This window comes from Clostridium lentum (genome assembly GCF_014287815.1).
GTDB classification, from domain to species: Bacteria; Bacillota; Clostridia; order Clostridiales; family Clostridiaceae; genus Clostridium; species Clostridium lentum.
Genome location: NZ_JACOOQ010000003.1, coordinates 1 through 115,343, shown reverse-complemented (window position 1 = coordinate 115,343; position 115,343 = coordinate 1). Strand labels below are relative to the sequence as shown.

At 28.8% G+C, this 115,343-nt stretch carries 102 protein-coding genes, 4 tRNA genes, 2 pseudogenes and 1 other annotated feature (1 of these 109 running past the window's edge); of the genes and pseudogenes, 27 read left to right on the top strand and 81 right to left on the bottom strand.

Translation table 11 applies throughout. From position 1 onward, the window contains the following. On the top strand, positions 1–339 hold the 3' portion of the coding sequence (abc-f, locus tag H8R92_RS03040; protein ID WP_022211631.1) for a ribosomal protection-like ABC-F family protein. Its footprint begins 1,581 nt before the window's first position; the window shows 339 of its 1,920 coding nt (coding positions 1,582–1,920); its start codon lies off the left edge, out of view; it ends in the stop codon at positions 337–339. 135 nt (positions 340–474) lie between these two features. Then, complete coding sequence (locus H8R92_RS03035) at positions 475–660, top strand: YuzB family protein (protein ID WP_022211632.1); 186 nt, start codon at positions 475–477, stop codon at positions 658–660. A 101-nt stretch (positions 661–761) separates the two neighbouring features. Here the strand turns inward: H8R92_RS03035 and H8R92_RS03030 are convergent, their stop codons facing one another. From H8R92_RS03030 to H8R92_RS03010, 5 genes are all read right to left on the bottom strand, one after another. Beyond that, entirely contained in the window at positions 762–2,519 is a 1,758-nt protein-coding gene (locus H8R92_RS03030) for a helicase-related protein (protein WP_186834692.1), read from the bottom strand. 166 nt (positions 2,520–2,685) lie between these two features. Then, positions 2,686–4,836: a YhgE/Pip domain-containing protein gene (locus H8R92_RS03025; RefSeq protein ID WP_186834691.1), complete on the bottom strand. Its 2,151-nt coding sequence runs from the start codon at positions 4,834–4,836 to the stop codon at positions 2,686–2,688. 200 nt (positions 4,837–5,036) lie between these two features. Next, positions 5,037–8,228: a ligand-binding sensor domain-containing protein gene (locus tag H8R92_RS03020; protein WP_186834690.1), complete on the bottom strand. Its 3,192-nt coding sequence runs from the start codon at positions 8,226–8,228 to the stop codon at positions 5,037–5,039. Positions 8,229–8,304: 76 nt separating this feature from the next. Continuing rightward, entirely contained in the window at positions 8,305–10,152 is a 1,848-nt protein-coding gene (locus tag H8R92_RS03015; protein WP_186834689.1) for an ABC transporter ATP-binding protein, read from the bottom strand. Further along, entirely contained in the window at positions 10,145–12,397 is a 2,253-nt protein-coding gene (locus H8R92_RS03010; protein WP_186834688.1) for an ABC transporter ATP-binding protein, read from the bottom strand. The genes H8R92_RS03015 and H8R92_RS03010 overlap by 8 nt, the downstream gene beginning before the upstream one ends. A gap of 178 nt (positions 12,398–12,575) precedes the next feature. Here H8R92_RS03010 and H8R92_RS03005 point away from each other — a divergent pair, with 178 nt between their 5' ends. Continuing rightward, positions 12,576–13,013, top strand: a complete 438-nt coding sequence (locus H8R92_RS03005; protein WP_022211637.1) for a MarR family winged helix-turn-helix transcriptional regulator — start codon at positions 12,576–12,578, stop codon at positions 13,011–13,013. A gap of 135 nt (positions 13,014–13,148) precedes the next feature. Here the strand turns inward: H8R92_RS03005 and H8R92_RS03000 are convergent, their stop codons facing one another. Then, positions 13,149–14,441: an NCS2 family permease gene (locus H8R92_RS03000; protein ID WP_022211638.1), complete on the bottom strand. Its 1,293-nt coding sequence runs from the start codon at positions 14,439–14,441 to the stop codon at positions 13,149–13,151. Positions 14,442–14,670: 229 nt separating this feature from the next. Between H8R92_RS03000 and H8R92_RS02995 the strand changes: the two genes are divergently transcribed. From H8R92_RS02995 to H8R92_RS02980, 4 genes are read left to right on the top strand one after another with little or no spacing between them, the layout of a single operon-like run. Next, positions 14,671–15,624: a metal ABC transporter substrate-binding protein gene (locus H8R92_RS02995; RefSeq protein ID WP_186834687.1), complete on the top strand. Its 954-nt coding sequence runs from the start codon at positions 14,671–14,673 to the stop codon at positions 15,622–15,624. Further along, positions 15,621–16,409, top strand: a complete 789-nt coding sequence (locus H8R92_RS02990; RefSeq protein ID WP_186834686.1) for a metal ABC transporter ATP-binding protein — start codon at positions 15,621–15,623, stop codon at positions 16,407–16,409. The genes H8R92_RS02995 and H8R92_RS02990 overlap by 4 nt, the downstream gene beginning before the upstream one ends. Positions 16,410–16,411: 2 nt before the next feature. After that, positions 16,412–17,254 carry a metal ABC transporter permease gene (locus H8R92_RS02985; RefSeq protein WP_186834685.1) on the top strand — a complete coding sequence of 281 codons (843 nt, stop codon included), beginning with the start codon at positions 16,412–16,414 and terminating at the stop codon, positions 17,252–17,254. 46 nt (positions 17,255–17,300) lie between these two features. Continuing rightward, a complete protein-coding gene (locus H8R92_RS02980; protein WP_022211642.1) occupies positions 17,301–17,747 on the top strand; it encodes a Fur family transcriptional regulator in 447 nt (148 codons plus the stop codon). A gap of 75 nt (positions 17,748–17,822) precedes the next feature. Here the strand turns inward: H8R92_RS02980 and H8R92_RS02975 are convergent, their stop codons facing one another. The 3 genes from H8R92_RS02975 to pulA all read right to left on the bottom strand — a co-directional run bounded on the left by H8R92_RS02975 (position 17,823) and on the right by pulA (position 21,877). Further along, positions 17,823–18,878: an aldose epimerase family protein gene (locus H8R92_RS02975; RefSeq protein WP_186834684.1), complete on the bottom strand. Its 1,056-nt coding sequence runs from the start codon at positions 18,876–18,878 to the stop codon at positions 17,823–17,825. Positions 18,879–19,001: 123 nt separating this feature from the next. Continuing rightward, positions 19,002–19,805: a DUF4037 domain-containing protein gene (locus tag H8R92_RS02970; protein WP_022211644.1), complete on the bottom strand. Its 804-nt coding sequence runs from the start codon at positions 19,803–19,805 to the stop codon at positions 19,002–19,004. An 89-nt stretch (positions 19,806–19,894) separates the two neighbouring features. Continuing rightward, on the bottom strand, positions 19,895–21,877 hold the full coding sequence (pulA, locus tag H8R92_RS02965; RefSeq protein ID WP_186834683.1) for a type I pullulanase: 1,983 nt from the start codon (positions 21,875–21,877) through the stop codon (positions 19,895–19,897). 298 nt (positions 21,878–22,175) lie between these two features. Here pulA and H8R92_RS02960 point away from each other — a divergent pair, with 298 nt between their 5' ends. Next, entirely contained in the window at positions 22,176–22,727 is a 552-nt protein-coding gene (locus H8R92_RS02960; RefSeq protein WP_186834682.1) for a hypothetical protein, read from the top strand. A gap of 79 nt (positions 22,728–22,806) precedes the next feature. Here H8R92_RS02960 and H8R92_RS02955 read toward each other — a convergent pair whose 3' ends face one another. From H8R92_RS02955 to H8R92_RS02900, 12 genes are all read right to left on the bottom strand, one after another. After that, positions 22,807–22,962 carry a zinc-ribbon domain-containing protein gene (locus H8R92_RS02955; protein ID WP_186834737.1) on the bottom strand — a complete coding sequence of 52 codons (156 nt, stop codon included), beginning with the start codon at positions 22,960–22,962 and terminating at the stop codon, positions 22,807–22,809. A gap of 219 nt (positions 22,963–23,181) precedes the next feature. Next, positions 23,182–23,340, bottom strand: coding sequence for a DUF1540 domain-containing protein (locus tag H8R92_RS02950; RefSeq protein WP_022211647.1), 159 nt, complete (start codon positions 23,338–23,340; stop codon positions 23,182–23,184). Between the two features lie 77 nt (positions 23,341–23,417). Further along, positions 23,418–24,293 (bottom strand): radical SAM/SPASM domain-containing protein, encoded by an 876-nt coding sequence (locus H8R92_RS02945; RefSeq protein ID WP_186834681.1) that lies wholly within the window; start codon positions 24,291–24,293, stop codon positions 23,418–23,420. A gap of 80 nt (positions 24,294–24,373) precedes the next feature. Beyond that, complete coding sequence (locus H8R92_RS02940; protein WP_022211649.1) at positions 24,374–25,201, bottom strand: energy-coupling factor transporter transmembrane component T family protein; 828 nt, start codon at positions 25,199–25,201, stop codon at positions 24,374–24,376. Beyond that, positions 25,198–26,904, bottom strand: coding sequence for an ABC transporter ATP-binding protein (locus tag H8R92_RS02935; RefSeq protein WP_186834680.1), 1,707 nt, complete (start codon positions 26,902–26,904; stop codon positions 25,198–25,200). The genes H8R92_RS02940 and H8R92_RS02935 overlap by 4 nt, the downstream gene beginning before the upstream one ends. Positions 26,905–27,043: 139 nt before the next feature. Then, positions 27,044–27,598: an ECF-type riboflavin transporter substrate-binding protein gene (locus tag H8R92_RS02930; RefSeq protein WP_022211651.1), complete on the bottom strand. Its 555-nt coding sequence runs from the start codon at positions 27,596–27,598 to the stop codon at positions 27,044–27,046. A 106-nt stretch (positions 27,599–27,704) separates the two neighbouring features. After that, positions 27,705–29,129: a spore germination protein gene (locus H8R92_RS02925; protein ID WP_186834679.1), complete on the bottom strand. Its 1,425-nt coding sequence runs from the start codon at positions 29,127–29,129 to the stop codon at positions 27,705–27,707. A gap of 114 nt (positions 29,130–29,243) precedes the next feature. Continuing rightward, positions 29,244–30,770 carry a UDP-glucose--hexose-1-phosphate uridylyltransferase gene (gene galT, locus H8R92_RS02920; RefSeq protein ID WP_186834678.1) on the bottom strand — a complete coding sequence of 509 codons (1,527 nt, stop codon included), beginning with the start codon at positions 30,768–30,770 and terminating at the stop codon, positions 29,244–29,246. Positions 30,771–30,805: 35 nt separating this feature from the next. Then, on the bottom strand, positions 30,806–32,020 hold the full coding sequence (locus H8R92_RS02915) for an ROK family transcriptional regulator (protein ID WP_243166564.1): 1,215 nt from the start codon (positions 32,018–32,020) through the stop codon (positions 30,806–30,808). 185 nt (positions 32,021–32,205) lie between these two features. Next, positions 32,206–33,645, bottom strand: coding sequence for a DEAD/DEAH box helicase (locus H8R92_RS02910; protein ID WP_302699431.1), 1,440 nt, complete (start codon positions 33,643–33,645; stop codon positions 32,206–32,208). A gap of 101 nt (positions 33,646–33,746) precedes the next feature. Beyond that, complete coding sequence (locus H8R92_RS02905; protein WP_022211656.1) at positions 33,747–35,411, bottom strand: ribonuclease J; 1,665 nt, start codon at positions 35,409–35,411, stop codon at positions 33,747–33,749. A 168-nt stretch (positions 35,412–35,579) separates the two neighbouring features. Then, a complete protein-coding gene (locus H8R92_RS02900) occupies positions 35,580–36,914 on the bottom strand; it encodes a CoA-disulfide reductase (protein WP_186834676.1) in 1,335 nt (444 codons plus the stop codon). Between the two features lie 155 nt (positions 36,915–37,069). Between H8R92_RS02900 and H8R92_RS02895 the strand changes: the two genes are divergently transcribed. Beyond that, entirely contained in the window at positions 37,070–37,606 is a 537-nt protein-coding gene (locus H8R92_RS02895; RefSeq protein WP_022211658.1) for an NUDIX hydrolase, read from the top strand. Between the two features lie 152 nt (positions 37,607–37,758). Here H8R92_RS02895 and H8R92_RS02890 read toward each other — a convergent pair whose 3' ends face one another. Beyond that, positions 37,759–38,622, bottom strand: coding sequence for a Cof-type HAD-IIB family hydrolase (locus tag H8R92_RS02890; protein ID WP_186834675.1), 864 nt, complete (start codon positions 38,620–38,622; stop codon positions 37,759–37,761). A 104-nt stretch (positions 38,623–38,726) separates the two neighbouring features. On the opposite strand from H8R92_RS02890, the gene zupT reads away from it, so the two are divergent. Together zupT and H8R92_RS02880 are read left to right on the top strand one after the other, a co-directional pair. Then, positions 38,727–39,506, top strand: a complete 780-nt coding sequence (gene zupT, locus H8R92_RS02885) for a zinc transporter ZupT (RefSeq protein WP_186834674.1) — start codon at positions 38,727–38,729, stop codon at positions 39,504–39,506. A gap of 131 nt (positions 39,507–39,637) precedes the next feature. Further along, complete coding sequence (locus tag H8R92_RS02880; RefSeq protein ID WP_186834673.1) at positions 39,638–40,471, top strand: GNAT family N-acetyltransferase; 834 nt, start codon at positions 39,638–39,640, stop codon at positions 40,469–40,471. A 225-nt stretch (positions 40,472–40,696) separates the two neighbouring features. Here the strand turns inward: H8R92_RS02880 and H8R92_RS02875 are convergent. From H8R92_RS02875 to H8R92_RS02840, 8 genes and pseudogenes are all read right to left on the bottom strand, one after another. Then, positions 40,697–40,933, bottom strand: a pseudogene (locus tag H8R92_RS02875) (family 1 glycosylhydrolase); the annotation flags it as partial. 107 nt (positions 40,934–41,040) lie between these two features. After that, complete coding sequence (gene tnpB / locus H8R92_RS02870; protein ID WP_243166563.1) at positions 41,041–42,039, bottom strand: IS200/IS605 family element RNA-guided endonuclease TnpB; 999 nt, start codon at positions 42,037–42,039, stop codon at positions 41,041–41,043. Between the two features lie 336 nt (positions 42,040–42,375). Beyond that, positions 42,376–43,539: an iron-containing alcohol dehydrogenase gene (locus H8R92_RS02865; RefSeq protein WP_022212779.1), complete on the bottom strand. Its 1,164-nt coding sequence runs from the start codon at positions 43,537–43,539 to the stop codon at positions 42,376–42,378. A gap of 778 nt (positions 43,540–44,317) precedes the next feature. Beyond that, positions 44,318–45,184, bottom strand: coding sequence for an EamA family transporter (locus H8R92_RS02860; protein WP_022212777.1), 867 nt, complete (start codon positions 45,182–45,184; stop codon positions 44,318–44,320). A gap of 26 nt (positions 45,185–45,210) precedes the next feature. Next, positions 45,211–46,377, bottom strand: coding sequence for an aminotransferase class I/II-fold pyridoxal phosphate-dependent enzyme (locus H8R92_RS02855; protein WP_186834672.1), 1,167 nt, complete (start codon positions 46,375–46,377; stop codon positions 45,211–45,213). Next, positions 46,374–46,859, bottom strand: a complete 486-nt coding sequence (locus tag H8R92_RS02850) for an Lrp/AsnC family transcriptional regulator (RefSeq protein ID WP_022212775.1) — start codon at positions 46,857–46,859, stop codon at positions 46,374–46,376. Before H8R92_RS02850 ends, H8R92_RS02855 begins: the two co-directional genes overlap by 4 nt. 136 nt (positions 46,860–46,995) lie before the next feature. Continuing rightward, positions 46,996–47,245, bottom strand: a binding site (T-box leader). An 84-nt stretch (positions 47,246–47,329) separates the two neighbouring features. Further along, entirely contained in the window at positions 47,330–49,486 is a 2,157-nt protein-coding gene (locus H8R92_RS02845) for a sensor histidine kinase (protein ID WP_022212774.1), read from the bottom strand. Next, a complete protein-coding gene (locus tag H8R92_RS02840; protein ID WP_022212773.1) occupies positions 49,461–50,165 on the bottom strand; it encodes a response regulator transcription factor in 705 nt (234 codons plus the stop codon). The genes H8R92_RS02845 and H8R92_RS02840 overlap by 26 nt, the downstream gene beginning before the upstream one ends. A gap of 423 nt (positions 50,166–50,588) precedes the next feature. Here H8R92_RS02840 and H8R92_RS02835 point away from each other — a divergent pair, with 423 nt between their 5' ends. Together H8R92_RS02835 and H8R92_RS02830 are read left to right on the top strand one after the other, a co-directional pair. Then, entirely contained in the window at positions 50,589–51,014 is a 426-nt protein-coding gene (locus tag H8R92_RS02835) for a ferritin-like domain-containing protein (RefSeq protein WP_022212772.1), read from the top strand. A 257-nt stretch (positions 51,015–51,271) separates the two neighbouring features. After that, positions 51,272–52,633, top strand: a complete 1,362-nt coding sequence (locus H8R92_RS02830; RefSeq protein ID WP_186834671.1) for an MATE family efflux transporter — start codon at positions 51,272–51,274, stop codon at positions 52,631–52,633. A 133-nt stretch (positions 52,634–52,766) separates the two neighbouring features. Here H8R92_RS02830 and H8R92_RS02825 read toward each other — a convergent pair whose 3' ends face one another. From H8R92_RS02825 to H8R92_RS02815, 3 genes are all read right to left on the bottom strand, one after another. Continuing rightward, complete coding sequence (locus tag H8R92_RS02825; RefSeq protein WP_186834670.1) at positions 52,767–56,570, bottom strand: ZmpA/ZmpB/ZmpC family metallo-endopeptidase; 3,804 nt, start codon at positions 56,568–56,570, stop codon at positions 52,767–52,769. 72 nt (positions 56,571–56,642) lie between these two features. Continuing rightward, positions 56,643–58,337 carry a sensor histidine kinase gene (locus H8R92_RS02820; protein ID WP_186834669.1) on the bottom strand — a complete coding sequence of 565 codons (1,695 nt, stop codon included), beginning with the start codon at positions 58,335–58,337 and terminating at the stop codon, positions 56,643–56,645. 169 nt (positions 58,338–58,506) lie between these two features. Beyond that, positions 58,507–59,313 carry a cation diffusion facilitator family transporter gene (locus H8R92_RS02815; RefSeq protein WP_186834668.1) on the bottom strand — a complete coding sequence of 269 codons (807 nt, stop codon included), beginning with the start codon at positions 59,311–59,313 and terminating at the stop codon, positions 58,507–58,509. A gap of 427 nt (positions 59,314–59,740) precedes the next feature. On the opposite strand from H8R92_RS02815, the gene H8R92_RS02810 reads away from it, so the two are divergent. The 6 genes from H8R92_RS02810 (at position 59,741) to pflB (ending at position 66,684) form a co-directional block, all read left to right on the top strand. Continuing rightward, the gene (locus tag H8R92_RS02810) at positions 59,741–60,280 is read left to right on the top strand and encodes a chromate transporter (protein ID WP_186834667.1); all 540 of its coding nucleotides are present in this window, start codon (positions 59,741–59,743) and stop codon (positions 60,278–60,280) included. After that, positions 60,280–60,843 (top strand): chromate transporter, encoded by a 564-nt coding sequence (locus H8R92_RS02805; protein WP_022212766.1) that lies wholly within the window; start codon positions 60,280–60,282, stop codon positions 60,841–60,843. Before H8R92_RS02810 ends, H8R92_RS02805 begins: the two co-directional genes overlap by 1 nt. Before the next feature lie 185 nt (positions 60,844–61,028). After that, entirely contained in the window at positions 61,029–61,934 is a 906-nt protein-coding gene (nadA, locus tag H8R92_RS02800) for a quinolinate synthase NadA (RefSeq protein WP_186834666.1), read from the top strand. 18 nt (positions 61,935–61,952) lie between these two features. After that, a complete protein-coding gene (locus H8R92_RS02795) occupies positions 61,953–63,254 on the top strand; it encodes an L-aspartate oxidase (RefSeq protein ID WP_186834734.1) in 1,302 nt (433 codons plus the stop codon). Next, complete coding sequence (nadC, locus tag H8R92_RS02790; protein WP_186834665.1) at positions 63,235–64,071, top strand: carboxylating nicotinate-nucleotide diphosphorylase; 837 nt, start codon at positions 63,235–63,237, stop codon at positions 64,069–64,071. The genes H8R92_RS02795 and nadC overlap by 20 nt, the downstream gene beginning before the upstream one ends. 381 nt (positions 64,072–64,452) lie before the next feature. After that, on the top strand, positions 64,453–66,684 hold the full coding sequence (gene pflB, locus H8R92_RS02785; RefSeq protein ID WP_186834664.1) for a formate C-acetyltransferase: 2,232 nt from the start codon (positions 64,453–64,455) through the stop codon (positions 66,682–66,684). Positions 66,685–66,738: 54 nt separating this feature from the next. Here pflB and H8R92_RS02780 read toward each other — a convergent pair whose 3' ends face one another. From H8R92_RS02780 to H8R92_RS02765, 4 genes are all read right to left on the bottom strand, one after another. After that, entirely contained in the window at positions 66,739–66,948 is a 210-nt protein-coding gene (locus H8R92_RS02780; protein WP_022212761.1) for a heavy-metal-associated domain-containing protein, read from the bottom strand. Positions 66,949–66,974: 26 nt separating this feature from the next. Next, positions 66,975–69,404 carry a heavy metal translocating P-type ATPase gene (locus H8R92_RS02775; RefSeq protein WP_186834663.1) on the bottom strand — a complete coding sequence of 810 codons (2,430 nt, stop codon included), beginning with the start codon at positions 69,402–69,404 and terminating at the stop codon, positions 66,975–66,977. Positions 69,405–69,415: 11 nt separating this feature from the next. Further along, positions 69,416–69,682, bottom strand: coding sequence for a metal-sensing transcriptional repressor (locus H8R92_RS02770; RefSeq protein WP_186834662.1), 267 nt, complete (start codon positions 69,680–69,682; stop codon positions 69,416–69,418). A gap of 102 nt (positions 69,683–69,784) precedes the next feature. Next, the gene (locus tag H8R92_RS02765; RefSeq protein ID WP_186834661.1) at positions 69,785–70,630 is read right to left on the bottom strand and encodes a metallophosphoesterase; all 846 of its coding nucleotides are present in this window, start codon (positions 70,628–70,630) and stop codon (positions 69,785–69,787) included. Positions 70,631–70,789: 159 nt separating this feature from the next. On the opposite strand from H8R92_RS02765, the gene H8R92_RS02760 reads away from it, so the two are divergent. Continuing rightward, positions 70,790–71,290, top strand: a complete 501-nt coding sequence (locus H8R92_RS02760) for a hypothetical protein (protein WP_186834660.1) — start codon at positions 70,790–70,792, stop codon at positions 71,288–71,290. Between the two features lie 94 nt (positions 71,291–71,384). Here the strand turns inward: H8R92_RS02760 and nifJ are convergent, their stop codons facing one another. Together nifJ and H8R92_RS02750 are read right to left on the bottom strand one after the other, a co-directional pair. Beyond that, the gene (gene nifJ / locus H8R92_RS02755) at positions 71,385–74,918 is read right to left on the bottom strand and encodes a pyruvate:ferredoxin (flavodoxin) oxidoreductase (RefSeq protein WP_186834659.1); all 3,534 of its coding nucleotides are present in this window, start codon (positions 74,916–74,918) and stop codon (positions 71,385–71,387) included. A gap of 145 nt (positions 74,919–75,063) precedes the next feature. Further along, positions 75,064–75,744 (bottom strand): Crp/Fnr family transcriptional regulator, encoded by a 681-nt coding sequence (locus H8R92_RS02750; RefSeq protein ID WP_022212755.1) that lies wholly within the window; start codon positions 75,742–75,744, stop codon positions 75,064–75,066. Between the two features lie 280 nt (positions 75,745–76,024). On the opposite strand from H8R92_RS02750, the gene H8R92_RS02745 reads away from it, so the two are divergent. Next, positions 76,025–77,272, top strand: a complete 1,248-nt coding sequence (locus tag H8R92_RS02745) for an FprA family A-type flavoprotein (RefSeq protein ID WP_186834658.1) — start codon at positions 76,025–76,027, stop codon at positions 77,270–77,272. 45 nt (positions 77,273–77,317) lie between these two features. On the opposite strand, the gene H8R92_RS02740 is transcribed toward H8R92_RS02745, so the two are convergent. The 5 genes from H8R92_RS02740 to H8R92_RS02720 all read right to left on the bottom strand — a co-directional run bounded on the left by H8R92_RS02740 (position 77,318) and on the right by H8R92_RS02720 (position 82,583). Continuing rightward, entirely contained in the window at positions 77,318–78,115 is a 798-nt protein-coding gene (locus H8R92_RS02740; protein WP_186834657.1) for a TIGR00266 family protein, read from the bottom strand. Between the two features lie 142 nt (positions 78,116–78,257). Next, complete coding sequence (locus H8R92_RS02735; protein WP_186834656.1) at positions 78,258–79,847, bottom strand: ABC1 kinase family protein; 1,590 nt, start codon at positions 79,845–79,847, stop codon at positions 78,258–78,260. A 20-nt stretch (positions 79,848–79,867) separates the two neighbouring features. Beyond that, a complete protein-coding gene (locus H8R92_RS02730) occupies positions 79,868–80,185 on the bottom strand; it encodes a phasin family protein (RefSeq protein WP_022212751.1) in 318 nt (105 codons plus the stop codon). 289 nt (positions 80,186–80,474) lie between these two features. Beyond that, on the bottom strand, positions 80,475–81,383 hold the full coding sequence (locus H8R92_RS02725) for a cation diffusion facilitator family transporter (protein WP_022212750.1): 909 nt from the start codon (positions 81,381–81,383) through the stop codon (positions 80,475–80,477). A gap of 333 nt (positions 81,384–81,716) precedes the next feature. After that, positions 81,717–82,583: an SDR family oxidoreductase gene (locus tag H8R92_RS02720; RefSeq protein WP_186834655.1), complete on the bottom strand. Its 867-nt coding sequence runs from the start codon at positions 82,581–82,583 to the stop codon at positions 81,717–81,719. 137 nt (positions 82,584–82,720) lie between these two features. On the opposite strand from H8R92_RS02720, the gene H8R92_RS02715 reads away from it, so the two are divergent. Further along, entirely contained in the window at positions 82,721–83,707 is a 987-nt protein-coding gene (locus tag H8R92_RS02715) for an alpha/beta hydrolase (protein WP_186834654.1), read from the top strand. Between the two features lie 147 nt (positions 83,708–83,854). Here H8R92_RS02715 and H8R92_RS02710 read toward each other — a convergent pair. From H8R92_RS02710 to H8R92_RS02695, 4 genes are all read right to left on the bottom strand, one after another. Then, positions 83,855–83,930, bottom strand: a tRNA-Lys gene (locus H8R92_RS02710). Between the two features lie 20 nt (positions 83,931–83,950). Beyond that, positions 83,951–84,027, bottom strand: a tRNA-Arg gene (locus tag H8R92_RS02705). 9 nt (positions 84,028–84,036) lie between these two features. Next, a tRNA-Gly gene (locus tag H8R92_RS02700) sits at positions 84,037–84,111 on the bottom strand. A gap of 3 nt (positions 84,112–84,114) precedes the next feature. Next, positions 84,115–84,189, bottom strand: a tRNA-Glu gene (locus H8R92_RS02695). 283 nt (positions 84,190–84,472) lie between these two features. Between H8R92_RS02695 and asnA the strand changes: the two genes are divergently transcribed. Then, positions 84,473–85,489, top strand: a complete 1,017-nt coding sequence (asnA, locus tag H8R92_RS02690) for an aspartate--ammonia ligase (protein ID WP_186834653.1) — start codon at positions 84,473–84,475, stop codon at positions 85,487–85,489. Positions 85,490–85,551: 62 nt separating this feature from the next. Here the strand turns inward: asnA and rpsU are convergent, their stop codons facing one another. Both rpsU and H8R92_RS02680 read right to left on the bottom strand, forming a co-directional pair. Next, positions 85,552–85,728 (bottom strand): 30S ribosomal protein S21, encoded by a 177-nt coding sequence (gene rpsU / locus H8R92_RS02685; RefSeq protein WP_022168490.1) that lies wholly within the window; start codon positions 85,726–85,728, stop codon positions 85,552–85,554. Positions 85,729–86,160: 432 nt separating this feature from the next. Then, positions 86,161–87,135, bottom strand: a complete 975-nt coding sequence (locus H8R92_RS02680; RefSeq protein ID WP_022211795.1) for a diaminopimelate dehydrogenase — start codon at positions 87,133–87,135, stop codon at positions 86,161–86,163. A 217-nt stretch (positions 87,136–87,352) separates the two neighbouring features. On the opposite strand from H8R92_RS02680, the gene H8R92_RS02675 reads away from it, so the two are divergent. Then, entirely contained in the window at positions 87,353–88,420 is a 1,068-nt protein-coding gene (locus H8R92_RS02675; RefSeq protein WP_022211796.1) for a PTS sugar transporter subunit IIC, read from the top strand. Between the two features lie 83 nt (positions 88,421–88,503). Here H8R92_RS02675 and H8R92_RS02670 read toward each other — a convergent pair whose 3' ends face one another. From H8R92_RS02670 to H8R92_RS02615, 13 genes and pseudogenes are all read right to left on the bottom strand, one after another. Then, a complete protein-coding gene (locus H8R92_RS02670) occupies positions 88,504–88,767 on the bottom strand; it encodes a hypothetical protein (protein WP_022211797.1) in 264 nt (87 codons plus the stop codon). A 163-nt stretch (positions 88,768–88,930) separates the two neighbouring features. Next, positions 88,931–89,311 carry a thioesterase family protein gene (locus H8R92_RS02665; RefSeq protein ID WP_186834652.1) on the bottom strand — a complete coding sequence of 127 codons (381 nt, stop codon included), beginning with the start codon at positions 89,309–89,311 and terminating at the stop codon, positions 88,931–88,933. Between the two features lie 185 nt (positions 89,312–89,496). After that, on the bottom strand, positions 89,497–89,688 hold the full coding sequence (locus H8R92_RS02660) for a hypothetical protein (RefSeq protein WP_186834651.1): 192 nt from the start codon (positions 89,686–89,688) through the stop codon (positions 89,497–89,499). Beyond that, positions 89,678–90,019, bottom strand: a complete 342-nt coding sequence (locus tag H8R92_RS02655) for an STAS-like domain-containing protein (protein ID WP_186834650.1) — start codon at positions 90,017–90,019, stop codon at positions 89,678–89,680. Before H8R92_RS02655 ends, H8R92_RS02660 begins: the two co-directional genes overlap by 11 nt. 219 nt (positions 90,020–90,238) lie before the next feature. Further along, positions 90,239–90,334 (bottom strand): annotated as a pseudogene (locus H8R92_RS13125) (hypothetical protein); the annotation flags it as partial. A gap of 239 nt (positions 90,335–90,573) precedes the next feature. Further along, positions 90,574–91,767, bottom strand: coding sequence for a YgiT-type zinc finger protein (locus tag H8R92_RS02650; RefSeq protein ID WP_186834649.1), 1,194 nt, complete (start codon positions 91,765–91,767; stop codon positions 90,574–90,576). A 13-nt stretch (positions 91,768–91,780) separates the two neighbouring features. Next, positions 91,781–92,332 (bottom strand): hypothetical protein, encoded by a 552-nt coding sequence (locus H8R92_RS02645; protein ID WP_186834648.1) that lies wholly within the window; start codon positions 92,330–92,332, stop codon positions 91,781–91,783. A gap of 83 nt (positions 92,333–92,415) precedes the next feature. Next, positions 92,416–93,339 (bottom strand): BsuBI/PstI family type II restriction endonuclease, encoded by a 924-nt coding sequence (locus tag H8R92_RS02640; RefSeq protein ID WP_186834647.1) that lies wholly within the window; start codon positions 93,337–93,339, stop codon positions 92,416–92,418. Between the two features lie 15 nt (positions 93,340–93,354). Beyond that, a complete protein-coding gene (locus tag H8R92_RS02635) occupies positions 93,355–94,848 on the bottom strand; it encodes an Eco57I restriction-modification methylase domain-containing protein (RefSeq protein ID WP_186834646.1) in 1,494 nt (497 codons plus the stop codon). A 464-nt stretch (positions 94,849–95,312) separates the two neighbouring features. Beyond that, positions 95,313–95,480 carry a hypothetical protein gene (locus H8R92_RS02630; protein ID WP_186834645.1) on the bottom strand — a complete coding sequence of 56 codons (168 nt, stop codon included), beginning with the start codon at positions 95,478–95,480 and terminating at the stop codon, positions 95,313–95,315. Positions 95,481–95,510: 30 nt separating this feature from the next. Further along, positions 95,511–95,933, bottom strand: coding sequence for a hypothetical protein (locus H8R92_RS02625; protein ID WP_186834644.1), 423 nt, complete (start codon positions 95,931–95,933; stop codon positions 95,511–95,513). Between the two features lie 48 nt (positions 95,934–95,981). Then, the gene (locus tag H8R92_RS02620) at positions 95,982–96,410 is read right to left on the bottom strand and encodes a hypothetical protein (protein WP_186834643.1); all 429 of its coding nucleotides are present in this window, start codon (positions 96,408–96,410) and stop codon (positions 95,982–95,984) included. 1 nt (position 96,411) lies between these two features. After that, a complete protein-coding gene (locus tag H8R92_RS02615; protein WP_186834642.1) occupies positions 96,412–96,612 on the bottom strand; it encodes a helix-turn-helix domain-containing protein in 201 nt (66 codons plus the stop codon). 176 nt (positions 96,613–96,788) lie between these two features. Here H8R92_RS02615 and H8R92_RS02610 point away from each other — a divergent pair, with 176 nt between their 5' ends. Next, positions 96,789–97,118, top strand: coding sequence for a helix-turn-helix domain-containing protein (locus tag H8R92_RS02610; protein WP_330606864.1), 330 nt, complete (start codon positions 96,789–96,791; stop codon positions 97,116–97,118). A gap of 99 nt (positions 97,119–97,217) precedes the next feature. Further along, positions 97,218–98,456, top strand: a complete 1,239-nt coding sequence (locus tag H8R92_RS02605; RefSeq protein WP_186834641.1) for an IS256 family transposase — start codon at positions 97,218–97,220, stop codon at positions 98,454–98,456. Positions 98,457–98,655: 199 nt separating this feature from the next. On the opposite strand, the gene rlmD is transcribed toward H8R92_RS02605, so the two are convergent. The 4 genes from rlmD to H8R92_RS02585 all read right to left on the bottom strand — a co-directional run bounded on the left by rlmD (position 98,656) and on the right by H8R92_RS02585 (position 101,872). Further along, the gene (gene rlmD, locus H8R92_RS02600) at positions 98,656–100,017 is read right to left on the bottom strand and encodes a 23S rRNA (uracil(1939)-C(5))-methyltransferase RlmD (protein WP_186834640.1); all 1,362 of its coding nucleotides are present in this window, start codon (positions 100,015–100,017) and stop codon (positions 98,656–98,658) included. A 37-nt stretch (positions 100,018–100,054) separates the two neighbouring features. Then, a complete protein-coding gene (locus H8R92_RS02595; RefSeq protein ID WP_022211803.1) occupies positions 100,055–100,390 on the bottom strand; it encodes a hypothetical protein in 336 nt (111 codons plus the stop codon). 19 nt (positions 100,391–100,409) lie between these two features. Then, positions 100,410–101,078, bottom strand: coding sequence for a hypothetical protein (locus H8R92_RS02590; RefSeq protein ID WP_022211804.1), 669 nt, complete (start codon positions 101,076–101,078; stop codon positions 100,410–100,412). 125 nt (positions 101,079–101,203) lie between these two features. Then, positions 101,204–101,872 (bottom strand): ComEA family DNA-binding protein, encoded by a 669-nt coding sequence (locus H8R92_RS02585; RefSeq protein WP_022211805.1) that lies wholly within the window; start codon positions 101,870–101,872, stop codon positions 101,204–101,206. Positions 101,873–102,019: 147 nt separating this feature from the next. Here H8R92_RS02585 and H8R92_RS02580 point away from each other — a divergent pair, with 147 nt between their 5' ends. Continuing rightward, positions 102,020–103,339: a D-alanyl-D-alanine carboxypeptidase family protein gene (locus tag H8R92_RS02580; RefSeq protein ID WP_186834639.1), complete on the top strand. Its 1,320-nt coding sequence runs from the start codon at positions 102,020–102,022 to the stop codon at positions 103,337–103,339. Between the two features lie 40 nt (positions 103,340–103,379). On the opposite strand, the gene H8R92_RS02575 is transcribed toward H8R92_RS02580, so the two are convergent. The 14 genes from H8R92_RS02575 to H8R92_RS02510 form a co-directional block, all read right to left on the bottom strand. Then, positions 103,380–104,285: an RluA family pseudouridine synthase gene (locus H8R92_RS02575; protein WP_186834638.1), complete on the bottom strand. Its 906-nt coding sequence runs from the start codon at positions 104,283–104,285 to the stop codon at positions 103,380–103,382. A 24-nt stretch (positions 104,286–104,309) separates the two neighbouring features. Then, positions 104,310–105,656: an LCP family protein gene (locus H8R92_RS02570; RefSeq protein ID WP_186834637.1), complete on the bottom strand. Its 1,347-nt coding sequence runs from the start codon at positions 105,654–105,656 to the stop codon at positions 104,310–104,312. Positions 105,657–105,686: 30 nt separating this feature from the next. Beyond that, positions 105,687–106,259, bottom strand: coding sequence for a bis(5'-nucleosyl)-tetraphosphatase (symmetrical) YqeK (gene yqeK / locus H8R92_RS02565; RefSeq protein WP_022211809.1), 573 nt, complete (start codon positions 106,257–106,259; stop codon positions 105,687–105,689). Further along, positions 106,259–106,861, bottom strand: a complete 603-nt coding sequence (gene nadD / locus H8R92_RS02560; protein WP_186834636.1) for a nicotinate-nucleotide adenylyltransferase — start codon at positions 106,859–106,861, stop codon at positions 106,259–106,261. Before nadD ends, yqeK begins: the two co-directional genes overlap by 1 nt. A gap of 4 nt (positions 106,862–106,865) precedes the next feature. After that, positions 106,866–107,171, bottom strand: coding sequence for a ribosome assembly RNA-binding protein YhbY (gene yhbY, locus H8R92_RS02555; RefSeq protein WP_022211811.1), 306 nt, complete (start codon positions 107,169–107,171; stop codon positions 106,866–106,868). Between the two features lie 12 nt (positions 107,172–107,183). After that, positions 107,184–108,470 (bottom strand): GTPase ObgE, encoded by a 1,287-nt coding sequence (gene obgE / locus H8R92_RS02550; RefSeq protein WP_186834635.1) that lies wholly within the window; start codon positions 108,468–108,470, stop codon positions 107,184–107,186. A gap of 128 nt (positions 108,471–108,598) precedes the next feature. After that, positions 108,599–108,898 carry a 50S ribosomal protein L27 gene (gene rpmA, locus H8R92_RS02545; RefSeq protein ID WP_022211813.1) on the bottom strand — a complete coding sequence of 100 codons (300 nt, stop codon included), beginning with the start codon at positions 108,896–108,898 and terminating at the stop codon, positions 108,599–108,601. A gap of 4 nt (positions 108,899–108,902) precedes the next feature. Next, positions 108,903–109,277, bottom strand: a complete 375-nt coding sequence (locus H8R92_RS02540; RefSeq protein WP_022211814.1) for a ribosomal-processing cysteine protease Prp — start codon at positions 109,275–109,277, stop codon at positions 108,903–108,905. 9 nt (positions 109,278–109,286) lie between these two features. Then, complete coding sequence (rplU, locus tag H8R92_RS02535) at positions 109,287–109,598, bottom strand: 50S ribosomal protein L21 (protein WP_186834634.1); 312 nt, start codon at positions 109,596–109,598, stop codon at positions 109,287–109,289. A gap of 132 nt (positions 109,599–109,730) precedes the next feature. Beyond that, positions 109,731–111,173, bottom strand: a complete 1,443-nt coding sequence (locus H8R92_RS02530) for an Rne/Rng family ribonuclease (protein ID WP_186834633.1) — start codon at positions 111,171–111,173, stop codon at positions 109,731–109,733. An 11-nt stretch (positions 111,174–111,184) separates the two neighbouring features. After that, a complete protein-coding gene (locus tag H8R92_RS02525) occupies positions 111,185–111,886 on the bottom strand; it encodes a TIGR03936 family radical SAM-associated protein (protein ID WP_186834732.1) in 702 nt (233 codons plus the stop codon). Continuing rightward, positions 111,870–113,723, bottom strand: a complete 1,854-nt coding sequence (locus H8R92_RS02520) for a TIGR03960 family B12-binding radical SAM protein (RefSeq protein ID WP_186834632.1) — start codon at positions 113,721–113,723, stop codon at positions 111,870–111,872. The genes H8R92_RS02525 and H8R92_RS02520 overlap by 17 nt, the downstream gene beginning before the upstream one ends. A gap of 99 nt (positions 113,724–113,822) precedes the next feature. Beyond that, on the bottom strand, positions 113,823–114,731 hold the full coding sequence (locus tag H8R92_RS02515) for a site-2 protease family protein (protein ID WP_186834631.1): 909 nt from the start codon (positions 114,729–114,731) through the stop codon (positions 113,823–113,825). Position 114,732: 1 nt separating this feature from the next. Further along, positions 114,733–115,116 (bottom strand): hypothetical protein, encoded by a 384-nt coding sequence (locus H8R92_RS02510; protein WP_186834630.1) that lies wholly within the window; start codon positions 115,114–115,116, stop codon positions 114,733–114,735. Positions 115,117–115,343: the final 227 nt, after the last annotated feature.

Below are 115,343 nucleotides of genomic sequence, written 5' to 3'. Positions count from 1 at the left end.
CTTGGTAATTATAGCTATTATCAAGAAAAGAAGGAAAACCCCAACCGCTTCCATAAATACGAGGAATTAGCTGCTGGTAAAACAAAAACACAAATAAAAGAAGAAAAAAAGAAAAAAAGAGAAGCTGATAAAGAAGCAAAGGCATTAAAACTTCAAATTAAAAATATAGAAAAAAGTATTAGCGAATTAGAAGAAACTTTAGAAGAACTTCAAAATCAACTATGCCTAGAAAGCGTCTATTCTAACCCTGAAGAAAGCAATAGGGTTAATAAAGAAATACGCTCAGCTGAAAGTAAGCTGGAATCTCTTTATGAAGAATGGGAAAAACTTGCTGAATAAATTTCAGCATTTTTTTATTTATCACATAAAAAACACTTGAATTTTTTTTTATTTAGTTATAATATAATCTTGCTTAAGGCATATAGTAAGCAAAAATTATTACTAAAGAAAAATAATATTTAGGGGGTGCTTTCTATGATAAGAATATGCAGATATTGTTCTAATGTTGATATCGATGCCATTAAAACAATTGTTGGTGATGAAAATGTTGAAGTTGGATGCATCGGTCAATGCGGACAAAAATTTGTTGCTTATATTAATGACGAATTAATTGAAACTTCAACTGAAGAAGAACTATTAGATTATATAAAAAGAATCTAATAATTATTCTAAACTTAATATTTTACATATAAAATGTAATTTTAAAAATAAAATGCATTAAGATAAATCATTGTATCTTAATGCATTTACTTTTAATTAATTTAAATTCTTACTAGAATATCATTTATGTCTTCACTTACTCTCCTTCTTTCATTATAGACCCATTCCACATCAAAATCCAAATTAAATACCTTAGAAAATGAATAATACATATTAATCTTCTGATAATATATTTCTAAATCATCTAAATTTCCTACAAAACATTGAGGTTTTGTTAATTCTTTGTATTTTAATACAAATAGTTCATCTACATAAAATAAGAATAATTCCATTAAATCATCTCTAGACACATCAAAAGGAACTTTTATTAAATTCCACTGATCTACTTCCTTTAACTTATACTTTTTAATTCTCTCAAGTATTAATAAATATTCACTTATATCCATCTTTGTATAATAATCTAAGCTTTCTTCTCTATCCTTCCATAATGCCAATTTTTGATTTAATGGTAAGTTCTTTATCTTTAATATGGCATCTGATGGGCCTATAACAGCCTTTTCTATAGGCTTATCCTTCATCTCTAACTTTTCTTTAAGTAAATCTTGTGTTCCACCTACAGCTGCTACATAACCTACATCATATATTCCCTTTCTTCCAGCTCTTCCTGCCACTTGTTTTACTTCCTGTGATGTAAGTTCTCTAACTTCCTCTCCATCATATTTAGAAACTGACATAAAAATAATTCTTCTTATTGGTAAATTTACCCCCATTCCTATGGCATCAGTAGTTATTAATACTTTAGTTTCTTTATTTAAGAATTCTGCATACTGCATTTTTCTAACTTCTGGTGGTAAATCTCCATAGATAATACTTGCTTTAATACCCTTCTCTGAATAGCTTTGTGCTATTTCTAAAACTCTCTTCTTAGAAAATACCACAATAGCATCTCCTTCTTTAGTATCATTGTAGCTAAAGTTCTTATATTCAACTTCCAATGGAGTATTTCTTGTATATTCATTTATTTCATAATCATCATTACAATCAGTTAAGATTTTTTCTAATAACTCTTTGGTATTTAAAGCTCCACATACATGTATCTCTTTACATCTTAACCCTAATAAAGCTCTACTCCAAGCCATTCCTCTTCTACTATCACCAATCATCTGTATTTCATCAATAACAGCTATATCATATTCTTCATTTAAATTTGCTTTTTCAATAGTGCATGAAACATGAGTAGAATTTTCATTTATTATTTCTTCCTCTCCAGTGATTAAATCACAAGGAACACCTTCATTATTAAGCTTTTCATAATTTTCTAGAGCAAGAATTCTAAGTGGTGATAGATATATTCCTTTCTTTGCACTTTTTAAGCGCTCAATGGCATTATAAGTCTTTCCGGTATTGGTATCACCTAAATGAATTATAACCTTTCTCTTTATTGCTCTTGCTAGTTTATACTCATCCTTTGGATTTTCTGGGAAATTCTTTTCAAATTCTTCACCTACTATTTTAGGAATATGAAGCTTAGTAAGTACCGTCATAAATCCAGAGTTAAGAAAGGAATTATAATTTCCCGCAATTACATCATAAAAATCAAATGATGTTTTATTTTTTCTATTATAATCTTCTAAGAGTTTCTTAGATGCTTCTTCTAAAGCTTCTTCATATTTCATTACTACTTCTTTATATTCCCTAAAACCTTGATTTTCCATTTCCTTTAAAGCTTTAAGTTTCTTTCTAAGTGCAGTTTCCTGCTCTACTAAAGCCCCTGCTTTAGAATGCTTTATTATATCCTCAATATTAGCTATTTGTCCCTTTAATTTTTTAAACTCTCTTTGAGCAGCATTTTTTTTCATGAATTAAAGCTCCCTTCCAAAAGTATACTTATAATTTATTTTAACATATTCCTGTCCATATCTTTTATCATTTCATGGAATTTATTATTTAATTCTTAATTTTATAAAAAAAGCACTAGATACACAATTTTGTATCTAGCACTTTTATTTTTACTACTATTTATTACTACTCTCCTAATCCACTTTCATGGAACTTTTTAGTGAATCCACTTAGAAGATTATTTATTGGCTTCTTTAAGAATATTGAAATAAGTATTGCTACTACTATATAAATTAACATTATAACTATATCTTTTACAAGTACTGATTGAACTACTCCTCCTATCGATTCTCTAGCAAATGAAATAGCATAAGTAAATGGTAAAAATGGATTTATTATCTGGAAGAACTTAGGTGTAAGTTGTATAGGGAATGTTCCTCCTGAACCTGCAACTTGTAAAACAAGTAATATTATTGCAGTTACCTTACCAACATTACCAAATACAGATACTAATGAATAAACTATAGCTACAAATGTTATACTAGTAAATAAAATTCCTGTTACAAATAATGCTGGATTTACACAATATATCTTTAATAAATATAAATCACCTAATGCTACTATTAAAGCTTGTGTCATTCCTATTGTAAGGAATAATAATAGTTTTCCAAAGTACACTTCCATATGATTATATTCACCATGTGCCTCAACACTAAACATAGACACTAATAAAGTCATACCTACCCAAAGAGATAATACTGAATAAAATGGAGTCATAGCAGTACCATAATTTCTCATAGGATATAAAGAATTTTCTTCTAACTCTACTGGTGAAGTCAGATAATTAGAACGCTCTTCAACATTATTCGCTATTAGTTTTAATAAATCTTTTAAATCGCTACTATCTTTTATTTTAGCTACATTAGAAGTTACCTCATTTACAATCTCTTCTGCTCTTGGAAGATTATCTTTTGCATATTTAATTCCTTCATTACCTTTATTACATAAAGCAGATACAGTTGTCAATATTTCTTCTACTTTTGGTAGCTTATCTTGTGCTCTTTGTAATATTTCTAATGCACTTTTTGCACTATCATTAGCTGTATTTAATATTGTATTTATATTTCCTAATATTTCTGTATCAAATTTTTCATATAAATTTCCTGCAATATTACTTACATCATTTAATACAGTTTTTGCATTTTCAAGTTTTGATGTATCTATTAAGTTTCCATTAGCTAGTGAATTTTTTATACTTTCAATTTCATTATATAGCTGATTTAAAGTATTTTCAGCTGTTATTAAATTATTAAGCACATCTGATAATGCTCCATTTTGTGAGTGACCATTTATTTTTTCTACTAATACTCTTATAGATGTAAGATAATCTCTAAGTCCACTTACTTTAGTATTTAAGTTTCCTAACAATACATTTGCATTTTCACTACCAGTGTTTATAGCATTAATAACAACATCTACATAAGATGATACTTCATCTGCTAAATCTTTTACCAAACCAATATCTGTTTTAATTGTTGGTGCTATATTATTTATCTCTCCTTGAGATGTAGTTATAAAATCAATTAAATTTGTTGCTAATCCTTTTGTACTATTTAAAGTATCAGTAATTAATGGAATATCATTTTGAAGATTTGTTACTAAATCAGCTACTTTATTTACTCCATCATAAGCTAAATCTGTTGTTTCATATAAATCTTTAAATTTAGATTGAATTTCCACAAGTTTATCATATAAATTATCTAACTTAGGTAGCTGTCCTTCAACTTCTATTCCTAAATCTTTCGCTGTTGAAAGAACTATATCACTTACCGTTTCTATAACTGTTTTATTAACATTTTCTTGTACTGCTGTTGCACCTTTAACAGTAATCTTCGGCGCTATTGCATTTACCTTTTCATTAACAGTATAAATAATTTTTCCTTTTTTAATATCATCAGTTATTAATGATAATATATTTTCAGAAAATTCTTCTGGAATAGTAATCATTGCATAATAACTACCTTCCTCAACGGCTTTTACAGCTTCTTTTTCACTTACAAATTGCCATCCCATGACATCATTTTCTTTTAGCTGATCTATAATCTGATTTCCTATGTTTTTAAATTCACCTTTAAGCTCTGCACCTTTATCCTTATTTACTACACCTATTTTTATTTGACTAGTTGCTTCTTTACCATATGGATCCCAACTTGCCTTAATATTAAACCAGGCATATAAAGAAGGTAATATAGAAAGTGCTATAAATACTATTAGTGCTGCATAATTAGTAAATATTTTTTTAATATCATCTTTGTAAATTTTAAAAATATTATTCACCTTGTTTGCCCCTTTCTCATCTTAAGTCATATAATAATATTTATCCAATCCTTTTTATTTATATATAGTATAATTTTTAGCCAAACTCTTCAAACCTCATATTAGGGCAAATTTCTTCTTTTATGACCATTATATTTAATTATGTTCTAAAAATATGCCTTTTTTATATTTTTATACTAATCAGTCTAAAAATATAATTGTTAAAAATTATCAGGCAATATTATAGTAAACTTGCTACCTTCTCCTATTTTACTCTCTACATATATTTTACCCTTATGATACTCAATTATTTGTCTTGTTATAGTTAGTCCTAATCCACTTCCGCCATTTTTTTCTGAATTACCATCTATAATTTGATTAAATCTATTAAATATTGTCTCATGATATTCCTCTGCAATACCAATACCTGTATCAATAACCTCAATTTTAACTTGAGATTTTTCTTCTATTATCCTTACAGTTATACTATCTCCTGCTTCGGTAAATTTTGCTGCATTACTTACAAGATTAATTATACATCGCTCTATTGCATCATTGTCACAATTAATAGTTTTTTCCTCCATTTCAGGATCTACTATAAGATTAACCCCTCTTCCTTCTATATAGTCTTTTAGTGTTAATACACTTTCTTCCACTAAATAAACAATATTCGTTTCTGTAATATTTAAATGATAACATCCGCTTTCCATCTTTGAGGTATCTATTATATCATTAATCATCTTCAATAATCGCTTGCTATTACGTCCTATAATATCCATATAGTTATCAAGTCTTTCCTTTAATATACCTTTCTTATTCAATTCTATAATAAGCTGTTGTGTTGAATATATTACATTTAAAGGAGTTCTTAATTCATGTGATAGATTTACAAAATAACTATTCTTTTTTCTTTCTAAATCTATAACTTTGTTAAGTAATCCAGTATTCTTTTCCATTTCATTACGTAATTGCTTAGTTCTCTCCATAACCATCTTATCTAATTTTTTTATTTTAACTCTATTATTTATAATAAAAAATATAATAATAATAATATAAACTAAAATTGCTTCCTTACTCTTCCAAACTTGTGGGTTAATTTTGAATCGAGCTATCTGAGTATCACTGTAACTTCCATCTGCTGACCTTGCTGTTACCTTTAATTCATAATTTCCTGGTGCTAAATTAGCTAAATTAACATAATTATTTCTAAGAGGTATCCAACCATCTTCTTCCTCATTTAAAGTATAATAATACTGTATATTTCTCATACTTTTATAATCTGGAAGGAAAAAACTCACTCTTATATTATTTTCTGAAAACTTAAAGACTTGATTATTTATACTCTTTCTACTACTTCCATTAACTTCAAAATCATCAAAAACAATATTTAAGTTTGGGCCTTTAATTACAACTTCATCAGGAATAAATAAATTAAAACCATTAATTCCTCCAAAAATAAATTCACCTTTCTTTGTTTTAAAATATGAATTGCCATTAAACTCATTACTTTGCAAACCATCTGTTATATTTAAATTATTTATGACATTAGTATCTATATTAATTTTAGCTATACCTAAATTTGTACTTACCCATGGATTATCTTTATCATCAAATAATATACCATAAATTGTATTATTGGCTAAGCCATCTTTAGTAGTATATGAAGTAAATGTATCATCTTTTTCATTATACCTATTTAATCCAAAGTTTGTCCCAATCCAAATCTCACCTTTTGAATTTTCTCCTATACACCTTATGGTATTATCGGATAAACTTAAACTATCATTCTCCTTGTTTTTAAATACATTTATAATCCCTGTATCTGCATCAATCTTGATAAGTCCGTTATCTACAAATGTTCCAAGCCAAAAATTTCTCTTTGAGTCCCTATATATTGCACTAATATTTTTACTGCTTATTCCAATTTCTTCTAATATATAATTTAAATTTATTACTGACCTATCATTTAAGTTTAAAGCATCTAATCCTGAAGCACTACCTATATATAAGTATCCTAAATCATCATAAAATAACTTTTTCACTATATTACTGTATAATCCATTTTCCTCATCATAAATCTCTATTTCACCAGTTATTCTATTTACAACATTTAAGCCATTATAAGTACCTATAAATATATAATCTCCAGCTCCAGTTATATCTGTTATTCTATTATTGCTTAAACCATTAGCAGTGGTTAAGCATTCTATAACGTCTCTATCTTTATTTAAAATATTTACTCCACTGGAAGATGTCCCTATCCAAAGCAGTCCATCATCATCTTCATAAATTCCTAATACAGCCTTTTCATTTATACTTTTGCTATTAAACGGATCATTCTTGTAATGGCCTATGGTGCTATATGGGTCAAAAATACTTACTCCTGAATATGTACCAATCCAAATTAATCCACTATAATCTTCTAAAATAGAAAATGTGTTATTATCTATTAAACTGTGAGGATCATGAACTTTGTTTTCATACCATGTAAATATATTTTTATCTACCTCAAATAATACTACACCTTCATCGGTACATATCCACATATTTCCTTTACTATCTTTCAAAAAGTTTTTAACAAAGGCTCCTCTTATTGTGCCATCCTCTCTTGTTAGTGAATATCTAGTTACTTTATTATTTTCAATATTTAATTTACAAAATCCATTATCATAAGTTCCTATCCATATGTGCTTATCTCCATCATAATAAACCTTATAAATATAATTTTCACTTATGGTATTTACATCATCAGTACTTTCAAATCTCTCAATAACATTGGTATCAACATTTATCTTATATAACCCATTTTCAGTACCAGCCCATATATTGCCATACTTATCTTCTGTTAAAGAATTGATATATTCTTCTTTTAATTCTGGATATATTAAATTAAATTTATCTGTTTTTTTATCATATAAATTTATTCCTTCAGCTGTTCCAACATAAATTTTATTAGAACTCGATATTAAAATGATACAAGTATTATCATCAGATAAATTACCTGATTCGCTATCACTGGTATAATTCTGTACCGTTTCTCCATCATTATATATCTTACTTATACCTATTGCCGTGGCAACCCATATGTTTCCTTCATCATCCTCTTTAATATCTAAAATATAACCATTTACTAAACTATTTTTCTTCCCTTTTTCATATGTATATTTTTTAAATGTATATCCATTATATCTATCTAACCCATCATTCGTTCCTAGCCATATATAGCCTTTGCTATCCTGCATCATGGTTTCAACAGTAGCTTGACTCAAACCATCTTCAATGGATATATTGTTAAATCTGCTATATTCTTCAGCTTTAACATTAATACTGAAATTAATTTTAATAATAATTACTGCTAAAATTATAATTAAATATTTACTTTTTAAATTCATTCCAACAAATTTCCCTTTCATTTCGACTGCTTTTTACATTATACCATATTTTATGAAAAAAATACCTAAAGAATAAACTTTAGGTATTTTATATATATTATGCATTTTCAAACTGACTATTATATAGTGATGCATAGAACCCGCCTTTTTCTAATAACTCATGGTGATTTCCTTGTTCAATAATATCTCCATCTTTCATCACTAATATTAAATCTGCATCTCTTATAGTTGATAATCTATGAGCTATAATAAAGCTTGTTCTTCCTTCCATTAATTTATCCATAGCTTTTTGTATAAGCAATTCTGTCCTTGTATCAACAGAACTTGTAGCCTCATCTAGAATAAGTATTTTAGGATCTGCAAGTATTGCTCTTGCTATAGTTAAAAGTTGTTTTTGCCCTTGTGATACGTTACTTGCTTCTTCATTTAATTCCATATTATATCCATCTGGAAGTGTTTTGATAAATGAGTCTACATGGGCTGCTTTAGCAGCTCTCTTAACTTCTTCATCACTGGCATCCAATCTTCCATATCTCAAGTTATCCATTATACTGCCATTAAATAACCAAGTATCTTGTAATACCATACCAAACATCTTTCTTAAATCGCTTCTACTGAAGTCCTTTATATTATGTCCATCTATAGTTATATTTCCTTCATTAACTTCATAGAATCTCATTAACAGCTTAACCATAGTAGTCTTACCAGCTCCTGTAGGTCCTACTATAGCCACTCTTTGCCCAGGTTTAACCTTTGCTGTAAAATCATTAATTATTGTTTTTTCTGGATTATATCCAAAATGTACATGGTTAAATTCCACTTCACCAATAATTTCTTTAGTACTTATAGGATTTTCCACATCTTTAACTTCTTCCTCTTCATCTAAGAATTCAAAAACTCTTTCAGCGGCAGCTGCTGTAGATTGAAGAACATTAGCAATTTGTGCTGTTTGTGCTATAGGTTGTGTAAAAGATCTCACATATTGAATAAAAGCTTGAATATCACCCACTTCTATAGATCCTTTGATGGCTAAAAATCCCCCAATAATTGATACTAAAACATATCCTAAATTCCCAACAAACATCATTATTGGTTGCATAAGCCCTGATAAAAATTGAGATTTCCAAGCACTCTTATAAAGAGTATCATTTAAATCATTAAATGTATTAATTTCTCTTTCTTCTGAATTAAAGGCCTTTACTATATTGTGTCCTGAGTACACTTCTTCAACTTGACCATTTACATGTCCTAAATATTCTTGTTGACTTTTAAAGTATCTTTGTGATTTCTTAACAACTACTGATATAAGCCCTAAGGATACTGGTATTATTAATAATGCTACCAATGTCATTACCCAATTGATTGAAAACATCATAATAAGTACACCAATTAAAGTTGTTGCTGAAGTTATTATTTGTGACATACTTTGATTTAGCGTCTGGCTTACTGTATCAACATCATTAGTAACTCTTGATAACACTTCTCCATGAGTTTTAGTATCGAAATACTTTAAAGGCATTCTATTAATTTTTTCTGATATTTCTTTTCTCATCTTATAAGAAACCTTTTGTGCTATTCCTGACATTGCAAAACCTTGTATCAATGAAAAAACAGTACTTATCACATATAGAACCAATAATACTATTACTATTTGTCCTATATATCCAAAATCAATTCCTGCTCCAGCCTGACCTGTAACTTTGCTAACTAAACCTTCAAATAAAGCTGTTGTTGCCCTTCCTAATATCTTAGGTCCTACAATTGAAAATGCTGCTGAACCTATGGCAAATATTATTACTATTGTTATCATCAATCTATAAGGCTTTAAATAAGACATTAAAGATTTCATAGTCTTCTTAAAATCTTTGGCTTTTTCACCACCAGCTCTTATACCGCCCATAGGTCCTCCCATGGGACCTCTCATTTTTCTTTGATCATTACTCATCTTGAAGCTCCTCCTTTGAAAGTTGTGATAAAGCTATCTGTCTATAAACTTCACAATTTTCCATAAGCTCTTTGTGAGTTCCTTTCCCTACAACTTTCCCCTCATCTAGCACTAATATCTGATCAGCATTCATTATTGTACTGATTCTTTGAGCTACTATTAATAGCGTACTATCACTTAATTCTTCATTTATAGCTTTTCTTAATTTAGCATCTGTCTTAAAGTCTAAAGCTGAAAAACTATCATCAAATATAAATATCTCTGAATTCTTAGCCAGTGCTCTAGCAATAGCTAATCTTTGTTTTTGCCCTCCTGATACATTAGTACCACCTTGAGAAATCTCTGTGTTAAATCCACTTTCTTTGCTAGAAATAAATTCTGTTGCTTGAGCTATTTCAGCTGCTTTATGCATATATTCATCACTTATATGTTCTCCACCATACTTTAAGTTAGATTCAATAGTCCCTGAAAAAAGCATCCCTTTTTGTGGAACAAAACCTATTTTTTCTCTTAAGTCATGTAATGAAACATTTTTAATATTTTCTCCATCAATTAAAATTTCACCACTAGTAACATCATAAAAACGTGGAATTAAATTAATAAGTGTTGATTTACCGCTACCTGTGCTTCCTATAAAAGCTGTAGTTTCTCCAGATTTAGTTTTGAAATTAATATCTTTTAATATATATTCATCTGCCCCTGGATATTTGAATGAAACATTTTTAAATTCAATTTCACCTTTTTCTTCTACTTTAAAGCTAACTGGATTTTCAATATTCTTTATGGCAATATCAGTATTTAAAACTTCTGATACACGTCCTGCTGAAACTAATGCTCTTGGTAAAATAACTGATACCATTGAAATCATCAAAAATGCCATAATTATTTGCATAACGTATTGCATAAATGCCATCATATCTCCAACTTGCATTACACCGGAATCAACTCTATGAGAACCTACCCATACTATTAAAAGCGTTACTCCATTCATAATGAACATCATTAAAGGCATCATCATAGACATTGCTCTATTAACAAAAAGATTTGTCTTTGTTAAATTCATGTTAGCTCTTTCAAATTTTTCTTCTTCATACTTTTCTGTGCTAAAAGCTCTTATTACAAGCATTCCTGTTAAACTTTCTCTTGTTACTAGGTTTAATTTATCCACTAGCTTTTGTACCATTTTAAATTTAGGAATTGCAAATACAAATAACACTGCCACTAAAGATAAGATAGATACTACAGCCACTACTATAACCCATCCCATTCCAGCTCCACTCTTAACTACTTTTACTATACCACCTATTCCTAATATAGGTGCATAAAATACTATTCTAAGTCCCATAACTATCAACATCATAATTTGCTGAATATCGTTAGTAGTTCTTGTAATAAGTGATGCTGTTGAGAATCTATCAAATTCAGCATTGGAGAAACCTACAACCTTATTAAATACATCTTTTCTTAAATTTCTTCCTAATGCTGCTGCTATTCTTGCTGCTATAAATGTAACTATTACTGCTGCAATAGTTCCTATTAAAGCAACTCCTAGCATCTTAGCACCTGCCATAAATAAATAATTTGTCTGTACTTTATCAATATCTATACCTAACTCTTTATATTGTTCCCTAACATATGTAACTGCTGATTGAGTAACCATACTTTCAGGCATTTCATCTAATTTTTCATTAATTCCCTTAATAATTTCTAAAACTTGCTCTTCTGGCATATTAGATAACATCATGAAAGGATCCATATTTGCCATATCAACACCTTCAGGTGCAGCCATAACATTACCAGAATCCCCCATAACTTTAGTAGCATCTCCACTTTCAAATAGAGATGTTATTAGCATAGGTCTACCTAGAATCTCATTCAATTTCCTTTTTACATCTTTACTCTTAGTATCTAATACGTATATATCCTCATTGGCTAACTCTGGATATTGTTTTATATATTTTTCATAATCATCATTAGATAATTCTTTTTTCCTTATGAGCTTATAATTATCTTCAACCACTTTTTTATCGTCACTATTAGTAAATAATAATAACTTATTTAGTTCAGAAGATTTTATTGCTTTTGGTACTGCATCTTCGATACCCTTTTGCTGTATTCCAATATTAACTATATTAGACATATAGCTTGGCAGTGATAAATCACTTATTGCTTGAACAAATAATAGCATTATTGCAACTATTATAGCTCCTGCAAAAGGCCTTAAATATTTTAGTAATTTTTTCATTGCTTTATTCTCCTTATGCATTAAACTTATTATTTAATAACTATTATATTTTTATAACCTTTTTCCGTCAATAGATTTTATTATATTTATATAATAATTATATTTTTATCACTATTTTATTGTAAATTTTTATACATTAGATTATAATGATAATATTAAGAAACTCAGGAGGTAACTTATGAATTCTATAGACCATATACCTAATAATTTATACATACTTTTATTATCTCTAAATAGACGAGTTTTTAATCCAAATGATGCTTTAAAATCATTAAATCTTCCTTCATCTCATGCTAAAGTTTTATTTTATTTAATACATAACGGAGCAAATCCTATTTCAAAAGTAGCTAAAGATTTATCAATATCTAAACCTAATATGACTCCAATTATTGATAAATTAGTAAACGATGGCTATGTTGAAAGATATTGTGATGATAATGATAGAAGAGTTATATTAATTAAACACACAAAATCAGCATGCAATTTATTTAAATCTTTAGAAGCTCAAGTTAAAAATAACATCTATAATAAAATAAAAGTTTTAGATGAAGCTGAATTAAATCTTCTTTCTGAATCAATTGATAACATTTTAAATTTAATACCTAAAATAACATAATTTTAGGTATATGCTTTCATTGAAATAATATAGCAATATATAAATATTATTTTTTCATTTAAATTAAAGTAATAAAAATAGACACATTAGTTGGTTTTATATCAACTAATGTGTCTATTTTTAATTCTATATATTTTAATGTATCAAAATAAATTTTAGTATGAACACTACTCCAATTATCCATGTAGGTATTGTTATTTCTTTTATTTTTCCAGAAAATGCTTTTATTCCTATATATGATAGCACTCCAAAGGCAATCCCATCTGCTATAGAATATGCAAAAGGCATCATTATTATTGTAAGGAAAGCTGGAATAGCTTCTGTATAATCTTCTAAATTTATGTCCTTGATATTTTCAATCATAAATAATCCAACTATAACTAAAGCTGACGCTGTAACTGCTGGTGTAACCATTCCAAATAATGGTGCAAAGAATAATGCTAAACAGAACATTCCTGCTGTAGATACTGCTGTAAGACCAGTTCTTCCTCCTTCAGCAACTCCAGATGCACTTTCAACAAAAGTACTTACAGTACTTGTTCCTAAACAAGCTCCTACTGTTGTACCAATTGCATCAGCAAATAAAGCTTTTTTAATGTTCTTAACTCTACCATTCTCATCAAGCATATTTGCTTTTGTAGCCACTCCTACCAATGTTCCAATTGTATCAAACATATCCATAAATAATAATGTGAATAATACTATTACCATATCAAATGAAAAAATATTATGCCATTCAAATTTCATAAATGTAGAACTAATTGATGGTGGAATACTTACTATAGAGTTAGGTAACTCAATTACTCCCATAGGAATACCAATGATTGTTGTAATAATCATTCCTAAGAATAATGCACCTTTAACTTTTCTTGCTACTAATATACCAGTGATTAGTATACCAATTAATGATAGAAGAATCGTGTTATTTCTTACATCACCTAATGCTAGTATTGTAGCTCCATCACCAATTACTACTCCAGCTGCTTCAAGCCCTAATAGAGCTATAAATAAACCAATTCCTATTGAAATAGCTTTCTTTATATTAACTGGAATAGAATCAACTATTGCTTCACGTACATTAAATAATGTTAACAATATAAAAATTAAACCTTCTAATAAAACTGCTGTTAGTGCAAACTCAAATGAATATCCCATTTGTAATACTACTGTATATGCAAAAAAAGCATTTAATCCCATACCTGGAGCTTGAGCAAATGGTAACTTTGCATATATACCCATAATTAATGTTGCCACTATAGATGATAATGCTGTTGCTGTAAAAACAGCCCCTGAATCCATTCCTGCTGCTGATAAAATTGTAGGATTTACTATTAGTATGTATGCCATTGTCATAAATGTAGTAATCCCTGCTACAACTTCTTGTCTAACATTCGTATTATTTTCTTTAAGTTTAAAAAATCTTTCCATTTTTTATCTTCCTTTTCTTTTATTTCGCTGAATACTAAATTATAATATCATATTTTTATATTTTTTCAATAGTTTTATCGAATATTCATTTATAGTTAATGTTTATCATTCGTAAAATCATTATATTATTTATTATTTTTTACTTTTTTGTTCTAAAATTCCTCTTTTTAGTTTATAATATTATATATGCAAATGCAAACTATTCTTATTTGAATTTAGGAGGATATTAATGAAAACTACATTAACAAAAATTTTAACCATAATTATTCTAGTATCTCTGTTTCTTACAGGCTGCAATAATTCAGCAAAATCTAATAATTCTACAGAATCTAATAATAAATTAACCATTGTTACTTCTTTTTATCCAATGTATATATCTACTTTAAACATAGTTAAAGATATTCCAAATGTAGAAGTTCTAAATATGACAACTTCTCAAACTGGTTGCCTTCATGATTACAGTCTTTCTACAAAAGATTTAAAAACTTTAAGCAATGCCGATATATTAATAATTAATGGTGCAGGAATGGAATCATTTTTAGATGATGTTATAGATGAATATTCTGATTTAAAAATAATTGAAGCCAGTAAAGGAATTGATTTAATTGAAGATACAGAGCATGATGATCACACAGAAGACCATGACCATGAAGATCATGATCACGATGTTAATCCTCACGTTTGGGTAAGTATCTCTAAGAATATTGAAGAAGTTTCTAATATAGCTGAAGAACTTTCTTCTTTAGATCCAAATCATGCTAATGAATATCAAGATAATGCCAATGAATATATTGCAAAACTTGAAAACTTAAAAACTGAAATGCACTCAACTTTAGACAATATAGCTCATAAAGATATTATAACTTTTCATGAAGCCTTTCCTTATTTTGCTGAGGAATTTGGTCTTAATATTGTAGGCGTAATAGAAATCGAACCAGACTCTGAACCATCTGCTAAAGAAGTAGAAAATATTATTTCAATAATTAATGAAAAAAATATTAAAGCTCTATTTACAGAACCTCAATATTCTTCAAAAATTGCTGACACAATTGCTAAAGAAACTGGCGCTTCTATATATACTCTTGATCCAATTGTAACTGGCGATTCCAATGAAAAAGCCTATAACGACTATATTATCAAAATGCAAGAAAATTTAAATACTTTGAAAGAGGCCTTAAAATGATAAATAAAAATAACTTTTCTAACATTAATGAAAGCTGTAAGAACTTTTGCTGTACTAAAATTGAAAACTTTTCTGTAACCCTTGGTAGTAACAAGATTTTAGATAACGTTAATCTCCATATTCATTGTGGAGAATTAACTTCTCTTATTGGTCCAAACGGAGCTGGAAAAAGCACACTTTTAAAAGCATTATTAGGTGAAATTAAACATCAAGGAAGCTTAAAATTTCTTGGTACAAATGATGTGGCATTTCATCAACCTATAATTGGTTATGTACCTCAATATCTTACTTTTGATGCTAATTCACCAATAAGTGTTTTAGATTTATTTACTTCTTGTAAATCTCCTAGACCATCTATCTTTAACCCTAAAAAGAAAATTAGAAATGAAGTCTACGAAAGCCTATGTAAAGTAAAAGCTTCACATTTAATTGACAGAAGACTGGGAGCTTTATCTGGTGGAGAAATGCAGAGGGTTTTGCTTGCTTTAGCTTTAGATCCAATACCTAATATCTTATTACTGGACGAACCTATTTCAGGTGTAGATCAAAATGGAACTGAACTTTTTTATCATATACTGATGGAAATAAAAAAAAATTATGATTTATCTATTATCTTAGTTTCTCACGATCTTGATTTGGTTTATAAGTACTCTGACAGAGTAGCTCTTATTAATGGTACAGTAGTATGTTCAGGCACTCCTGCTCAAGTATTTAATAATCCAGCCACTAAAAAGCTCTTTAGTTTAAATTACAATGATAAATCATCTACATCAGGAGGACTATAACAATGTTTGATTTTATTTATAACTTGATGGATACACTTTTACCATTTCAATGGCTATCATATACTTTTATGAAAAATGCCTTACTGGCAGTATTAATAGTAACTCCACTTTTTGGGTTTCTTAGTACTATGGTTGTTAATAACAAAATGTCCTTCTTTGCTGATTCCTTAGGGCATGGTGCTTTTACTGGAATTGCTCTTGGTATTCTTTTTGGTGGTTTAAATCCAATGTGGGGTGCAACATTATTTTCAATTTGCTTTGCCATAACAATTACTGTAATTAAAAATAAAGGGGCTTCATCCACCGATACTATCATTGGAGTATTTTCATCTACAGCCATTGCTTTAGGATTAGTACTTATGAGTTATTCTAGTAGCCTTAGTAAATTTTCTTCATATCTAGTTGGTGACTTACTTAGCATTACTAGCTCTGAAATAATACTGCTTATCATTGTATTTGTAGCAGTAATTATTTTATGGTATTTTATTTTTAATAAGCTACTTATAACTAGTTTAAATACTTCTCTAGCAAATAGTCGTGGTATCAATACATTATTAATAGAAATCCTATTTACATGTACTATTGCTGTAGTTGTAACACTTACTGTAAGCTGGGTAGGACTTCTTATTATTAACTCCTTATTAGTACTTCCAGGAGCTTCTGCTAGAAATATTGCTAAAAATGTAAGACAATATAATTTATTTTCTATGATTATTGCATTATTTTCAGGTATAACAGGCCTTATATTATCTTATTACTTAAATACAGTTACTGGAGCAACTATAGTTTTAGTTTCTTCTGTGGTATTTTTCATAACTTTAATTTTAAAGAAAAAGTTTATATAATATAAGTAATTAGCAATAATTATATAAAAATTTGGAGGATTTAAGTTTGCAAACAAAAACTGATTTTACTACAGCGCTAAAGAAAAAAGGCTTAAAAGTTACAAAGCATAGAAACTCACTTTTAGAAGTTTTAGAAATTGAAAATCAGCCTTTAACAGCAGAAGATATCTTTTTAAAGCTAAAAGAACAAGGCATATCCATAAATTTATCATCTGTATATAGAATACTTGATACTTTAGCAGATAATAATTTAATAATTAAATATGTACTTGGTGATACTAACAAAACTTTTTATGAAATAAATACATTAAAGCATAAACACCATTTAGTTTGTACATCCTGCAAAAAAATATTTCCTTTAGAAAATTGTCCACTTTCAAAATATGAAAGTGAATTAGAAGATAATTTAGATTTTGAAATAACAGGACATAAGCTAGAAATATATGGCATATGTAAAGAGTGTAGAAAGCATAAAAAAAGCCATTACGATTAACATCGTAATGGCTTTTTTTAATTGATAAGGGATAATAATCCATTTTTTTATTTTCAATTATTATTTATAAATCTACTACTTAGTAGTAAATTTATAAATAGTAGTGTGGTTATATTCTTCACCAGCCTTAAGTATAGTACTTGGAAATTCCGGATTTGCTAATGCATTTGGATAATACTGAGTTTCTAAGCATAAACCAGCTCTTCTTCTATACACAACTCCATTCTTTCCTTTTTGTCCTTCTAAAAAGTTTCCAGTATAAAATTGTACTCCTGGCATTGTACTATAAACATCCATTTTTATACCTGAAGTATCTTCTATCACTTCTGCTACAATATTTAGATTTCCTTCTTCTCCATCTATAATCCAGTTATGATCATATCCATGACCATTGTTTAATTGATCATAATCATCATCTATGTTTTGTCCAACTACTCTAAATTCTGTAAAGTCCATTGGAGTATTTTTTATATTTCTAATTTCTCCCCTAGGAATACTTTCTTCATCAGCTGTAGTTATATAACTACCATATATCTTTAACTTATGATTTAATATGTCTCCTGACTCTTGTCCAGCCAAGTTAAAATATGAGTGATTAGTTAGGTTCACCACTGTATCCTTGTCACTTTTAGCTTTATATTCTATTACAAGCTCATTTTTATTATTTAATCTGTAATTTACTGTAACATTTAAATTTCCTGGGTAATTTTCTTCTTTATCTTTGCTTAAATAAGTTAGCTCAAGATATTCACCTTGTTTATCTTCTTTAATTGTAGAGTTCCAAACCTGTTTATCAAAGCCCTTCTTTCCACCATGAAGATGATTATTTCCATCATTCTTTACTAGGTTGTATTCCTTTCCATCAATTTTTATTACAGCTTCTTGTATTCTGTTAGCACAACGTCCTACTAACGCTCCAAAATATACAGTACTTGTTGTATAATCATCTAAATAATCAAAGCCTAAAACTACATCTCTTTTATCTCCATTTTTATCTGGAATGTCTAATGATAAAATAACTCCACCATAATTCATTATTCTTGCAGTCAATCCGTTTTCATTGCTTAATGAATATATGTATATTTCTTTATTATCAATAATTTTATTAATTTTTTCTACTTTTATACTCAAAGTTTTGCTCCCCCCTTTTATCTCACTTTCACTTTTTAATTATATCACTGCATATTTTTAATGTAAATATTTTCATTAATTATTATACTATTAAATAGATAGGCAGCTTAATACTGCCTATCATTATATATCAATATTTTCTTTTCTCAATACCACCTCTAGATTATCCACAATTATATCTAAATTCTTTAAGATTTTATCATTACCTTCAATAAAGACTTTCTCTAAATTTTCTTTAAAATTTTCTGGCTTTATGTTACATTGATTTTCAATTATATCTATTAACTTTTTTTCTCCAGGATGAGGAATTTCATTGATGGCAAATAATATATCGAAATAGCTTGCTATAAATGCTGATAGCCTATGATTTATACTAACTAAATCATTTCTCCTCAGAGCTTTAGTTATTTGATTATAATATGAAGAAAAGCCTCTTCTTAAAATAGGATAATTTTTTTTCACTATATTATTTTTTAACTTTTCTGGATAGGCTATTTTACATTTATTTTGTAATTCTGTAAATACCCCATCTCTATCATAAACAATAACGGCATTTTTTACGTTATGCCAAAAGCAGGTTGTATATCCTATACATGCAATATTTCTATCTAATATGTTTGAAATTTGATCCTTTATCCAATTTATTTGAAAATATGTTATATCTACTTGTATATCTGAATTTCTTAAAAGAAATTCATCACCATCTCCCCAATAATCATTGCCTACTTCCATATAATCTGAAACTTTCTTAATAATCTGTGTTCTTCTATCATTATCAATTTCTTTTGATACTATAATATCTATATCTATATCCGAATAATTGTCTTTTCTACCGTTAGCTCCTGAACCTGCTAAAGTAATTGCCTTAACTTCCGGAATTCTTTTATACTCATTTACAAGCTGATATACCACCATGTTCATTCCCATAAAACTCACTCCTGCTTTTATTATATTCAAGTTAATAATGAATAGGTATTAAAATCTAACTATTCATCATTAACCTGTTTAATTGGAAATTACTTTATTAAGATGTAGGTACTTCTTGCTGAAACTTTAACCATAGAATCTTCTATTTTATATTGAGCTTTGCTATCAGCTTTTTCATTATCTACAAGCACACTCCACCCACCTTCATTCAAGTAAACTTCCACATCATACTTATTAGAATTAAATATTACAGCTATTTTACTATAACTTTCCTCATAATCTTCTGTATTAATCATATAACCTACTATATGATCTTCATTAAATTCATTACCTTTAGTCATAAAGGATATATTCTTTTGTATCTCTTTATTACTATTCATCCTAAAGGCTTTATATTCCTTTCTTAACTTAATGAGTCCTTTATAATAATTAAACAAATCAATATATCTCTGTTTTCTAAGCCATTTAAGTTCATTTATATAGTCTGAAGAATTATAGCTATTTTCTATAATTTCTCCTTCTAAATTTTCCTTAACTCTTGCAAACTCTTCACCTTCATGCAAAAAACTTATACCTTGAGATGTTAACACTATAGCTGCTGCCAACTTATTCATTTTTAAGATTTCTTCTTCATTTTCATCCTTACAAGACATTCTAAGCTTATCAAACAAAGTATTATTATCATGAGCTGAATCATAAGTAATTGTTTGATATGGCTCATTAGCCCAAAATACTTTTGAGTAAATTACTTTTGATAAATCTATTTCATCATGCTTTGTAGAAGCACATATTGCATATTTTATAGACTCTTCAAAATTATCTCCTCCATTAACAAAGCCCAAAGATTCTTTTAAAAAAACTGAACCTTTTATAGAATCTCTTGCATCATCACTAAAGGCAGCAATTTGTAAATCATCAAATTTTATTATATTATTTTTAACTGCTGATTCATTACTATTTAATGGCGTATTATAACAAGTCCATCCTTCACCATACATAATAATTGATTCATCAACCTTATTTAACTCATTCCTAATTATCCTCATAGTTTCTAAATCATGAAGACCCATTAAATCAAACCTAAAACCATCAATATGATATTCCTTAACCCAATATAAGACAGAATCAATCATATATTTTCTATACATATACCTTTCAGATGCAGTCTCATTGCCACAGCCTGAACCATTGCTATAATTTCCATATTGATCCTGCCTATAATAGTAACCTGGAACAGTGATGTTTAAAGGAGATTCTAGATTATAGGTATGATTATAAACCATATCCATAACTACTCTAATGCCAGCTTGATGAAATTTATATACCATTTCTTTAAATTCACTAATTCTTACTGAACCTTCATATGGATTTGTAGAGTATGACCCTTCTGGAACATTATAATTTTGAGGATCATATCCCCAATTATAATTATCAGGACTATCATACCTTTCATCAATAGATCCGTAATCAAATACTGGCATTAGATGAATATGAGTTACTCCTAATTCTTTTAAATGGTCAAATCCTGTAGTTATGCTTGTATTTTTAATTTTACTATTTTCTAAAACAGCACCTATATACTTGCCTCTTAATGCTGGCAACACTCCTGAAGCTTCATTTTTAGTCAAATCTCTTATATGAGCTTCATATATTATTGAATCAGTTGCAGCTTTTAGTAAAGGTCTTTTATCATTACTCCATCCCGTGGGATTAGTAATTTCCATATCTATTACCATTGATTTTTCACCATTTATGGAAACAGCTTTTGCATATGGATCCACTGATTCATATGTTTTGCCATTATTTCTAACTAAATAATTATAATATTCACCATTTAAATCTTCATCTATTATAACTCTCCATACGCCTCTATCTTCTTTATTCATTTTTATGATAGTCTTATTAGCATCTAGGTTATTATACTCTTTCCCATATAAAATTAACTGAACTTCTTCTGATAATGGTGCCCATAATTTAAATTCGCTACTATTCTTAGAATATATTACCCCTAACTCTCCATCATAATTATACTTTTCATTAAATTCTTTTGATTCAAAATAATTACTTTCCATAATATTTATTCCTCTCATACTCTTTTATCCTAATATGCCTTTAAGTATCGTTTCTATAGTCTACATTTTATTTTTACTTTTTTTACCATTTATTTTTTTATTATATCATACATTATATTTTTTTACTGCTTCATTTGTTAAATTTATAATTTATCTAAAAAAGACAATGTAATTCTTAATATAAAAAATATTTTATTTTTTATATTAAAATTCACTTAAAGTTCACATACTATATCTATAGTGTGGAACAAGAAAATATAATTTTTGTTTTACATCAAGTTTTCAAGGAGGTATTTATATGAAAAAAAAATCTTTATCTTTAATGCTAATTTCTTTATTAGTATCTACCGAAACATTAATTATGCCTACAGCTCAAGCTTTTGCTTCAGTAGATACTGCTGATATCCTACCATGTTCTTGTGATGATGAGCGTCATAAAGATAATTGTGAAAAAGAAAAGAAAAAAACTGAAAAATATAAAAAAGATTGTGAAAAAGAAAAGAAAGAAACTGAAAAAGATTGCAAAGATAATAAAAATTCTGGAGAAAAGGAGCAAAAAAAAGAAGTTTGTCCTGATATGCAATTTTGGACTGAAGATAATATTAAATTATTAAACTCAGATCAAAAGAATAAATTATGTGAAATTCAAGAAAAAATAAAAAAAGGAACTGCCCTTGATGAAAGTGATAAAAAAGCTTTATTTGAATTAAGAGATGCAGTATTTAAATGTAAACTTGGCGATAAAAAATATGAAGAATTTAAAAAACTAATTGAAAAGAAAAAATGTGGCGATAAATTAACAAAAGAAGAAGAAGAAAAATTAAAATGTTATTTTAAAGAGCTAAAATAGATCATAATTACATATTTTTATTTGCAAATAAAAAGGCTGTAATGAATAATCATTATAGCCTTCCTTAATTAAACAATAATTATCTATTATTGTTGTTTGCTTTTCTTGCTCTTCTGCATTCTACGCATCTCTTTGGTTCATTATCAAAACCTTTTTCTTTGTAGAAAGCTTGTTCACCTTCTGTAAATATAAACTCTTTTCCACAATCTTGACATACTAATGTCTTATCCATTATTAATTCCTCCACTTCAAAAGATTAATTAAATAATAATGTCTCTCTAACTCTTGGAGAAATTTATTATCATCAGAATCTTTTTTATTAATTATTACTGTTTAATTATACCATCTTATAAAGCTTTTACAACGTTTTTTCACTAAATTAATCATAATTTTACAATATTTACTTCAGAAGGAATGCTAAACAGCACTCCTTCTTTATTTAATACAAATACTATTACTTAAGTTCAAATGACTGACAATCTGTACATTCCACTTGTTTTGGATTTGCTTCATGTGTTCCTACTTGAATGACATCTAATGTACAGTATTGTTTATTTGTATTATTATACTTACAACTATCTACACTACATTTAATTCCTGGATTAATATTCAAAATACTCACCTCCTAACAAGATTATTATTAGTAGGTACTGCTGAAATTATTCTCCATAAAACTGTATTATTTATCTTCTATTTTGAATATCTTGTTACATATCCACATCTCTTACATAACTCTTCTATAGCCTTTCTATTAGAAAATCCATCATATAATTCTTTTGCTCTCTGAGAGTTAATAATATCTTTTAAGGAGCTCTCAAATATATTTCCTAGAGGGATATTTCCTTCACTATCAAGACAACATGGCACTACAGTTCCATCCACTAAGATACCTATCTGATCTCTTAGCCCATAGCAAAATGCACTTTCACTAATAACTTCTCTATTAATATTAGGCCATTCAAATTTTTCCGCACTATTTACATAAACATTCTTACTTACCTTTATTCCTGGCTTATTACTTAAAGCTTCTTTAATATTTACTTCAGAATTCAAGCCATCTTGCAACATTTTTAATATATCATCATTTAAAGTATTCTTTCCCTTTAAATTTAAAACTCCGTTATCCATATTCCATAACCTTATAGAACATATAATATTTTCTTTTGCTTCATTAATAAAATTTAATACTTCAGATACATATTCCTCTAGTTCTTTAGTTACTTTATTTGCTTCAAAACTATGAAGTGATATATTTACTTGTCTTAATGCCTTGGCATTTATAAGACTATCTTTTTCTTTTTCTAATAAAGTTCCATTGGTAGTTATATTTACTTTTAAACCATTTTCATAACAAATCTCTAAAAATCTTGCTAAATTTTTATTTAGTAGAGGCTCTCCCATTAAGTGAAAATATACATGATCAGTATAAGGCTTTACTTTTTCTATTATTTCTTTAAACTTTTCTTCATCACTAAATTGAAGCTTTCTTCCTGTCTTAGGGCAAAAGTTACAACTTAAATTGCAAACATTAGTTATTTCTATATAAACTTTTTTAAATCTTTTCATTTATTTTCTCCTTTGCATAATTTTCATGTAATATACAATAAGAAAACCCAGCAGAAGCTGAGTTTTCTAATCATTCATCATTAAATAAATGGGTTATAAAATCTACTACCATTTTTAATTGTCATTATTATAGCTACGATAAATATTATGCTTACTAAAAATATAGATATATAGTCACGTTTTTCAAACTTTCTTCCACTATACCAAGTACGGCTTTTACCATTACCAAAAGCTCTTAGTTCCATTGCTGAGCTAATGGTTTCAATTCTTTCTAAACTTGAAAAAACAAGTGGCATTATTATAGCCGCTGAACTCTTTATACGATTAAATAAGCTTTCTTTATTTGACATTTCAATTCCTCTTGCTTGTTGAGCAAATGATATTTCCTGATAATCTCTTTGTACATCTGGAATATATCTTAAAGCTATAGCCACTGAATAAGCTATTTTATAATTTACACCTATCTTATTTAAAGATGCAGCAAATTCACTTGGATTTGTAGCAACTATAAATAATAATGCCATAGGTATTATTGCAAAATATTTTAACGTTATGTTTAATTGATAAAATAACTGCTGCGTAGTTATAGTATACTGACCTGCAATATGGAACAAATCAGTCCTGCTTCCATAAATATACGTTCCCTCTAAAGGTGAAAATAAAAATATAGCAATATTATTAATTAGTAAAAATACTAAAATTAAATAAAATACAAATGATACAGTTTTAAATTCAACCTTTGATATCTTAAATATGGCTACGCTACAAATAACCATCACAACAAGGATTCTTGTGTCATAAGTCACCATCGATGCTAATGCCCAAATAACTAGACATATAAGCTTAGTTGCTCCAGTTAATTTATGTATAGGTGAGTTTATCTCTGAATACTCTAGCATTGCGCTCATATTCCCCTTATCCTCCTATCATAATTTATAAACCTTCTTACAAATTCCCTTGGGTCTTCTATACCACTCTTTACTGCTAATGCATATAATGAAGTTTCTTTTAAATTAGCTTCTTTTATGATATTCTCATTAGTTAAAATATTGGCTGCCGTATCTTCTGCAAGCTTCTTTCCATTGGATAATACAATTGCTCTATTGGTATATTCAAGCATTAAGTGCATATCATGTGTTATCATCACAATAGTAACTCCACTTTTATTTAATTCCCTTAAGAACTCCATAATTTCTGTATAGTGTTTAAAATCTTGCCCTGCTGTAGGCTCATCTAATATTATCACTTCTGGGTTAAGTACTAATATAGAAGCTATAGTAACACGCTTCTTTTGCCCAAAACTTAAAGCAGAAATTGGCCAATTCCTAAATTCATATAATCCACATATCTTTAATGTATTATATACTCTTTCTTTAATTTCATCTTCTGGAATACCTCGCACTTTTAATCCTAAGGCAACTTCATCAAAAATCATGGCTTTTGAAATCATTTGATTAGGGTTTTGCATTACTATACCTATTTTATCTGCTCTTTCTTTTATACTTTGCCCTGCAATATCTTCATTTTTAAATAAAATTCTTCCAGAGGTTGGTTTGTAGAATCCACAAATAAGCTTTGATATAGTTGATTTTCCAGCACCATTTTTTCCAACTATACTAACCATTTCACCTTTCTTTATATCAAAAGATACACCATGTAGTATTTCCTTTTCTTTAGAGTAACCAAAGCTGATGTCCTCTAATCTTAAAATACTCTCATTATCATATGACGTTTCTTCACTGCTTAGTGATTTATACCAATCAGCAAGTTTTTCCTTGAAAACATCAACATTTAGTTTATCTATATGCTCTGGACTACACTGAGGATTTATCTCACAACCAGCATATTTTAATGCAGAAATATATAGAGGTTCTCTAATTCCAGATTCAGTTAGTAAATTGCAACTTAATAATTCTTTTGGTTTTATATCACTAACGATTTCCCCATTATTAACCACAATTATCCTATCAACATTGCAATGTAATACATCTTCTAATCTATGCTCAATTATTATTATAGTTTTTTTATTTTCCTTTTGAATCTTATCTATAAGCTCAATAGCACTTTTTCCTGTAGCTGGATCTAAGCTTGCTAATGGTTCATCAAATAAAAGTATCTCAGCTTCTCCTACCATAGCTCCTGCTAATGTTACTCTTTGTTTTTGTCCTCCAGATAATCTATGTGGAGCACTATTTAAATGAGTATCTATTTCTACTATCTTTGATACCATTTGAACTCTTCTTTTCATTTCTTCTTGCTCTACACAGTCATTTTCTAATTTAAAAGCTATATCTTCTGCCACTGTCAGCCCTATAAATTGACTATCTGGATCTTGAAGAACTGTTCCAACCATATTTGAAATCTTAGATATGCTAAGTTCCTTTGTTTCTTTTCCATTTATCTTTAAACTACCTTTAATTTCACCTTTATAAGAAAATGGTACCAGTCCATTTATACAATTCGATAATGTACTTTTACCAGAACCTGACGGCCCTACAATAAGAACCTTCTCACCTTTATAAATAGTTAAATTTATATTATTTAATGTAGGTTTTGCTTGAGCTCTGTATTGAAAACTAAAATCCTTAAATTCAATTGCTGGTTTTTTCATACAAAATTCCTTCTCCATTTTATTTTATTACCACTAACAAATATACTATATTTTAAGCTATATGTCATTAACTTAATTATGATAAAAGTAAAAAGACAAAGAATTATGTCAGAAAAACATATTTCTTTGCCTTTTATTTCTATTCTTTATGTAAGCTTCCCTTTTTAACTCTCGTCTTTGTATATGTTGCAATAAGTATACTTCCAAGTATTCCAACCATCAATATATTAAATCCAAAAGATACAGCCCCTTGAACAAATACTTTCTTGACAGGCTCTGCATAAATAAGCACATCTAATCCCGGTGCTACTAATAACCATGCAATAGCATTTGCTATTATTTGATATATATTAAATACTATTATTTTGTTTCTTCCAAACTCACCATCTTCAAGATTAAGTCTTTTTTTGGATAATCCTATTACTAATCCAACTATTCCTGAAGCAATAATCCAACTTATCCAAGGTGAACCATAAAGAATTAAATCCTTTAATAAATGTCCAACAAGTCCAATTGATAATCCAGCAACTGGTCCATAAATTACAGCCATTAATGCTAAGAATGCATATACTGTTTCAACATTGGTATTTGGTATAAATGTTGGAATAGAACCAAAACGGCTTAAAATTATAAATACCGCTGCTCCTATACCTATAGCTACGATAGTATTTATAGATAATTTACTTTCACTCACAATCTTTACCCCCTTCTAATAATCATATACATCTTAGAATATATTATTAATGCCCATTCGTCAAGATTATATGTCATTCAACAAAATTCTATATTATTTAACAAAATTATTTATTATCTACTTCCTTCTTCCATCTAAAGATAAGCTTTAATAATTTTGCTCTATCAAAAGGTATTAATGGATAAAGATATGAATCACCTGTAATTGTCTTAGTTGTAGCTATTATTATTGTATTTATTATTATTCCTGCAATAAAACCTAATGTACCAAAAATTCCTGTTAATAAAAGAAGTATTAACCTAGTAAATTTAAATGCATAACTTAACTCCACACTTGGTTGAACAAAGCTAGTAAGTGCTACTATTGCCATATAAAGAATAGTTTGTGGTGTGAACCATCCAGTCTGGACAGCATAATCTCCTAATATAAGTCCACCAATTATCGATAATGAAGTACCTAATGAATCTGGTGTATTAAGCGATGCCAATTTCAATCCATCAATAGCAAATTCACCAATAATAAATTGAAAAAATATAGGTATATTATATGAGTCCTTTGGTAATAGAAAACTAAAAAAACCTCCTGCAAAATTCATTAGCCAGCTTGGATTATCTGTTAATAATACATATACAGGCGTTAAAAATAAATTTGCAATAAGCACCACTATTCTAATGAGCTTTAAGTAATTACCAGTAAGTACAGGAAGATAGTAATCATCTACTGATTGTAAAAAGCTAAATACTGTAGTTGGTAAAATCAATATGGATGGGGTATTATCTATTATTATGATTATACTTCCTTCTACTAGCTGTGCTGCTGCAACATCTGGCCTTTCAGTATACCTTATCTTTGGGAATGGTGTAACCCAACTTTTACTATTTATTGATTCAACAAAGCTTTGATCACCTAAAGTCAGTGACTTAATATTTAGGTTTTCAATCATATCATTTATCTTTTTTAATTCGTCTGGCTTAATCTTGTCAGAAATATATCCCACAGCTACATCTGTCTTTGATATACTACCAATACTATGCATTTCAAAAACTAAATGAGGATCTCTTATCCTTCTTCTAATTAATGCTGTATTAAATACAATTGTTTCTACAAATCCATCATGTGCCCCTCTTAATACCTTTTCCTTATTTGGTTCATCAATACCTCTTGCAGGATATGTTCTAAAATCTAGAACTATAGCCTCTTTCCATGGTCCAAGCATTATGGTCTGACCGCTTAATACTGCTTTAACAAGGCTATCTACATCATCATCAGTACTTGCTTCTATGGAGCTCAAAGCCTTTTCAATTAATTCATTGGCACTTTTTATACTGTTGAAATGTTCTTTTTTTAAATTATACATATCTCTTCGTACGTATTCTAAATTAGTGTCCTTTATAAAACCATCTAAATAATATAAATAAAATTTGGTATTATGAACATCTACTATCCTTGCTAGCATATCAAATGTATTTCCTACATTTAGATTTTTCTCAATGATTTCTATATTTTTCTTTAAATCATCAGTTAACTTCATCTTACGCATACCCCCTAAATCTTTAGTATTATCTTTAGTATGCTTATTTTTAAACTAAATTATCCATTTTCAATTACCACTGAAAAAAAGTGCAGCTTTTTGCTGCACTTATCATTAATATATACTTTCAGTTATAAACTTTTCAAGTCCCCTTTGTCCTTTTTCAGTTCTCTTAAATACACCTGCATCTTCAAGAACTCTACTAAATATTTGTCCAACACTCTCTTTCACTATTCTTCTAGCTTCTTCTAACGAGACATTTCTATTTTGCTCTATAAGCTCTTCTATCCATGGAACGTGCTTATCTAATGCTGGGTTATTTAATGCTTCTTCTTTATTATATTTAGTGTTGTCACATAATAAATCTGCTATTAATTCTAATTCATTTTGTAATCTTCCTGGCAATACTGCTAATCCCATAACCTCAATTAACCCAATATTTTCTTTCTTAATATGATGAAGTTCCCCATGAGGATGGAATATTCCATCTGGATATTCTTCAGTAGTTCTATTATTTCTTAAGACTATATCCATTTCATAAGCATCACCATTTCTCCTAGCAATAGGCGTAACTGTATTGTGAGGAACATCTCCTGAATATGCTAAAATATCATTTTCTTCATCAGAATATCCCTTCCAACTATTGTATATCTCCATTGCAGCATTTATTACTCTATCCTTATTATTAGAACTTAATCTCACTACCGTCATTGGCCATTTTACAGTTCCAATCTCAACATCTTCAAATTTATGATTTGTATAAGTCTTTTCAATAGCTGCCATTTCCATTGGGAACTTATGTCTTCCACCTTGATAATGATCATGAGTAAGTATTGAGCCACCTACTATTGGAAGATCTGCATTAGATCCTATAAAATAATGTGGGAATTTATCAATAAACTCAACAAGCCTAGTTAAGGAATCTTTTGTAAGCTTCATTGGTTCATGTTTTCCACTAAAAACTATACAATGTTCATTATAATAAACATATGGTGAATATTGCATATACCATTGTTTATTTTGAAGCTCTAAAGGTATTACTCTATGATTTTGTCTAGCTGGATGATTTAAACGTCCTTGATACCCTACATTTTCTACACAAAGAAGGCATTTAGGATATGTAGCTGCTTTCATCAGCTTAGCCTTAGCTATCTCCTTTGGATCTTTTTCTGGCTTAGATAAATTTACAGTTATCTCTAAATCACCATATTCTGTTGGTGCAAGCCACCATAAGTTTTTATTTACTCTTTCAGTCATTATATAATTTGATGATTTACTTAAATCATAATACCAATCTGTTGCTTTTTCTATACTATTCTTTTCCGCCTTTTCATAGAACTTCTTAACAACTTGTCCTTCTGTAGGCATAACTAATCCCATTATTTTAGCATCTAATAAATCTCTATAAGTTGTTGTATTTTCTTCAATTATTCCTTTTTCATAAGCATAATCTAAAATATTTTCTAATATTTCTACAGGAGTTTCACGAGCATCATCCTTTACTTCTCCCTGAAAAGGTTCTTCAACGTTTAAAACAGCCATTAATGAATTTCTTACAGGAATTATATCCCATACTGTTATCATTTTCTTCCTAACTGCAAATTTAATTAATCTTTCAATTTCATATGCCACATTCACCATTTTTGTTCCTCCATGTTCTAAATACCATATATTATTTAATTAAAAACTATTTTTTCACCTTCAAACAATTCTTTAATAACTAAAGTTACAGCACCTATGGTTGCTGCATCTTCTCCCAATGAAGATTTTGTAATCCTCACAGTTTCAGCCGAAAGCTTTAATGCTCTTTTGCTTACTTCCTCTTCAATAATCTCTATTGCATGAGAATTATCTTTAAATATTTCACCAACCATTATTATATATTCTGGGTTTAATATGTTAATCAAATTAGAAATTACCATTCCTATATACATAGCTGCTTCAGCAATTGCATTCACTGCCAAAGAATCCTTTTCTTTGGCTGCATCACATATATCCTTAATTGTTATCCTTTCAATACTACCTTTTTTTAATAAGATACTTTGAAAATCATTTTTTAATAACTCTACTACTTTTTCTACTATACTATTATTAGAAGAAATTGTTTCTAAACAACCATAATTTCCACAATTACATCTTCTTCCATCATTTCTTACGGAAATATGTCCAATTTCACCAGCACTAAAATTAACTCCATAATAAGGTTTATTATCTATAATTATTCCTGCTCCAATACCATTGGAAACATTAATCACTATGAAATTTTCCTTGCTTTTTGCTATGCCAAACCAACTTTCTCCTAAAGCCATGGCCCTCACATCATTATCAAGGAAAATAGGATACTCTATTTTTTCTGATAACTCCTTTTTTATATCTATATTTCTCCAACCATAGTAAGGAGAATATTCTGATATACCTGTATAAGAATTTACTATACCATGCATAGCAATCCCCACACCTATAATCTTTTCTTTATGGATACCACTTTCATCTATTATCTCATTTACTAAATTTACTATTATTGATAATACATTATCTTTATTTCTATCTTGATTTTCTAAATCCACTGATTTTTTAATTAGTATCTCAGCTATAATATTACTTATTACTACTTCTATTTTTCCAACTCCAATGCTAACACCTATTATATAGCGAGCATTTGGATCTAATTCTAAGATTATAGGTGGCCTTCCTCCACTTGATTCACCAATCCTACTTTGAACTAGATATCCTCTTTCCATTAGCTCTTTCGTAATATTGGTTATGGTGGCGGGAGTCAGTCCTGTAATCTTTGCAATATCTGCCCTTGATAAAGCTCCATTACCCATTACAGCTTTTAAAACAACGGAAATATTTAATTGTTTCATTAATTCAAAGCTACCCTTTATCAATATCTCCACCTCATAAACCTTTGTTAATTATTTTAATAAAGTATATAAAAAAATATTCATGAAATTGTTTACTTACTTAAATTCTATACTTATTCCAATAAACTGTCAATAAATTTTTCATATAACCTAAAAATAAAGAAGCTGAAAATTTTTAGCTTCTTTATTTTTCTCTAACTAATTCATAATTATTTCTTGGCTCTTTCTACCCTAAGCTTCTTTCCTTTTATGGTCATATCCTTTAAAGCATTTAGAACTTTATTACCTTTGCCGTTTAATATATCCACATAGGAAGCAATATCTTGTACATCAATAATTCCTATATCTTCTGAATTAACACCATCAATTCTCGAAATAGCTCCAACTATGTCTCCTGCTCTTATTTTCTTTTTCTTACCACCATTTAAATATATCTTAGTGATTGCTTTTTCTACTTCTTTAGTCTTATTTTTTTTAGCCTTAGGATTTGTTTTTAGCTTGTTGGCACTTGCTTCTTTTTCTCTTATTTCATTATTTGATATTGGCTCAATCTCATTAATTTCAAAGCCTATGTACTCTTGGATTTGCCCTAAAAGTCTACCTTCATACTGATTTACTAAACTTATGGCCTTTCCTTTAGATCCTGCTCTTCCTGTTCTCCCTATTCTATGTACATATGCTTCTTTTTCCACTGGAAGATCATAATTAATTACATGAGTAAGACCTTCAACATCGATTCCTCTTGCTGCAATATCTGTAGCCACAAGTATTCTGAAGAATCCTTTTTTAAATCTTTCCATGGTAGCCATTCTATCCTTTTGCATCATTCCACCATGTATCTTATCAACTGAATATCCTTTTCTCTTAAGATTTTCTGCTACTTTATCTACATTTTCCTTTGTTTTACAAAACACAACTACCCCTTCTGGTATTTCTTTTATCAATACCTTACGCAGTTCATTTAATTTATCTTCTTCATTTATTTTATATAACTCATGGGTAATTTTATCAGTTATCAGCTTTTGAGCCTTAATTTCAATATTTTCAGGATTATTCATATAACTATTACTTAAATCTAGAATTTCCTCTGGCATTGTTGCTGAAAATAACATTGTCTGTCTTTTATCATTAAGTTTTGAAACAATAGATTTTACCTGATCAACAAAGCCCATATTTAGCATTTCATCTGCTTCATCTATTACTAAGATGTTTATACCTGTTATGTCAAATGTCCCTCTTTCAATATGGTCAATCACCCTACCTGGAGTACCTACCACTATATGAGTTCTTTGCTTTAACTCTCTTATCTGCTCTGAAAAAGGCTGTTTACCAAATATAGCTGCCACTCTTATTCTTTTTAATCTACCTAAGCTCTGAATTTCTTCTTTAACTTGTATGGCAAGTTCTCTTGTAGGCGTTAATACCAAGGCTTGCGGCTTAGTATTATCCCATATTACCTTTTCACATACTGGTATGGCAAAAGCTGCTGTCTTTCCACTACCTGTTTGTGATTTCACCACTATATCCTTACCCTCTAATGCTTCAGGAATAACTCTTTTCTGCACATCAGAAGGATTCTTATACCCCATAGCATCTATAGATTTCTTAATTTCTTCACTTATTTTATATTTTTCAAATCCATTTTCCACTATCTTTACCTCTTCATTAAATATATTTTCATCTATCTAGTATAACCTAAAAATAAAAGAAGTGAGATATCTTTCTTAAATATTTCACTCCTTATCATTGATTATACTTCCATTATTATAGGTATAATGGTAGGTCTTCTTTTAGTTCTATCATAAATATAATTTTCTACAGTTCTCTTTACATTGCCCTTTAATACATACCATTCAATTATTTCCTTATCTAAACACTTTGTTAACTCTTCTGTTGCTAATGATTTTACAACTTTTATCAGCTCTTCTGATTCCTTAACATATACAAATCCTCTAGTAACAATATCAGGTCCTGAAACAATACTTAACGTCTCTTTTTCTATGGTAACTACTATTATAACCATACCATCTTGTGCTAGATTTCTCCTATCTTTAAGTACTATATTGCCAACATCACCTACTCCTAGTCCATCTACATATACTGCCCCTGCTCTTACCTTACCATCTTTTTTACAACTATCTTTAGTTAATTCTAAAACTTGACCTGTTTCTAAAATAAAGACATTCTTTCTAGGCATTCCCATATCTACAGCCAAATCTCCATGATGCTTTAAATGCCTATATTCACCATGTACTGGCATAAAGTATTTAGGTTTCACTATGGTATGAATCATCTTTAATTCTTCTTTATAAGCATGACCAGACACATGTACTTCCTCTAGATCATCATAAATAACTTCTGCTCCTCTTCTAAATAATTCATTGATAACTTTAGATATCAATTTATCGTTTCCTGGTATGGGGGATGCAGAAATAATAAATGTATCTTTGGGCTCTATGCTAATTTTTCTATGGCTTGAAAAAGCTATTCTTGCCAGTGCTGCCATAGGCTCTCCTTGGCTTCCTGTGGTTATTATTGTTATTTGTTCATTGGAGTATTTAGATATATCATCCAAATTTATTATATCTGTATCTGGTATATGTAAGTATCCTAACTCTCTTGCTACATTTGATATATTTTCCATACTTCTACCACTAAAAGATACCTTTCTCTTATACTTAAGAGATAAATGTATTATTTGCTGCATTCTATGAATATTAGATGCAAATGTAGCAACTATAATTCTTCCTTTACTATTGGCAAAAAGAGTATTTAAAGTCTTTTCTATTGATTTTTCTGATGGCGAATATCCAGGAATTTCAACATTTGTGCTATCTGCCATCAATAACAAAACCCCTTCATTACCTAAATTAGAAATTCTCTGGAGATCTATTACCTTACCATCAATAGGAGTATAATCAATTTTAAAATCTCCTGTATGTAGAATTGTACCTACTTCTGTATATATTGCTAATGCACATGAATCAGCAATACTATGAGTAACTCTAATAAATTCTATCTTTATCTTATCAAAGGCTACCATATCTCCTGCTTCAACATTTATAAGAGTGCTTTCATTTAAAATATTATGCTCTTCTAATTTTGATTTTACTAAACCTAATGTGAGTTTTGTCCCGTATACTGGAACATTTAACTGTTTAAGTATATATGGCAGAGCTCCTATATGATCCTCATGTCCATGGGTTAAAAAGAATCCTTTAACTTTTTTTCTATTATTGACTAAATAAGTTATATCTGGAATTATTAAATCCACTCCATACATATCTTCATCTGGAAAAGCTATTCCGCAATCTATTACTATTATTTCATCTTCATATTCTATGGCTGTGATATTTTTCCCTATTTCACCTAATCCACCAAGTGGAATTATTCTAATTGTACCTTCTTTCATCATATAATCACCTTTCGAACTAATATAACTAAACATTCTTACTTTATATTTATTATTTGTTTTTATTAATTATTTAATTCTTTATATTTAATTTTATGAATATTCAATGAAAGAAAACAACTGTACATATAACAGATACTAAAATAATTAATTAATACTAACTACTACTTTTTATTTACTTACATTACCTGCTACGTTTAATACATCCCATGTTCTTGAGAATGGAGGTGCATAACTTAAGTCAAGCATTCCTAATTGTGCAGTTGTCATCTTAGCAAATATACATGTAGCTATTACATTACATCTTTGAACTGCATCTTTGTATCCTGCAACTTGCCCTCCATAAATAACTTTTGTATGAGCATCATAAATTAGTTTAACATATATCTTTGTTTGTCCTGGATAATAGCTAGTATGATTCATATCAGTAATAAACTTAGTCTTATAATCAAATCCTAAAGCTTTAACTTCTTTTTCAGAAAGTCCTGTTCTAGCTGCTTCCATATCCATAACCTTTATACAGCTTGATGCAAGAGAACCTTGGAATTCATTATTGGCACCAGCTAAGTTTTCTCCAACAATTCTTCCAAGTTTATTAGCACCAGTTGCCAATGGCACATACACAGGCTTATTAGTTATTACACTATTGATTGTTGCACAATCTCCAGCTGCATATACATCTTCTATTGAAGTTCTTCCATACTTATCAACAACTATTGCACCATTTTTAAGCATTTCTAATTTTTCATTTTTCACAAAAGCAGTATTTGGCCTAAATCCTGTAGCCACAATAACTATATCTGTTTCAAACTCTCTTTTATTAGTCTTAATATTAGTTACTTTACCAGCTGTAGTTATTTCCATAACAGTTTCATCTAATAATAAATTAACATCATGCTTTCTGATTTCTTCTTCTAATAAATTAGTTATTTCTTCATCGAAAACCTCTGCTAAAATTCTATCTTGTAGTTGAACAACTGTTACTTCTTTTCCTCTCTTTTTAGCTGCTTCTACGGCTTCAACACCAATAAATCCTGCACCTATTACTGTAACTCTTTTTAAGTTTTCATTTTCCATTAATGCTCTTAATTTATTACCATCATCCATTGATTTAAGTGTTAAAACATTTTCTGAATCTATTCCTTTAATAGGTGGAATTATACTTGAAGCACCACTAGCAATCATCAGCTTATCATAGCTCTCTTCAATAATCATATTTTGAATTAAATCTTTTACTCTTAATTTTTTATTATCAAAATCTACTTCTAAAACCTCATGATTAGTAAATAAGTTTATTCCTGTTTTTCTAAATTCTTCAGCAGTTCTTGCTATCATTTCATTAGAGTCATCAAAAAATCCACCTGCATAATATGGCAGTCCACAAGCTCCAAATGAAACTATATCTCCTTTTTCATATACTATTACCTCATCATTAGGTGACATTCTTTTTAATTTTGCAGCAGCACTCATTCCAGCCGCAATTCCACCAATAATTATAACTTTCATATGCACCATCCTTCGTTTTTATATTTATGATTTATTTTATATCTATTTCCCCAAATATAGCAACATATTTTACATTTACTTTTGGAGTATTTTCTATATCCTTATTTTTTCTAACATGATATAATCTTTATATAATTTTATGGAGGTCTTTTTACATGAATCTTTATGAAAAAACGTTAAGTGAAGAAATAGTCTATACAGGTGATTATCTAACATTTACTAAGGTAAAAGTTCAACTGCCTGATGGCAATGAAGCTAACAGAGATATTATTAAACACCCTGGTGCTTGTGGAATAATTCCTTTTGTAGATGAAAATCACATAATCTTAATAAGACAATTTAGAAAATCTATTGATAAGGTCATTTATGAAATTCCTGCTGGAAAATTATCTTCTGATGAATCTCCTGAAAATTGTGCTTATAGAGAGCTAGAAGAAGAAACAGGTTATCAAGCTTCTTCATTATTTCATCTTGGAACTGTTGCTATTGTTCCTGGATATTGTGATGAATTACTCTATATTTATAAAGCAACAAATCTTTCTCTATCAAAAAAACATGAAGATTTTGATGAGTTTACAGAAGTAGAAATTTTTACTCTTGAAGAAGTTAAGAATATGATTAAAAGCGGTGAAATAATTGATGCTAAAACAATAACGGCTTTAGCATACACTATGATAATGGATAATTATTAAAAGCTTGTAAAAGCTTTATAATCATCCATTTTTTAATTATCCATTGCCTTTTCTGTTAAGTTAAAGTTTTTCTACCTTTGGCTCATCATCTATATTCTATATGGTTTATCCATGTCTTACTAATATATATCCTTATAAATGTCTCATAAAAATTACTGCATATTTAATACTTTTTCTATAGCCTTGCCAACCCCATCATTATTATTTGTCTCTGTTACATATGTAGCTATTTTCTTTATCTCATCTATTGCATTTTTCATTGCATATGAATTTTTAAATTCAGTAAACATTGAATAATCATTAAAGCTATCTCCTAAGACCATAACCTCATCTTTTTCAATGCCCTTCATCTCTGCTACTTTTGCTAATATTAATCCCTTTTGTGCTTGTATATCATTTACTTCTATATCATATTCTGAAGTTGAAGCAACTGCTAAACCACCTATTTCATTTATTTTCTTCTTCAAATTTCTTATAATATATTTATCTTTATGAGAAGTTATTATCTTATAAAATACAATTTCTGAACTTATCATTTTATCAATATCTTCTATATGAAACTCTATCATTTTTTCTCTTATCTCAGTTAATAATTTGATTATATTATCTTTTGTCATTTCTTTATTAAATTCTTTAATTCTATTTACAGCATTATCAAAATCTTCCTTTGAATATTTTGTAGTAAAAATACCTTCACTAGTATATATATCAACTATACTGCTTTCCTTTAATATTTCTTCTATAACTGCTTTTACTTTACTTTTTTCAATTCCTATAGATTCTATAACTTCTCCATTACAATCTCTATATTCAGCCCCATTCATAACTATAGCTTCGCATTTCAACTCATACTTATCTAAAAATGGTTTAACCATAGAATAATCTCTACCTGTAGCTATAGCAAATTCTATTCCTGATTCTTGTGCTCTTCTTATAGCACTTAAATTTCCTGATGATATTTGGTGACTACTATTAATTAATGTTCCATCCATATCAGATGCAATAAGCTTTATCATAAACTGCTCTCCTTTATCTTTACGAAATATTTATTATTAACTTCTTTTTTTTATATATTAATCATAATATACTTATGTAATAAATTACAATGGGGTACATTAAAATGATTGATAAATATTCTTTTATTCCTTTACTTTTATCTACTTTAGCAGGATTATCTACAGTTATTGGAGCTATCATAGTGTTCTTTAATAAAACAAAAAATGAAAAATTTTTAACATTCTCCTTGGGATTTTCGGCAGGAGTTATGATTACCGTATCATTTACAGATTTATTTCCCACTGCTGAAGAATCTATCTCTAAATATCATGGGGAATTTCAAGGAGTGATTTGGTCTATTCTCTTTTTACTTATTGGTGGATTGATTGCTTTTTTAATTGATAATTTCTTACCTGATGATGAAAAAAACTCTCTCAAAGAGACCAATAAAAACTATGGTCTATTCAGGGTTGGTTTAGTATCTACAATTGCTTTAATGCTACATAACTTCCCTGAAGGAATTGCTACCTTTGTTTCTGGATACCAAGATATTGGTCTAGGAATATCTGTTGCTTTTGCTATAGCTTTGCATAATATTCCTGAAGGTATTGCCATTGCTATGCCTATATATTTTTCAACTGGTAGTCGATATAAAGCAATTAAATATTCCTTTTGGTCTGGAATGACTGAACCACTAGGAGCATTTTTATCATTTTTATTCTTAAAACCATTTATTAATGAACTTATTCTTGGCATAATTTTTGCTGTAGTCTGTGGCATTATGATTTATATATCACTGGCAGAACTTATTCCATCATCACGCTCATACGGTCACATAAAACTATCATTGTTATCTATTTTCCTTGGCATTTCCATTATGCCAATAAGCCATATACTTTTGTAATTGATAGTTGATAATGGATAATTTTGAATAAAAGTCCATTATCAATACTTTGATTTTATAGATAATCAAGACACAAAATTGTGATAATTTTGAATAAAAGTCCATTATCAATTATAAAAGAGGTGTAATTTATGAATAATTTTAATATTACCGATAAGCTTCTTAAAATATTTAATATTACAGAAAATTCATTAAATGAGCGAAAAGTCATATTTCCCATAGATATATTTATAGCTCTGATCTTAGAAAATACCGGCATCATAAAGGATTTAAATAACCATTTTCTTCATAAGCTCCATAAGTATAAAGAAATGGCTCTAAATCTCCCTAGAAATATTGAAGGGAATAAAAATCAATTTTTCATCACACCAATAAGTGACAGTACTTTAGAAATTCTAACTGAATCCTTGCAAATTATGAATAAACGAAAACAAACGTATCTCACTGAAATTTATGTTCTAAAAGCATTAATAAAAATACCTAGTGAAGTAACTGCTGCCCTTACCAAAGAAGAGCTTCATTATCTACAAAAGTTTTGTAACACCTCCAAAGACTTACTAGTTGACTTAAGAAATATTTATTCATTTAATAATAAACAAAATAAGAATTTTGTTATAAGAAAGGCACTGAATAAAGATAAATATATAATATATGATTTTGTAAAAGAAAATTTTAATTCTATATGGGCTGATTCATTGGTATCTATCTTTCCTTCAAATAATATACCAATTTATCTTGTACTAATTAATGACCACATAATTGGTTTTAGTTCATATGATATTCTAGGTACTAGCATATTTGGTCCTATTGGTGTACTGAAAGATTTTAGAAAACACTCTATTGGTAAAATCCTTTTGAACAAATGTCTATGGGATATGAAGCTAAGAGGTGATTCAATAGTAATTATAAAAAACGCAGGTCCTATTGAATTTTATGAAAAGTGCTGCAACACAAATATTATTTAATTTTTTCTTAATAATTTTTTCACTTTTGATTTATAATAATTATTTAGTATAATACTAATATAAAAAAATAGAGACTGGTAACCCGGCGAGGACAAACCAGTCTCTATCATTTATCAGCACTTTACGTACCAACTGCTCATTTAATATAACATATCTATAATACTAATACAAGAAAAACTTATTTATTAATATATTACATAACACTCATTAGTTCATCATTCATTATTATTCAAGTTTTTCTCCATTAGATTCAATTACTTTTTTGTACCAATAAAAGCTTTTTTTCTTTCTTCTTTCCAATGTTCCATTACCTTCATTATCTTTATCTACATAAATGAATCCATATCTTTTGCTCATTTCCCCTGTTGATGCTGATACTAAATCTATGCATCCCCATGAAGTATATCCTATAAGATTTACACCATCAGCAATAGCTTCTTTCATAGCTTTTACCTGTTCTCGTGAACTACTCGCCACTTATAGAAGTGGGAGCTTCTTGGTCAATATACCCAACAGTACAAGTTTACCCAAGCTAACAAGGTAGTTCCTACCTCAATATAATACCAAAATTACATTGCTAATTTCAGTAGATTTATACTAGCATTTATATCTCTATCGTGGTTAGCACCACAACTCGGACAAGTCCAATTTCTTAATGCTAAATTCTTTACTTCTTTATTTTTATAGCCACACTTAGAACATAGTTGAGAACTTGCGTAATTAGATGGAGCTATTATTATCTCTTTACCATACCAATTAGCTTTATATTCTAACATTGTCCTAAATTCTGACCAACTTACTTCACTAATCGCCTTAGCTAATTTATGATTTTGCATCATGTTTTTTACTCTCAAATCTTCTAAAACTATTGTTTGGTTTTCGCTAATAATTTTAGTTGATAATTTATGCAAAAAATCTTTTCTTTGATTAGCTATTCTTTGATGAAGCTTCGCCACCTTTAATCTTGCTTTATATCTGTTATTACTCCCTTTAACTTTTCTACTCAACCCTTTTTGTAATTTAGCTAATTTCTTTTCAGATTTTCTAAGACTTTTCGGATTATCAAACCTATCTCCATTGGAGCATATAGCAAACTCCTTTAACCCAAGGTCAACACCTATTTTATTATTACTCTTTGGCAGTTTAATATTTTCAGTATCTACTAAGATAGAAATATAGTATTGATTACTTGTCGTTTTAGAAATTGTTGCAGATTTAATTAATCCTTTGAATTGTCTATGCAAAACTATTTTTATTTTAGATTTTAATTTTGGAATTTTTATATAACCATTATCAATGTATATAGTCCCATTTTGATTATTGGTTGTATAACTAAATCTATTAGTTTTCTTAGACTTAAATTTAGGAAATCCTACTGACTTATCTCTAAAGAAGTTTTTGTAGGCTTTATCTAAGTTCATTTGAGCATTAGCTAAAGCTAAACTGTCAACTTCTTTTAACCACTCATATTCTTTCTTGTATTGAGCTGGTGTAGGATATTTTATAGCTTTAATATCTAAATCTTTATTTTCTTCGTAAAATTTAATTCTATCAAAGAAACTTGTCATTTAAATTATTATTATTTAAAACTTTATATATTTTCATAACCTTTATTATCCTTTTTAACAATATAATTATAATTTTTTCTTTCTATATTGATGTTGTACTAAAATAATAGCAATAATAATATATTCATCACTAAAAAACCTAAATCAATAGCAACCAAAGTTAGTTTTATAGCTAACCATAATATTACTATCAATTTAGGTTTTGCCTGCTTACCAGTAACAATCCATAAATAGACTATCTCTTAACTTATTTTTAGTATATCATCCTATGTAAACATTATTAAATGATATTAATAAATTCTTTTTTCATCAAAAATTTCTTTCTAATCTCTATAATTAATAACAAGCTTCTAAAATTGTTAAAATATCTTCTGCCGTAAGTTTTTTATATCCTCCACCCAACACTGTAGAGTTTGCTATAAGTGGTAACATTTCTTTTGTTGCTCCAAGGTCCCTAAGAGAAGTAACCATACCACATTCTTTAATAAATGATTCTAAGGCTACAAGACCTTCTTTAGCAATCTCATCCTTAGTTTTACCTTCTGGTGATACATGCCATACTTCCTTAGCAAATCTAACAAATTTATCTAAACCATAAGTATAAATATAATTATAATATGGAATAGAAATTGCTGCTAATCCCATACCATGTGCACAATCAGTATAAGCACCTAATTGATGTTCAATCATATGCACTTCCCAATCTTGCTCTTTTGCAAGACCAGCCATAGTATTAAGAGCAAGGGTAGCACTCCACATAATATTGCTTCTAGCTTCATAATCATTTGGATTTTTAATAGCCACTCTTGCATTATCTATCACTGAACGAAGAAGCCCTTCAATTACATAATCAGTAGTATTATTATCATTTCCTGAGAAATATTGCTCCATAAGATGTGACATAATATCAAATATACCACTTACCATTTGATATTGTGGAACTGAAAAAGTATACTCAGGATTTAAGATTGAGAACTTTGGATATACTTCTGATGGATATACTCTACCATTTTTAAGTTTTAATTCTTCATTAGTAATAACTGATCCCCCATTCATTTCTGAACCAGTACCAACCATTGTTAAAACAGATCCTACTGGTACAATTTTATTATTAACTGGTTCAAAATTAATCCAATATCTTGTAAAGGCATCTCCTTCACAATAAGCAGATACTGAAATTGCTTTTGCGCAATCTATTACAGATCCGCCACCAACTGCTAATATAAGATCTACATTATTCTCACGAACAAGCTTTCCCCCTTCTAAAACTTTACTATAAGTAGGGTTTGACATAACCCCAGAAAGCTCTATAACCTTTTTTCCTCCCTCATTTAAAATCTTAACTATTTCATCATATAAACCTATTTTCTTTATAGAGTTCTTTCCATATATTAAAAGTATTGTTTCTCCATAACTTTCAAGCTCCCCTTTTAACTGATTTAAAGAATCCTTCCCAAAATGTATTCTTGTTGGGTTATAATAAATAAAATCAAATAACATAATCTTCCTCCTATATTTTCAATATATCTTTATTTATACCTAAATAAACTTTAGTATTTTCCCAATACCTATATCTATTTAAATAACTTAAGTTTAGTATACCAGTTGAAGTTAACTCTAAGTCAAATACTTTTTTAACAAATTCTTTTAGTTAATCCAATAACTTTCACACTAATTATTAATAGTGACTTTACCATTAACTCCCTTAGACAATATTTAGCATTTTTTTTAAATGTTTTATTATATAATTAATTAAGAAAAATGAATAGTAGAACTTTGAATTGATTATTTACTTAAAGAAATAGAGTAGAATTCTTTAAGGTAGAAATGAGCTTAACCTGTCCATAAGTCAGATAATAATAATTAAGGAGGTTTTTAAAGAATGAAAAAAAAGATAAAAATTTCAACTTTTATATACTTTATTTGGATTTTAATTGGAATTAGTATTATTATTTCTCCATCTGTTTTTAAAAATAATTTTAATATTGAATTTGGCAAAAAAATAATTACTTGTTATGTTATATCTTCAACTATGATTCCCATCATATATCATAGGATAAAAAATTAAATAATTTTAAAATTTATAATTAAACATACTATAAAAAAGTTAGATTCTTTATACGCCTTTGTATTTTAGCAAATGGGAAAGTGGCTCCGATAGTTTCCTTGAAGCCATTAAAACCGTCAACGCATATAGTAAAGTTTTGCTCCTTAATATATTCTTTTAATCTTCATAAATTCTATCATTTATACCTTATTTATAATATCCTAATTATTTCTATATCTTTATTAACAAACTTAATGTTCCTACTGTTATTAAAATAAGTCCTGCTGCTGACTTTTTAGAAAGTTTTTCCTTTAAAAATATATATGCAAAAGCTACTGTCACTAAAATACTCAACTTATCTATAGGTACAACAATAGATGCTAAACCATCATGAAGAGCTTTATAATAGCAAAGCCAAGATGCTCCTGTGGCAATTCCTGACAATCCAATAAACAGTAAGCTTTTTTTACTTATTTTCTTTACTTGTCCATGTTTTTTTTGTAAAAATACAATAAGCCATGCCATCATAAGTACTACTATAGTTCTAATAGCTGTTCCTAAATTTGATTCTACATTTTCAATACCAATTTTCGCTAATATAGAAGTAAGTGAAGCACATACTGCTGATAGCACTGCATATATAAGCCATGCCTTATTTTTAACTTCCTTTTGCTCTTCTTCCTTCTTTTGAATCATTAAATATGTTCCTAGACCTATTGCTATCATTCCAATTACCATTGGTACGGTTATATCTTCCTTTAAGAAGATAAACGCTAGTACCATTGTTAAAATGGTGCTGGATTTATCTATTGGTACCACCTTATTAACATCACCAAGCTGAAGTGCTTTAAAATAGCATAGCCACGATGCTCCTGTGGCCATACCAGATAATATTAAAAATATATAGCTCTTAATACTTATATCTACAAGTTGGTTTTGAGATCCTACAATAAATACCATCAGCCATGAAAAAATAAGAACTACAATGGTTCTTAATGCTGTTGCTACGTGAGAATCCACATATTCAATACCTATTTTGGCAAGTATTGATGTTGCACCTGCAAAAAGTGCCGACCCAAAGGCGTATAAAATCCACATTTCTTTCACCTCCAATCATTTTTTAATTAAAAGCCTTCTTTAACGAAGCGCTCTATTCTTCTAAGTGCTTCATAAATATTTTCCATTGATGATGCGTAGCAAGCTCTAATAAATCCTTCTCCACAATCACCAAAAGCATTACCTGGCACAGCAAGTACTTTTTCTTTTAAAAGAAGCTTCTCACAAAATTTTTCTGATGAAAGCCCTGTAGATTTTATACATGGAAATACATAAAATGCCCCTAAAGGTTCAAAGCATTCAAATCCTAACTTTCTAAATCCATCTACAAGCACTCTTCTTCTTCTATTATATTCCTTTACCATTTCACTAACGCTTTCATCACCATTTCTCAATGCTTCAATAGCTGCAAATTGTGCTGTCGTTGGTGAACACATTATTGCATATTGATGTATTTTTTTCATTGCATCTATTAATACCTTGTTTCCACAAGCATATCCCAGTCTCCATCCTGTCATAGCATAAGCCTTTGAGAAACCATTAATCACAAGAGTTTTATCTTTTATCTCTGGGAAGCTGGCAATAGATACATGTTCCTTATTATAAGTAAGTTCTGCATATATTTCATCTGATATAACTATTACATCTTTTTTCTTTAAAACTTCCACAATAGGCTCCAATTCTTCTCTAGTCATTATTGCTCCTGTTGGATTGTTAGGAAAAGGTATGATAACTACCTTTGTCTTTTCTGTAATAGCTTCTTCAAGTTCATCAGCTGTTAGCTTAAAATCATTTTCTACTTTTAACTCTAATACATTTGCTTTAGCACCTGTAAATGTAGTACAACCCTTATATGCCACAAAACTTGGCTCTGGAATAAGAACTTCATCACCTGGACCAACCAATGCCCTTAAAGCAATATCTATTCCTTCACTTCCTCCCACTGTAACAAGTATTTCATCTGATGGGTTATATGACAAATCAAATCTTCTTTTTAAATATTTAGCTATTTCTTCTCTTAACTCAATAAATCCGGCATTAGAAGAGTAGTGCGTATCTCCTTGCTCCAACGAGTATATACCCGCTTCTCTTATATTCCATGGTGTAACAAAATCTGGCTCTCCAACACCTAATGAAATAACATCTTCCATTTCATTTACTATATCAAAAAATTTTCTTATTCCTGAAGGAGGCATCTCCTTTACTTCTTTCCTAATCATATTTTCTAGTATCATATAAATATAGCCTCCCTATTATCAGTATTCTTCTTTTCCTTAAATATTGTTCCATGGTCCTTATACTTCTTTAATACAAAATGCGTTGCTGTTCCATCTACATTATCAAGTACTGCTAACTTTTGCGCTACAAAAGTAGCCACCTCTTTCATGGTCTTTCCTTCCACTATAACAGTTAAATCAAAACCACCAGAAGACATTAGATAGCACGCTTGTACCTGATCATATCTATATATTCTCTCTGCAACCTTATCAAACCCTTCTCCCCTTTGAGGAGTAACCTTCACCTGTATTAATGCTGTAACAACTTCCTTCCCTGTATTTTCCCAATTTATCAGTGTTGTATATCCTGCAATAATACTTTTTTCTTCATAATCTTGTATTGCTTCTCTTACCTCTTCAACAGTCTTGCCAACCATAACTGCAATCTGCTCATCGGTATACCTAAAATTCTTCTCCAATATCTCTAAAATTTCTTCCAATTTTATACCTCCAAATTAAATAAATGTTTATTTTATTCTATAATAGCTAAGCCTCTTCCAGAATTATCTTATACCTAAACTTTTTAAAGCCATAAAAACTTATTTCTTTTTCTATACAAAAAAGCCTCATCCCTTAAAAAGGGACGAAGCTGTAATTCCGCGGTACCACCCTCATAAACAACATAAATTGTTCACTCAGTAGAAATAATAATTATTTCTCCTTTTATAACGTAAAGGTAACGTCTCAACCTACATTAAGCTCTAAACTTAGTTCTCAGTTAAGCAATTCAAAGGCTGCTTCTAAAAAGAATCATTACTAAGTCTCACCAAACCTTAGCTCTCTAAAAATAATATCTTTAAATACTCTTCCTCATCACTATCTTTATTATGATTTTATCTATATATTAATTATCTAATACAACCAATTGTAAGTCAATGATATTTTATTTACATTTTGCTATATCCATCTCTTAATTCTTTTTAAAATTCATTATTACCTTAAATAAATCGCCATCAACTTCAATTTTAAAGCTTCCACCTTGTAATTCTACAAAACTTTTTGCAATGGCAAGACCTAATCCTGAACCTTCAGTATTTCTAGATTCATCACCACGAACAAACCTTTCCACTATTTCATTAGTATTAAAATCTATTTCTTCTGCCGCCATATTTTTCATTATAACTTCTACATTATCTTCTCTTTCTATTATATCTAAATATACCCTACTATTTGCCATAGCATATTTTGTTGCATTTATAATAATATTTTCAAAGATTCTAAAAGTACATTGGCTATCTAATTGAAGCGCTACCTTTTCTTCTGGAAAATTATTTTTAAATGTTAATGATGAAGCTTTAATTTTATCATCTAATTCAAGTAGTGTTTGCTTCATTAGTGAAACAATATCTATCTCCTCTATATTTAATGTTATATTTCCACTACTTGCTTTACTCATTTCAAATAAATCTTCAATAAGATTCTGTAATCTTTGTGACTTTCTATCCACTATTTCTATATATTGCTTACGCTTTTCCTGGCTTAAATTTTCATCTTTTAAAAGATCAACATAAGTTATTATTGCTGTAAGAGGAGTCTTTAAATCATGAGAAACATTAGAAATTAAATCAGTTTTCATTCTTTGACTTTTAACTTCTTCTTGTACTGCTTTCTTAAATCCCCCTTGTATTTTTTCTAAATTATCCTTAAATGGATTAAATACACCTAAATCTTCTTCTATTTTAACATCTAAGTTTCCTGCCGCTATTTCATTTGTAGCCGTAGTTAATCTTTTATATTTATCACTTATATCATCTACATATTTTGTAATAACAATAAATAGTATTATTGAGTAGATAATTATAAACGGAATTTCAAAGAACCAAATAAAAGATAAAATTAATAATATAGCTGCATTTATTAATACAAGCTTTAAAATATACTTATTGTTATTTTCCTCTAAATTTATTTCTGTTACATAATTTATAGTCTTCTTAAGATATATAAATATCCAAACTAATATTCTACCTATGATACTTCTGCTCTTAAAATACTCTTTAAATCCAATTTTAAACATTGATTTTATTACTGTCATTCCAAAGAAAGCTATGGCAAAAATTCCAAACCATACAGCTATATTAAATGTACTTACCATGCCCTCAGATACTATCTGATTCTTTATTATAGGTAACTCCTTTAAATACGATACCCTTATCATACTTTCAGCTGCTGCAATCCATAATGCTATATCACAACTTATAATAATGAACCAAATTTCAAATGGTATTTTTAAAATATTAAAATCTTTAACCTTCTTATATGGGAATATTAAAGCTGTTAATAATATTATAGCTATAATACTTGCACTGATTAAAGTTCCATAACTTTCATATCCATAATATGAAGCATTGTCTATATTCCATGAAAGATGATCTGAATAAACTAGTTCAGTTGGCACAGCAAATACATAAGTCATATTCTTAATAGGAGTAATAATTTGTGATGCTTCTCCATCAATAATATCTTTATAATCATACATAGTTGATGATATAGTATTCGCATTAACTCCCTTAACATCACTTAAAGAAATATTCCCATTTTCATCAAAATTAAGTACTACAGTAAATCTATATTTATTCATATCTATTTCAGATAAATCTATATTTTTATCCTCTTTAACGGTAATACTATCACTGATATTTGTGGTAGTTAATCCACTTTCCTTATCCAAGGCAAAATATTGAAGATTACTTAAACTCCCTTTTAAATTTGTAATCCATCGGTTAAAGTTCTCATTAAATCTGTAATATACCTCATCATTATATGATTCTTCATTGCCTTCATATAAATAGTTCATACTATTTTTATCTATAAATATATCTTTAGGTTCTTTTATTTCCTCACTATTTTGGTTTTTAATTTTATAATCTAATGCATAACTAGATTCTATTAATATCTTAGCAAAATCATAGTTTTCTAAATAATTATATGATGTATCCTTTGCTAATTTACTTATAAAAGGATATGTTTTAAACATTCCTATGGCTGCTATAAATAATGTTAATAATATTATTAAACTAGTTAAAATCTTATTTTCTTTTTTATCATTGCTTTTCAAGTTTATATCCAACTCCCCACACCACCTTTAAATATTTTGGTTTTTTCGGATTAATTTCTATTTTTTCTCTTATATTTCTCACATGAACCATTATTGTATCTGTATTAATAGCCTGTTCATTCCATACTCTTTCATATATTTCCTCAGCTGAAAAGACCCTACCTGGATTTCTTATAAGTAATTCAAGAATTTTAAACTCACTAGGTGTCATCCTTATACTTTTACCATCAAGAATTACTTCCTTAGTATCAGTATTAAGTTCTAAACCACCAACTTCAAATACATTGGTATTTTCCTCTTCATGCTTTACCATATTTAAAAATCTTGAGTATCTTCTTAAATGTGAATTTACCCTTGCTAAAAGCTCTAATGGTCTAAATGGCTTAGTAACATAATCATCTGCTCCTATATTAAGGCCCATTATTTTATCAACTTCTTCTGATTTTGCTGATAACATTATCACTGGAAAATCATATTTTTCTCTAAGCTTCATAACAAAGGTTATACCATCCATCTTGGGCATCATTACATCCACTATAGCTAAATGTATTTCTTCGTTGCTTAAAACCTCTAACCCCTCTATACCATTACCTGCAATAAACGTCTTATATTCTTGGTTATTTAAATAAGCTTCTATGGCTCTGGCTATATCAATTTCGTCTTCAACTATTAAAATACTATATGAATTCATAAAACTCCTTCTTTCATTAAAACATTATTAACTAACTCTATTATAAATGAATATAAATAATGTTCCATATTGTGCTAAGTATTGAATTATAGTATTACCTTCCATTGGTTCACTCTCCTTTTCTTAGTATAATTATATAATAAAGGATAAAACTTAAGAAAAAAGATTAATATTTCTAAAGAAATTCTAAATAAAAAAAACTGCAAGCTACTTCATCCATAGCTCCAGTATTACTCCAATACCTTTCACAACAATTATTTTGTAATGTATTTACCACAGTTCTGGAAATATCTATAACTTGCTAATTTAAAAATAACTATTTTGGTAATACTATTTATTATTAATAGATTGTTGAATAACTATTTTTTGCAAATTTTATTTATTCAACAATCTATCTATTAAGTATAAAAGGAGAATGATATTATGGAAAAATTAAGTTTTGTAATTGAAAACCAACTTGGTGTTGCTAAGGATAATGAAGAATTAAAAAATAGCCTTAATGGTCAATTTAATGGAGAAACTGCTGAAGTAGGACTTTACTTAGCAATGGCTAGAGTTGCTCAACGTTCAGGTTATCCTGAAATTGCAGAAGTACTTAAAGTTATTGCTTGGGAAGAAGCTGAACATGCAGCTCAATATGCAGAACTTACTGGTAGAGTATCTGACTGTACTAAAACTAATCTTACAAATATGATGAATGGTGAAATTGGTGCCAACAAATTAAAAGCTGAATTAGCTCAAAAAGCAAAAGCTGCCGGACTTGAGGAACTTTATACATTTATTGATCATGCTGCAAGAGATGAAGCAAGACATGCAAGTATGCTTCATGGAATGCTTAACCGCTTATAATTATAACCTTTAATGTAAAATAGCCTTAGCTATAATATCCTATGCTAGGCTATTTTTATTATTCTTAATTTATAACCCGTAACTCATAATAAAAAGAGGTTGTATTTGCAAATATTTTTCTCTATAATGTACAAGTATCTTTATTGAATGGAATCTTTTTTATCAAAAGAGTTTAATAAATTTAATATTGATGTTGAATAATTAATATTTTTACAAAAGATTACAAACAATATAATACATAAATAGGAGGACAACTTATGAGTAATCAAAAACATCTTGGCGATGCACCTATTGGAAAGTTGTTATTACAATATTCTATTCCAGCCATCATTGGTATGGTAGTAAATGCCCTATATAACATTGTTGATAGAATGTTCATCGGAAATATACCTGATATAGGTTCACTAGCAATAACTGGTGTAGGTATTACTATGCCAATTATGACAATAGTGCTAGCCTTTGGTATGCTTATTGGTATTGGTACTACTGCTAATATCTCCCTTAATTTAGGAAAAGGAAATAGAACTACAGCTGAAAAGCTTTTGGGAAATGCTTTTACTTTAAGTATAATAGTAGGACTAGCTATTGCAATAACTGGAACTATCTTCGCTAACCCTATTCTAAATCTTTTTGGTGCCAGTGAAAATACACTATTTTATGCAAAAGAATATATAGGTATAATTTTGCTTGGATGTACATTTAATATTCTTTCATTTGCTTTAAACAGTACAGTAAGAGCTGATGGAAATCCTAAAATGTCTTCCATAACCATGGTAATTGGCTGTGGTGCTAACATTATACTAGATTATATATTTATCTTTGTACTTAACCTAGGAGTTAAAGGTGCTGCTTTAGCAACTATTATTTCACAAGCTATTACTTTCTTTATAATTTTATATTACTACACAGCTGGTAATTCAAACTTAAAGTTAAAAATTGAAAACTTTAAATTAAAAAAACACCTAGTAACTATGACTTTTGCCATTGGAATAGCTCCATTTGCTACACAAATAGCTAATAGTTTAGTTCAAGTTATTGCTAATAACGCCTTAAAAACTTATGGTAGTGATTTAGCAATTGGTGCTATGACAGTAATAAGTTCATTAAATATAATATTTATGATGCCTATATTTGGTATAAATCAAGGGTGCCAGCCTATTATCGGATTTAATTATGGTGCTAAAAAGTATGAAAGAGCTAAAGAAGCATTTAAATACGCTACTATTGCAGCCTGTGTAATATGTATTATTGGTTTTATATCAATTCAATGCTTCCCTACACAAATCATCAGTTTATTTAATAATGATCATGAATTAACTACATTAGCAATAAAAGGAATTAGAATATATTTATTAATGATGCCTGTAGTAGGAATAAATATTGTTGCCACAAGTTACTATCAATCAATTGGTAAAGCTAAAATATCTATGTTTGTAAGTCTTTTAAGGCAAGTAATATTATTAATTCCATTTACAATAATCTTACCTAAGTTTATTGGATTAGATGGTGTTTGGGCAGCGGGCGCTTGTGCTGACTCACTTTCAGTTATTATAACGTTAATATTACTTAAAAAAGAATTTAAACAACTTGATAAAATGCAGTTAGAAAAAATTGCTTAGTTGTACCATATTTTAACTACTTTATAATTACATTATATACAAAAAGGGAATTCAAATACGAATTCCCTTTTTTAGCTAGTATTAAATATTCTTTTAATACAACCTCTTTATAATATATCTTAATTATTTAAAATTATTTCTTCTTTTTTCTGAAAGATAGAGCACTACCAATAGATAATGATAATAATCCTAACATTGTTAAAGAACCTTCAACACCTGTTTGTGGTAATTTTGTTTGTGATTTTTTATCTTCAGAATTACCTATATTTGAGTTTCCAGTATTAGGCTTAACCTCTACATAATTATTTGAATTATCTTTATCCACAGTTTCTGAATCATTTTCATTTGGTTTATTATTATCACTACTTACATCATCTTTTTTATTATTACTTGAGCCATTGGTAGAATTATTTGAATTTGGTTTATTGTTATCTACATTTGGCTTGTTATCTTCATTTGGTTTATTACTATCATCACCTGGTTTATTATCTGTATTTGGTCTATCTTGTTTACTTCTTATTCTAACAGATACATTAACATCTTTGTAACTATTATCTTCATAAGTTACTCTAACAATAACAGTATGCTCTCCCACAGTAGTTGGAATATCTCCTATTATTTCTTTTCTTACATTAACTGAATTATCATTTATTGCAATATTATTTAAAATAACTGACGCTAAATCAATTTCATCATCGTAGCATTCTAAGTTACCATTAATCACTTCTGCTGGATATATTTCATTTTGTGTTGGTAAAGCTTTAGTTCCTTTATAAATAATAGTTGGAACCATTTCTCTAATAATTTCTTGATTTATTATTGGTTCTCCTACTGGTTGTCCTTTATTTGTTTTTTGAATTGTTGTTACCTTTTTAATACCAGCTTTTCCTTCTACTCTTTTTTCTTCTCCAATATATAAATTAGGATCTTCTATTACTTTTTCTATAATTGGAATTTCTACATTGTCATCCACAGTAACAATTTCATCATAAATCTTTTTAGTTCCTTTGTAAATAACAGTTGGAACCATTTCTCTAATAATTTCTTGATTTATTATTGGTTCTCCTACTGGTTGTCCTTTATTTGTTTTTTGAATTGTTGTTACCTTTTTAATACCAGCTTTTCCTTCTACTCTTTTTTCTTCTCCAATATATAAATTAGGATCTTCTATTACTTTTTCTATAATTGGAATTTCTACATTGTCATCCACAGTAACAATTTCATCATAAATCTTTTTAGTTCCTTTATAAATAATAGTTGGAACCATTTCTCTAATAATTTCTTGATTTATTATTGGTTCTCCTACACGAACACCATTTTCTGTTCTCCATATCTTAGTTGTTCTAATACTTCCTGATATTCCAGGTTCTGTACGTGTTTCATCTTCCCATAAATTTGAGTCTTCTCTATTAATAACTTCTATAGGAATCTCTGTTTCTGTTACTTCTTTATCTTCTGATACAATAACTTTAGAATTATATATAGATGTTGTAAAATCATTAGTATTTACTAAATACCATTGTAAAATCTTTGTTTTTAATTTTTGTACTTCTTTTACATTCTGAGCCATTGGTTGTGAATTAGTTTTATTACTTTCCATCATCTTTAAATCTTTTTCTACTGCTTCATTCATTAACTGTTGTAATTCTTCATAATTTTTGAAGTAGTCTGTTTCTTTTAAATCTGATAGCTTATCAATTCTACGTTTAAACATATCCTTTTTAAATTCAGTTAAGCTTCCATTATATTTAGAATCTAAAATAGCATTTAATGCTTCCTTATCATTTGAATATTTATCAGAAACATATGAAACCATACCTTCACTATATCCATATTCAGCTAATAATTCATATGCATATCTTTTAAATGTTATCTCCCCTGTTGAACCTTCATCATTTTGAATACCTGCATATATTGGCTCTAATAATGGTGCAACATAATATCCATTTTGCTCAGTTGTTCCTACAGTTGCATTACCTTTAAATTTTAGTCTTCCTGATACAATATTTTTTTCAATTAAATCATCAATTGTGTTTAAAGTACTTGCAATACTTTCATCTATATGCTTAAATGTATCATTGCTTTTATTTTCAGTATTAGGAGCTTTTTCTGGTGTTAATTCCAATTGATTAAATAATATTGCTTTTTCTGAATTAGTTCTTCTTAATGATGATATTGCTTCAGCATAATCTAATGTATATATAACATCCATTAATCCTTGCATATAATCTTTTAAGTCAGATTCTTGCATAAATCTATTAGGTGAAGCATTTTGTACTCTTCCTTCTCCTAACTTATATGCTAAATTTAAATTAAATATTGGCTCATATTCAGATAATCCAACTGTATTATTTAAACTTTCAAACATTCCTGTAGCAAAAGTTTCTGCACCTTTACCAGTTCTCCTACCATATCCGTTAAGCCAAACTTTTTTATCTAATAAATGTGTTAATTCATGTGTATAAGTAGATTGTCCTCTATCAGTTAATGTTTTTGATAAATATAATTTAACTAAATTATCTCCTGATGCTTCTCCATCTACAAACATATAATTAGAATAAAAATCAAGAGGAGTAATAAACTCACGAACCCCACTTAATGTTTCACCATACTTAGGAGCCCATAAATCTCTTGTACTTCCTTCACCATATTTTCTCATAGTATCAATTATAATAATATTATTTCCATTTAAAAGTGTATCTCTCTTATTACTAATACGATACCAAAAATCTAAAAATTCTTCTTGCTTATTAGCTGTTTCTTGTAAATCAGCTTCAAATTTTCTTTTTGACTCATTATAATTACTTTCTTTTCTATCAACATATGTATCTACCAACCCATAACTCACTGTGCTCATTGTGCTAATAACATAAATATTATCTTGACTAAGAGATAATAATGGAATTAAATGATCACTTAATTTAGGATCATTTTTCATTTTATTGTAAAAAGAAGTATCTACATTTTGATTACTACTTTTAGCTTCAACAATATAAGCATTACTTCTATCTTTAAACCACTCACTAGCACTCATAGCTGGATAATATTTATTTAAAGAATTTTCTATAAAATCAAAAATAGTATTATCTTTAGTAATTGGTGCAATTTTCTTTTCATAAGTCTTTGCAGTATTTTTAAGCTCTAAATCTGAAAAACTCACTTCACCTATATCCATTAATGCTGAAAATCCACTTAAACTTTGTGGATAATTATATAAAATTAAATCCTTTGCAACTTCACCTTTAAAATCAAAACTATAATTTCTCTCTAAATAAGATAATGCTATTAATATTTCATTTCTTTTACTAATAATATATTGAGATGAAAAATATGGGTCATTATCAAATAACTTCTTTAATATTGTATCTAAATTATTTTGCACATATTCAAAGCTTTTTCTTAAATCAAGTTTATCCATACAAAAACTTTTAAGACGTTCATTTATTTGATCTTGAGTTGGTTCTACTCCTAATTCTTTTTTTAATTGATTTTTAACATCTTGTTTATCCCATAATGAAACATATGGATTTAAAATAGTATATAAATCATCATATTTAACTTCTTTAAAGCTTTGTTTTACTTTTTGAATTTTTTCTTCTACAGTTTCATTAAAAGCATATTCTTCAATAGCTTCATCTTCTTTTTCATCAATAACTTCATCTTGAATAATGCTTTCAGTTATAGATGTTTCTTCTTCTACAAAATTTTTATCTAATTCATCACTTACATAATCCTCTTTTTGTGTAATATTTTCACTTAAATCTTCATTTGTAGAGTATGTTTCTTGTATAGAAGTATTTTCATTGATTAAAATAGATGCTGAAGCTATTTCTGTAAAAAAACATACTGAAACTGCCACTGAAACTACTCCAAAAGAGTATTTTCTAAGAGCATATTTAATTATCTTCTCACCTTTATTTAACGATAATTTTTTCATTAGTTACCCCCCTAATATAATTCTTTAATATAATTCCTATAATACACTATTAATATCTTTTAATAAATATAGTTATATATATATATCAGAAAATTCAATATTACATTTCTCTATAAGACTATCTTTCTGCATTAAAGGATTATATATTTTTTCACTTGTTATATTTATCGGTAAATAAAATGAAAACTGAGTACCATTATCTATATTATCTAAAAATATTTCTCCTCCATGCATTTCTATAAACTTTCTACATAAAAATAATCCTATACCACAACCTTCATTTTTCCTATTTAACGAATTATCTACTCTATGAAATCTTTCAAATATTTTTTCTCTATCGTTAAATTCTATATTTGAACCATAATTTTTAACAGATATATATACTCTATTTAAATCTACATTTCTCTTTATTTTTATTTCAATATCTGTATGGAGCTGAGAAAATTTAATGGCATTAGATATTAAATTAAGCATAATTCTTTCAATTTTATCTTCATCACAAGCTAAAATTATTTCCTCACTATCTGTATCAAAAATTATATTTCTTTTCTTTTCACTTGCATATAACACAGTAGACATAACTATTTCTTCTAAAACACTAACAATATTACAATTTACTAAATTCAATTTATCTGAATCACTATTTACTTTCGTTATATCCATAACATTGTTCACCAATCTCAATAATCTATATGAATTTTGCTTTAATATGTTTAAATATTCTTTATATTTTTCATCACCTAATGGCTTATTATGTAAATTCAATAATTGCACAATAGCAAGTATTATATTAATAGGAGTTCTAAATTCATGAGACATATTAGATAAAAATTCCACCTTCATGGCTTCTAATTTAATAAACTCTTCTAATTCCCTTTTCTTATCGGTTATATATTTAATTTCACTTTTATTTTCCATCTGTTTAACTATATATCCTATTTTACTTAAAGTTTCATTTAAATAAGATTCCTCTTTAGTAAAACAATTTTTACTTTCATCATAAGTTATTACTACTAACCCAAATAAATTATTCGCTAGTTCTATATGCCTCATTTTTAAACTTTCTTTTTTTCCTTTAAACATTTCTAATTTATTATATATTTCTTCATATTTATCTTTAATAATTTCTTTACTACATAACTTATTTTCTATTTCTTTATTTATATGTATATCTACATTAAAACTATTTTCTTCTTCATTTTCGCTTAAATAAAATTTAAATTTCTCACTATCTTTATCATATAAAAATATAGATATATTCTTATATTCAACAATATTTTTTATTTCTTTTAACAATAAATGAATAGTTTTTTTAGTATCATATCTTTTTTCTTCATCTATATTTAAATAACTCATTAAGTTTGATTCAATTTCTAATTGTACATTCTTATCTAATGATATCTCTCGTGCTACTCCTCCTATAATTTCTTTTTTATTCTCTTTATGTAAAATAAATTTATATACCTTATGCCATATTTCATTATCATCTATTTTACTATACTCTTCATTATAAATATCAGCTTTTTTCTCTATAACTTCTATATCTGTTTTATCACATTCCTTAGCAATATCATACTCTCTAAATTCATAATCAGTTTTTCCTATTATTTCTTCTTTACTAATCCCTAACTTTTCTGCACCTAATTTATTTATGTATATATATTTTTTTTCATCATCTTTTAACCATATTTGATAAGGTAATTTATCTAACATTTCTTCCAAATCTTCTATGGTATAAAATCTTGTTATTTTATCCTTTACTTTCATTTCTAAATTCCCTCCAATTATCCTCTATTCTAATATTATTATAATTCTATAAATAATTCCATAAATTTGCCATTAAAAATAATACGAATTTTGTAAGAAATCTTTCCTTATTTTTTATATACTTGTATAAAAAATATATAAAAAAACGAAGGATTTCTCCTTCGCTTTTTTATATGGCCCATTTTTTGTCCCCAGTAAAAGAAACATTTAGCCATTTATTATAATCTATATGTTTTATCGCATCATAAACTTTTTCTCTAACACAATCCATTTGATCTAAATCTTTTAATTTACTTTCTTCATTATATATAAAATCTATTTCAATTCTTAACTCTCCACCAATTTTTGATACTCTTGATATTGAATCTTCAAATTTATATTCTTTCTCAATTTCTTTTACAATAAAATATATATCATCATTGATTTCATCATTTGCTTTTACACATAATATTTCCTTAAAGGAATTTATAAAAGATTGTATAGGCATCTTTATGAATACAACTGATACCATAATTACCATCATTGGATCTATATATACATTGAGCCAAGAAAACCTTGTATTTCTAAGAATCATAGCTATTACAAAGCCTACCAATACACCAATACTTAATAAAGTATCCATAAGCCATTGACTTGCTTCAACTTTAACCATTTCTGAAGAAATTTTTTCACCTTTTTTCTTCATAAAAATATATACACCACCGCACCCTACAACTGATACAATAGAATATATTAATGCTGAACCATATTCTACACTATTTCCTCCATTCACTATATCCTGTATAGCTCCTATCAAAGAATATAAACACATTCCTCCTATGATAAGTGATTTTAAGGATATAACTAAAGGTTCCAATATATATTTGCCAAAAGGATATTTATCCAATTCCTTCTTAGCCATAAAATTATTTATATATAAAGACAACATTGTTAGCGCTAAACTGATAAATGAATATAATCCATCAAATATAATCATTTCAGATTGTACAGTTCATCCCCATGCTATACCAAATAGTGCAAAGAATAACGCACCTACCATTGATATTTTTAAAATTTTATTTTCTAGTTTCATTATCTTCACCTCTATTCAAGTTTTACTCTATACAAGTATAATACGCTAAATCATCACTCTTGGTAATGATTAAAATGCTACCTTTTTACAACTTTATCCTTATATTCAAGTTTAATTTTTTATATCAAAAAGCATAAATGTACTTAAATAAAGATTAAAATACGGTATTATTATTAGTTTTTTTCTTATTTTTATATTATATCCTACTTAATATAGACATGTCTTTCAATAAAAGATGTAAGAGTGTTATATTGTTACATCTTTTACACTTTCATATTATGGTATACTATTCATAGAATATTATTACATTAACACAGGAGAGATATAAATTATGAAGACATTAATTGATTTATTTTTCACTTTCTGCCGAATTGGAGGATTAACTTTTGGTGGCGGCTATGCCATGCTTCCAATGATTCAAAAAGAAATTGTTGAAGAAAAAAAATGGGCTACTGAAGAAGAAGTTCTAGATTATTATGCTGTAGGGCAATGTACACCAGGCATAATCGCTGTAAACACAGCAACTTTCATTGGCTATAAAGTTCAAGGAATAATTGGTGCAATAGTTGCAACATTAGGAGTTGTTTTTCCTTCCTTAATAATAATAACTATTATTGCGGCCTTATTAAAAAACTTTGCAAGCTATGCCATTATACAGCATGCTTTCTCTGGTATACGTGTAGTCGTTATTGCCTTAATTATTAGTGCCATATTAAAACTTGCCAAAACATCTATTAAAAGTTCTATAACATTAATAATTGCTATTTTGGCATTTATCTCAGTAGCATTTGTAAACTTATCACCAATCTATATAGTAGTTGCAGCTGCATGTGTTGGATTAATATCAAAATTAATAAGGGGTAGAAAATAATGATTTATATAACTTTATTTTATGAATTTTTTAAAATAGGATTATTTGCCATAGGTGGAGGTCTCTCTACACTTCCTTTCTTATATGATCTCTCTGAAAGATACCCTTGGATAACTACAGATAGTATTGCTGATATGGTTGCCATCTCCCAATCTACACCAGGTCCACTTGGAATAAATATGGCTACATATGCAGGATATCAAGGTGGTGGTCTTTTAGGTGGAATTATTGCTACCATTGGACTTATTACACCATCAATAATTATAATTATTATAATTGCTCATATTTTAAACAAGTTCAAAGAAAGTCCTTATGTGGAATCTGTATTTTATGGCTTAAGACCTGCTGTTACAGGCCTTATAACTGCTGCTGGTTTTGCAGTATTTAAAATCACCATTCTTAATATGTCAAAATTTAATATTACAAATAAACTTTTAGATATCATTAACTATAAAGCTACACTACTATTAATAGGTATATTTGTAATAATGAAATATTTTAAAAAACACCCTATTTTCTATATCTTCTTAGGAGCACTAGCAGGAATATTATTTAAAATATAACTATATATAATAAAAAAAGAACTATTTAATATGATTGTTCATTGCAAAATAACTTGAACACTCATTATTTAAATTAGTTCTTTTTTTACTTTTCTCTTATTTAAAGTTTACATTTTTTACATGCAATGTTATATTATTAACATGTGTATATACATATGACAACTGTATGAGAGAGGTAATTTAAAATGGACTTAAAAAAAGAAATTAATTTATTGAAAACAGAAAAAAACGCTTTAATATTGGCACATTATTATCAGCGACCAGAAATTCAAGAAATAGCTGATTATGTAGGGGACTCGTACTATTTAAGTAAAATTGCGAAAGATAGTCCTAATAAACTTATAGTATTTTGTGGTGTTAAGTTCATGGCTGAAAGTGCAAAAATACTTTCCCCAGAAAAAACTGTACTTCTTCCAGCTCTTGATGCTGGATGCCCAATGGCTGATATGGCTGACGTAGATGGCTTAGTAGAACTTAAAGAAAAACACCCTGATGCTGCTGTAGTATGCTATATCAACTCAACTAGTGATGTAAAAGCTCTTTGTGATGTTACAGTAACTTCATCAAATGCCTTAAAAGTGATTAAAAAGCTGCCTCAAAAAAAAATCATCTTCCTTCCTGACAAAAATCTAGGAGGATATATTGCAGAACAAATGCCAGAAAAAGATTTTATATTATGGAATGGATTTTGTATTACTCATAAGAAGATTAGCGCTGAAAATATATTAAAATCTAAAAATGCAATAAATGATATTGTTGTTTTAGCTCATCCAGAATGCGAAAAAGAAATTAGGGATTTGGCAGATTTTATAGGGAGTACAGGTGAAATGATAAATTATGCTACTGATTGCTCTGCTAAAAACTATCTTGTTTGTACCGAAGAAGGAATCCATTATGAATTAAGTAAAAAAAATCCTCATAAAAATTTTTATTTTCCTGGAACAAGCACCCTATGTCCTAATATGAAAAAAACAAGGCTAGAAGATATTGCAAATGTCTTAAGAAATAATTGTAATGAAATAACTATTAAAGAAGAGGTTAGATTAAAAGCTTTGAACTGTTTATTAAATATGCATGAATTGGCTAGGTGATATACAATGAATAAAATAATTAATATTAATACAGATATTGTAATAGTTGGTTCGGGAATTGCAGGACTATATTCTGCACTAAATATTCCTGAAAAATACAGCATAACTATTGTCACAAAAAAAGCTTTATCAGATAGTAATAGTGCCTTAGCTCAAGGTGGAATATGTGTTTCTAAAGGTGAGTATGATATTAAACCATATATTGAAGATACTTTAAAAGCTGGTAAATATGAAAATGATATAGACGCTGTCACTACTTTAGTTAAAGAGTCAAAGGAAAACATAGACAAGCTTATTGAGTATGGAGTTGTTTTTGATAAAGAACATGGTAATCTTTGTTATACAAAAGAAGCTGCTCACTCTACCAATAGAATTCTTCATGTCAAAGATGAAACTGGTAAATATATAATGGAAGCTCTTTGCCAAAAGATAAAGTTAAGAAAAAATACTCTTATTTTAGAAAATACATTATGTGCAGATATAATTGAAAATAAAAACAGCTGCCATGGAATAATTGCACTAAATAATAATATTCAATATAGTATTCATTCACAATTTGTCATTATGGCTACAGGCGGAATTGGTGGATTATTTAAAAATTCTACTAATAAACGTCATATAACTGGTGATGGACTTAGTATTTGTAAGAAACATAATATTAAGTTGAAAAATTTAAACTATGTGCAATTCCATCCAACGGCCTTATATATTAAAGATTCAAATGACAGAAGACTTCTTATATCTGAGAGCGTCCGTGGAGAAGGTGCTTTAATAAGAAATAAGAAAGGTGAACATTTTATAGATGAACTACTTCCTCGTGATGTGGTTGCTAATGCAATTTATGCTGAACTTAATTCTTCTAAAGAAGAATGTGCTTATCTTGATTTAAGCACTATGGAACCTAAATATATCAAGAATAGATTTCCTTATATATATAAAGAATGTTTATCTCATGGTATAGATATTACTAAAGAATATATTCCTATCCATCCAGTACAACATTACTTTATGGGAGGAATAGAAGTTGACTTAAACAGTAAATCTTCCATGGAAAAACTTTATGCCGTTGGAGAATGTAGCTGTACTGGAGTTCATGGAGCCAATAGGCTTGCTAGTAATTCTTTACTAGAAGGATTAGTATTTTCCAAGCGTGCTGTTAATGATATACTAAGCAAATTTACAGAATATCAAGTACCATATGAAACTGAAAGTTTTAAAGCTTCATCTATGAAACTAGCTGAAACAGAGTTATTTAATACTGCTATTAATTTATTTAAAGATGTGATTGGAGAAAAGAAAAATGAATTGGTTAATTGTTGATGAAATAATTAAAAATGCACTTAAAGAAGATATTCCCTCTGAAGATATAACAACCACTCCACTGATAACAGAAAATAGCCTTTGTAGTGTAAACTTAATATCAAAAGAAGATGGTATTTTAGCTGGTGCTGAGGTATTTGCAAGAGTATTTGCTCTACTAGGTGAAGTTGATGTTTCTTTTAATAAAGAAGATGGAGATATATTAAAAAAAGGTGAAATAATAGCTATCATCAAAGGTAAAACAAAAAATGTACTTTTAGGAGAAAGAGTTGCTTTGAACTTATTACAACGAATGTGTGGCATAGCAACTTTAACAAATAATTTTAGCAAAAAACTTATAGGAACCAATGCTAAATTAGCTGATACTCGCAAAACTACTCCTAATCTTAGAATTTTAGAAAAATATTCAGTAAAAATTGGTGGTGGAATAAATCATCGATGTAATTTATCTGATGGTATATTGATAAAAGATAATCATATTGATGCTGCTGGTTCAATTACTAATGCTATTAATTTAATTAGAAAAAACTCTTCCTTTGTAAGAAAAATTGAAGTTGAAACTGAAAACTTAGATATGGTTAAAGAAGCATTAACATGCAATGCTGATATAATAATGCTAGACAATATGTCTATAGATGAAATGAAAAAATCTGTAGAAATTATTGGTAATAAAGCTATTATTGAAGCCTCTGGCAACGTAAATATGGACACTATCCGTTCTATTGCAGAAACAGGAGTAAACTTAATATCTGTAGGAGCTTTAACACATTCATACAAATCTTTTGACATAAGTATGAAAAATTTAATTTTACTTTAATACATTTTTAGTATACAACTTAATATGATAATATAAAAAAAGATATTGTTACAATATTAACAATATCTTTTGTTTTCTTATGGAATTTTAGTATTTTAATTTGCCTTAAACAGTCTATTATATTTTTATATTTTATTGAATTTTCAGTAAATTCAAACTTCTAAAAATAATATTTATATTTATTTTCTATAACCACTAACCCTAGTATTTTCAACGGTTTTATGATTTTTCTTTTTTTTTAAAATCGTTTAAATTTCTATTGCATTTTTCCAATAAAAGTGATATATTTTATTTAACAACTATTATTAATTAATAGTAATTTTTTCCAAATAGATTGTGTAACAATCGTTAAATTTTTGTATAAAAAAGAGGGGATCAAACATGATGAAGGAATGGAATAACTTTAAACCAGGTAACTGGACTAAGGAAATCGATGTAAGAAACTTTATTCAACTTAACTACACTCCATACGAAGGAGATGCTAGCTTCTTAGCTGGTGCTACTGAAGCTACAAATAAATTATGGGCTGAAGTTAGTGAATTATTCAAAAAAGAAAGAGAAAACGGTGGAGTTTTAGATGTAGATACTGAAACAGTTTCAGGAATCAACGAATATGCTCCAGGATATATAGATCAAGCATTAGAAAAAATCGTTGGTGTTCAAACTGATGCTCCTTTAAAGAGAGCTGTTATGCCTCAAGGTGGTATAAGAATGGCAGAAAGCGCTGCTAAATCTTACGGATATGAAGTATCTGCTAGAATATCTGAAATATTCTCAAAATACAGAAAAACTCATAACCAAGGTGTTTTCGATGCTTATACTGATGAAATGAGATTAGCTAGAAAATCTGGTATAATCACTGGTCTTCCAGATGCTTACGGTAGAGGAAGAATCATAGGTGACTACAGAAGAGTTGCTCTATACGGGGTTGACAGATTAATCGAAGATAGATTAGTTCAAAAGAAATCTTTAGAAGTTAAAACTATCGATGAAGATGTAATTAGATTAAGAGAAGAAATTTCTGATCAAATAGTTGCATTAAAAGAATTAAAAGCTATGGCTGCTTCTTACGGATTAGATATATCAGGACCAGCTTCAAACGCTAGAGAAGCTGTACAATGGTTATACTTCGGATTCTTAGCTGCTATAAAACAACAAAACGGTGCTGCTATGTCATTAGGTAGAACTTCTACTTTCTTAGACATCTACATCGAAAGAGATTTACAAAACGGTGTTATCACTGAAGAAGAAGCTCAAGAAATAATGGATCACTTCGTAATGAAGTTAAGATTAGTTAAGTTCTTAAGAACTCCAGAATACAACGACTTATTCTCAGGAGATCCAACTTGGGTTACTGAATCAATCGGTGGTATGGGATTAAACGGTAAAACATTAGTAACTAAGAACTCATTCAGAGTACTTAACACACTTTACACTTTAGGACCATCACCTGAACCAAACTTAACAGTTTTATGGTCAACTAGATTACCTCAAGGATTCAAAGACTTCTGCTCAAAGGTATCAATTGACACAAGTTCAGTTCAATACGAAAATGATGATTTAATGGCTCCATACTGGGGAGATGACTATGCTATCGCTTGTTGTGTATCTGCAATGAGAGTTGGTAAGCAAATGCAATTCTTCGGTGCAAGAGTTAACTTAGCTAAGACTTTACTATACGCTATAAACGGTGGTAGAGACGAAAAATCAGGTGTTCAAGTTGGACCTCAATTAGCTCCATTAACTGGTGAATATTTAACTTACGACGAAGTAATGAACAGATTTGAAATAATGACAGACTGGTTAGCTAACCTTTATGTTAATACTTTAAATGTAATTCACTACATGCACGATAAATACTCATATGAAAGCTTACAAATGGCTTTACATGATAGAGATGTATTCAGAACTATGGCTTGTGGTATAGCTGGTTTATCTGTTTGTGCAGATTCATTATCAGCAATCAAATACGCTAAAGTTAAGCCAATAAGAAACGAAGAAGGAATAGCTGTTGATTTCGAAGTTGAAGGAGACTTCCCTAAATACGGAAACGACGATGATAGAGCTGATGAAATTGCTGTATACTTAGTTGAAAACATGATGAAGAAAATCAGACAAAACAAGACATACAGAAATGCATACCACACTCAATCAGTATTAACTATAACTTCAAACGTTGTTTACGGTAAGAAGACTGGTACTACTCCATGTGGTAGAAAAGCTGGTGAACCATTTGCTCCAGGTGCTAACCCAATGCACGGAAGAGATAACAGTGGATCTTTAGCTTCATTAAACTCAGTTGCTAAATTACCATACGAACATTCACAAGATGGTATCTCAAATACATTCTCAATAGTACCAGATGCTTTAGGAAAAACTCCTGAAGATAGAATCACTAACTTAAGTGCTATGATGGATGGATACTTTGGTCAAGATGCTCATCACTTAAACGTAAATGTATTTAACAGAGAAACTTTATTAGATGCTATGGATCATCCAGAAGAATATCCACAATTAACTATCAGAGTTTCAGGATATGCTGTTAACTTCATTAAATTAACAAGAGAACAACAATTAGACGTTATAAACAGAACATTCCACAAATCAATGTAATTTATAATGTTTAAAATGTAATAAGGGATAGCCTTAGCTATCCCTTATTTTTTATTATAACACTTCTATTTCAACTACATCGTATCCCTCATCTTCAATTACTTCTTTTAAAGCTTCATCATTAGCTGTAGTTTCAACTATTGCATTTTTCCCTTCTAAGCTAACTTCAACTGAAGTAACTCCATCTAAATCTTCTAAAGCTGCTTTAACATGACCTACACATTTATTACAACTCATTCCTTCAATTAATATTTTCTTTTTCATAAAATCCTCCTTTATAAAATTAATGATTATCTAAATCTTTTTAGTCTTAGTGCATTTAAAAGTACTGATACTGAACTAAAACTCATGGCTGCTGCTGCAATCATTGGATTTAATAATGGACCACCAAAGATATGAAGCACTCCCATGGCAACTGGTATTCCTAAAACATTATAACCAAATGCCCAGAATAAATTCTCTTTTATATTCTTAATAGTTGCTTTGCTTAACCTAATTGCAGTAACAACATCTTTTAAATCACTTTTCATAAGAACAATATCTGCTGATTCAATGGCAACATCAGTTCCTGATCCAATGGCTATTCCTACATCTGCCTGTACAAGAGCTGGTGCATCATTTATTCCATCACCAACCATGGCTACTTTTCTATTTTTCTCTTGCAGCTTCTTCACTTCATTAGCCTTATCTTCCGGTAATACTTCTGCTAAAACCATATCTATTCCCACTAATTTTGCAATAGCTTCTGCTGTCTTTTTATTATCTCCTGTAATCATTGCTACTTTAACATTCATTTTCTTTAATTCTTCAATAGCAGCTTTACTATTTTCTTTTACAGTATCAGCTACTGCTATTATACCACTTAATTTATTATTTATAGCAATATACATTGGTGTCTTTCCTTCCGCTGCAAGCTTATCACTTTCAGCATGTAAAGACTCTATATCTATATTATTTTCTATCATTAATTTCTTATTACCTAATAATATATCTTTTCCTTCAATAGTAACTTCTATTCCATGTCCTGGCACAGCTTTAAAATCTTCAATTTTTTTTAATTCTAAGTTTTTATGTTCTGCTTCTTTTACTATGGCTTCTCCTAAAGGATGTTCTGACCCCTTTTCTGCACTAGCTGCTAAAGCTAATACTTCCTCTTCTTTTATACCTTGGCAAATTATATCAGTAACTTTAGGCTTTCCTTCAGTTATTGTTCCTGTTTTATCAAATACTATAGTATCTATTTTATATGTTGTTTCTAATGCTTCTCCACCTTTAATTAACACACCATTTTCAGCACCTTTTCCTGTTCCAACCATAATTGCTGTTGGTGTTGCTAATCCTAATGCACATGGACATGCAATTACTAATACTGAAATAAATATACTTAAAGCAAATACAGTAGTTTCACCTGCAATAAGCCATCCTATTGTTGCTATTATTGCTAACCCTATAACCGTTGGTACAAAATATGCAGCAATAATATCTGCCATTTTAGCTATTGGTGCTTTTGTTCCCTGTGCTTCCTCCACTAACTTTACAATTTGTGCTAAAGCTGTATCTTTTCCAACTTTAGTAGCTTTGTATTTTATAAAACCAGATTTATTTATACTAGCTCCTATGACAGTATTTCCTATGTTTTTTTCTACAGGAATACTTTCGCCTGTGAGCATTGATTCATCAATAGAAGTGCTTCCCTCTATAATTTCACCATCCACAGGCAATTTTTCACCTGGCTTCACTAAAATTACATCCCCTACTATAACTTCATCTATAGGAATACTTAATTCTTTTCCATCCTTAATGATAGTTGCAGTTTTAGGTGCTAATCCCATAAGCTTCTTGATAGCCTCTGAAGTTTTACCCTTTGATACAGCTTCCAAATATTTTCCTAAAGTAATTAATGTTAAAATAACTACTGCTGATTCAAAATATAAATGCATTGCATAATGAGTTTCTCCATTTAGTATCTTATATATTGCAAAAAATCCATAAGCTACTGCTGCCGATGTCCCTATAGCAATTAATGAATCCATATTAGGACTAAGCTTAAATAGATTCTTATATCCTATCTTATAAAACTTATAACCAGCTACCATTACTGGTATAGTAAGTGCTAATTGAACTAGTGCAAAGTTTAAAGGACTTTTCATTGGATCAATAATTGAAGGTAATGGCATACCTACCATATGTCCCATACTTATAATAAGTAGTGGTACTGTAAATATAAGAGAGAAGATAAATCTATTTAAAAGTAACTTGCTTTCATCTTTCTTTTTAGAACCTTCATTTACTTGCTCTTCCTCTTTGATTAACTTATATCCAGCTTTATCAATAACTGCTTTAATATCTGAATATCGTACCTTTTCTGCATCAATTCTTACTGTTAGCTTTTCTGTAGCAAAATTAACATTAGCACTTTCAACACCATCAATCTTTTTAGTTACTCTTTCTACTCTATTGGCACAAGCTGAACATGTCATTCCTTCAACCTTGAAAGTGTAATCTCTCATATCTTTTCTCACGAAATATCCTGCTTTTACTACTGTTTCCTCAATTTTAGCAACATCTACCTTTGTTTCATCAAATTTTACTGATAAAGTTTCTGTAGCGAAATTTACATTTGATTCTTCAACTCCATCCAATTTCTTCACTGCTCTTTCCACTCTATTGGCGCAAGCTGAACAAGTCATCCCTTCTATTTTGAATGAATTTTGATTCATTTTCTCCTCCTTTACTTTGACATAACCTTTTGTAAAATACTTATTATTTCTTCTATTTTTTCGTCACCATTATCATTCATACAAGCATCCTTTACACAAGTATGCAAATGTTTTTCTAATATTATTAAATTAGATTTTTTTAATAACGATTGTGCTGCCATTATTTGATTAGATATATCTACACAATATCTATCATCTTCAATCATTTTAATTATTCCATCTATTTGTCCTCTTGCAGTTTTTAATAATTGAAGAGCTTTTTTTCTTTCATTATTCATTAATCTTCCTCCTATATTACCCCTCCCCTAGGGGGTATTTGTATTTTTATTATAATCTTTCTTAACTAATTGTCAATAATATTATTTAAATTTTAAATTTTATTATATGTTTTCTATAGTAACCACTACTATTTCTGGTTTATTAAATAATCTTAGTGGAAATCCACTATTTCCAAGACCTCTACTTATTATAAGATTATTTTTTATGCCTTTATGAATACCTGCTGTATACTTAGGAAAAATCCCTTGTGCTGGTGCATATAACCCTCCAATTAGAGGAATTCTAAATTGACCTCCATGAGCATGCCCCGAAAACATTAAATCAAATTTATATTTATAATATGATTTATCACCTATGGCTTTAAAATTTTCTGGATAATGACTTAAAACAATCTTTATTCCAGGCAATTTACAAAATTCATTAAAAATAATAGAATAATCTTTATACTCAAATTCCCCTTTTGCCCTTTTAATATAAGCCTCCGATGAACCTTGTTCTTCAACTAATCCTAATATATTAACTTTATTTCTATTAATATTTATGGTTCTTATTTCATTTAACAATACATTGACATTATTTTTTCTTAACTTTTTAATTATTTCTTTATATTTTTCTGCTCTAGTTTCATGATTTCCAGGTATATAGTATGTAGGAATTTTTTCACTCATCTTTGATATAAAGTTTATTATTTCTTTATATCTTATTGAAGTACAATCAATAAGATCACCTGTTAATAAAATTAAATCTGGATTCTCATTTAAAACCTTATTTAGTAATTTTTTATTATCCTTTCCAAATTCCTTACTATGTAAATCAGACAATTGTACTATTTTTATTGAATTTTTTACTTTCTTATTTATTTTAACCCTACTTACAACTATATTATTATTTTCACAAAATAATATAGCACTTGTAATTATGGCTCCTAAACTTATCAAAAAATACATATATTACCTCTAAAATTTTTATATTTATTATACCATATAATTTATAATATCTATATTGGTATAATTTAATTATTTTAACACAAACCAACTTATTAACTTATATATCATTTAAAAGTATAATTTAAATAGTTTTAAAATTCATTTGTATGGGGGAATATTATGGATTTTCTATCTTTTAAAGAAAATAATATGGACAACTTTAAGAATTATATTTGTAAATTTGAAAATAACCAACTCCTTTCTTCTTTTTTATTAAATATCGACAGTAATACTATAAGTTATATAAAAAATAGTATGACTATCTCGCTAAAAAACATATCTTATTTTTCTCATGATAAAGCAGCTTTGCTTTTATTATTTAAATTTGCTGATAATGATAGATTATTATATGGTAAATGGTTTAATTATTCTCTTAACACCCATAAAGAACATTTAGAAATGATGCTTTTTCAAAAAGAAATACCAATTATTTTAATTGATTCAGTAACAAAAAATAAATTTACATTTTATGTAACTAATGATTTCAAAATTGGTATAAAAGATCATATAAAAAATACTCATTTTATAAAGATGAATGAGCTTGACTTTAATTTATATATTAATTCTCTTGAAAAAAATATAAAATCTTTATCTAAACTTTGGGATAATATAGATGCATAAAAAAGTAGGCTGTATCAATCTTTTTGATACAGCCCATTTTTTGTTGTGTTATTAGAAGTAGTGCTACTTATTTTATATTAAGTTTAAAAAACTATTATTCTGCTAATTTTTTGTATTCTTCATACTTTCTCTTAGCATCTGCTTCTGCCATTGCAAATAATTCTTCAGCTTCTTCTGGATATTGCTTTGCAATTGCTGAGTATCTTACTTGATCCATTATGAAGTCTTTGAAGCTTCCTTGTGGTTCTTTAGAATCTAATACAAATGGATTCTTTCCTTGTTCTTTTAATGATGGATTGAATCTGTATAAATGCCAGTATCCAGCTTTAACAGCTTCGTCCATATTTCTTATAGAGAATCCCATTCCCTTCTTTAATCCATGGCTAATACAAGTTGAGTAAGCAATGATGATTGATGGTCCATCATGAGCTTCTGCTTCTAACATAGCTTTAACTACTTGGTTCTTATCTGCTCCTATAGCTACTTGTGCTACATAAACATTTCCATAAGACATCATCATTCTACCTAAGTTTTTCTTAGCTGACTTCTTACCTGATGCTGCAAATTTAGCCATTGCTGCTATAGGTGTTGATTTAGAACTTTGTCCACCTGTATTAGAGTAAATTTCTGTATCGAATACAAGAACATTTACGTTATCTCCTGAAGCTAGTACATGATCTAATCCACCGTATCCGATGTCATAAGCCCATCCATCTCCTCCAAGAATCCATTGAGATCTCTTAACTAAATAATCTCTTCTGTTATTTATTTCTGCTAATAATTCTAATGCTTTAGCATCTTCTACATTATTGTTATCTAATATAGCTTCAACTTCTGCACTATAAACTTTTGAAAGCTCTCCATTTTCTTTATTAGCTATCCAATTTCTGAATGTTTCTTTATATTCTTCAGCTATTGAAGTTTCTAATAAAGCTTTCATATTCATAGCTATGTTGCTTCTCATTTGATTTACAGCTAAGAACATACCATATCCAAATTCAGCATTATCTTCAAATAATGAGTTAGCCCAAGCTGGTCCCTTACCTTCATGGTTAGTTGTGTATGGTGTTGAAGGTGCTGATCCACCCCAAATTGATGAACATCCAGTTGCATTAGCAATCATCATTCTCTCTCCAAATAATTGAGTAACTAACTTAATATATGCTGTTTCACCACAACCTGCACAAGCTCCTGAGAACTCTATAAGTGGAGTTTTAAATTGACTATCTTTAACTGTCTTACCTGGAGTTAAATCACCTTTGTAAGCAACTTTTTCTGATACTGCGAAATCCCAGTTTGGTATTTCCTTTTCTGTTTGAGTTGCAAGAGGTTCCATTTTCAATGCCTTACCTGGTGCTGGACATATATCAACACAGTTAGCACATCCTGTACAGTCTAATGTACTTACTTGAATTCTGTAGTTTAATCCTGCTAAAGTCTTTCCTGTAGCTTTCTTAGTTTCAAATCCTTCTGGTGCATTAGCTAATTCTTCATCACTTACAAGAACTGGTCTAATACATGCATGTGGACAAACAAAAGCACATTGGTTACATTGAATACATTTTGCAGTTTCCCATTCTGGTACTTCTGAAGCAATTCCTCTCTTTTCATATGCTGCAGTTCCAGCTGGGAATGTACCATCTTCAATTCCATTGAATGCACTTACTGGTAATTTATCACCTTCAAGAGCGTTCATTGGATTCATTATATTCTTAACGAAATCAGTAATTTTCTTAGTTTCAACAACTTCTGAATCTTCTGCATCTTTCCATGAAGCTGGAACATTTATCTTAACTAATGAATTCATACCTCTTTCAACAGCTTCAAAGTTCATATTTACAACTTTGTCACCTTTTTTACCATAAGCTTTTTTAATTGAAGCTTTTAAGTAATCTTTAGCTTCATCTTCTGGTATGATTTCAGCTAATTTAAAGAATGCTGATTGCATTATCATATTGATTCTTCTACCTAAACCAATTTCAGTAGCTATCTTAGTAGCATTGATTGTATATAAATTTATTTCATTTTCAGCAATGAATCTCTTCATTTTTGCTGGTAATTTACTTTCTAATTCTTCTTCAGTCCAGATACAGTTTAATACAAAATTTCCACCTTTTCTAAGACCTTTTAATACATCATATTGATTTACATATGCTTGAACGTGACATCCAATATAATCAGCTTCGTCTATAAGGTAAGTTGATCTTATTGGTTGATCACCAAATCTTAAGTGAGACATAGTAGCTCCACCAGATTTCTTTGAATCATATGCAAAATATGCTTGTACATATTTATCTGTGTTTTCACCGATAATCTTAATTGCTTGTTTATTAGCACCAACAGTTCCATCTGATCCTAATCCCCAGAACTTACATCTTACTGTTCCTGGAGTTAAAACTCTTAATTCATCCTCTACTGGAATTGAAGTGTTTGTAACGTCATCTTCGATACCAACAGTGAAGTTATTTTTAGCATCTTCTTTCTTAAGATTATCAAATATAGCTTTAATGTGTGTTGGAGTAACATCTTTTGAAGCTAATCCATAACGTCCACCAACTATTACTGGTCTATTTTCTTTTTCATAGAATGCGGTACGTACATCTAAGTACAGAGGCTCACCAATTGAACCTGGTTCTTTAGTTCTATCCATTACACAAATCTTTTCTGCTGTAGCTGGTATAGCTTTTAAGAAATGTTCAGTTGAGAATGGTCTAAATAAGTGAACCTTAACTAAACCATATTTTTCTCCTCTAGCATTTAATTCATCTATAGTTTCTTCAATTGCTTCTGTAACTGATCCCATAGCAACAATAACATGTTTAGCATCTTCTGCTCCATAGTAATTAAATAATCCATAATTTCTTCCTGTAAGCTCGCTCATTTTACCCATATACTCTTCAACTACAGGTATTATATTATTGTAAAACTTATTTGAAGCTTCTCTTGTTTGGAAGTAAATATCTGAGTTTTGAGCTGTTCCTCTTGTCACTGGATGATTTGGAGATAATGCTCTATTTCTAAACTCTTGAAGTGCTTCCGTATCTACTAAGCTTGCATAATCTTCATAATCTAAAACTTCAACTTTTTGAATTTCATGTGATGTTCTAAATCCATCAAAGAAATTAATGAAAGGTAATCTTCCTTTAATTGCTGCAAGATGTGATACTGGAGTTAAGTCAGCTACTTCTTGAACTGAACCAGCAGCAAGCATTACACATCCAGTCATTCTTGCTGACATAACGTCTTGATGATCACCAAATATTGATAATGCTTGAGAAGCTATTGCTCTAGCACTTACGTGGAATACTCCTGGTAATAATTCTCCTGCTACCTTATACATATTTGGAAGCATTAATAATAAACCTTGTGATGCAGTAAATGTAGTAGTTAATGCACCTGCTTGTAATGAACCGTGGAATGCTCCAGCAGCTCCTGCTTCTGATTGCATTTCAACGACATTAACAGTTTGTCCAAATATATTTTTCTTTCCTTGTGCTGCCCATTCATCTACAATTTCTGCCATTGTAGTTGAAGGAGTTATCGGGAATATAGCTGCAACATCTGTATATGCATAAGCAACATAAGCAGCAGCAGTATTTCCATCAATAGTCATCATTTTCTTTGCCATGATAAATACCATCCTTTTCTACTAGTTAAATAATAATAATTATCTTTTAATAAATATTATACATTCTAGTTTTTATTTTTTCTAGTGTTTTATATAAGATTATTAGATTGAAATTTACTATATATAAATATCTTAAGAAAATTTATTATAATAATTCATTTAAATCTTTTAATATCTGAATCTTTCCTCTAAGCATTTTAATGAATCCTTGTTTTTCAATCTTCTTTAAGCTTCTGCTGACAACCTCTCTAGTAGAATCAATCTCAAAAGCTAATTCACTATGGGTAGCATAAATACTCTTAGAACTCTTACTCATTAAAAGCTTAACTAATCTCTTTTCGAGACTTTCATGCCTATTAGATTCTTTATCTCTAATAATAATTTGATGTTTTCTATATAGGTCATTATACATATATCTTAAAAATTTTATATCTTGCTTCAAATATCTTTTAGCAATTCCACAAGGAATTACACAAATTTCTGAATCAACAAGTGCTCTTGCACAGATATTTAAATTATCTTCTTCCTTAAAACAATTAGATAATTCATTACAAAGCTGGCCTTCCTTTAAATCATATAGATTTGTTTCTTTTCCTCCAGCATTCATTCTTTGAATTTTTATAAGTCCTTTAAGTATAAAAATAAAGCCCATACACCCTTCCCCATCATTAGATAGGTATTGATCCATATTTAAAGTCTTAAAAATAGCATTTTGACTTAATATACCATCGCTTTTTTCATCTAAAATTTTTAATAGAGGGTATACTTCATAAAGAAAATCTATTTTTCTCTTTTCTTCATTAACATCCTTAACATAAGTTAACATTTTAATTCCTCACTTACTACTTTACATCTTTCAACATTTTTTTTGTGTGACTTAATCACATTATATCTTTCTTTTTAATAATAAACTAGGAAAATTTAAAAATGGATTTTATGGAATAATATAACTGTTAAAAGTGCATGATTTCTACTGTATAATAAATTTGCTATTTTTGAAATTATCTGAATATTTCATTAATTTAACAGTTGTTGACAATAGTTATTCATAGATTATAATTATTATATAAATAAAAATTTTATAAATAGAAGAGGTGCTTATATTCATGTGTAAAACAATAAGTATTAATCCTGATTTAACTTGGGTTGGAGCTTTAGATCCAAACTTAAGAATTTTTGATATTATAATGGAGACAAAGTTTGGTACAACTTATAATTCATATGTTTTAAAAGGTACTGATGGAGTTGCCATATTTGAAACAGTAAAAGAAAAATTCTTTGATGAACATTTAGAAAAAATAAAATCAGTTGTAAAACCTGAAGATATAACATATATAGTGGTAAATCATACAGAACCTGATCATGCTGGTTCAGTAGGAAAACTTTTAGAATTTGCTCCTAATGCTACTGTTGTTGGAAGTAGTCTTGCAATAAGATATATGGGACAAATAATGAATAAACCTTTCAAGAATAAAGTTGTTAAAGATGGTGAAACTATTTCACTTGGAAATAAGACAATTAAGTTCTTAAGTGTACCTCAATTACACTGGCCAGATACAATGTATTCATATGTAATTGAAGATGAAACTCTTATAACTTGTGACTCATTTGGAGCTCACTACAGCGATGAACGTATTATTAAAAGCAAGTTAGAAGCTGAAAAAGAAGCTGATTATATAGAAGCATACAATTACTATTTCTCAATGATAATGGGACCTTTCAAACCTTATGTATTAAAGGCTTTAGATAAAATTAAAGATTTATCAATAAAATTTATTTGTCCTGGACATGGTATGGTTTTAGATGGTGCTAACATTGAAAAATATATGGAATTATATAAAGAATGGAGCCAGCCAGTAAAAAGAGAAACACCTAGCATAGTTATTCCATATGTAAGTGCTTATGGTTATACTGCTGAGCTAGCTGAAAAAGTTAAAGCAGGTATTGAAGCTTTAGAAGAAAATGTTGATGTACTAATGTATGACTTAGTTTACACTGATATAAATGAAGTTATTGCTGAAATTAATAAATGTAGTGGACTATTAATAGGCTCACCTACTTTACTTGCTGATACACTTCCTCCAATTTGGACTATACTTGGATCATTAAATCCAGTAATTCATAGAGGATTACATGCAAGTTGCTTTGGTTCATATGGATGGAGCGGAGATGCACTTAAAAATATTGAGCAAAGATTTAATCAACTTAAATTCAATATTCCAGTGGCACCACTTGGAGTTATGTTTAGACCAAGTGAAGATGAATTAGAAAAAGCATTTGCTTTTGGACATGACTTTGCTAAAGAAACTTTACAATGTGTTAACGGCGGACAATGTAACATACAAAATCAATAAATATATAAATTAAAAAGAGGAATTCATTGCAATGAATCCCTCTTTTTATCGTTCAAACAAATTGCCTATGCCTCCAAGCAAACTACCTTCATCCTTAGATTGTGTTCCTAGCTGTGGAGAAGCAGCAATAACCTTCTCAGCAAGTTTGCTAAAAGGCAAACTTTGTATCCACACATCACCAGGTCCTGTTAAAGTAGCGAAAAATAACCCTTCTCCACCAAATAATGTGTTCTTTAATCCACCTACAAATTGAATATCATATTTAACATCCTTTGTCATAGCCACTAAACACCCTGTATCTACTTTTAATACTTGTCCTGGAATTAATGTCTTTTTTACAATAGTTCCACCACCATGAACAAAAGCTAATCCATCACCTTCAAGTTTTTGTAGAATAAATCCTTCTCCACCAAAAAAACCTACTCCTATTTTCTTAGTGAAAGCAATGCCTAAACTTACTCCCTTTGCACAACATAAAAAAGCATCTTTCTGACAGATAATTTTTCCCTCAAACTCTCTTAAATTTATAGGAATTATCTTACCTGGATAAGGTGCTGCAAAAGAAACCTTCTGTTTTCCATACCCTCTATTGGTGAATGCAGTCATAAATAAACTCTCACCTGTTATTACTCTCTTAGCTGCACCACCTAACTTCCCTATAAAACCACCACCATTACTTTTACTGCTTCCATCACCAAATATTGTCTCCATGGAAATACTATTGTCCATCATCATCATAGCTCCTGCTTCAGCAACAGCAGTTTCATTAGGATCTAATTCTATTTCTACAAACTGCATTTCATTACCATATATTTTATAATCAATTTCATGTGCCATTTTCATCTACTCCTTATTTTTTTGCTCTTAATTTAGTTGTATTCCTTACATTTTTATATTATTTATAAAAAGTTATTAATAATATCATTACATCTATATTTATGTTTTGCAATATCTCTAAAATAATTATTTAATTTAACAAATGCTCCTATTTTAAACTTCCTGACATTATGATAGATATTAAAAGCCATAACCCTAAAATAGCAGATACTAAATATCCAACTAATCCAATTATAGATACTCCATGAATTTTAGGTCCTGGATTAGAATTTATAATTATGGATGAACCTACAATCATCCCTGCTATTATAAGAGAAAATGATAATCTATTAATCATTTTATTAAATTCATCCATATATTTATTATTATCTATTTTTAGATTTACTTTTGCCCTACCTTTAGTAAAGGTATTAGTTAGCTCCACTAGCTTTTCTGGTATCTTTGAAACCTTATACCACTTGATAAATAAATCTTCCATACTAATATTATTAAATAAATAGTTTTTGCTATTATCTTTTACATAAGAAATAACTAGTGAAATAATATTAACATCTGGTGATAATTCTGCTATTATACCTTCTAAAATTATCATACTTCTAATAAGCATAGTAAACTCACTGGGAAGCTTTAAATTATTTTTTTTTGCAATCTCCATAACTTCTTCTAATATTATTGATAGCTTTATATTTTTAATAGAAATAGTAAAATATTTATTATATAAATATTCAACATCTTCATATAAAATTTCTCTCTTTACAGTTCCTGTCTGTATACCTGCATATAATATAAAATCCACAACTATATCAATATCTTCAATAACCAATCCAATAATTACGCTATTTAATCTCGAGATAAATTCATGTGATAGCTCTCCTACCATTCCAAAATCTATAAAGCATATCTTTCTATTGCTAATTAATATATTACCAGGATGAGGGTCTGCATGAAAAAATCCATCCTCCATCACTTGCTTAAAATAAGAAATTGCCAGTTCCCTTGCCAAATTATCCTTATCATATCCATATTCATCCATAGCCTTTATATCATTAATTTTAAATCCATTTATATTTTCTAAGGTTAAGACTTTCTCTCCACTTAGCTCATTAACTACATATGGAGCATATATGTAATTCCTTTCTTTGTTTAGTTCTCTAAACTTTCTAATATTATTAGCTTCTGAAATAAAATCTAACTCATTTACCGTTGATTTTCTTATTTCCATTAACGTATCCTTTACACTTACAACAGATTCCTTAAAAATATGATTATATTTCTCACTTAAACTAATAAGTATATCTAGATCTATATACATTCTTTCCTTAATATTAGGTCTTTGAATTTTAATTACCACTTCACGCCCATCATTTAATACGCCAAAATATACTTGCGCTATAGATGCAGATGCAATTGGCTCCTTATTTATATAAAGAAAACTATCTAATAATTCCTGGGAAAACTCATTTCTAAAAATTTCTTCAAATTCTGAAAAACTCTCAATGGCTGCTTTATCCTGCAATTTAGATAATTCCCTAATATACTCCTCACCTATTAAATCAGATCTGGTACTTAATATTTGACCTATTTTAATAAAAGTAGGTCCAAGCTCTTCAAATGCCTTTCTTAAATTAGCAGGAGATTTTTTATCTTTTTTATTTTTCTTATCTACAATATAGCTTAAGCCATATTTAGTAAAAATTTTCACTATTTCTTTAACTCTTTCTCCTGAAGTGTAAACCATAAAAAACCTCCCCTATAAATTTACTTTATATTTTTTATTTGTTCTTCTAGCATAGCTACCTTTTCTTTTAATAAATCAAATTCTGTTCTTGATATCAAGTTATATTCTGCAATTATTTGTAGTACATCTTCTTTAGTAAGATATTTTTTATTATTTTCACTGATTATAGAAGCCTTATCCTTCATACTTTTCCTCAATTCATCACCTATCTGCTTTCCTTCCTCTAAAGTAAGCTTTCCCTTTTTCACCATATCATTTATTATTTCCATAGATTTTTCATATGTCATGGATGCTGCTCCTATTCCAAGCAAAAATATTTTTTTAAATTCTTCCATCATAAATAAAACCACCTTCTTAATTTTTTAACTTTTCTATATATATTCCCTTTAATGAATTTATTAATACAATAAAATCCAGAGCATCAAAAGTTCATTTTTTTCTTTTGATGTCCTGGATTATCAAGGCTATTAAATTTTCAACATTCCTTACTATTGTATATTATTATTTTAACATATTTTGAAATAATTGTATTATTAAAAATTATTATTTTCGTATATTTTTTAAATATTGTGTTTTTATGATCATTAAATTATCATTCAAATTACATTCCTATTATTCATATAAAAATTAAATATCAATACTTTTATTATTTTTATATGGATTTACATGTACCATACAATGCTTTATCATAGGTATATTTTCTTCAACTTCGTCATGTACCTTTTGAGCTATGTTATGTGCATCTTCAAGGCTTTGCTTGCCATATGCTGATATTTCAATATCAACATAAATTCTTGAGCCAAAAACTCTAGTTTTCAATGTATCTAACTGCATAACACCTTCTTGTGCTAAAGCTATTTCCCTAATCTTATTTATGGTTTCATCATCACAAGAAGCATCTATTAGTTTATATATAGAATCCTTAAATATATCATATGATACTTTCACTATAAATAAACATATTATAATTGATGCTATTGGATCAAGTATAGGAAACTTTATTCTAGCACCTAATATTCCTATAAAGCTACCTACTGAAGATAAGGCATCTGATCTATGATGCCATGCATCTGCCTTTAATGCTCCTGAATTTATTTTTATGGCTGCAGATCTTGTATACCAATACATCCATTCCTTTACAACTATTGAAATAACAGCAGCAACTAATGCTAAGCTTCCTGGTGCAGATAAGTTTCCTTCTATTCCAGCAATTATTTTATTAATTCCACTTAAACCAATTCCTATTCCTGTAGCTAAAAGTATTGCACCTAAAATCATAGCTGCTATACATTCAAATCTCTCATGGCCATACTGATGCTTTTCATCACTTTCTTTATGAGCTATATTGAAACCTATAATAACTATAATTGTACTAAATACATCTGAGGCTGAATGTACTCCATCAGAAATCATCGCTCCAGAACCAGCAATTACCCCTGCAGCTACTTTCCCAATAGATAATATTGTATTAATTATTATACTTACTACTGAAACTCTCATTGCAATACTCTTATCATCTCTTATCTTACTATCCATATATTATCACCTGATAAAATGTATTGTTTTTTCCCCTTTTTTGATAATTTATATTTAATTTCATTCTATTCACCTTCTATGTTAAAGTTCCTAAAAATAAAAAATACTTATTTATCAACTAAAAAGTAAATGATTTCCCCTCAGAAATTCAATCTTTAGCTCTTTCGCTTTTCAAAATATAAGCGTTGAATAAAAATAACATTTTATCCAACGCTTATATTTCTTATTATACCCTTGTGAGCTATTCTTAATTTAATCCATTATTTTTCGATAACATTGTCATGTTTCGAAAATATCTATTTTTTTCATTTTTATAATTAATTTATTTATTTCCTATGAATTAACTATTTCTCCTCCATTAATATGTATAGTTTGCCCTGTTATATATGAAGCTGCTTCTGACGCTAAAAATACATACGCTCCAGCACATTCAACTGGTTGACCTGCTCTTCCCATAGGCGTATCATTACCAAACTTTGGTATTTTATCAACACTAAAACTTGAAGGTATAAGCGGAGTCCATATAGGTCCTGGTGCAACAGAATTCACTCTTATACCTGTCTTCCCTTTAGCTAAAGCCATGGATAAAGACCTTGTAAGTGTAAGAATAGCACCCTTAGTCATAGAGTAATCCATCAACGTATCATTACCACGAAAAGCTGTAACAGATGTGGTATTTATTATACAACCACCACTTTTTAAATATTTCATAACTTCTCGTGTCATATAAAATGTTCCATACACATTGGTTTTCATAGTTTTATCAAATTGTTCATCTGTAATCTGTTTGATATCTGTGCATTCATATTGAACAGCTGCATTATTTACTAAAATATCAATTTTACCATATTTTTTTATAGCTAACTCCATAACTTCTTTACAAAAGTCTCTTTTCGCTACATCACCTTGAACAATAGTGCATTCTCCACCAGATGACTCTATTACTCCCTTGGTTTCTTCCGCATCTCTTGTTTCATCATAATAAACTATAACGATCTTGGCCCCTTGATGAGAATACGCTATAGATACAGCTCTCCCAATACCACTATCACCACCAGTAATTATAGCAACTTTATCTTTCAAAAGATCGCCTTTCTTTATATACTTCTCATTATAATAAATAGGCATCGGTGTCATCTCATATTCATTTCCTGGATGTCTTTCTTGATGCTGAATAGGAAAAGTTTTTGGAAATTCCATCTTCATCACTCCTTTCACAATTATAACTTTTAGTATTCCCTTCTATTGAATAAATAATGAACATAAACATATTATGTTTTTGTATTTTTTTACCATTTAATTTATAATGTACTTATACTTTTAGAGGAGGTTTTTAAATGAATTTTCAAACCAAAGTAATAATTTTAATTGTAGGTTTAATTCTTTTTTCTATAGCTATTTTAACAATAATTTGCAGCATATATTTCTTTTACGCTCTAACAAGAAAAGGGCTAACTAAGATGAAGAAAAAAATTTTAACTTTTAAGAATATTCCTTCACCAGAAAGTTTTAAAGACTTCATTGACAGTAATTGGTTTAAAAACCATAATGCTTCAAAACTTCATATAACATCTTATGACAACTTAAAACTTTCAGGTATTTTTGTAAGAAACACTAAACCCTCCAAAAACATCGTCATTCTTTCACACGGCTACACAGCTTCATCTTCAGCAATGTTATGCTATACTTCATATTATTATAATAAAGGTTTCAATATACTTGCCGTTGATAATAGGTGCCATGGTGAAAGCCAAGGAAAGTATTTAGGTATGGGCTATTTAGATCATTTCGATATACTTAAATGGATAGATAAATGTAAAGAACTTTTAGGCAACGATTGCAAAATAATTCTCCACGGCGTATCAATGGGTGCAGCAACAGTATGTATAACAGCTGGATATAATCCTCCTAAAAACGTAAAATGTATTATTTCCGATTGTGCTTACGATAGAATTTCTGATGTATACAAACAGATAATAACCTCTTCAACAAAAATTTTAGCTACCCCAATAATCAAAGGAACTAGTTTAATTTGTAAACTAATGGCTGGATATTACTTTTCAGATGCTGCACCTATAAATTTCGTTAGCAAAACCCCTGTACCAATTCTTTATATCCATGGAGATAAAGACACCTTTGTACCTTCTTATATGGCTGATAATTTATTTAACGCAACTCCAGCGGATAAACGAGATATTCTTTTAATAAAAGGGGCAGGTCATGGTGAAGCCGTTATAAAAGATAACCAAAGTTACTTTAATAAAATTGATAATTTTATAGGCAAAATCTTTTATATATCCCAATACAAACCTAAAGAGGTATAGTTTTTTAACTACACCTCTTTTTCAAAATCCAGATATAAATATTTTTAGCACTAACATAAAATTTCAATATACCATTTCCCTTTCATTTTAATCTTGGATATTTTTAAACAAAACAAAAAAAGAACTTGAAAATTCAAGTTCCTTTTTTGGTGGCTTACCGGGGAATCGAACCCCGGACACCTTGATTAAAAGTCAAGTGCTCTACCGACTGAGCTAGTAAACCATATTCTACTTCAAGTAGAATGGTGCGTGTTAAGAGATTCGAACTCCTGGCCCACGCCTTAGAAGGGCGTTGCTCTATCCAGCTGAGCTAAACACGCATATTAAAATGGAGCGGGTAGTGGGAATCGAACCCACCTTTCCAGCTTGGAAGGCTGGAGTATTAGCCGATATACGATACCCGCAAATGGTGACCCCTAGGGGAATCGAACCCCTGTTACCACCGTGAAAGGGTGGTGTCTTAACCGCTTGACCAAGGGGCCAAGTCACATTTGCTGTAGCACTGCAACGCTACTCTTAATATATTACATTATTATTCTACATATGTCAACATATTTTTTAAACTTTTTTTATTTTTCTTCTTTTTCTACCATACAGCTTAGCCAACATAAGTTTTAAGTATTTTTTTAAATAATATTTTATACATTTCAACCCAATAATAATCACATTGTAACTTCATTTTAAAAATTTCATTCGCCCTTTATTTACATTTCATTTCATTTATTGTAATATTAATAAAAGAATTCAATTAACGGGGGTTATTATATGGAAAAATCAACAGTATGGATACCTAAGAACTACTCTTCTAAGCTATCTCTTAAAGAAACTGAAATTGCCATTAAGAAAGTAAAGGATTTTTTTGAAGAAAATTTATCTAAAACATTAAATCTTACAAGAGTTTCAGCACCACTTTTCCTTGATACTGCTTCAGGATTAAATGATAACTTAAATGGTACAGAAAGGCCTGTATCTTTCGATGTGAAAGCTATGGATGGAAGCAATATAGAAATAGTTCATTCCCTTGCTAAATGGAAGAGGCTTGCACTTCATAGATATGGATTTAACATAGGCGAAGGTCTTTACACCGATATGAACGCCATTAGACGAGATGAAGACTTGGATAATCTTCATTCAATATATGTTGATCAATGGGATTGGGAAAAAGTTATTAGTAAAGATGCCCGCAATATTACCACTTTAAAAGATACAGTTAAACAACTATATTCTGTTTTCAAAGCCACTGAAAACTATATAAATTCATTATATCCAAATTTAAAGAAATATCTTCCAGATGAAATTTCATTTATAACTACACAAGAACTAGAAGATATGTATCCTAATTTATCGGAAAAAGAGCGCGAAGATGCTATCTGTCGTGAAAGAAAAGCTGTATTCTTAATGGGTATAGGTGATACCTTAAAATCCGGTAAAAAACACGATGGCAGAAGTCCTGATTATGATGATTGGTCCTTAAATGGCGATATATTATTTTATTACCCGCTATTTGATAAGGCTTTGGAATTATCTTCAATGGGTATAAGAGTTGACAAAAAAACTCTTGAGTCACAACTTATAAAAGCTAACTGCCAAGAACGAAAAAATCTGCCTTTCCATCAACTATTATTAAACGAAGAACTTCCTCAAACCATTGGTGGTGGTATAGGCCAATCAAGAATATGCATGTTCTTTTTACAAAAAGCTCACATAGGTGAAGTGCAAGCTTCCATTTGGGATGAAAATACATTAAAGAAATGTAAAGAAAATAACATTGAAATACTATAATATTTTAAATTAAAAGTACAATAAAAATCCTTTCAAACGTAGTTTGAAAGGATACTTTATTACTACTTGAATTTTCTTTTTCTTGCAGCTTCAGATTTCTTTTTTCTTTTAACACTTGGCTTTTCATAGTGCTCTCTTTTTCTTACTTCAGCAAGCACTCCAGCATTAGCGCATTTTCTTTTAAATCTACTTAAAGCTTGCTCTAATGATTCGTTTTCTCTAACCTTTATTTCTGACACTCTTAATTCCTCCCTTCGTCAGTGAAAATATATAAGTATTTAACACTGTGGGTTTACTTAAATCAATATTAATTATACAGTAACTCCTAAAATACTGTCAATATTGTATTATCACCATAAACCCCAAAGATTATTGATTTTTTTATAAATCACTTACATTTTTTCGTATTTTTTTACTTTTTTCACACTTCATTATTCTTTATACATTTTATTATCGTAATGTCCTGCAATATATTTAAACTAAATATCAATTTTTATTTAATAATAAAACTTTAAGTCATTAAAAGACACCTTCTTTATCTAACTATTTTTTTAACTTACTTTATTATGTTTACCAATTTCAGCTAAATATATTATTATTGGACTAATTATCAGATAAAGATTTTATTAAACAAAAAAAGATTAAGCAAATTCATACTTAATCTTTTTTGATTATAATAATTCTTTTCTAAGATCTTCTGCCTTTTTAGATGATAAGTAACTAATAGGCACATCAAATATAGTATATGCCCCTCTCTTACCTTCCTTATACATTCTAAATATAGCTCTGGCATAAGCCACCAATATTGAACCTGTAAATTCTGGATTACTATCAAGAACTAGTTTAAATTCCATGACAAAATTATTTTCTCCACTATTACCAGAACAAATTACAAAGCCACCATGAGACATTCCTCTATGTTTATTCTTAAATTCTTCTTCAGTAATAAAATTCACTTCCGTTTCATACCCTAAAAAATAATATGGCATATTTTTTATTGAATTTTCTATAAAAGATAAATCTGCGTCTTCTTCAGCAACTACATAGCATAGTCTCTTATGCATTTCTCCATCATTTAAAACTGGTTTTTCACCGTGTCTAACTCTCTCTATTGCCTCTTTTATAGGTATAGTATATTGTATGGCTGTTTTTACTCCCTTAATCCTCCTAATAGCATCCGAATGCCCTTGACTTACTCCACTACCCCAAAATGTATATTCAGTGCTATTAGGAAGTATAGCCTTCCCTAATAATCTATTTAATGAAAATAAACCTGGATCCCATCCTACTGATAAAAGTGCTATTTTTTCATTTTCTTTGCTCACTTCATCAACACCTATAAAATGTTCCTCTATTTTTGCATGAGTATCAAAACTATCTATCACATTAAAATATTTTGCTATTTCTGCACTTTGCTGTGGCAAATCAGTTGCTGAGCCTCCACAAAGAATCATCACATCAATGATACCAATATAGTTTTTAATTTCCGAAATATGTAGAAGCTTTGAATCACTTATGATATTTTTTACATTCCTTCTAGTAAATATAGCTTCTAATTTTAAATCCTCACTGTTCATCAATGCCTTTTCAACAGCTCTTCCTAAATTTCCATATCCAACAATGCCAATATTAATTTTGTTAGTCATAATTTTTAGTTCCCCAAGAGAAAAATTTTTTCATTTAATTTTACTCTTCTAAATTTTCTTTTATACCTTCTTTCTATAAATCTTCTTATATTTATTTATTTAAAATTTGAATTTTGTTACATTTAATGATAAACTACACTTACATTACACATGTATATACATAAGTAAACATATATAAATTCTTATGTTTTTGTTTTTTTGGAGAGGAGATTGCATTATGAAAAAAATTAAAAACTTTTTAAGCCATATATTCATTGATGGATTAAGTGGCATGGCTTTAGGATTATTTTCAACCTTAATAATTGGTACAATACTTCAACAAATAGGTAATTTTATACCTAATAATATAGGAACTATGATTTACCTTATAGGAAAACTTGCTGCTTCTTGCACTTGTGCTGGTATTGGTGTTGGTATTGCCTATAAATTTAAAGAGAGTCCCCTAGTTACCATATCAGCTGCTGTAGCCAGCATAATTGGAGGTTTTGCTACTAAAATATTATCTGGCCAAATACTTACTGAAACTGGCTCAGTATTACTTGTAGGCCCTGGAGAACCTCTAGGTGCATTTATTGCTGCATTAATTGGAATTGAAATTGGACATGTTATAAGTGGAAAGACAAAAATAGATATAATCATCACTCCACTTATTACTATTCTTAGCGGATCAGCTGCTGGATTACTAATTGGGCCATCAATATCAAAATTTATGACTTGGCTAGGAACTATTATAATGTTTGCTACAGAACAACAACCTTTTATTATGGGTATACTGGTTTCTGTAATAATGGGAATACTTCTTACGCTACCAATAAGCTCTGCTGCCATTGGCGTAATCCTAAATTTAAATGGAATAACAGCTGGTGCTGCCACTATAGGTTGTTGTTGCCAAATGGTTGGCTTTGCTGTGGCCAGCTATCGAGAAAATAAATTGGGTGGTCTTTTAGCTCAAGGAATAGGTACTTCTATGCTTCAGATTCCTAACATAGTAAAAAAGCCTGTAATTTGGCTTCCTGCAATAATATCTAGTGCTATTTTAGGTCCTGTTTCTTCTGTTATATTTAAAATGACAAATAACGCTACAGGATCTGGTATGGGATCAGCTGGATTTGTAGGACAAATCATGACTTATCAAACGATGATTGGTTCAACTTCTAGCAAAACAGTAATATTACAAATAATCTTAATGCATTTTATTCTACCTGCTTTATTAACCTTGCTTATTTCTGAGTTTATGAGAAGAAAAGAATGGATAAAACAAGGAGATATGGCCTTAGATATATAGCATTTCAATAAAATACTATATACAAAAAAAGGAGCTGTACACTAATTGTTTAGTGCAACAGCTCATTTTTTATATAATACCTATTATAAATTCATTAAATATATAAATATCCCTGAAACTACTATTATAATAGCTAAATCAATAATAGCTAATATTTTTTCTTTTTTTACTATTGATATTATAATTGTAATAATTCCTAATATAATATTGATAATAGCTATTAACGTATTGGTAAATAGCCCTCTTAAAAATAAAGATTCTATTAAATATAATCCTGTAACTATAAATAATATAATATGCATTATTTTTATAAATAAACTTTTATCAGAAAATATATTCTTACTCATATTATTCTCTCCTCTTTTGTGTAATATTTAAGTTTTAATACTCTTAGAAATATTTTACTATACGTTTTAAATAAATTCAATATATCAATTTTAATAATTCTTCATGCTCTACTTATAATTATACAATATGGAGTTAACTCAAGGTCAAGATTTTTTATGCTTTTTATTTATTATTAGTTTTATTTTGAAAACCTTCATTATTAATAATGAAACGTTCATGAATTCCTTCACCAATTTTTCCACGCTCATCAAAAGCTTCAACTTTAAACACAAGTCTTCTTCTATCAACCTCTATAAGTTCAGTTTTTGCTATAACTTCCATGCCTATTGGTGTACTTGATATGTGCTTTATATTTATAGAAGTACCTACACTACCTTGCCCTTCTTCTAACTCACTTTGAATACTTTTATAAGCTGCTTCCTCCATAAGTGCTACCATGGCCGGTGTTGCATATACATTTAATTCTCCACTTCTTAAAGCTTTAGCTATATTATTTTCACTTACTTTATCTTTAACTTCTCCAATTATCCCTACTTTAATCATTTTCTTTTCTCCTTTAATTCCTTAAATTATTTTTACATGCTAACCCATTCACCCTCCAAACCTATCACCTTTCACTGATAGGAACAAGCTGCGACAAGCTCCACGAACCCAATCAGTTCTGGTTGGTCTACTCTTATAAATAGATTATAAAAATTGTACAACTTTATTGCAACTTGAAAAAGTTATTAGTAAATATGTGTAGTATATATTCTACAACCACTTTTTAATATTTTATAAAACACTGTACTATATTGCTCAATAATTTTGCTCTTATAATTTCCTATAGGACAAAATAAATATAACCATACATTGGTATCAAAAAATATTTTATCATCATACTTAGGTTCATAAGACACTAATGGTATCTTAACACTCATCTTCTAACTCCTTCTCTAAGATACTAATGTCTTCTTTACTAAATTTAATTTTAGCTCTTTCTATTACCTTCTTCACTAAATTTAAATCAGATTTTGATATGTTTTTCATTGATATGTATTGATTCAATTTCTCTTTATCATATATATTATACAATTTCCCAATTGCATTATTTAGAAATGCAGTAGTAATAATATCTATATTAGAAAAATCAATAACTATTTTTTCTTTAGAATCTACCTTTTCTTTAATTAAATTAAATATACTATCTCCATCCTCTGGTGATACTGCAAATTCACTATTAATTACATTAACAATTTTTAATTCAAACATACTAAATCTTCTATTAATTATTAAAATACTCTATATAATTTTGATATATAGTTTTTCCTAAATCTACAATTGTAAATTTAACTTTTTTATTTTAATAAAAGTATTGCCCACATACATGTATATTATTGCATTTACCATGTATTCTAGAATTCTGAAATACCTCTTCTAAATTTCCCCTAAGCTCCTTACTAAATTCTTATGGAATTTATTTAATAATATTCATAATAACTGTCCATAAGTCAGCTTTCCAGTTAATATATAATCTTTATATTGAGATTCATCCATCCCCCCTCTAAGTTCATCACAACTTTTCCATAATGAGCTACAATATACTTTACTTTCGTGTAATTATTACCCCCCCTAACGCAAAAATTCCCCAAGACTATAGACTTAAGGAATATAAAACACACTATTAATTTTTCTAAAATCCCGCTAAACCTTTGATGCCAGACTATTTCTTAATAAGCCTTACAACTGTCTCAGCGTGTGATGACTGCCGTTCGTAGTTAAACTTTAGAAGGAATATATAGCTTTGTATATTCCTTCTTTTAAACCTATTCTATAACCTCATTAAATTTAACAAATAACGTCTTTAAACCTTCCATAAGTTTATTATACATAATCTCTGTTTCATCAAACCTATTTATACTAAGACTACTTACAATATTATTTTTTAATTTTTCAACTTCATCTGTTGATACTAAATGGAAGTATATAATTCTTAAATCATTTAATAAGTATAATGGAGCTATTATTTTTCTCAATTCATCTTCATCTGAAATATACTGACTTAATATAAACTGATAATATTTTATTGATTTCCATTGCTTATAGTTTTTATCTTTTTTTCCTACATTGTTTTCATAGTAATTTTTAAAATTAGATATATTAACAGCTTCAATCAATATTTTATGTAAAGCACTTATTACAGGTTTCACTTCTAAATCACTATATGTTATAGGCTTGTTTATATTTTCTATTTCATTAATGACTTCTTTATCTAAATGATGTAAATCCAATGAATGTTTTTGCTTTAATATATCATACATTTTATTTCTTAAATTTATTATTTGTCTTTCTATAATTGGGTCACTCCAAATAACCTTTAACTGTGCATCATAAAACTCTGAATCAATAATTCTATGGTCTGATTCAATATTATTTATCTTTAAATAATTTTGTGTTGCGCTATCTAACTTATCTAAATCTCCCAACCAAAAAACAACCTTTTTATTTGTATTTATACCAAATGGTATTTCAAATTCATCTTTATATCCCAAAACTCCATATGTTTCTGAAAATATACTTAACGTATATTCTGGATGATGCATAAAGTATATTAAACACTCTTTATTAAAAAAAACTGGAGCTAAAAAACCATCTCCCATAAGCGCATGAAGTCCCGGTATATTATCATAATCTCTATAATCGTATTTAAAGTTTATTTCCTCGCAAAAAGAATATCTTTTATTAAGATTTCGTGGTTTTGAAATAACCTTTGTGTTACCTCTACGCAATAGCACACAATACCCTTCTGCTACTATCTTTTTAGAATGCTCTGATAAAAACTTCTTTCCACAACTTTGACATTCTAACTGTGGAAAATCTTCTATAATCAAAGTTCTCATGTCAATTTCTATTTCATACTTTTTTAATACTAATTCTAACTTAGAATTACACTCTTTACATATATCCGTAGTATAATCTTTATTCTCTTCATAAAACTGTTCATATGTTATGCTTCTCATAGCTCCCCCTTATTTAATGTCTAACGTCATATGCAGTATTATAATTATCAGTTTCTATGTTATGATATAAGATAGTTTTAAAGTCCTTAATTACATCTTCACCTATGTAATCATAACTTCTATCACACTTTGGACATACTAAAACCCCATTTGAGTAATATATATTATGATGTCTTCTCTTATTACTTAATCCACAACCACATTCACATATTGGTCTAAGATTTTTTATACTATAGGTATCATAATATTTACTGTATTCCCATTTAAAATACCATCCTTTATAGGTATCTTTTGTATAATTTATCCACTTGGGATTTTGTTCTTCTTTTATTTCCAATACCTTAATGTATATTCTTAATACTATGTATAACAATATAATTATCAATGCTATCATTTTTATTGAAATTTTATAATCTAATATTATCTTTATTATATTTACTATATACTTAATTGCATCTACAAAATCAATCCCTTTGACAATTGCAACTATCGCCGTTGTAATTATTGGAGATAATATAGCTATTGTCCATGGATTTAACAATATCTTCTTAAATTTTTCTAACATTAATGTATCCTCTTTCATTATTTTTCAATGTCATTTTAATATAAATAATATGAAATTTTCATATTTTATAGATACTAAGTCAATTATCTCGGTCCTAAAAATCTATCTCCATTTAAATGTATCATGTGTTCTGGTTGCTCTGCTATCCAAACCTCAGTTTCCCATGCTAAATCAGCTATAAACTTTTTAAATGTAGACTTATCTAAAAATGCTGTTACAAAAATAGCACCACATTTACATCCATTCATCATTTCATTAATTTCGATAATTCTCTTATCATTCATTGGTCCTACTGAAGTTACAGCTTCAATAAAATATAACCAATTCTTTTCCTCTAAATATAATATTACATCTGGTAATTTGGAACTATCGTCCATATTAAATCCTAATTCTAAAAACTTTTCAGTATTCCTTATTAAGTCTTTTTTCTCTGTATCTCCAACATACAACACCTCAGCTCCACCTGCAAATATTGGTGCAAACTCTTCAATTATAGCTTTTTGCAACTCATTGTGTTTGCCCGGACTAAATGTAACTTGCTCTTCATTAATAACAAGAGGTATTCTATTTACTTCTCTTTCTTTTTGATACTTAGTTATTAAATTATCTACATTGTTATTGTAATCTTCCAAATAACACTCCCAATGCTTACTACAAAACTGTTGTATTAAATCTAAAAATTCATCTGTCAAACTATAACAATACTTAGGGCTATTTGTTGCCCTCTCTGGATTATCTCTGTTAGCTTCTACAATAGAACTTTGTAAAAAGTAATGCAATACATCCTTCCTAACCGTTTCTCTAGTATTAGCCTTATACTGTATATCATATGCATCTCTCATAAAGTCCATCAATTCTCTCGTAGTATACAATTCATTACTTGAATCTTTCCAATCACTATATTCCGATAAATTAGCTAATGCTAATAACAAGTTACAAGCTAAATCATTACTTTTAACGGAATTAATACCTTCTAATATTAATCTTGCTTCTTCTAATTTACTCATATAACTTTTCCCCCATTATAAATTATTAAATTTATTTATTACTTCATCACATATATCAGTTGTTAATGAATTAATCTTAAGTAACTCTTTTCCCATTTTCTTGATAATATTCATATTTGGCAATGGGATTGCATTAGCTTCTGTTGCATTTACCTGAGTATTTCCATTAACAATCCTATAATATTTATCTATAATTGTTGAGTTAAATAAACAAAACAAACCAAATAATTCTTCATTATCAATATTTCCTTTTATCTTAGTTACATAATTCACATGATTTTCAATTCCAATTTTAACATATTCATTAAATTTACTCTCATCATATATTGCAACTTGAATTCTACGTTTTTCTTCTTTTGCTGTAAATCTTTTTACTAATAAATAGTTTTTATTGTCTAACAATAGACTTTTACTCTTATCATTCTTTAGAATATATCTGAAATTATCTTCATTATCTAACAATTTGATTTCATTATCAATAAAATTATCACTCCATAATAATGGAACTGTCTCATCTTTGACATATTTATTAGTTAAATACTCTGTAGCTCTAAAGTCTACAACTGGTCCCGTTTTTAATTTAAATCCTAATGTAATTAAGTTATTATCCCATGATTTCATAATATCTAAGATATCAATTTCTTTCTTACTTGATGGTATTAAAATAAATTTATTATCACATTCCATATTCACAACTGTATTATATGGAATTTTAAATATTTCTTTATTACTAAAATTACTATCATTTGTAGAAATTATATTTATACGTTCAAATTCTTGATTTTTTACAGCTCTTGTTATTATAGCTTCCTGTAACACTTCTTCTCCATCAAACACTTCACTTCTTGAATTGAAAATATGTATAGACGATATACCTACTTCTGTTAACATATACTCTCTAAATTTTTTAAAATATGCTCCACTTGTAAAACTTCTTGGAGTTATAAATATCATTTCTCCATTATTTTTTAATAAGTGAATAGACATTGCCATAAAAATAAAATATATATTAGGTTGACCATAAACAATATCTAATACAACTTTTGATTCATCAGATTGTTTACTTAACTTTTTATAGGGTGGATTTGAAATTACAATATCGTAAATACCTTCAAATGACTTATTATTCCATATATTAGTATTTGAAGTAATAAAATTTTCCTCTAAGACATTAAATCTAACTACTTTATCGCTTTCTTTTATCAAATTGCTCATTGCTTCTATATCTCTATTTAATATTGATATTACATCTTTATCATTCTCGTAAAAATCAATTTCTATAGTTTCAACTAAATCATCTTTTAATAATTCTTCTAATAATGCTAATCCTAATATTCCTGTTCCAGCTCCACAATCAAGTATTCTTAAATGTTTATTTCTAACCTCACTCATAGAAGCCATATATTTACTTACATTTAAAGGTGTAAAGAATTGACCCTTTTTCTTTCTATCTGCTTTTTTAGTATTCTTCTGATATAATTTCGTATTTTCATTTATAATTTCAATCATTGCTTACCACCTTCCTCAAACTATTATAACCTACTCGACTTAAAATAAAAAATGATTATTTATTACATTTTTTTATAATTAACAATATTATTAGTTATAATATTGTGCTAATTATATATAATATATTAATAGGTTAATCATTTGATTAAATTTTAAAAGGTTATGATTTTATATAAGGTAAATATTTTAGATAAGGATAAGATTTAACATTTCATATATTTTGAGTATGATAACATTCGCTTCTATTTTAAAGTTTGTTTACTAAACTTTATTAAAAACATCTAACATACAAAGGTTTAATCTTTTTTAAGGTTAATGGTTTAATAGGTAAAGATTTATATAACTAAAGCAAAAAGCAAGTAGGTCTAATTTCTACTTGCTTTTTGCTTTAGTTATTAATTTTATTATCTAATAAACAATAGTTCCTAATATATAAACATAATTTCTACTTATTTTTATTCTTTTTAATGCTCATAAATAGTAGCATGTTCTAATCTAACCTTAACAGGTTTAGATGTTTGCATTATTAAATATTCATTACCATTGCTATCTATCCATTTATCTCTAAGCATAAAACTATATGGCACAACCCATTCATCAGAATCACTTATCATATAAGGTGTGTGTATCATTGCTATTTTACCACCAGTATCATTGGTTACCTAAGCTAATACATATGTTGCATTAGCTGTAGTTTTTACATATGCTGATATTTCTTTTTTCTTATCTTTATTAGCTAAAACCCACTCTTTTATATCTGAGGGTAATTGCTCTAAATCTGGAAAGAAAAAATCTTTATCTGGTATTAAATCCATTACCTCTACTTCAGCTTCTGTTGTTATTTCATTAGTATCTTCATTAATGACTTCAACTGTCCCTTTTTTCTCATCATCACTCTTAATCATACTTTCATCAAGATTACTTTTCTCATCATCTTCTAATTCGCTGTTTTCATCTTTTAATTCAATATCTGATTTATTGGGGTCTTTCGTATATGATGTCTTATTTATATCATTTGATGTACACCCAACACAAACTAATGCTAAGATTATTACTTTAACCACTATAGCCTTCTTAAGAAACATATTCTTCCCCCTTAGGTCTAAATATAATAACACTTACATATTTCTAAATTAATCTATTTTAAATCCTTCAATATCTCCTGTTATATCTTTCTTTATAATTTTAACAGTATTTTTTCTATATTTAGTGTAAATTATAATTAAATTTACAATTCCTAATGGAACAGAAAATCCCCATAATATCATAGCCATAAAAAGTTTTGCTATAAATATAACTACTATATTGGCAAATATTATTGGTATCTCCGATAACAAACTTTCTTTAATACTCAAATAAGTCCCTTTAGAAAATGGATATAGTATCGTAAAAGAAATTGCAATTACTATATATTTCATACCTTCTACTGATATCAATACATCAACTTTATCTCCTTCTAATGTACCCGATATATAAAGAAATGCCATAAATAAAGCTACTAAATAACTTTTTATTAAATACTCTTTATTGTAATAATTAAATAAATATTTTATGTATCTCATTTTAATCCCCCAACTCTTCTATTAATCCAATTTCACTTAAAATGTTATTTCTGTATTTTGCACCACTCTTTCTTCCTGCTAATATGTCTGTTAAATAATTTTCATTCATATTTAATTTTTTAGCTAAATCTCTTTGTGTCATTTTTAATTCTATTAACCTCTTCTTCACAATTACTCCAAACAAATCTGTATCTTGGTTCATAAACCTCCTCCTTTAATTTATATCTTAAGCTCATTATGTTATAATAAATTTGACCTTAAAATGATGTAATTTCTTATCCAATATCTATTTTAAAGTCATTTTGACTCTGAATCAATATTTTTGTAGTCATTAAGACTCTTTTTGTATATTTTTAAGTCATTTAGACTTTAAGAGAGGTGTTTAGAATAGAAACTTTAGGAGAAAAACTTGCTTATTTAAGAAAAAAAGCTGGTGTAACACAGCGTGAATTAATGGATACTCTTCAATTTGAAAATTTGCATAAATATGAAAAAGATAAAAGAGAACCAAACATTGAGATATTATCAAAACTTGCAAAGTATTTTAATGTTAGTTCTGACTGGCTTTTAGGATTGGATACTGCTAACTTCGACTTATCAGAGGAAGAAATAAACTTTATAACTAACTTTAGAAAATTGCCAGAAAAAGAAAAATTAAAAATTGAAGGTATGGTAGAATTGAAACTTGCTGAAATGCAGGGAGAGTAGATAAGTTTGTGTAAAACACAAATCTATCTACTCTTTTTTTTGTATGATTAGTTGGTAGATTTGGAATAATATACAATATAAATTTTAGGAGGAATTTTTATGGGAAGAAAAAATGATATCAATTTTGATTACAATTCAGAGGTAAAAAAGTGTAAAACAATCGATGACGTTCTTGGAAAGAACGGGTTAGTTCAAATGTTAGTTAAGGATGTACTAGAAAATATACTTGAAGCAGAAATGGATGAACATCTCGGAAGAGATAAATACCAACGTCAAAGCGATATTGAACCTAGCGAAAGAAATTATAGAAATGGATATAGCCAAAAAAATCTAAGAAGTTCATTTGGAACTGTTGATCTCGATATACCAAGGGATAGAAAGTCTGAATTCGAACCTCAAATAGTAAAGAAATATGAAACTGTTTGTAATGAACTAGATAAAAAAATAATCTCTCTTTATGCTAAGGGTATAACTACTAGCGATATTCAGGCTGAAATAGAAGATTTATATGGAATAACAATCTCACCATCAATGGTTTCTAAAATAACAGATAAAGTAATAGCTACCGCTACCGAATGGCAAAATAGAATGTTAGATAAAATATATCCAATAGTTTATTTAGATGCTATGTACTTTAAGGTTAGAAGCAATGGAAAAATAGTTAATAAGGCTGTATATATTTGTTTAGGATATACGATGGAAGGATATAAGGATATTCTTGGACTATGGGTTGATGAAGCTGAAGGAGCTAAGTTTTGGCTAGGTATTTGCAATGACTTAAAAAATAGAGGTGTAAAGGAAATCTTAATTGCTTGTATGGATGGTCTTAAAGGGTTACCACAAGCTATTCAAACCGTATTTCCATCAGCTAATATACAAACATGTATTGTTCATCAAATAAGAAACTCTATAAAATACATAGCATCAAAAGATAAAAAATCATTTATGAAAGATTTAAAAGAAGTTTATAAAGCTACAACCGAAGAACTTGCGTTGGCGCAGCTAGACAAACTAAAAGAAACTTGGGGAAATAGTTATGGAATGGTCATAGATTCATGGTATAACAACTGGAATAACTTATCTACTTTCTTTGATTTTTCACCTAGAATAAGAAAAATCATCTATACAACTAATGCACTTGAAGGATTCAATAGACAGGTGCGTAAGTATACTAAATCTAGAACTATATTTCCTACAGATGAATCTCTAAACAAGTGTGTATATCTAGCAACTATGGAAATCATGGAAAAATGGACTCAACCAGTTCCAAACTGGGGTGCTACGCTAGCGGAGCTAACATTATTTTTTACTGAAGAATTAAAAGATGAATTAGCATAAAAGCTTGTACTTTTTATAAAATTTATGTATATTATCTAACTTTTGTTAGATAATATACAAGAATAGAAAAACACATTATTAGTATTTCTAGATAATAAAAAAATATTACTGAAAATCAAAATTTCCAGTAATATTTGATTTATAAGAAACTATATTACACAAAATTATCTACAGTCTCTAGATTCTCGGAAGCTTCCATTTATTTTTCAGATTTAATTAACTTCACACAGGTCTCAGCGTGAGGAGTATTTGGGAACATGTCCTTAACTTTACTCTTTTCTACTTTATAACCTGCTACTAGTAGAGTTTCTAAGTTATCCACCATTGTTTTTGGATTACATGAAACATAGATTATTTCTTTTGCATTAAATTTAATTACGTAATCTAAGGCTTTTGGAGATACACCACTTCTTGGTGGATCTAAAATTATTATGTCTGGTTTAACTTTGACTTGCTTAATTGTTTCTGCAACATCACCAGCAATAAATTCACAGTTATCTAAACCATTTAGCTTAGCATTTTCTTTTGCTGCTTCAACAGCTTCTTCAATAAGTTCAAGCCCAATAACCTTTTTAGCATTATGTGCTGCTATTTGCCCGATAGTTCCTGTTCCACAGTAAAGGTCAAACACAACTTTATTCTCCCCATTCCCCATGAAATCCCTTACTATACTATAAAGAGATTCTGCTCCTCTAGAGTTAGTTTGAAAGAATGAAAATGGTGATATCTTAAATTTAAGATCTAGTAATTCTTCTATTATATAATCTCTACCATATAGTATATTAACTTTTTCAGGTACTACTGCATCTGAGAATGAATCATTTTCAGTATGTAATACTGATACTAATTGACCTTTATAAGTTTGTGATTTTAAAATTTCTGTATATTCACTTAAATCAAAATCTATTTGAGTAGTTGTAACAAGGTTTACCATAAGTTCTCCAGTATTAGATGCTTTTCTAACTACAAGATGTCTTAAGTATCCTTCTCTCTTCATTACTCTATAGTAAGGAAGGTTTTGCTTTCTAAAGTAATCTACTGTAAGTGTAAGAACTTTTCTAAAGTCTTCATCCACTATCATACAGTTATCAACTGTAAGCACACCAAAAGATTTACCTTTCATATGCATACCTAAAGTAAGCTCTCCACCTTTTTCTAAATCACCAAAAGTGAATTCCATCTTATTTCTATATTCCCAAGTATTTTCGCTACCTTTAACTCCAAGATACATTCCCATTGGGATATCTTTATCTTCAAATAGCTCACATACTTCATCACTCAATAACTCTAATTGTTTTTCATAAGTTAAGTTTTGAGAGCTACACCCTCCACAAACACCAAAATGAGGACATGGTGCCTCTATTTCATATGGTGCTTTTTCTAAAACTTCTACAAGTTTAACATCTGCATATGTATCTCTTTTTTTCTTTACAGTTCCTTTTACAGTTTGACCTGGGAAAGCCCCTTTAATATATAATTTTTTACCTTCAAATTCACTTATCCCAACAGAAGGAAATTCTGTCTTTTCAATTTTTATTGTAACTTGGCTTCCTCTTTTCATAGTCCACTCCTATTTATATTTATTCATCATAAGCATATTATCTTAATACAAATTTTCTTCCTAATGTTTTACCGCCTAAAAATTCTTGTACTAAAGGATAATATAACACATTACTTACAATAAACACAATAAGGAACATTTCCTCTCTCATAACTATTTTATAACCTGCAACCTTAAATATTAACGAAATTGCTAAATATAATATTAACGCAATAACCACTGCCACTATTTGGTCTACAATACCACTTAAAATATTTTTAATAAACCTAATTACTTTTCCATCTTCTTTTAAAACAGTATCTACTACTATTTCTTCTGATATCCCTTCTTCAATATTTTCCTCTAAATTTTCAAATTCATCTTTATTATTCATTTATTATCTCCTCCATTTTTTATTTAAAGTTATACTCTTTACTTTCTAATGTATAAATTAAATAATCATCTGTTATAGTTATTGTTTCTGATAATCCATCAAGTTTATTTTCAATTTTATTTACTCCTGAACTATTAGTGATTATATCATATATTTCTTTATTTAATTCAGTATAATCCCTATTCTCTTCCCCTGTAAAGGCTTCTGAGAAAGCTTTTATAGCTGTATTTTCAAATTTGAATTCTCCTTCTTCTTTTATTGCTTTATTATCAAGGTTAAATCCAATTTTTAATACCAGCTTACCAGAAGATAAATCATTTCCATATTGAACTAATTCATATGTCATACTTTCTATTCTGTTGCTTTCTGGTTCTGGTATTTCTAAATATAGACCATTTCTATTTACAGTTGTTCCATTTTCATCTTTAACTTCTTCATGTAAACTATATTCATCTTGTACTTCTAGTATAGTACATATATCTTCTATTCTGTGTAATATTTCTTCATGTAAATTTTGAACTTCATTTCTAGAGTAATCAGTTGCCCATGTACCTTCAGCTTGTATATTTTCTATAACTCTAGCTTTATTATCCTCTAATGAAATACTAATATTATCTTTATTAGTACATGATACCATAGTCATCATTAATAATCCGCTTAAAATAATTGAAATTCTCTTTTTATTCATAAATTACCTCTTCTTCCATCGATAAAAGTTTTTATGATTTCTTAAATCCAATATATTATAACATTTCAAAAAGTTATTTTAAAGTTTTAGCACTAATCTTTAAATAAAATTCATATGTCAAATACTTATAAAGTTATTTGCTCTTTTATCTTTTCAAAAGTCTTATCACCTATTCCATCAACATTTTTTAATTCCTCTAAAGATTTGAAACCTCCATTAGCTTCTCTATAATCAATTATGCTTTGTGCTTTTATATTACCAATTCCTGTTATCTCCTTAAGTTGTTCTAAATCTGCTGTATTTATATTTATTAATGTGCTAACTTTATCGCTATTATTACCGTTACTACTGTATGTACTATTATTTTGAACTACACTACTTTCTGTCTCATCATTAATATTACCAATAATAATAAGTTCATGATTTAGAAGTTCCTCTGCTCTGTTAATTCTGCTCAAATCTGCTTCCTCTGTAACTCCACCTGCCATATCAATTAAATCCTTAATAATACTTCCTTCTTCTAACTGATAAACATCTGGCTTTGCAACTTCTCCTTTTATTTCAACAATTATTTTATTTCTGTCTATACTATCTTCATTGATAATAGTGGTATCTTCTTCTAATGTTTCGGTATATTCCATGTTATCATTACTTTCTTCCTCAAATATTTCCGTCATATATTCTTCCTTGAAAGCATTACTACTTTTTTGTTTATATAAAAATATTGAAACAATAAAAATAATAATGGTTATTATAACTAACCCTATAATCTTTTTATTTTTTAAGTCAATCATTTTCTCCCACCTTTTTCATAATATATAATTATTAACATATATATTAAATTTAATCTGAATTTTCGGTAATTTTCATACATATAAATAGAATTTATATATAATTTTTGCTAAAATGAAAAAGAATAAAAACATACATGGGAGATACTTATGGGGAACTATACAAAAAAAATAATTGCTTCACTTTTTATTTTTGTTATTTTAATTTTGAATATATGCATGATAAATGCTAATGCTTATGTTAGTGAAGTACCTGAATTAAATGCACAGGGTGTGTGCTTAATAGATGGATATACTGGAGATATTCTCTATGAAAAAAATTCAGATGTTCAATTTGAACCAGCATCTACAACAAAAGTAATGACAGCAATAATTACTTTAGAAAACTGCTCACTTAATGAACAAGTTACCATTGGAGAAAATCCTCCTTATGCCGATGGAAGTTCTATGGGACTTCAAGAAGGTGAAGTTTACACTATAGAGGAATTACTTATTGGACTTTTATTACCATCAGCTAATGATGCTGCTGAAGCACTTGCTGAACATGTAGGGGGTTCAATAGAAAATTTTGCTCAAATGATGACAAGAAAAGCCCATGAAATTGGTGCTGTAAATACTACATTTAAAAATCCAAGTGGTTTACATGAAGAAGGACATCTTACTACTGCTCACGACTTAGCTTTAATATTACAATATGCAGCTGAATATAATGATTTTGTTAGAATATCACAAATTGATGAATATTATTACAAAAATCATCCTTATACAGATGGTAGTGAACGTTGGGCAATAAATGGTAATAATTGTTCACCTTACTCAAGTTATGCAAAATATAACTATCCTGAATATGTTTATGATTATATATTTACAGGGAAAACTGGCTGGACTGATGAAGCAAATCATACTTATGTGGCAGCTGCAAAAAAGGATTCTCAATATTTAATTGCTGCTTTTTTAAATGCAAATAATAAGGCTGAACATTATAAAAGCGTTGGTCCTGTATTTGAGTGGGGCTTTGAAAACTTTATTACAAAAAAAATAGTGTCTATAGGCGACATTTTAGATAATTATGTAATTAATGATGATGTTACTATTCCATTAACAAGTGACAGAGATATATATTATACTTTCTTATCAACTGATAATCTATATCCTTCTATAACTGTTAATTACGTCAAGAAAGATTATTCTACTCAAACTATTAGTGAAGGAGACATATTATTTGAAAATGCTTCACTTTTAGTAAATGGAAGTACCTATACTAATGTTAACTTGATAAGTGCAGGGTCAAGAACTTACACTACTTCTGTCAAGGCAGAAGAAACAGTAAACAGTATATCTTCAAACAAATTCTTTATTCCTATCATAGTTTCTATATTTATTATTTTAAGAATAATTTATTTCAATATAAAAAGAAAAATTCGTTACAATAAACGCAGAAGAAGAATAAGGAGAAAACATAGATTTTAATATTTCCAAGCAAAATAAATGAGTCCAAAATTGGACTCGTTTATTTTGCTTTTTTTAAGCTTACTATTAATTTTTCTATATCTGCTGGAAGGTTTGCTGTTAATGCTAATTCCTCTTTTGTTCTTGGAGATTGAAATTTTAATTTATAAGAATGTAAAGCCTGCCTACAAATTAAAGCACTATCATCTGTATCACCATATAAAGTATCCCCATAAATTGGATGACCCATTGCTTTCATATGAACTCTAATTTGATGTGTTCTACCAGTTTCTAATAGACATTCAACAAGTTCAGCATCTTTATAGCTTTCTATTACTTTATAATGAGTTACACTTCTTTGACCTCTTCTATCTACGACTCTCGCCATAACTCCTTCGATTTCTGGTCTATATATAGGAAGGTCTATTGTTCCTTCCTTTTCTGTAAAATTGCCATGAACTAAAGCTAGATATCGTTTTTCTACATTATTGTTTTGCATTTGATTAGATAACTCGCTATGAGCATACTGGTTCTTTGCCACTATTATAAGACCTGATGTATCCATATCCAATCTGCTTACTAGCCTTACTATACAATCTTGCTTACTTTCTTTAAAGTAATATAATAACCCATTGGCAAGGGTTCCACTTTGATATCTTTTAGTTGGATGTACCACCATATTAGGTGCTTTATTTATAACTATGATATCTTTATCTTCATATACTATATCAAGATTTATCTTTTCTGGAGCGATATTTTGACTTTCCTTTTTGGCTAAATTTATTACAATTTCATCATTTTCCTTTAACACATAGTTCATCTTAACAGGAGTATTATTTACTAATATCCTCTTGTCAATTGATGCACCTTTTATGAGCCTTGATGATAATCCCATCTTTTCCTTTAAGAATTCCCTTATCTTTCTTCCTTCAAATCTCTTATCTACTTTTTCTTCTAAAGTGCTCATTAAACTCCTCCATCATAATATAAATTAATTATAGTCTTCACCTAAAATTATAACTGCATCATATTCAGGATAATTACTTATATCCTTACTTGTTTTACCTATGCCTGTATCACTTTTTAATATATCTCTAAGTTTACTGTCTTTACACATTATAATAGATTTATCCGTTGACTCTGCATTATCTATAGTAACATTTACATATCCTATTTTCTGAAGGTCGCTTCTAAAATTCCCTGCTAATCCATTAGTATTAGTTCCATTTAAAACTAAAATGTTATATCCAGTTCTATCCACAGAAGATACAGATGCACCTGACTTAAGGGCGTCTAATATATCTGTATTATAACTTTTTTCAACAACTAAAAATGATTGTCCATATATTTTTTCATCATACCCTTGTAATGTATGCATACTTATTCCTGAATTCTTTACAATCTTTAAAGCATAATTAATTATCTGACTACCACTCATATTCGTTACTACATTAGATTTTACAGCATTCATAATATCTGGCAAATCTAGTAAAATTAAAGGATTCATCATCTTCTTAAATACAGCTTGCATGAATCTTTGTTGATTTGATATTCTTCCTAAATCTCCATCAACAAATCCACTACCATCATTATTCTTTCTCCATCTGATAAATTCTTCAGATTTTTCACCATCTAAAAGAACTGTCTCACCTTCTTTAAAATGAATATGAAGATTTTGTGCATCATCATCATAATCCATATTTCTATCTATATACATCTCTATTCCACCAATGGCGTCTATTATGCTCCTAAATGCCTTATAATCTATTTCAACAATGTAGTTCACATCTATTTCTAATAATTTTTTCACCTGCATCACAAGTTCATCTTCGCCGCCTAAAGCATAAGCAGCATTTATTTTCCAATAAGGAATGTAATTCCCTTCAGAATCATAGGCATCTTCTACTTCTATAAGTGTATCCCTTGGTATTGACACAATATTAACAACATCAGTAATAGGATTATAATTAAATACCATCATTGTATCTGTTCTTCTAAGTCCAGTATTGCCTTCTTGATCAATATCTCCTATATCCATACCTACCACTAATATGTTTAATGATTCATTTTTAGCTGGTGCTTTTCCACCTCCAAGATTATCTGTCTTTAGCCCAAAAATAAATGATAAAGCATATATTGCGGTAAATGCTATCAGTAAAAAAATTAATATTACAAAAGAAGCTACTGCTCTTTTTCTTTGAGCTTTTTTCTTTGCTTTTCTTCTAGCTTCTTTCCTTTTTTCCATTTGTACTCTTTCAGCCTTACTAATCACCGAAGCATTAAGTCTCTTTTTCTTCGCGACATTATCACTTTTTTTATCATCTTTATGTGTAGCCATACCAATTACCTCACAAATAATTTTATATATCTATTTATAATTATTATACAATAAATAATTTCTTGCTTTCACTGTATTAACATCAATTAAACAGCCCTTTTCAAGTAAATATTTTATTGTATAAGTTAAAGCATTTAGCATAGCTTTATCTAAATCATCTTTGCTATCATTTCTTAATTCTTCTACCATTGAAAAATCTCTTGATGGTTCAATCATATCCGCCAAATATATTATTTTATCAAGCTTTGACATATTTTCTTTTCCAGTAGTGTGCCATCTTATGGCACTTAATATTTCTTCATCTACTATTCCAAAGCGTTCTCTAGCTACTATTGGCCCTACAATAGAATGCCATAACTCTCTAGTATTTTTTTCATCTACACTTAATGTAATATTATTTGCCTCTATAATTTTTAATAATTGCTCCGAAGATAAATTTTTTGCTATATCATGGGCTAAAGCTGCTATTTCAGCCTTTTTAATATCTACTCCGTATCTTTTAGCTAAATCCTTTGCTGTTTCAACTACACCTAAAGTATGTAGATATCTTCCCTTTACCAGATTTTCTTCCAAATACTCTTTCATGAATTCAATATTTTTCATTAATTAGTCCCCCTATAAAGATTATTATAATTTATATATTCCAAAACTTTATTAGGAAGGAAGAAGTCTACCCTCTTTTCTTCCTTGATTCTTTTTCTTATTATAGTTGAAGAAATATCTATAGACATAATATCAAGCAGTACTATTTCTGCTTGATATTTATTTTCTAGATATTCCTTTTGACTTTTTAATGTTTCTCTATTAAATTCCCCTCTATTAAATACTACAAAGGTACAATTATTTAATACTTCTTTAGTATTTTTCCACTTTTCAATATCCATTAAAGAATCAGCTCCAGCTATAAAGTATAGCTTAAGATTTACTTCTTTAAGTACATTCAAAGTTTCATAAGTATAACTATATCCGTTTTTCTCTATTTCATAAGAATTAATTTCAAATCCTTCATAACCTTCTATAGCTCTTCTTACCATCTCATATCTAAATTTTGCGTCAATTATTGTATCCTTTTTATGAGGTGGATTTCCAGCTGGCATAAATATAACTTTATCTAAATTCAATTGCTCTTTTGCTTCATAAGCAATATATAAATGTGCTAAATGAATAGGATTAAAAGTTCCTCCCATTATACCATACTTCTTCATAGTCTTACTTCTTTCTTGCTACAGGTAATTCTATTGTTGGCTTTTTCTTTGATTGCTTAAATAATACTATCTTACTTCCAATAGCTTGAATTCCTTCGCATCCTATTGCTTCACAGATTTCATTTGATGCTTCTCTTGCATCTAATCCGCTGTTTTCTAAAACCTTTATCTTTATTAACTCTCTTTTTTCTAATGCATCTTCAATTTGCTTTAAGAAAGCTTCTTCTATTCCACCTTTTCCAATTTGGAATATTGGTTGCATAGTATTCGCTAACCCTCTTAAATATGCTCTTTGTTTACTCGTTATCATATTTTAATCCTCCTATAAAATATACTCAAATTCAAAGTCATTTAAGCTAACCATATCTCCGTCTTTAATTCCCATTTCTCTTAATTCGTTGAATACACCTTTATTGTTAAGAACTTTATGGAAGTATCTTAACGAATCTGCATCATGGATATTAACTGAAGCTAATAATCTATCTACAAATGAGCCTGAAACATAATATGTATCGTACTCTTCACCATGTTCAACATTAATTTCATATGTGAATTTCTTTTCTTCTGGGATATATCTTTCTTCATCAGTAATTTCTAAATCTGCAAATGGAATTTCTGTAAGCATTCTTCCAGCTTCTTTTATTACTTCTTCTACACCTAACTTAGTAGCTGCAGACATCTTATAAACCTTATCAAATCCTAATTCATTAACTTTTTTCTTAAAGTCCTCAAATATTGATTCATCATATAACATATCAGTCTTATTAGCTACTACTATTTGTGGTCTATCCCAAAGCTTAACTGAATACTTCTTAAGCTCTTCATTAATTTTTACGAAATCTTCAAAAGCATCTCTTCCTTCAACTCCTGAAATATCAACAACATGTATAAGAAGTCTAGTTCTTTCTATATGTCTTAAAAACGCTAATCCTAAACCAACACCTTCGGCAGCCCCTTCAATTATACCTGGAATATCAGCCATAACAAAAGCATTCATTCCTTCAGCTTTAACAACACCTAAATTTGGCTTTAATGTTGTAAAGTGATAGTTAGCTATCTTTGGCTTAGCAGCTGTTACTGTTGATAATAACGTTGATTTACCTACATTAGGGAATCCAACTAAACCAACGTCAGCTAATAATTTTAATTCTAATATTAAATTAAACTCTTCACCTGGCATTCCTGGTTCAGCAAAGTGTGGTGCCTGTCTTGTAGGTGTACAGAATTTACAATTTCCTTTACCACCTTTACCACCTCTAGCTAAAACAAATTCATCATCTTTATGTGATAAATCTACAATGATTTTGTTTGATTCAGCTTCTCTTATTATTGTTCCCATTGGTACTTTAATAACAAGATCCTCTCCGTCTTTTCCGTAACATTTTGAGCCTTGACCGTTTCCACCATCAGCTGCTACGAATTTCTTTTTATATTTAAAGTCTAAAAGTGTAGTTAGCCCTGTATCTACTATAAACTTTACACTTCCACCTTTTCCACCATCTCCACCATCTGGACCTCCAAGTGGAACATACTTTTCTCTTCTAAAAGTTACAGCACCATTTCCACCATTTCCAGACTTAACGTATATCTTGGCTCTATCTATAAACATCTCTTTTCCTCCAATCGTTATTATTTTCAGAAATAACAAAACTTTTTATTTATTATTCCCACAACAAGCTATTTAAATTATTCTGTATAGTAATAAAAGCACCCATATGGGTGCTTTTATTATAAAAATTATTCTGCTATTTCTTCAACTTGTACTGGGTACACAGAAACTTTTTTCTTGTCTCTTCCCATTCTTTCGAATTTAACAATTCCGTCTACTGTAGCAAATAGAGTATCATCTCCACCTCTTCCTACGTTAACACCTGGGTGGATTTTAGTTCCTCTTTGTCTATAAAGGATGTTTCCAGCTAAAACGAATTCTCCGTCTGCAGCTTTAGCACCTAATCTTTTAGATTCAGAATCTCTACCGTTCTTTGAGCTACCTACCCCTTTTTTGTGGGCAAATAATTGAAGGTTAATCATTAACATATATTTACACCTCCTCGTACATAAATTTTATATATTTATTCCGTTTATTTTTCCCTAAACTTGCATCAAGAGACATAATTACACTTTCAATACTTTTTTCAAATGTTAAAAGTAAAGTTTGTCCTTGCATTATCATTTCTTCATTAAGAGTAGATAAATCTAATGATAAAAAACCATCATTTATCTCATACTTTACAGGAAGTTTAAGCACTTCTACCATACCAATTAAGATACCTTGAGATAATACTGAAACAGAGTTGCATATCATATCGTACGCATCACCAATGGTGTTTTCCATTTCTTTTCTTGATAAAGCATGGCCTTCAATCTTAAATCCGATTGATAAACTATTGCGTTTAAAACTAACAACCTTAATCATAACTTAAAATTAAGCTTCAATTTTTTCGATAACTAACTTAGTGTATGGTTGTCTGTGTCCAGTTTTCTTTCTGTAATCCTTCTTTGGTTTATACTTGAAAACTGTTATTTTCTTAGCTTTACCTTGAGCTGCAACTTTTGCTACAACCTTAGCTCCTTCAACAACTGGAGTTCCAACTTTTAAAGTTTCTCCGTTAGAAACAGCTAAAACTTCTGTTAATTCAACTGTAGAATCTACTTCAGCGTTTAATTTTTCAACGTATATTACGTCTCCTTCTTGAACTCTAAATTGCTTTCCACCTGTAACTAATACTGCGTACATTAAAACACCTCCTCTAAATACGGTCTCGCCTCTGCAGGTACAAAGATTTAACTTTGTTTTACTTAAAACCTGTTACGTGCGGTCTACAAATGACATTCTATCACAAATTTATACATCTTGTAAAGAAATTTATCATACTTTCTCAATAGTTTTTATCTTGTAATGTTGGTAATTATCTTTTTGATTCGAAAAGATAAGTGGCTCTATTTTATAACCTTCAATATCATATGCAAAGTTTAAATAAATTTCTTTATCTAAACCTTCAATATTTTTTATAAAATTAAATAAATCCCCAGTAATATCATGTTCATAATTCTTATCTATCTCAATATAAAAATCCTTTATTGAGTTTTCTCTAGAGCATTTGATAATTTCATTTCTAATAAGATTTTCAATATATGATCTTTTTAGTAAAAATCCATTGCTTTTGCATACTTTACAAGGTTCTTCTAAATATTCATAAATTGATTTTCCTTTTCTTTTTCTTGAAACCTGTATAAGCCCAAGCTCTGTAAAAGGATATACCTTAACGTTACCTTTATCTTCTTTTAAAGCCTTACGTAATTCTTCTATTATTTTAGGTTTTTGATAATCTTCTCTTAAATCTATAAAATCAATTAAAATAATACCACTTAAATTTCTCAGTTTAATTTGCCTTCCACACTCTCTAGCTGCTTCTAAATTAGTTTGGAATATAGTTTTAGAAAAGTCACGACCCTTGATATTCTTTCCACTATTTACATCTATAACATACATAGCCTCTGTCTTGTCAATTATTATATATCCACCGCAAGGTAAATTAACTTTTTTATGACGTAATTTTAATATTTCCTTTTCAATGCCATAGAAATCAAATAAACTTCTTTTTTCACCATATAAAGATAACTGTATATGCTCTTTATCTTTTAATATTTCACTTATATTGTTTAAATATTCTTCATTATCAAAGAATACCTTAGTTTTCTTATTCTCTATTTCTTCGAAAAACTTCTTTAAAATAGTATTACTTTGAAGTTTGCCTAAATTAGTTGAATATCTAAGCTTTCTTTCCATAGCATTTTTCTTTTCTAGTAAGATTGCAAGCTCTTTTAAAAGTTCTTCTTCTGTAGCCTTTACAGATTCTGTCCTTAATACTATGCCAACATCTTTAATAGGCTTAATAATTGAAGTAAGTCTCTGTCTATCTATTACATCTTCAATTCTTTTAGACAAACTTAATCCTTCATCTCCCATGATTAAAACTAGATTTTTTCCTGCTATTGATATCTTATGAGTTACTTTGGCACCTTTATCACATAAAGGCTCTTTAACCACTTCTATTAAGATATCCTGCCCTTTTTTTATATTCATTCTTTTAAGCTCATCACTATAATACATATAAGCTTCTTTCTCCAGGCCAATATCTACAAAAATAGAATTTATAGCAGGCACTATATTTTTAATTCGTCCTTTATAAATCTCACCTATCTGTGGCTTTGATGTTTCTTCTTCAACTATACATTGAACAAGTTCACCATTTTGTTTTACAGCAACTCTAATCTGCTTTTCTCTACTTTCAACAAAAACTTCTCTCATATACACACATCCTAAAGAGCTTTAAATAATGGTACATACTTATTATCTTTTAATACGTACATTTCTTCTCTTTTTACACTAACAAATGATTCTGTATTTACATTTTCTATCTTGCTTGTTATAAATCTTGCTAAAAGATCAGCTGATAGATTTTCTCTACTTCCTGTAGCAATCAATGCATTGATAACTAATTCTCCATCTTTAACCCAATACTTTAACTCTTTAACTAAAGGCTTTATATCAGCCATCTTTTCCCCTTTTTTGCTTTTCTTTAAAGTTTCCCAAGCATTTTCATTTAAAAGTGAAGCCATTTTTTCCTCAACTTTTTCTTCATTAACTAACTTTAATTTAATTATGTATCTCCCTGCATCTAAAAGTGCCATAGCTTGTGGCACTCTCTTAACATTTTCTACAATTTCAATTGGAGTAGCTTCAAAAAATCTGATTGTTGGTGGAGCTGCCTCATTTAATCTTGCTAAAATATCATCTACTTGCATCTTTTCAGTTAATACTATATCCATGTATTCCCCATCAGAATAAACACCTACTGAAAGAGGTTGTGCTAAAGATAGTGCCATATGAGGATTGAATCCTTTAGAATATTCTATTGGAACTTCTGATCTTCTTATTATTCTTTGAATAGTTCTCATTAAATCCAAGTGAGAGATAAACTTTATACCTTCACCTTTAGAAAATTTAATTAAGTATCGCACCTTCAAAACACTTCCCTTCCTTAAAGTTTACATTGATTCCACATCCAGTACAGCCTTCTCTACAGTTTCTTGTAGTTGCTGCAACCTTTGCTTTTTCATTTTCTCTTTCAAGATATTTTCTGTTTACACCTATATCTATGAAATCCCATGGTAATATTTCATCATAACTTCTTTCTCTATATACATAGAACTCTGGATCTATATTACATTCTGCCATTGCTTCATTCCAAATATCCATACTGAAGTATTCTGACCACCCATCAAACTTAGCTCCCTTTTCAAAAGCCTTAATTAGAGCTGCACAAGTTCTTCTATCTCCTCTAGCAAATACCGCTTCCATAAGAGATGTATCTTGGTGGTGGTACTTATAGCTTACAGCCTTGCTCTTAATAGCATATTTGATAGCTTTTATTCTTTCAGTTACAACTTCTGGTCTTTCCATTGGAGCCCATTGGAACGGTGTAAATGGCTTTGGTACTAATATTGATGAACTTGCTGTTATCTTTAACCCCTTAGCTCTTTGTTCCTTTTCTATGCTATAGTATACTTCTGCTATCTTATCTGAAAGCTCAGCAATACCTACTGCATCTTCTAATGTTTCATATGGAAGTCCTATTATAAAGTATAACTTAATTGTACTCCAGCCTGATTCAAAAGCACTCTTAGCAGCTTCTAATATTCTTTCTTCTGTTAATCCCTTATTGATTACATCTCTCATTCTTTGGGAACCAGCTTCTGGTGCAAATGTAAGTCCACTCTTTCTTACTTTTTGAATTTCTTTTATTAAATCAACTGAGAAAGCGTCAACTCTTATTGATGGAAGAGCTATACCTACTTTATTTCCTTCATGCTCAGCCACTAATTCAGTGATAAGCTTTTGTATATCAGAATAATCACATGTACTTAATGAAGATAAAGAAATTTCTTGGTATCCAGTGGCTTTCACAGCATCTCTTGCTTGTTTTATAAGTGTATCTCTGGTCTTTTCTCTTACTGGTCTATAAATCATACCGGCTTGACAGAACCTACATCCATTTGTACATCCTCTAAACGTTTCAAGAACAACTCTATCATGAACTATTTCAGTGTAAGGTACAATCATATCAACTGGGAAGTCTACCTTATCATAGTTATTTACTATTCTCTTTTGTACCTTAGCTGGTACATCTTCATACTTAGGTGTAAATTCCTTGATAGTTCCATCTTCATTGTAGGAAACATCATATAACGAAGGTACATATATACCTCTTATCTTAGATATTTCTCTTAAAAATTCTTTCTTCTTCCCTTTACCTTTATACTTTTTATAAACATCAAGTACATCATTCATCATTTCTTCGCCTTCACCAATTTCAAAGAAATCTACTATATCACATAATGGTTCAGGATTATATGCGCAAGGTCCTCCAGCCATAATGATTGGAGCATCTTCTCCCCTTTCAGAAGCTCTAAATGGTATTCCAGACATATCAAGCATATTTAATATATTTGTATAACTCATTTCATATTGAAGAGTAAATCCTAATATATCGAATTTATCTAATGAGTCTTTAGTTTCTAAAGTATATAATGGAATATTATTTTTTCTCATTAATTCTTCCATGTCTGGCCATGGTGCAAAAGTTCTTTCACAATATGTATCTTCTCTTAAATTAATTGTATGATAAAGTATTCTAGTTCCTAAGTGAGACATTCCAACTTCATATACATCTGGGAAACAAAATGCAAATCTTATATCAACATCTTTTGGATTTTTAATTACTTGATTTAACTCCCCACCAACATATCTTGATGGCTTTTCAACTTTACATAAAATATCATCACTAATTTTATTCATAAGTTCCTCCCTTATACATAATAAAAAGAAGTATCTAAGTACTTCTTTTTATTTTTCATTTTAACATATTATTAAATTAAATGAAACTAATTACTACACTTATCTCTTACCATAGTATTCCTCTAAGCTAATGTTTCCATAAATCTTTAATCCTTCTATCAGTTCATCTTCTGCAATAATAAATCTTACTTTTAAATCATCATCAAGCACATAAAAAATATTAAACCTATTCTTATCCACTATCTTCATTAAATCCACAAGTCCCAATTTATAATATACAGAAATCACCCTATTTTCTAGATAGTTGTTCCTAATTAACTTTCGTACTTTTTTATAAATATTCCCCATTAAGATATACATAACCGCCTTTTTTTCAGTTCTCGTTATATAAATGATAATAACAGCAACTAGCAGCATAGTTACATTAATAGAACTATATTTATACACTCCATAAAAACAGATGGCAATGAATGCTCCCCCAATAAAATAACTTATGCCTGTTATCCTAAGCTGTGCTTCTTTATATAGCATCTTCCTAGATAATATAACTTCTAAAATTCTTGCACCATCTAAAGGATATGCTGGCAATAAATTAAATATTGCTAACCCTATATTAATAGTTACAATAATTTCAGATAGCTCAAATCTTACATAATAATTTATTAGTATAAATATAATAGCAATACATATATTAGATAAGGGACCAACTATGTATATAAGCAGCTTTTCTTTATAATTTAGCTCATCTACATCAAGCAGATCCACTCTTGCACCATATATATGCATTTGAAAATTATTAAATTTACTACCTCTCATCATTGCCAATATTATGTGACTGAATTCATGTATAAGTATTGATATAAAAGATATCAGCAAATTTTGTTTTTGTTCTAGATGAAGTATGATAAACATCAGTATTATTTCTGCAAAAATCAATATATTCCATCTATATAACAAACTGCACTTTACCTTTATGAAACCTTTTAAAAATATTTTTTTTATTTTCATATCATTTCTCTATTGGTGCTTCACTAATATTCTCTCTTATCCATTTTAAACATTTTGCTGCTCTACTTTTTATATCGCTAATCTTTACATACTTTATATCATCTATTATTTCAGAATAGCTGCTTCTTTCACTTATATTTTCTTTAAAGACATTAAAAGCTTCTACAGTGCTAGTATTATTGGAATACTTCATTGCTAATACTGTCACTAAAACAATAAATGTTACTATACATTGAAATATACAGTATTCACTACATTGCCTAAAAACATTACTACTCTTATTTTTCTTATAGCCATTACTAATATTCCTATATGGCCTTTGGACTTTTGATTTATTAGTTATAGAATTATAGTATTTACTATATTCTGAATTATACTTTCCCATAGACAACCTCACAATAACACTTCAATACTAATTATATTTTTCTTATTAACAAATTATTCTATTACTACCTATAAAGAATGTATACTTCTTAAATATTTATCTATACATAAAAAAGTGGCTTTCGCCACGCTCCCTTCGGGAATTTAATTTTAAGTATTCTAAAAGGCATAGAACTAACATCGGTTCTATGCTATATTTTTCCTATTAATTAATACTTTATTCCGTAT

Excerpts from the sequence above, each read along its gene's own strand:
- H8R92_RS03035 (WP_022211632.1), top strand. The coding sequence starts at position 475 with ATGATAAGAATATGCAGATATTGTTCTAATGTTGATATCGATGCCATT.
- H8R92_RS03030 (WP_186834692.1), bottom strand. The coding sequence starts at position 2,519 with ATGAAAAAAAATGCTGCTCAAAGAGAGTTTAAAAAATTAAAGGGACAA.
- H8R92_RS03020 (WP_186834690.1), bottom strand. The coding sequence starts at position 8,228 with ATGAAAGGGAAATTTGTTGGAATGAATTTAAAAAGTAAATATTTAATT.
- H8R92_RS03015 (WP_186834689.1), bottom strand. The coding sequence starts at position 10,152 with ATGAGTAATGATCAAAGAAAAATGAGAGGTCCCATGGGAGGACCTATG.
- H8R92_RS03010 (WP_186834688.1), bottom strand. The coding sequence starts at position 12,397 with ATGAAAAAATTACTAAAATATTTAAGGCCTTTTGCAGGAGCTATAATA.
- H8R92_RS03005 (WP_022211637.1), top strand. The coding sequence starts at position 12,576 with ATGAATTCTATAGACCATATACCTAATAATTTATACATACTTTTATTA.
- H8R92_RS03000 (WP_022211638.1), bottom strand. The coding sequence starts at position 14,441 with ATGGAAAGATTTTTTAAACTTAAAGAAAATAATACGAATGTTAGACAA.
- H8R92_RS02995 (WP_186834687.1), top strand. The coding sequence starts at position 14,671 with ATGAAAACTACATTAACAAAAATTTTAACCATAATTATTCTAGTATCT.
- H8R92_RS02990 (WP_186834686.1), top strand. The coding sequence starts at position 15,621 with ATGATAAATAAAAATAACTTTTCTAACATTAATGAAAGCTGTAAGAAC.
- H8R92_RS02985 (WP_186834685.1), top strand. The coding sequence starts at position 16,412 with ATGTTTGATTTTATTTATAACTTGATGGATACACTTTTACCATTTCAA.
- H8R92_RS02970 (WP_022211644.1), bottom strand. The coding sequence starts at position 19,805 with ATGGGAATGAACATGGTGGTATATCAGCTTGTAAATGAGTATAAAAGA.
- pulA (WP_186834683.1), bottom strand. The coding sequence starts at position 21,877 with ATGGAAAGTAATTATTTTGAATCAAAAGAATTTAATGAAAAGTATAAT.
- H8R92_RS02960 (WP_186834682.1), top strand. The coding sequence starts at position 22,176 with ATGAAAAAAAAATCTTTATCTTTAATGCTAATTTCTTTATTAGTATCT.
- H8R92_RS02945 (WP_186834681.1), bottom strand. The coding sequence starts at position 24,293 with ATGAAAAGATTTAAAAAAGTTTATATAGAAATAACTAATGTTTGCAAT.
- H8R92_RS02940 (WP_022211649.1), bottom strand. The coding sequence starts at position 25,201 with ATGAGCGCAATGCTAGAGTATTCAGAGATAAACTCACCTATACATAAA.
- H8R92_RS02935 (WP_186834680.1), bottom strand. The coding sequence starts at position 26,904 with ATGAAAAAACCAGCAATTGAATTTAAGGATTTTAGTTTTCAATACAGA.
- H8R92_RS02925 (WP_186834679.1), bottom strand. The coding sequence starts at position 29,129 with ATGAAGTTAACTGATGATTTAAAGAAAAATATAGAAATCATTGAGAAA.
- galT (WP_186834678.1), bottom strand. The coding sequence starts at position 30,770 with ATGGTGAATGTGGCATATGAAATTGAAAGATTAATTAAATTTGCAGTT.
- H8R92_RS02905 (WP_022211656.1), bottom strand. The coding sequence starts at position 35,411 with ATGATGAAAGAAGGTACAATTAGAATAATTCCACTTGGTGGATTAGGT.
- H8R92_RS02900 (WP_186834676.1), bottom strand. The coding sequence starts at position 36,914 with ATGAAAGTTATAATTATTGGTGGAATTGCGGCTGGAATGAGTGCTGCT.
- H8R92_RS02895 (WP_022211658.1), top strand. The coding sequence starts at position 37,070 with ATGAATCTTTATGAAAAAACGTTAAGTGAAGAAATAGTCTATACAGGT.
- H8R92_RS02890 (WP_186834675.1), bottom strand. The coding sequence starts at position 38,622 with ATGATAAAGCTTATTGCATCTGATATGGATGGAACATTAATTAATAGT.
- zupT (WP_186834674.1), top strand. The coding sequence starts at position 38,727 with ATGATTGATAAATATTCTTTTATTCCTTTACTTTTATCTACTTTAGCA.
- H8R92_RS02880 (WP_186834673.1), top strand. The coding sequence starts at position 39,638 with ATGAATAATTTTAATATTACCGATAAGCTTCTTAAAATATTTAATATT.
- tnpB (WP_243166563.1), bottom strand. The coding sequence starts at position 42,039 with ATGACAAGTTTCTTTGATAGAATTAAATTTTACGAAGAAAATAAAGAT.
- H8R92_RS02865 (WP_022212779.1), bottom strand. The coding sequence starts at position 43,539 with ATGTTATTTGATTTTATTTATTATAACCCAACAAGAATACATTTTGGG.
- H8R92_RS02860 (WP_022212777.1), bottom strand. The coding sequence starts at position 45,184 with ATGTGGATTTTATACGCCTTTGGGTCGGCACTTTTTGCAGGTGCAACA.
- H8R92_RS02855 (WP_186834672.1), bottom strand. The coding sequence starts at position 46,377 with ATGATACTAGAAAATATGATTAGGAAAGAAGTAAAGGAGATGCCTCCT.
- H8R92_RS02840 (WP_022212773.1), bottom strand. The coding sequence starts at position 50,165 with ATGAATTCATATAGTATTTTAATAGTTGAAGACGAAATTGATATAGCC.
- H8R92_RS02835 (WP_022212772.1), top strand. The coding sequence starts at position 50,589 with ATGGAAAAATTAAGTTTTGTAATTGAAAACCAACTTGGTGTTGCTAAG.
- H8R92_RS02830 (WP_186834671.1), top strand. The coding sequence starts at position 51,272 with ATGAGTAATCAAAAACATCTTGGCGATGCACCTATTGGAAAGTTGTTA.
- H8R92_RS02825 (WP_186834670.1), bottom strand. The coding sequence starts at position 56,570 with ATGAAAAAATTATCGTTAAATAAAGGTGAGAAGATAATTAAATATGCT.
- H8R92_RS02820 (WP_186834669.1), bottom strand. The coding sequence starts at position 58,337 with ATGAAAGTAAAGGATAAAATAACAAGATTTTATACCATAGAAGATTTG.
- H8R92_RS02815 (WP_186834668.1), bottom strand. The coding sequence starts at position 59,313 with ATGATTATATTTGATGGATTATATTCATTTATCAGTTTAGCGCTAACA.
- H8R92_RS02810 (WP_186834667.1), top strand. The coding sequence starts at position 59,741 with ATGAAGACATTAATTGATTTATTTTTCACTTTCTGCCGAATTGGAGGA.
- H8R92_RS02805 (WP_022212766.1), top strand. The coding sequence starts at position 60,280 with ATGATTTATATAACTTTATTTTATGAATTTTTTAAAATAGGATTATTT.
- nadA (WP_186834666.1), top strand. The coding sequence starts at position 61,029 with ATGGACTTAAAAAAAGAAATTAATTTATTGAAAACAGAAAAAAACGCT.
- nadC (WP_186834665.1), top strand. The coding sequence starts at position 63,235 with ATGAATTGGTTAATTGTTGATGAAATAATTAAAAATGCACTTAAAGAA.
- pflB (WP_186834664.1), top strand. The coding sequence starts at position 64,453 with ATGATGAAGGAATGGAATAACTTTAAACCAGGTAACTGGACTAAGGAA.
- H8R92_RS02780 (WP_022212761.1), bottom strand. The coding sequence starts at position 66,948 with ATGAAAAAGAAAATATTAATTGAAGGAATGAGTTGTAATAAATGTGTA.
- H8R92_RS02775 (WP_186834663.1), bottom strand. The coding sequence starts at position 69,404 with ATGAATCAAAATTCATTCAAAATAGAAGGGATGACTTGTTCAGCTTGC.
- H8R92_RS02770 (WP_186834662.1), bottom strand. The coding sequence starts at position 69,682 with ATGAATAATGAAAGAAAAAAAGCTCTTCAATTATTAAAAACTGCAAGA.
- H8R92_RS02765 (WP_186834661.1), bottom strand. The coding sequence starts at position 70,630 with ATGTATTTTTTGATAAGTTTAGGAGCCATAATTACAAGTGCTATATTA.
- H8R92_RS02760 (WP_186834660.1), top strand. The coding sequence starts at position 70,790 with ATGGATTTTCTATCTTTTAAAGAAAATAATATGGACAACTTTAAGAAT.
- nifJ (WP_186834659.1), bottom strand. The coding sequence starts at position 74,918 with ATGGCAAAGAAAATGATGACTATTGATGGAAATACTGCTGCTGCTTAT.
- H8R92_RS02750 (WP_022212755.1), bottom strand. The coding sequence starts at position 75,744 with ATGTTAACTTATGTTAAGGATGTTAATGAAGAAAAGAGAAAAATAGAT.
- H8R92_RS02745 (WP_186834658.1), top strand. The coding sequence starts at position 76,025 with ATGTGTAAAACAATAAGTATTAATCCTGATTTAACTTGGGTTGGAGCT.
- H8R92_RS02740 (WP_186834657.1), bottom strand. The coding sequence starts at position 78,115 with ATGAAAATGGCACATGAAATTGATTATAAAATATATGGTAATGAAATG.
- H8R92_RS02735 (WP_186834656.1), bottom strand. The coding sequence starts at position 79,847 with ATGGTTTACACTTCAGGAGAAAGAGTTAAAGAAATAGTGAAAATTTTT.
- H8R92_RS02730 (WP_022212751.1), bottom strand. The coding sequence starts at position 80,185 with ATGATGGAAGAATTTAAAAAAATATTTTTGCTTGGAATAGGAGCAGCA.
- H8R92_RS02725 (WP_022212750.1), bottom strand. The coding sequence starts at position 81,383 with ATGGATAGTAAGATAAGAGATGATAAGAGTATTGCAATGAGAGTTTCA.
- H8R92_RS02720 (WP_186834655.1), bottom strand. The coding sequence starts at position 82,583 with ATGGAATTTCCAAAAACTTTTCCTATTCAGCATCAAGAAAGACATCCA.
- H8R92_RS02715 (WP_186834654.1), top strand. The coding sequence starts at position 82,721 with ATGAATTTTCAAACCAAAGTAATAATTTTAATTGTAGGTTTAATTCTT.
- asnA (WP_186834653.1), top strand. The coding sequence starts at position 84,473 with ATGGAAAAATCAACAGTATGGATACCTAAGAACTACTCTTCTAAGCTA.
- H8R92_RS02680 (WP_022211795.1), bottom strand. The coding sequence starts at position 87,135 with ATGACTAACAAAATTAATATTGGCATTGTTGGATATGGAAATTTAGGA.
- H8R92_RS02675 (WP_022211796.1), top strand. The coding sequence starts at position 87,353 with ATGAAAAAAATTAAAAACTTTTTAAGCCATATATTCATTGATGGATTA.
- H8R92_RS02670 (WP_022211797.1), bottom strand. The coding sequence starts at position 88,767 with ATGAGTAAGAATATATTTTCTGATAAAAGTTTATTTATAAAAATAATG.
- H8R92_RS02665 (WP_186834652.1), bottom strand. The coding sequence starts at position 89,311 with ATGATTAAAGTAGGGATAATTGGAGAAGTTAAAGATAAAGTAAGTGAA.
- H8R92_RS02660 (WP_186834651.1), bottom strand. The coding sequence starts at position 89,688 with ATGAGTGTTAAGATACCATTAGTGTCTTATGAACCTAAGTATGATGAT.
- H8R92_RS02655 (WP_186834650.1), bottom strand. The coding sequence starts at position 90,019 with ATGTTTGAATTAAAAATTGTTAATGTAATTAATAGTGAATTTGCAGTA.
- H8R92_RS02650 (WP_186834649.1), bottom strand. The coding sequence starts at position 91,767 with ATGAGAAGCATAACATATGAACAGTTTTATGAAGAGAATAAAGATTAT.
- H8R92_RS02645 (WP_186834648.1), bottom strand. The coding sequence starts at position 92,332 with ATGTTAGAAAAATTTAAGAAGATATTGTTAAATCCATGGACAATAGCT.
- H8R92_RS02640 (WP_186834647.1), bottom strand. The coding sequence starts at position 93,339 with ATGAGTAAATTAGAAGAAGCAAGATTAATATTAGAAGGTATTAATTCC.
- H8R92_RS02635 (WP_186834646.1), bottom strand. The coding sequence starts at position 94,848 with ATGATTGAAATTATAAATGAAAATACGAAATTATATCAGAAGAATACT.
- H8R92_RS02630 (WP_186834645.1), bottom strand. The coding sequence starts at position 95,480 with ATGATACACACACCTTATATGATAAGTGATTCTGATGAATGGGTTGTG.
- H8R92_RS02625 (WP_186834644.1), bottom strand. The coding sequence starts at position 95,933 with ATGTTTCTTAAGAAGGCTATAGTGGTTAAAGTAATAATCTTAGCATTA.
- H8R92_RS02620 (WP_186834643.1), bottom strand. The coding sequence starts at position 96,410 with ATGAGATACATAAAATATTTATTTAATTATTACAATAAAGAGTATTTA.
- H8R92_RS02615 (WP_186834642.1), bottom strand. The coding sequence starts at position 96,612 with ATGAACCAAGATACAGATTTGTTTGGAGTAATTGTGAAGAAGAGGTTA.
- H8R92_RS02605 (WP_186834641.1), top strand. The coding sequence starts at position 97,218 with ATGGGAAGAAAAAATGATATCAATTTTGATTACAATTCAGAGGTAAAA.
- rlmD (WP_186834640.1), bottom strand. The coding sequence starts at position 100,017 with ATGAAAAGAGGAAGCCAAGTTACAATAAAAATTGAAAAGACAGAATTT.
- H8R92_RS02595 (WP_022211803.1), bottom strand. The coding sequence starts at position 100,390 with ATGAATAATAAAGATGAATTTGAAAATTTAGAGGAAAATATTGAAGAA.
- H8R92_RS02590 (WP_022211804.1), bottom strand. The coding sequence starts at position 101,078 with ATGAATAAAAAGAGAATTTCAATTATTTTAAGCGGATTATTAATGATG.
- H8R92_RS02585 (WP_022211805.1), bottom strand. The coding sequence starts at position 101,872 with ATGATTGACTTAAAAAATAAAAAGATTATAGGGTTAGTTATAATAACC.
- H8R92_RS02580 (WP_186834639.1), top strand. The coding sequence starts at position 102,020 with ATGGGGAACTATACAAAAAAAATAATTGCTTCACTTTTTATTTTTGTT.
- H8R92_RS02575 (WP_186834638.1), bottom strand. The coding sequence starts at position 104,285 with ATGAGCACTTTAGAAGAAAAAGTAGATAAGAGATTTGAAGGAAGAAAG.
- H8R92_RS02570 (WP_186834637.1), bottom strand. The coding sequence starts at position 105,656 with ATGGCTACACATAAAGATGATAAAAAAAGTGATAATGTCGCGAAGAAA.
- yqeK (WP_022211809.1), bottom strand. The coding sequence starts at position 106,259 with ATGAAAAATATTGAATTCATGAAAGAGTATTTGGAAGAAAATCTGGTA.
- nadD (WP_186834636.1), bottom strand. The coding sequence starts at position 106,861 with ATGAAGAAGTATGGTATAATGGGAGGAACTTTTAATCCTATTCATTTA.
- yhbY (WP_022211811.1), bottom strand. The coding sequence starts at position 107,171 with ATGATAACGAGTAAACAAAGAGCATATTTAAGAGGGTTAGCGAATACT.
- obgE (WP_186834635.1), bottom strand. The coding sequence starts at position 108,470 with ATGTTTATAGATAGAGCCAAGATATACGTTAAGTCTGGAAATGGTGGA.
- rpmA (WP_022211813.1), bottom strand. The coding sequence starts at position 108,898 with ATGTTAATGATTAACCTTCAATTATTTGCCCACAAAAAAGGGGTAGGT.
- H8R92_RS02540 (WP_022211814.1), bottom strand. The coding sequence starts at position 109,277 with ATGATTAAGGTTGTTAGTTTTAAACGCAATAGTTTATCAATCGGATTT.
- rplU (WP_186834634.1), bottom strand. The coding sequence starts at position 109,598 with ATGTACGCAGTATTAGTTACAGGTGGAAAGCAATTTAGAGTTCAAGAA.
- H8R92_RS02530 (WP_186834633.1), bottom strand. The coding sequence starts at position 111,173 with ATGAGAGAAGTTTTTGTTGAAAGTAGAGAAAAGCAGATTAGAGTTGCT.
- H8R92_RS02520 (WP_186834632.1), bottom strand. The coding sequence starts at position 113,723 with ATGAATAAAATTAGTGATGATATTTTATGTAAAGTTGAAAAGCCATCA.
- H8R92_RS02515 (WP_186834631.1), bottom strand. The coding sequence starts at position 114,731 with ATGAAAATAAAAAAAATATTTTTAAAAGGTTTCATAAAGGTAAAGTGC.
- H8R92_RS02510 (WP_186834630.1), bottom strand. The coding sequence starts at position 115,116 with ATGGGAAAGTATAATTCAGAATATAGTAAATACTATAATTCTATAACT.